Raw genomic sequence first — 113,003 nt, 5'->3', positions numbered from 1 at the left:
AGCAGGTCCATGATCGCGGTCATCACCGCCGCGCCGCGCCTGTCGCCCGGAACTGCCGCCATCAACTCGCGCGCGACAATGACGGTGTCGACGTCGAGCGACCCGAGCGATGCCAGCGACGACGCGCCATTACCCCACTTGCCTATTGAAAGAGCAACACCCGCTTCGCGAATACCTTCAGTCAACGTACGCAAAGACAATAGCTGTGCTGCTTCTACGCTATCGGTAACTTCAATCTCAAGCAGAGACGCCGGCACGCCATACGAATCAGCCACTCGCACAAGTTCTTCTGCGAACGAATCGAGCAACGCCACTTGAGCGGGCACCGTGACCGCAATGGGCTGCGACGGCAACTTCGCGGCGAGAGCGTCGCGCAATTCACGGCAAACGCTGTCCACGACGAATGAAACCAACTCGCGCGCAATTCTCGGATCTTCGAGCGGCATCATGAAAATGCCGGGCAACAGCAAGCCGTAATCCGGATGCGTCCATCGAACTTGCGCTTCAAGGCGCGCCAATACGCCACTCGCAGCGCGATAAGCGCCTTGAAACACGAGATGGAATTCGCCCGCATGCAGTCCATCGCGAACACGGCGTTCGAGTTCGCTCAGGCCCAAGGAAGCATCGCCGGAAGTGTCCGCGTTATTCTGGGCAGCACGGTCGATGCGTGCGTCCAACGTGATTGCAAGCGATACGGGTTGTGCATAGTCGAGCGCGTACATGGCGGAAGCGTGATACTCAACCCCATCCACATATGCACATGTCGTGCCAAGTACACCGGTTTAATACGTAAAGAGAGTGGAATAAGAATGAGAGAACCACGCCGTACGGGTATTCTCGGGGAAAATAAAAAACCCGCCGCGTAGCGGATTTTATTTGCCAAACGTTTGCGCGAATCCGTATGTAACGTAGCATTCCACGTGACGTTACGCTGCTTCGCTCGCCACGTGATTGCGTGCGAACTCGTCCAGCAGGACAATTTGACCGAGCCGAATAGATTGACTAGTATCAATGCCAACCGCAGCACGTAAAGACTAATAACACCCACACAGTACTCAGACCAGCTCGATGCTAGAAATCCCGCTTTCAGACGCCGATTGGGCCCGCGTCCAAAGTCTTTTCCCCGTGCTTTCTTCAACACGTGGACGCCCTCGCCGCAGCGATCGCGACATCCTCAACGCGATACTCTGGTTGCAGCAACGAAAAGAAAAATGGCACAGACTTCCGTCGACTTTCCCGCCGCAACAGACTTGCTATCTTCGGTACATGGCGTGGAAGAAGACGGGTGTGCTGGAACAGGTGAACGAGCGCCTTCCTCTGCACGACCCGGAAATTTCGAACGTTTGAATAATACGGTTTAATTCGTTCGAGTCCCGAAACGACGGGGAAGTAACGCGCTTTCTAGAACGCGGACACGTTGAACGGACCGCCGTTATGGCCAAGCGCGCCGGTATAAGTCGCGTTGTTGCCAAAACTCGTCTTGTTGCCGAACGTGTATCCCGCCTCTGCAAAAGGCCCATTGTTTAAGAGCTTCTTCCAGACGAGGTCGTTTTCGTAACGCGTGCCGGTCGCACTGCCCGCGTAGAAAATCAGTTGTTTGAAGTTATTTGTATTGGTCCAACTGCCCTTTTCCGTGTTCAGCCAAGCGCTGGTGTACGGGTCGCTGTAAATCGCTGCGGCGTGGCGCGCTACCGTGTTCTAGAACCCGGCCGTGAACTTGCCGAACGTGTCGCTCTCAACGCCCACCCATGCATCGCGGTCGAAGATCTGACCGGGATCTGCCATCGCACCGTCGCTCACGCGATACTCCGCTTCGAGCTTGAAGATTGCTCGGAGGCCGGCAGAACCGACGATAGTCAGACCAATTCTTCACCCTCTTTCTCGGGCACGCGGTAAACGTCAGGCGATTCGATTCGCCCTTGACCCACTACAACGCGGCAGCAAACGCTTCGCGAGGCTCTTCTTCACGCAGGATGTAGCCGAGTCCGCGCAACGTCATGATCTTCGCGCTCGACGCCGTGAGATGTTTGCGCAGACGGTGGATATAAATATCGATGGCGTCCGCGCTGGGTTCGTCGTCGAGTGTGAAGACTTTGTCCATCAGCGTCGCCTTGGAGACTGTCTTACCCTGTTTCAGCATCAACGTCTCGAGAATGGCATGTTCGCGGCGGCGCAACGGCAAAGGCTCGCTTTGCAGCAAGAATTCACGCGAGTCGAACAGATAACGCAAGTCGCCGCACTCGATCGACTGGCCTTTGTCGCCGGCCGCCTGGCGCCGGATCAACGCTTTGATGCGCGCTACGAGTTCGCGTGCGTCGAAGGGCTTGACGACGTAGTCGTCGGCGCCGGCGGAGAAGCAGGCCACCTTGTCGTCGGTCGAGCCATTCGCAGTGAGCATAAGCACCGGCACATTGTCGCGTTTGCGGCGCAACCGCGCGAGCACGTCCTTGCCGCCGATGCCGGGCAAGCGCAAATCGAGCAACACTGCGTCGTAGCATTGCAGGTCGAGCAGCGTCTCGGCCCGTTCGCCGTTCTCTGCCCAGTCGGTCACAAAGTCCTCGACCTGCATCAGGTTCATCACCCAGCGCGCGAGGTCCGCATCGTCTTCTACGAGCAGCAGTTTCATCGTCCTTCCTTTATGCAGTCGCGCATCATGTTGCGGCGGTCCAGATTCGCATTCCCACCGTGGCGACGAGGCCGATACCATTCTCGCCAGATTCGAGCGTGACGGTACCGCCCTGGCGATGGGCAATCTCGCGCACGATCGGCAGGCCGAGCCCGGTGCCGTCTGCATGACTCGACGCGCGATAGAAGCGTTCGAACACTCTCGCCCGCGCCTCGGGCTTGATACCCGGTCCATTGTCGATCACTCGCACGATGGCCATGTCATTACGACGGGTGGTCTGCACGGTGACGCGGCCGCCAGCCTGGGTATAACGCAGCGCGTTGTCGACAAGATTGGTGACGAGCGCCGCAGTCAACGCCTCGTCGCCGGTCACGATCATTCCGTCTTCCAGCTCGGCACCCAGATCGATTTCACGAGACTGCGCGAATGCAATCAACTCCTCCAGCACACCCGCGATCGATGCACTGAGATCAACGCGTTCGCACGCACTGGCAGGCGCGGCGGACTCAGCCTGCGCGAGCAGCAGAAGTTTGTCGGTCAAGGTGGTCAGCTTGCGGCTGCTCTTGTGCATGCCCGCCAGCGCTTCTGCGAGAGGTGCGTCGCGGTTTTCCCGTTGCCTCGCAAACTGGATTTGCGCCACCAGCAGCGTGAGCGGCGTGCGCATCTGATGTGCGGCATCGGAAATGAATTGCCGCTGAGTCGCTGCCTGCTGACCCATGCGCTCGATGCACTGGTTGATTGCATCGACGATCGGTCTCAGTTCGACATGCAAGCGCGCAACACGTATTGGCTGTAGCTGCGACGGGTTGCGATCGGCAACGTCGTCTTTCACTTTCATCAGGGGACGCAACTCGAATGTCAATCCGAGGTACACGAACACCATCGCGAGCACGAGCGTGAGAACCTCGCCGAATAGTTGCGGACGCAGCAGGCGCCACACCATCGCATCTCGCGAGCCCTCGGTTTTCGCAACCGCGACGATGACTTCTTCCGTGCGTCCGGTGTCGTAAAGCTGCCGGACGTAGGCGACTGCGCGCACGGCGCGGCCGTCTTCAAGATGGGTCACGTAGAGCGTCGGGTTGTCACCGGTGTGCGGCGGCAATGGCAACTCCAGGCTGCCCGCCACCAGGCGGTGGCCGCTCGCCTCGACGCGATAGAACACGCTGTCCTGTTCCGGCGATTCGAACAGTTCAAGCGCAGCCGGCGGAATCTGGATTGAGACGTTGCCATTATCCCAATCGATATCCTCGCCGATGATACGCATCGACGAGAGCAACGCATTGTCCTGCACGAGGTCCGCCGTGGTCTGCGCGTTGCGATACGAAATCACGCCGGAAATGGAAACGAACGCCGCCAGTGGCAGCAGTAGCCACCACAGCAAGCGTCCGCGCAAGCTGCCTGAAAACATGATGCGTCGTCCCTCTCTAAAGGATGCCGGCGCGCCTCGTCGAGAGAGAAGCGGCCGGCTTCCGCCTTACGGTTTCACTTCATTGACGAACTGATTGGTGAACGTCCTCGACAAATCGATATGACGACCCTTCACCGAAGGGTTGAAACCCGCCAGCACCTTGAGCACCGTTTCCGGCCCGTCGGCGGGCATCTTGCCGTCGGCGGTGTACATCGGCAGCGAGGCCTTCAACGCGCTCACATAGAGCGCCTTGTCATTGCCGATGTAGTCTTTCGGCATCTGCGCGGCGATCGCTTCGGCGCTATGTGTATTCAGGTATCGCAACGTCTTCACAAACGCGCGCGCCAGTTTGGCCGCCTCCTGCGGGTGCTTGTCGAGCCACGCGCTCTGCACATACAGGCTTGAGGCCGGATACGTCCCACCGAGCGCGGCGCGCGTGCCTTCGACATTACGCATGTCCACGAGTACCCTGGCGTCGCCGGATTTGGTTAGTTGCGAGACCGTCGGCTCGGTGGTCATGCCCGCGTCGATACGGCCTTGCCGGATCGCGGCGATAAAGCTGTTATCCGCGCCAACCGGCAGCACCGTGTACTGTGAACGCGGCACGCCCTTGAGGCTGGCGAGGTACTGAGTGAGAAAGTTGGTCGAAGAACCGAGCCCCGTCACGCCGAGCGTTTTACCCTTCACGTCGGCCATGCTTCTGATCGAACCGGCCGCCCTGGTCGCGACCATCTCCACTTCGCCGGGCACCTGGCCTAACACGACGATCGCCTTGATTTCCTTACCCTTGGCTTGCAGATCGATCGCGTGATCGTAGAAGCCGACCACGGCCTGCACGCCGCCCGCGAGCAGTTCGTTCTCCGCATCGACGCCCGCCGGCTGCGATTGCAGTTCGACGTCGAGTCCTTCCGCCTTGAAGTAGCCAAGCTGTTCGGTCAGGCGTGCGGGCAGATAGATGAGCTTGGTAATGCCGCCCACCATGATGACGATTTTTTCGGGCGAGTCCGCCCGCGCGGGCGCAGCCGGCTGGGCCAGCAGGAAGATCGCGAGCGACGCCGCGACGGCGGCATGGACGACGCGCGCAACGCGCGTCACAGCATGAGGCATGGTGGGGATGTCTCCGTTGTTTTTCCGCATCCGCGGTCGGCGCCTGAAGGATCGCCTGCAAAAATTCTAGGCGTGCGAACCCTTCTCAAAGCTTTCGCCAATGCCTTTGCGGGCCTGATTGCGGGTTTGTCCTGAGTCGCGTCGAAATAGCGGCTTCAACCGGCCTTAAAACGCTCTGCCGCGGCTCGCGGAAACACCACGCTGATGTGTACGCCTTTTCCGCCCTCGCCCGGCTTGAGCGCGATCTCGCCGTGATGGGCGTCCGCGATTTCACGCACGATGGCGAGGCCCAAGCCGGTACCCTCCGTATCCGCCGACGCCCGGAAGAACGGCTCGAACACGCGGCTGCGCGACTCGGCCGGAATGCCGGGACCATCGTCCAGCACGGTCACGGTGACCGTATCGGCGTCCGCGCTCACGCCCACGGTGACGTGACCGCCGCTGCCCGTATAGCGGATCGCGTTCTCCGCGAGATTGGCAATCAACGCCTGCAATAGCCCGCGATGCCCCGCCACCGGCGCGGCACCGTTCAGCTCGGCGCCAAGATCGATGTCTCTGGCCTGCGCGAGCAACGCGAGGTCCTCCACGACTTCCAATGCGAGCGGCACCAGGTCCACCGTTTCCACGGCGAGCTGCGTGTTGTCGGCGGCCTCGGCTTGCGCGAGCAAAAGCAGCTTGTTCGTGAGACCCACCATCGAACGATTGCTGCGATGCATGGCGGCCAGTGCTTCGTCGAGCGCGGGATTCAAGTCCTCCTGCTGGCGGGCGAACTGCAATTGCGTGCCGAGCAAAGTGAGCGGCGTGCGCAACTGATGGGCGGCATCGGCGATAAAGCGGCGTTGCGCGGCCACCTGCACGCCGAGCCGCGCGATGCATTGATTGATTGCCTCCACGATCGGCCGCAACTCGGTATGCAGACGCTCGACGCGAATCGGCTCCAGTTGCATCGGGTCGCGATCCGCCACCTCGTCCTTCACTTTCATCAGCGGCCGTAACTCGAACGTGAGGCCGATGCAAACCAACGCGACGGCCAGCACGATCATCTCGATCTGCCGCACGAGTTGCGGTTGCCACAATTGCTGAGCCATGGCGTCACGCGAGCGCACGGTTTTGCCGACCGTCACGCGCACGCGGCGCGTCGCGCCGTTGTCGTACATGAGACGCACGAGGTCGGCCGCCCGCACATCGTGGCCGTGCAGATGGGTGTCGTAGTGATCCGGCGTATCGGGCGCCTGCACCGGACGCGCGGGGAAATCAGGTGTTCCCGCGAGCAGCCGTCCGTCGTCGACCTGCACGCTGTAGAACACCTGATCGCGATAAGGAGACGCGAATACTTCGAGCGCGGCGGGCGGCACATCCACGCGCAGGAAGCCATCCACCCATTCCACTTCGCCCGCGATCATGCGCGCCGACGAAATCAACTGATTGTCCTGCACCAGATCCGCCGTGCGCCGCGCATTGTCGTATTCGGCCTTGCCGGTCACGAACACGTACAACGCGAGTGGCACCAGCAGCCACCACAGCAGGCGCATGCGCAGACTATTGGTCATCTTCTTTCTTGCGCAGCAGATAACCGAGCCCGCGCAACGTGACGATCGCCGCCGAACTGCCGTCGAGTTTCTTGCGCAGACGCGAGATGTAGATTTCGACGGCATCTTCACTCGGCTCGTCGGCGAGCGTGAAGATCGCGTCGACCAGCGCCGGCTTCGTCACGGTTTTGCCCAGACGCAGGATCAACGTTTCGAGTACCGAGCGCTCGCGTGGCGTGACGTTCAGCGGCGCACCCTTCAGCGTGAACTGCCGCGTGTCGATGTCGAACGTGAGATCGCCGCACACCACTTCGCTCGCCTTCGAGGGTGACTGCCGACGGATCGCCACCTTGATCCGCGCGATCAACTCGCGCACTTCGAACGGCTTGACCAGGTAATCGTCCGCGCCGGCGCCGAGCAGTTCCACCTTCTCGTCGATCGAACCGCTCGCCGTCAGAATCAGCACCGGCGTCGCGTCGCCACGCTGACGCAGACGCCGCAGCACGTTCTTGCCCGACAGCTTGGGCAGATTCAGGTCGAGCAGGATCACGTCGTAGTGATTGGTGCGCAACAGCTGGTCGGCGGCGTCGCCGTCCTGCACGGCGTCGAGCGCGAACGCCTCCTGCTCCAGCATCTTCGCGAGCCAGTGCGCCAGCGTGGGGTTGTCTTCGATGAGCAGCAGCTTCATGGCGGGAACGGCAAAAGTCAGGCCGTCGATTGTGCCGTAAAACAAGGGCTTTGCGTGTGTGCTGTGTCGTGTGCGAGATACGTCGCGACGTTTTCGGCGGGGTCGCAGGAAAGTTGCGGGTTAACACCCATGATTTGGCTATCCCGCCGAAAGCTGCCAGAAGGTTTCCGATTTCTATAATCACCGTCATTCACCCAGAAAGCGCCGCATGAACACCCAGCGGCGACCAAACCTAAGGAGACTGCTTCATGCGTACCTTGCGCCAGATTGCCGCTGTGTCAGGTGTTGCGTTTACCCTTGCCGCCGCTTCGGCTGCCGCTCACGCGGAAAAGCTCACGATCATGGTGGGCGGCGCCACCAAGATCATCTACCTGCCCGCCAAGCTGACGGAGCAACTCGGCTACTTCAAGGACGAAGGCCTCGACGTCGAAATCCTCTCGCAGCCGGCCGGCGTCGACGCGGAAAACGAGCTGCTCGCGGGCGCGGTGCAAGGCGTGGTGGGCTTCTACGACCACACCATCGACCTGCAAAGCAAGGGCAAGGAGGTCCAGGCGCTGGTGATCTTCGGTCAGGTGCCGGGTGAGGTGGAAATGGTCTCCACCAAGGCCGCGGATAGCTTCAAGAGCATGGCCGACTCGAAGGGCAAAACGCTCGGCGTGACGGGGCTCGGTTCGTCGACCAGCTTCCTCACGCAATACCTCGCGCAACGTGCCGGCGTGCCGTCCACGCAATACACGCTGCTGCCCGTTGGCGCGGACAACAGCTTTATCGCGGCCATCAAGCAGAGCCGTATCGACGCGGGCATGACGACCGAGCCGACCGTCTCGCAGTTGCTGAAGACCGGCGACGCCAAGGTGCTGGTCGACATGCGCACGCTGGAAGGCACGCGCGCCGCGCTCGGCGGCACCTATCCGGCTTCGAGCTTCTACGTTCAGCGCGCGTGGGCGGAATCGCACAAGGACGACGCCGCGAAGCTCTCGCACGCTTTCGCGAAGACGCTGAATTTCATCGCGACGCATAGCGCCGAAGAGATCGCCGCAAAGATGCCGAAGGACTACTACGGCAACAACAAAGACCTGTATGTCGGCGCGCTGAAGGCGTCGCTGCCCATGTTCACGAAGGACGGCAAGATGCCCGCCGACGGCCCGGATACCGTGCTGAAAGTGCTGTCAGCGTTCAATCCTTCGGTGAAAGGTAAGCATATCGACCTCGCCAAGACTTACACCAACGACTACGTGTCGGCACCGGTCAAGACGGCCGCGAAGTAACGCCCTTATCACTATCACGAGAACAGCGAGGCACCAGCCGATGAATCAACCTTTGTCACGCGATACGCCAGCGATCGAAATGCGCAACGTGTCGTGCCGTTTCATTTCTCCTGATGGCAAGGCGACGATTGCGTTGCGCGACTTCAGCATGTCGGTCGCGCGCGGTGAATTCGTCGCAGTGGTCGGGCCCACGGGTTGCGGCAAGTCCACCACGCTCAGCATGATTACCGGCTTGCTGAAACCCACCACGGGTGAAGTACGCGTGATGGGCGCACCGGTGGACGGCATCGATCCGCGTATCGGTTTCGTATTTCAGGCCGACGCCGTGTTCCCGTGGCGTTCGGTGCTCGACAACGTGGCGGCAGGTCCGTTGTATCGCGGACGTTCCAAATCCGCCGCGTACGACGAAGCCAACGAATGGCTGCGCCGTGTGGGCCTCGACAAATTCGGCAAGCACTATCCGCATCAACTGTCCGGCGGCATGAGAAAGCGCGTGGCGCTCGCGCAAACGTTCATCAACAAGCCGGAAATCCTGCTGATGGACGAGCCGTTCTCGGCGCTCGACATGCAAACCCGAACGCTGATGCAGGACGAACTGCTGCAACTGTGGGGCGGCGCCGGCTCGGTGGTGTTCGTCACGCACGATCTGGAAGAAGCGATTGCGCTCGCCGACCGTGTATTCGTGCTGACCGCGCGCCCGGCGACGCTGAAGAAAGTGTACGAAATCGATCTTCCGCGTCCGCGGGTCACCTCGGAGATTCGCTACGAGCCGCGTTTCATCGAAATTTCGCGCGACATCTGGCATGACCTGCGCGAAGAAGTGCAGATCGGTTAATCAAGGAACGGCAAATATGTCTACTACCCCTCAACAGATGATGCCCTCGGGCATCGACGCCGCATCGCTCGCCCATGTCGAACGTGTAGCGCAAAAACGCATCCGGCAGCGTCACGCGCTGGTGATCTCGCTGCGTATCGTCGTGCTGGTGGTCGTACTCGGCGGGTGGGAACTGTCAGCGCGCCTGAAGTGGATCGACCCGTTCTTCTTCTCGATGCCGAGCGCGATTTTCGAACAGATCATCGACTGGTTCGTGAACGGCACCTCGCAAGGTCCGCTGCTTACGCAAGTGTGGGTCACGCTCGAAGAAACCGGGCTCGGCTTCATTATCGGTTCGGTTGCCGGTGTGTTCTGCGGCATCGTGCTCGGCCGCAACAAGCTGCTCTCCGACGTTTTCAGTCTCTACATCAAGATCGCCAACTCGATTCCGCGCGTGGTGCTCGGTTCGGTGTTCGTGATTGCGCTGGGTTTGGGCATGGCGTCGAAGGTGGCGCTGGCGGTGGTGATGGTGTTCTTCGTCGTGTTCGCCAACGCTTTTCAGGGCGTGCGTGAAGCCGATCGCTACATGATCGCGAATGCGCAGATTCTTGGCGCGTCGCGCCGTCAGGTGACGACCTCGGTGGTGATCCCGTCGGCATTGAGCTGGATTCTCGCGAGCTTGCACGTGAGCTTCGGATTCGCGCTGGTCGGTGCGGTGGTGGGCGAGTTCCTCGGCTCGAAGCAAGGTATCGGACTGTTGATCTCGACGGCGCAAGGCGCGTTTAACGCAAGCGGTGTGTTCGCCGCGATGATTGTGTTGGCCGTAGTCGCACTGGCAGCGGACTATCTGTTGACCGCGGTCGAACAGCGGCTGTTGAAGTGGCGGCCGGCTGCGGTTTGAACTAGCTGCATTAACCGCGTAGCAGGTCACGTTGAAAAGAATGCCGTTCAGTCACAGACTGAACGGCATTTTTCTTTTTCGGCAAAATGAAAGATACAAGTAAGGCCAAATTAACCCGGTTGGACTTTTTTTAAGCAACAAGCCCTCCGCGCATTAAGGATGGCTGATTAATACTTGAATTTTCATGCAACCCATCCGTCTCCTTGACATGGTGGAGGCAAGTCCGACTCTCTGAATCGTCGCCGAACAATAAGCCTCAGCGCGCACCTTTCCTTGCAATACGAAGTATCTCGATAACGCACCTCTCTGGTGCGCTGCGCAGAATTCGACAAGGAAGCCGGTGATCGTCTCCGCCCTGTGTCCCGCCTGATTGTCCGGCATGTGTCGCGTGCAATCCTGGCGGAACTTCCGCAATGTGGTGCCGCGAGGGCGGCGCCAAGAGTTTGAAGGAGAGGGACATGAAGAAGGCTCTGATCATCGCAGGCGGACTGCTTTGCGCGTTCACATGGCAAGCGCACGCTCAGGACGCCGCCACGGAGAGTACGGCGCAAGCTCGGCCGACAGCGGCCGACGCGGTGGGCGGCCAACCCTCCACAACTTCGATGTCCGGCGGTCCGGTAAAAGCACAAGGACTCACGCGTGCGGACGTCTACCAGCAGCTCGTCCAATCGCAGAAAAGCGGCGAATCAGCGCGTTTGCAAGAACTATTCAAGGGAGGCAACTGAACTGCGCCGTGGCACGGAAGCCGGCCGCGTAGTTGAATAATTCGCTGCCGGCTTCGTTGCAAGCATGACACCGTATCTGTCCCGTCGCCCGACAGGACAGATACGGTGTCCGATCGAAACGCCTCATTTCCCTCCTACTCCCCGCCGCCTGTCTCCCGCCAGCAAACTCACGCGCAACATTCGTTGGCCACCACGCAACACAATTCCACGCTCATCTGCACTGCGCTCCCCTACACGCCCGTCGCATAAGGCACTGTGCGCAATGGCACGGTCGATGCGTAATAGACGTCACCCAGTCGTGCACTTACCAACATCCGTTGAAATCGAGGTGCGTCATGTCGAATGTGCAGAGCGAACGCCGGCCACTGAATTGGCGAAGCCGGCCTTTTTGCGCGGATGCCCGTTCAAAGCGCCATATGGCAAAGCGCGACTTCTCGGCGGGATTCGTGCCGTTTGGGTTGCGGACCGCCGGCTTCATCGGACGAGGCCCGAAACAATTGTGGCCGTATGTCTTGCCTTGGGTTTTCGCGGTGCTCACCATCGGTTTTTTTTGCCTCGTCGTGCGTGGCGTACTCACGCGGCAATTGCTGGTGCCGCCCGTCGAAACGCCGCAGTCGCTCGTGGAACGCGGCTATACATCCAACTTTCTCGCGGAACGCATCATGTCTTCGATGCGAGCGATCGGTCAGGACGCCGAGTCGATTCCGCACGACACCCTGACGGACAACGACGCACAACCGGACATTCAGATCCCCGGTCAGGAGATGTCGTATGCAACCACCGTGCGCTTCATTAAAGGCGTCATCAAACGCACGGACGTGGTCGTTCATGTCGGCATCACGAAGGTCAACGACAGCGCGGACTCCTACGTGGCGCATGTGCAGATTGAAGGCGGTCCGTTTAATTCCCGCGAAAGCACCGTGCCGTTCGAAGGACGCGATCTGGAAAAGTTCGTGCACGACATTGCAGTCAAAGCCATGCGTCTTGCCGAGCCGAATATTCTCGCCAGTCATCTCTACTCGCAAGTGCAGAAAACCAAGTGTTCGCTGGCGCACTGCGACTACGGCGAGATCGTCGCGATCTACGACGAAGTGCTCGCACTGCCCGCCTCCGAGCAAGGCGAATGGGCGCTCGCCGGCAAAGCGTGGCTGCTTGCCAATCAGGGACTGTCCAAAGAGGCCGAGCAGCAGACCCGCGAAGCGCTGACCGTGTACCAGCATTCAGCGGTGTTGCACGCAAGCCTTGGCATTGCACTCGAACAGCAGCATCGCATCGACGACGCACTCGACGCCTTGCGAGCCGGCGCAAGCGAGAAATCGAAGACAGCGGAGAATCTGCGTCTTCTCGGCGACGTGCTGTTGCATGCGAACCGCTATTCCGAAGCACTCGATGCGTTCAAGCGGGCCGACAGAATGAAGCCCGACTCGGTCGACAACCTGCACGATTGGGGCGAAGCGCTCGTCACCGTCGGCCGCTATGACGAAGCAATCGAAAAGCTCTCGCGCGCCGTCGCACTGCGCCCGGATCTCGCGCCCTCTTACGCGGAATGGGGCCGGGCACTGGATCGCAAAGGCGATCTGTCCGGCGCCTCGCGCAAATACGCTCAAGCGTTGCAACTCGATGCGGGGACTTTGTCGGTGCGCGAAAGTCATCTGGCGCGGCTTGCCAGAGCGGCGCAGGGAGGCAATCGCCCAGACGTGTCGAAGCCCAATGACGGAGTCAGGCCTGTTTCGAATCCGCCCGCCTCGCTTGCGTTGCAAACCGCGTAACGAATATCCGGCCATGCAGATGCCTTAGTCCCGCAGTACCTACCCGTTGCAGCAATACACCTGATTGAAGAGGAGATGTTCGATGGACAATTTCGAAGATGCGTTCAGGGCTCTGATTGGCAGTGAAGGCGGTTACTCCTTCAATCCGCACGACCCTGGCGGTGAAACCATGTGGGGAGTCACGGCGCGCGTGGCACGCAGCGCGGGCTATGCCGGCGCCATGAAAGACCTGCCGCTGGATACCGCCAGACAGCTCGCCAAACAGAAGTACTGGGACCCGCTGCATCTCGACGAACTCGACCCGCGCGTTGCCTTCCAGATCTTCGACGCCAATTACAACGGCGGCCTGGTGGTGTTGTGGATGCAAAAAGCTTCCGGTGCGAAAGAAGATGGAAAGTTCGGCCCGGACACACTCGATGCAGTGAAAAGCGCGGACCCGCTGAAGTTTGTCATGCGCTTCGCCGCTTATCGCTTGCGTTACCTGCGCAACCTGCATGCATGGTCCAATTTCAGCCGTGGATGGACCGAAAGAATGGCCGCTAATCTTCTCCTGGGAGCAGCATGATGGACTGGTCTAAAGTAGCCTCGAACATCGGCAGCAGCGCACCGCTTCTCGCCGGCCTCGTGGGTGGTCCGATCGGCGTGGGCGTGACCGCCGCTGCCGCGATCATTTCGCATGCGCTTGGCACGCCGAGCGACCCCGGCGTCGTGGAACTCGCGTTGAACGATCCCAGTGCACTCGAGAAGGTGCGGCAAGCGGAGAGTGCGAACTCGTTGCAGTTGCAACAGTTGATGGTTACGGCCGCCCAGGCGAGCCTCGCGCATGAAAGCGATATGGCGCGCATCCAGGCCGCCGATCAGGCCGACGCGCGCGCAATGGGAATCAGCAATAAGGACTGGGTACCCAAAGTCCTTGCGATGGCGGTCACCGCCGGCTTCTTCGGCATTCTGCTGCTCATGGCCTTCCAGCCGCTGCCGGGCACGAACAAGGATCTCGTCAACGTGATCGTCGGCGCATTGGGTACAGCGTGGATCAGCATCATCGGCTACTACTTCGGCACATCGGTGGGATCGATGCGAAAGACCGAACTGCTCGCCAAGCCCAGCGTGCCCATCACCCCAGACAGCGCGCTCACGCTGCGTGAGCCCGCCACGGCTTCAGCGGCCCGGTCACAAGCGGCGCCGGCTCCGTCGCACGGCGAAGCATTCCAGCAATTCACACCGGGTGGACAGGGTCCGATTTTCTCGGGCAGTTGATGGCGATTCGTTCACGGACCAGACGCAGCACGCGACGAGACGACGGCTCGACGCGTGCTGCGGCGCGCGTATCTCGTCTCCGGAAGCCGTTGTTTGTCTCAAATTCAGCAACAAACATTACCTCAAACGGCGATTACTCTCTCCAGGTCGCAAAACTACAATGTAATCACTGAATACGAACAACAACGTTCGTAGCAAGATAAAAACCGAATTGGAGGTAGTTCATCATGAAATCGCTCATTCAAGCTGTTGTTATCGCTGCTGTGCTGGCCGCTCCTGTTGCTTCGTTTGCGCAGTCCAACCAGCCCGTGACCCGCGCCCAAGTGCGCGCCGAACTGATTCAACTCGAAAAGGCAGGCTATCAACCCGGCCTCGCCGATCCGTACTACCCGGCCGACATTCAGGCCGCACAAGCTCGCGTCGCTCGTGAAAACGGCACCGCACAGGCAGCGGAAAGCGGTTACGGTGGCACGGTGAGCGGCGCCTCTCAAGCGGGCCGCCCGGTTCCCGCGAATGGTCCGCAGTCGGTTTATTTCGGTCACTAAGCAGTAGCCGCGCGGTAATCAGCGCGTAACCCGACCGTAACCATTTGTCCGGCGAGTTGAGCGGCACACGCACGAAGCCTTCTTGCGCGACGATCAACCGCCCGGCGCACCAGTAACCGGTGCGCGATGATTCGAAACGAACTGGCCCGCGACCGGTATCTCCGATCGCGGGCCAGTTGTCCATTGGTTACCTCCGTCATCGGGCTCCCGATGGCTTCGCCTGGACCCTCAACGGTCCGGGCGCTTTTTATTGGCGCCGCCGTTCTGCAACGCCTTTGTCAGTATCGGAGGGAGCCCGCATTGGCGGAGCGAGGCCGGTTTCACATAATGGGCCCGCGAGCCGCGTCAGTCCCGTGCGATGAGATCGCCCACTTGACCGCGCCCGGTGACGAGACAGCTCGAGAGAAAATTCTCGCCCTGGCTACTGGCGCCGATGTCTCCGAAGCCTTTTTTCAGCGCGTTCGATTTGACCACCTCCGCGCCCTGGTGACACGTTATTGTCCCCATCTCGCCCGCTTGCGCGCGCATCAGCGCTCTATCTGCCATCAGATAGCCGAGCAACAGCACTACGGCAATATTGAACGCTTGTCTCATGGTTCGCCTCCTCTTTGGAAGAGACTAACGCGAACCATGGATACACGGTCCTAGGGGTTTCCCGATCGATGGCTATTCCATGATGCAGATTAAATCAGCTCTGCTTGCTCGTGACGCTCAAAGGCGGGCTTCGATTTGCCTGATTCGCTGTTCAATGGCGTTGCGCACCAGTCCATTCGAAGGCACCACCAGCAGCGACGACGCGATGATCTGATACACCCTATTACGCCGCACTTTCGACACTTTCTGCGGATCGAGCCAGGCATCGTTATCCACGAGCAGGAGCAGCGTTTCCAGACCGATCAGAATCGGCCACAAACAGGCGAGCCGCAAACGCACGGAAAGCGCAGGAATCGCCAGCGTGTAATCGAGGGCTTCACGGAAATGATCAAGGGTCGTGCGCAAAAGCTCGACCATCAGCGGCCGGGCACGCATCGAATTGGCCGGCACCAGCAAATCCCGCGCGCTTAGACCATATCGGTCGAGCAAGGTCTGCGGCAGATAACAGCGGCCGATCCGCAAATCCTTGCCGCAATCGCGCAGCACGTTGGTCATCTGCAGCGCCTTGCCGAAGCGCACGCCGCGCCGTGCCATCGTCTCGGGCCGCTCCTTCAGCGTGCCGGGCATGTGCGCGTAGGTCATCGTGGTCCAGAATTCGCCGACGCAGCCTGCCACGAGGTACGTGTAGCGGTCGAGTTCGTCGTATTCGCGCAGCGCCGCGATCTGACCGGAACGTTCGTCGGGGAAGGTGCGAAGATCGAACTCCATGCCTTCGGTCAGCGTCGAGACGATCTCGCGCACGGCCTTACGATCCGATTCGCTCAGTTGCAACAACACATCGAGCGCGGGGCCGAGCGATTCGAGCAGCACTTTCTCGTCCGACTGGTCCTGCTGCCCCGCTACTTCCGCAGCCATGCGTTGGAATAGCGCGACGTCGTCCGTTGCGCCGTTCACCTGAGCGCGCAGTGACAACAGCAAGGCAAGGCGTTGTTCCGGCGAGATCAGCGAGGTGTCGGCAATCGTGTCGGCCGCGCGCGCCAGCAGGTAAGCGAGTCCGATCGGATCGCGCATCCCGACGGGCAGCACGCGCAGGGTGAGATAGAAGGAGCGTGAAACGCCTTTCAGGAGCGGGCCGAGAAGGAAGGCCCGGGTCGGATTCGGCATGGATGGGATCAGGTCCGAGTTGTGCAGGAAGCCGGCAAAAGACGGCAAAAAGTCAGCGCTGCCGAATTGTATACGGCGAAGCGCCTCTGCCGTGCGCGTTGGACCTGTCCCGCCCCATCTGCCCTACCGCCGCTCCGGCTCCGCCCAGGCGTCTTGTTGAAGCCCCAGCAGGCCGATGGCGTTCTGCTTGAGAATCAATGGCTGCACCTCTTCCCTGAAACCGACCTGCTTGAAATCCTCCAGCCAGCGGTCCGGTTGAATCAGCGGAAAATCCGAACCGAACAGCATCTTGCGCTTCAGCACCGTGTTGGCGTGGCGGATCAACTCGGGCGAGAAATACTTCGGCGACCAGCCAGACAAGTCGATATAGACATTGGGCTTATGCAAGGCGATCGATAACGCCTGCTCCTGCCACGGCCACGACGGATGCGCGATCACGATGTTCATGTCGGGGAAATCCGCCGCGACGTCGTCGAGATGAATCGGCTCCGAGTACTTCAGGCGCAGTCCGCCGCCGCCTCGCATACCCGATCCCATGCCGGAATGGCCGCTATGAAAAACCGCCGTGAGCCGATGTTCGGCGATCAGCTCATACAGCGGATAAGCCAGCCGGTCGTTGGCAAAAAAGGCCTGCATCGTGGGGTGAAACTTGAAACCACGCACGCCGTGTTCCTCGATCAGCTTGCGCGCTTCGCGCACGCCCATCTTGCCCTTGTGCGGATCGATGCTGGCAAAAGCGATCATGATGTCGCTGTTTTTCTGCGCGAATTCGGCAATCTCCTCGTTCGGAATGCGGCGCCGCCCGAGGTTCGCTTCGCAGTCCACGGTGAACATCACGAAGCCGATCTTGCGCTCGCGATAGTGTTCGATGGTTTCGGGAATCGTCGGCCGCCGGCCGAGTTTCAGCACGGTGCCGAAGTACTTGTCGGCGGCATCGTCGAATTCCTTGCCGAACAGATCCGGCGGCTGGCAGCACGAAACCTCCGCGTGCACATGAGTGTCGATTGCGACGAGTTGATCGAGATTCATCTACCGTTCGCTGTGTGATTCCGCGGCGCGCGCATCACGTCACGTCGCGCCGCATGCGCTCGCGACAATCACCGCGGGATCGCGTTGCGCCACGTCATACATCGCCTCGACGAGCGCCGCACGATGCGTCAACACCGCGCGTTGATTGATCGAGCCTTTGTCGGTGATCTCGCCGAGATCGAGCGACGGCGCAACGTCCATGAGCCGCAGACGCGCGATGGTCGTCGCGCCGCCCGTGGCGCTGCGATTGAGCGTGTCGAGCAACGCGCTGAAGTGCGCGCGCACGGCGGGCGCTTCTACGACTTCTCGAGCGCTCGCCGAGGCGGGCAAGCGAGCTAGCCGCCTGCAATCGTCGATGCGCGGAAAGACCAGCAGGCCCACGTCGTCGCGATTCATGCCGGCGACTACCACGTCCTGCACATACGGCGCGCCTTCGGAAATCACGCGTGCCCGCATCGGACCGACGCTCACGAACGTGCCCGAACTCAGCTTGAAGTCCTCCGCGATGCGCCCGTCGAACAGCAATCCGAGTTCCGGTCGCGTCACGTCGACAAAGCGCAACGCGTCGCCGCTGCGGAAGTAGCCTTCTTCGTCGAACGCGTTATGCAACTCCGCTGCGTCGGCACGCCAGTATCCCGCCATGACGTGCGGCCCCCGATAACGCGCCTCGAGCTTGTCGCCGACCGGCGCAAGTTTGACTTCGCAGCCGGGCGCGGGCAGGCCCACATAGCCCGCGCGCATGATCGGACCCGTGGTGAACAAACACGAAGGCGACGTCTCCGTCATGCCGAGTCCGGCCATGATGCGTATGCGCTCGCCGCAATATGTTTCAGTGACGCGTTCGAGCCTGTCCCACGCTGCTTGCGACAGGCCGGCGCCTGAGAAGAAATACACCTTCACGCGCGAGAAGAATGTCTCGCGCAACTGCTCGTCACGTTCCAGCGCAATCGCCAGTTCCTCCCAACCCTTCGGCACGTTGAAGTAGATAGTCGGCGCGATTTCACGCAGATTGCGCAGTGTTTCCTCGAATTTGCCGTTGACCGGTTTGCCGTCGTCGATATAGAGCGTGCCGCCGTTGTAGAGCGCGATACCCACGTTATGGCTGCCGCCGAACGTGTGGTTCCAGGGCAGCCAATCGACCAGCACCGGCGGTTCCTTCGCGAACTCGGGAAATGTTTCGAGCAGCATCTGCTGATTGCTGCACAACATGCGGTGCGTGGTCGGTACTGCCTTCGGCAGCCTGGTCGAACCCGAGGTGAAAAGAAATTTGGCGACTGCGTCCGGGCTTACTGTGGCGTGAACGGTGTCGACCGTGGTGGGCCTTGTGTTCAGCAGCTCGTCGAACGCAGTCACGTTGCGTGCCGCCGGCTGTTCTCGCGGCAATTTCGCGGCCACCACTTCGATATCGGAGGATACGGTTGCGTCGATAGCCTTGGCGAACGAATCGTAGGCGCTTGCAAACACGAGACCAGGTGTCAGCAAATCGATCGTATGGCGCAGCTTGCCGAAGTCGCCGGAAGCAAGCGCATAGGCGGGCGAAATCGCGGCATAGGGAATGCCCGCCCACATCGCACCGAGCGCGAGTTGCAGATGTTCGAGATCGTTGCCCGACAGAATCGCCAGGGGCCGCTCAGCGGACAGATCGCGTGCAAGCAGCGCCTGGCCGATTGCGCGTGCGCTTTGCAACGCCTTCGCGTAGCTTAGGCCGATCCATTGACCATCGCTGCCGCGACGTGCCGCCAGCCATCGCTCGGGATGCGCCTGCGCGCCGCTCACGAGCCGTTCGGTCAGACGTTGCGGATGCGCGCCGAGCGGTTCGGCCGCGCGCAAATACCACGTGTCGCCTTGCCGTTGCGTGTGCAACGTTGAAGCGCCGATCGTCGTGGCCCGGTAGCGCTTTGGCGCATCGGGGGTGTTCGGTTGTATCGGCTCGGAATGCAAAGCCTGTCTCCTGTATGAAAAGCGCGATTGCAACGGTCAGATCGGATAATGCCGAGGTCCGGTTTGAATCGTGATCCAACGCAGATCCGTGAACTCTGCAATCGACGCCTTACTGCCAAATCGCCCATAACCGCTTTTTTTCACACCGCCGAACGGCATCTGCGCTTCGTCGTGCACGGTCGGACCGTTGATATGGCAGATACCCGATTCGATACGCTTCGCCACGTTCAACGCTCGCGACACATCGCGACTGAATACCGCTGCCGAGAGTCCGTACTCGCTGTCGTTGGCGATTCGAATCGCTTCCTCGTCGCCGTCCACGCGCTGCACCGTGACCACCGGCCCGAACGATTCTTCCGCATACAGCTTCATGGCAGGCGTGATGCCGTCGACGATCACCGGCTGCATCGCAGCGCCTTCGACCGTGCAGCCGAGTGGCAACCTGGCGCCCTTCTCGTGCGCATCTTCGATCAACACCTTGATGCGTTGCGCGGCGGCGGCGCTTTCAAGCATGCCGAGCACGGAGTCCGGCGCGGCAGGGTCGCCCGCTTTCAAAGTCCGCGCCTTTGCCGCGAGCTTCTCCACCAACGCATCGGCAATCTTCCGGTCGACAATCACGCGCTCCGTCGACATGCAAATCTGCCCCTGGTTGAAAAACGCGCCGAACGCGATGCCTGCAACCGCCGCATCCAGATCGGCGTCGTCGAGCACGACCACCGGCGCCTTGCCGCCGAGTTCCAGCAATGCCGGCTTCAGATGCGACGCCGCATGTTGCGCGACAATGCGCCCCACTCGCGTCGAACCCGTGAAATTCACGCGACGTACCGCCGGATGCGCAATCAGCCGCTCGACGATCGCGGGCGCATCTTCAGCGGAATGCGTGATCACGTTGACGACGCCGTCGCCGAGACCGGCTTTCTGCAGCACGCTGCCGATCAACCGATGCACGCCCGGACAACCCTCGGATGCCTTGAGCACGACCGTGTTGCCGCACGCGAGCGGCATGGCAATGGCCCGCGTGCCGAGGATCACCGGCGCGTTCCACGGCGCCATGCCGAGCACTACGCCGCATGGCTGGCGCACCGCCATCGCGAGACTGCCCGGCACGTCGGACGGAATCACATCGCCGTCGATCTGCGTGGTCATGGCAGCGGCTTCGCGCAACATGTTGGCGGCCAGCATGACGTTGAAGCCGTACCAGTTCGGCATCGCGCCGGTTTCGGCGACGCCGGTTTCGATGAACTGCGCGGTGCGGGCGTCCATCAGATCGGCGGCCGCCAGCAGCCGCTTGCGGCGCTCGGTCGGCGCCAGCGCCGACCAGGCCGGAAAGGCCCGCGACGCCGCTTCGACCGCGGCCTCGGCATCGGCCAGTGTGGCCGCTGCCGCACGCGATGCAGCCTGACCGCTCGCGGGATTGATCCGCTCGAACGTCTTGCCGTCCGCTGCGCCACGGCTTTCGCCGCCAATCAATAAAGTCACTTCATGCATGTCTGTCGTCTCCTCGCTGTCTGTCTCGCTGCATCGCTCGCCGTAGTCTGCGCGAATTGAAATCCACGCCGATGCGGCCGGTCAGCGCTTATACGTTTGCAGACCCGGCTTGATCGCCTTGTCGTCGAGGAACTGCTTGAGGCCCTGTTCGCGGCCGCCTTCCGGATCGCGCAGTTGCGCCTGATCGAGCTTGGCGTACAGGTAGTCTTCGTTCTGATCCCACGTCAATTCGCGGCAACGCTTGAATCCATGCTTGGCGGCGCGCAATACCACCGGATTCTTCTCGAGCAGCTTGCCGGCGAGCGCACGCGTCACCTCGCGCAGTTCGGCACGCGGCACACTCTTGTTGACGAGGCCCATTTGCGCCGCTTCCTGACCGGTGAAGGTCTCGCCCGTCATGATGTAATACAGCGCCTGGCGATGCCCGACGGTATCGGCCATTGCCTTGCTCACCAGATTGCCCGGCGGAATGCCCCAGTTGATTTCGGAGAGGCCGAAGGTGGCTTCGTCGGCGGCGATCGCCAGGTCGCACGCCACCAGCGGCGAGAAGCCGCCACCGAAGCACCAGCCGTTGACCATCGCGATGGTCGGCTTCGAGTACATGCGCAGCAGTTGCCATTGCCAGCGGCACGCGTCACGGCGAATCTTTTCCTGCAGGATCTCGGGGCCGGCGTCGACTTCGCGGAAATATTCCTTCAGGTCCATGCCGGCAGTCCACGCATCGCCTTCGCCCGTGAGCACCAGAACCTGCGCTTCGGCGTCGAGTTCAACGGCTTCGAGCACCTCGATCATTTCCTTGTTCAGCGTCGGGCTCATGGCGTTGCGCTTCTCGGGCCGATTGAACGAAACCCATGCGATTCCTTCCGCGACATCGACCTTGACGGTTTTCCAACGGCCTTCATAACTCATCTGTTTTCTCCGTGAACGTTGGCCGCGACCGCAGCCTGATGAACACATTTAATATCAGGCTGCCTGATATGTAAAGCGGAAATTCACGCGCTCGGTGCAAACCCCTAGCGGCGGAAATCGCGTCGAGGCGCGCTAAGATGCGGGATAGAACGAACCTCCTGTCCAAGATGAGCAAAAATCAAAATACGCCTGCCGAGCCCGCCGCCACGCGCACTCGCCGCTCCAGCCTGCGCCTGACCTATGTGATCGGCAGTCTCGACCGCATCCTGCGGCGGCGCATGACCGAAGCGCTCGCGCCGCTCGGCCTGACGCTCGCGCAATTCACCGCGCTTTCCGTACTCGAAGCCAAAGGACAGGCGTCCAATGCGCAGGTCGCCGAGCGTTCGTTCATCACGCCGCAATCGGCCAATGAAGTGATGAACGCGATGGCCGCCCGCAACTGGGTGAGCCGCGAACCGGATCCGACGCACGGCCGCATCGTGCTGCTGCAACTCACGGACGAAGGGCGCGCCGTGCTGCGCGAATGCGAGCAGGCCGTCAAGACCATCGAAAAGCAAATGATGGAAGGCATCGAGCTCGACGCCGCCGGCGCAGTCCAAAGCCACCTCGAAACTTTCGTTCGTAATCTGCGCGGCTAGAGCCGCTCGCGCTACGCGCAGGATTGCTAGGTGTTTTCACCGAACAATTTGCGCTTGTGTTATCAGCCTACCTGATATTAAATCCAGTCCACGATGTAGCGTGTGGAGACGCGCCGCATCGCCTCGAAGCAAATGCACCGTCGTCTGGCCGTCGAAACGATGCGCCGCGCGCGGCGGTGTTCGCTGCGCTGCTGCCGGGCATTCCATCGCGGCCTCGACGATGATCTGACGCCCGCTTGCCGAATCCGTCCGTCGTGCGGGACGGCGACTCGGCATCTGCTGCGTTTCAGCGAAACCGGAAAACCACGCCATTTAATAAGGATCACTAACGTGAAAAGAGCCGGAATATTGAATTCGACCGAAGCCACCCCGGTCCCGGCAGCGTCGAGCCGGACAGGCGCGTTCGTCACCCTCGGATTGTGCTTTGCCATCGCCCTGCTCGAAGGACTCGACCTGCAGTCGGTCGGCGTCGCCGCACCGCGCATGGCGCGCGAGTTTGGTCTTTCGGTCGCGCAAATGGGACTCGCGTTCAGCGCCGGCACCTTCGGCTTGCTGCCCGGCGCGATGTTCGGCGGACGGCTCGCCGACCGCATCGGCCGCAAGCGCGTGCTGGTGATATCCGCTTGCCTGTTCGGCCTGCTGTCGATCATGACCGCGCTGGTGAGCGACTTTCATACGCTCGTGATCGTGCGAGTGCTGACAGGTATCGGACTCGGCGGCGCGTTGCCGAATCTGATCGCGTTGTCGTCGGAAGCGGTGGAGCCGCGCTCGCGTAGCACCGCCGTGAGCGTGATGTATTGCGGCATTCCGTTCGGCGGCGTGATCGCGTCGGTGATCGGCGTGTTGAGTGCGGGCGACACCGAGTGGCGTCACATTTTCTACGTCGGCGGTGCCGGGCCGCTCGTGCTGGTGCCGCTGCTGCTCGCATTCCTCGCGGATTCGAAGGCGTTCACCAAAGCATCGCGCGATGGACAAGCCAGGCCCGCGCCGGTCGGCGAAATCCTGTTCGGCGGCACGCGCGGTCTCTCCACCGTGCAGATCTGGGTCAGCTACTTCTGCACGCTGATCGTCCTCTACTTTCTGCTCAACTGGTTGCCCTCGTTGATGGCCGCGAGCGGGCTGACGCGCGCGCAAGTCGGCTACGTGCAGATCTTTTTCAACATTGGTGGCGGGATCGGCGCGTTGTGCATCGGCATGTTGATGGATCGCATGCGCTCGGGCGTGGTGGTGACCGGTATGTATGTTGGGATCATCGCTTCGCTCGCGACGCTTTCGACGGCGCACGGCTTCGGCGCGCTCGCGGCCTCTGCTTTCTTCGCGGGAATGTTCGTGATCGGCGGCCAATCGGTGCTGTATGCGCTTTCCGCCGCGTTCTATCCGACGGCCATGCGCGGCACCGGCGTCGGCGCGGCGGTGGCGGTGGGCCGTATCGGCTCGGTAGTCGGGCCGCTCGCCGCAGGTCAATTGCTGGCGATGGGCCGCAGTTCGTCGACCGTGATCGGCGCGAGCATTCCCGTCACGCTGATCGCGGCAGCCGCCGCACTGCTCCTGCTGCGCCGCCCGCGCGCCGACGACTGACCGTCCGCACAAGAAGACCCAATAACAACTCACATATTCAATCAACGGTTCGGAGACACCCTTCATGCAAGCATCCGCACGTCTATTACTCTGCGGCGCATTGTGCACCGTCAGCGGCGCCGCAGCGGCCCAATCGAGCGTAACGCTCTACGGCATTATCGACACCGGCATCGAATACGTTTCGCACGCGAACGCCACGGGCAAGAGCGTGTTCCGCATGCCGTCGGTCACGGGTGAGCTGCCTTCGCGCTGGGGTCTGCGCGGCAATGAAGACCTGGGCGGCGGCTATAGCGCGGTCTTCACGCTGGAAAGCGGCTTCAACGTGCGCGCCGGCGATCTCGGCCAGGGCGGACGGCTGTTCGGGCGTCAGGCGTTCGTCGGCATCAAGAGTCCGTACGGCACCGTCTCGTTCGGCCGCCAATACACGATGACGTATCTCGCGCTGATGGGTGCGGACCTGATCGGCCCGGACATCTACGGTCTGGGCTCGCTCGACGCCTACGTGCCGAATGCCCGCGCCGACAACTCGGTGGTCTACCTCGGCAGCTATGCGGGCGTCACGCTCGGCGCGAACTACTCGTTCGGCCGCGACTCGGCCGGCACCGGCAACTCGCCGGGTCAGGGCACGTGTACGGGATCGGTCGCCGGACAGGCGACTCAATGCCGCGAATGGTCCGTGATGCTGAAGTACGACGCGCCGCTGTTCGGCGTTGCGGCATCGTATGAAGAGCAGCGTGGCGGCAGCACCGCGGCGGCGAATTTCTTCGACGGCATCGCGCCGACTCCGCTCACCCGCGCCGCCGACAAGGACATCCGCACGCATGTGAGCGCCTACGCGAACCTCGGCAAGGCCAAGCTCGGCCTGGGATGGCTCAACCGTCGCGTCGAACCGGGCACAGACACGATTGCCAGCGTGCGCTCCAATCTGTTCTTCGTCGCCGCTTCGTACAACGTGACACCCGCTTTCATCGTCGACGGCGAGGTTTATCACATCACCAATAGCGAGCACGACACGCGCGCCACGATGGGCACGCTGCGCACCACCTATCTGCTTTCGAAGCGCACCACTGTCTACGCCCAGGGTTCGTACCTTGCCAATAGCGCGAAGGCGCGCTACTCGGTCAGCGCCGGCGGCGGCGGCACGACGCCCGCGGCAGGCACCGGCCAGACCGGCGCGATGGTCGGCATTCGTCATTCGTTCTAGGAGACATGGCATGAAGTGCACCTCTATCGCGCTCGCGGCGGCTGCTACGCTCACACTCGCCGCGTGCGGCGGCAACGATCTCGGCAGCGCCGCCAACACCGGCGCCAATTCGTCCTCCTTGCCGCAACTGAGCGCGGCCACGCCCGGCACGCTGGCGGGCAATTGCGCGGCACTCGCTGCGAAGCTCTCGTTCGCCAACACCGTCTTCACCACGGTGACGGACGTCGCGGCAGGCACGCTGAAAGTAGCCGGAAAATCCATCGCCGAACATTGCCTGATTCAAGGCAGCATGAATCAGCGGGTCAGCAGCGTGGACGGCAAGACCTACGCGATCGGCTTCGAAATGCGCCTGCCGATTGCATGGAACGGGCGTTTCTTCTATCAGGCCAACGGCGGACTCGACGGCAATGTGGTCACGGCCACAGGCGGGATCGGCGGCGGCGGTCCCACCAGCGACGCGCTCAACATGGGCTTCGCGGTCATCAGCTCGGATGCCGGGCACAGCTCGGCGCAAAATCCCCTGTTCGGTCTCGATCCGCAGGCGCGGATCGACTACGGCTACAACGCAGTCGCCACGCTCACGCCGATGGCCAAGCAGGTCATCAAGCTAGCGTACGGCAAGGCGCCGGACCGCAGCTACTTCGACGGCTGCTCCAACGGCGGACGTCATGCGCTGGTCGCGGCGGCACGCTCATCGGCGGAATATGACGGCATCATTGCTGGCGATCCGGGCTTCCATCTGCCGAAGGCGGCCGTCGGCGAAATGTGGAGCGCGCAGCAGCTCGCGAAAGTGGCGACCGCGACGACCTCGGACGGCCTGCCCGATATCACGACCGGCTTCACCGCGGCGGAACGCCAAATGGTGGCGTCGAAAATACTGTCGAAGTGCGATGCACTCGACGGTGCGACCGACGGCCTCATTCAGGATATCAAGGCATGCCAGGCAAACTTCAGCCTTGCCACCGACGTCCCGACCTGCACGAACAACGTCCGCGACGGCACGTGTTTGACGAGCGCGCAGAAAGACGCCGTCGGCAATGTGTTCGCCGGCGCGCGCAACAGTGCGGGCACGGCCCTCTATGCAAGCTTCCCATACGACGCCGGACTCGGCCCCGGCTGGTCGGCATGGAAGCAGGCCAATTCGATCACGCTCGATCCGGCCGCGGCTGCCTTCACGTTCACCACGCCGCCGCAAACCGCTTCCGTGTTGAGCCAGTTGTCCACGTACGCGCTGAACTTCAGCATGGACACCGACGCGCCGAAGATCTTCGCCACCAGCGGCGCGTATAACGAGTCTGCCTGGTCGTTCATGACGCCGCCCGACGAAACCAATCTGAGCGCATTGAAGCAGCGCGGGGCAAAGCTGATGGTCTATCACGGCACGAGCGACCCGGTGTTTTCATCGAACGACACGACCGACTGGTATCAGCGGCTCGCGGCAGCCAATAGCGGCGACGCGTCGAACTTCGCGCGCCTTTACACGATTGCCGGCATGAACCACTGCAGCGGCGGTCCGAGCACCGACCAGTTCGACATGCTCACGCCGCTCGTCGCATGGGTCGAACAGGGGAAGGCGCCGGACAGCGTGGTCGCCACCGCGCGCGACGCGAGCAATGTCGCGCCGAACCCGGACGTGCCCGCCGGCTGGGGCGCGGGTCGCACGCGGCCGCTTTGCCCGTATCCGAAGGTGGCGCGCTATCAGGGCGGCGACGTCAACGCCGCGAGTAGTTTCGCTTGTAGCTGAGTCAAAGGCGGGCCACCGGCCCGCTTCGCTGTACCCGCCTCGCGCATGCAATGTACCTTTGTACTATCGCGTGCACGAGGCGCGGCCCCGTTCTTTCCTCTTCCTTCCTTGCATCGCGTTGAAAATTCACCGCTATTCGGCGGCCGGCAACGCTCTGCCTGCGCGTCTCGCACCCTATGTTCAATTTGCGGTTCGCCAAGCGCCTCGCCCCCCGGTAGAATCCCCCGCATCTCATGCCGACGCACAGCGTCGCCGCCCGGAGCGGGAACGCGAATTGCTGATAATGGTAGTTTGAGCAATAGACGGTTCCTGTGGGAGCCATCGCTTCTCCGCACTTTGAACGACTCTTCGACAATGACTAACCACGAATCTCAGACGTCTTCCCGATCCAACGTGGAAACGGGTGTCCCCGGTCTCGACGAGATCCTGGGCGGAGGTTTGGTCCGCGGCGGCGTGTATCTGCTGGAGGGCATGGCCGGCGCCGGCAAGACGATCCTGTCGAGCCAGATTGGTTTTCATCGCGTAAGCCAGGGCGAGAAGGTGTTGTACATGACCTTGATCGCCGAATCGCACGACAAGCTGCTGGGTCATCTCAAGGGTCTGAGTTTCTTCGACGAGAATGCGGTCGCCCAGCAGATGCTGTTCGTGTCCGGCTATCACGAGCTGATGAACGACGGCCTCGATGGCTTCCTCAAACTGATTGCCTCGATCATTTACGATTACCGCCCGAGCCTGATGATCATCGACGGCTTTCGGAGCGCGCGTGAATTCAGCGAGACCGAGCTGTCGCTATCCAAGTTCATCCACGAGTTGAATGCGCTGGTCGCGGCCATGGATTGCACGACCTTGCTGCTCGCGCCGCTGTCCGGCAACGAACCGCATCCGGAACATACGCTCGTCGACGGCCTGATCGAACTGAACCGCTATAGCGACGGCATGCGCCGCGCGCGCGAAATCGAAGTCCACAAGATGCGCGCGCGCAACCATCTGATGGGCAAGCATTTCTTCCGCATCGCCGAAAGCGGGCTCTTGATGTTCCCGCGCCTGGAAGCGCAACCTGCCGCGCAACCCGGTCCAGTGGATCTGAAAACGCGGCTCGGCTTCGGCCTGCCGCATCTGGACGGCCTGCTCGGCGGCGGCTTTGCGCAAGGCTCCACGACTACGCTGATCGGGCCGTCGGGCGTCGGCAAGACCCTCCTCTGTCTGCAATTTCTCGCGGCCGGCGTCGCGCGTGGCGAACGCTGCCTGTACCTCGGCTTTTACGAAGGACCGCGGCGGCTGATCGGCAAAGCCGAGGCCGTGTCGATCGGACTCGCGGACGCGTATGAGGACGGCCGGCTCGTGATCCAATGGCAACCGGCCATTGAACTGGCCATCGACGAACTTACGGCCACCGCGCTCGCCACGGTCAAAAAGTTCGGCGCGTCGCGCATCGTCATCGACGGCGTGGAAGGGTTCCGCGATTCCGCGTTGCGTACTGAACGCTTTGGCCTGTTCCTGAATGCGCTGCTACACCAGCTTCGCGAAGCCTGCGTCACCACGTTGCTGACCGAAGAACTGCCGCTTTACGCCGATCCCGGCCACGCGCGGAGCGTGCGCGTTTCGGCGCTGACGGAAAATCTCGTGCTGCTGCGTTACGCCGAAACGGACACGGGTCTGCGACGCATGATTTCCGTGGTCAAGCAGCGTGAAAGCGCCCACGACACTTCCTTGCGCGAGCTTGTGATTTCGTCTCAAGGTCTCGACGTCAACGAAAACCCGGCGAGTGTCGCCAGCCTGCATGCGCCGGCCGGCCTGTCGGCCACACTTCAGCCGCGACGAAATACCTAGCCGACCATGAAAACCATTCTGGTCGTGGACGACGAGTTCGACATCCTGACAGTCTGGCGGCTGCTGCTGGAGCGGCACGGCTATACCGTGCTGACGGCGTCGAATGGGGCCGCCGCGCTCGAACAGATACGCAAGACCCGACCCGACATCATCGTGTCGGACTGCATGATGCCGGTCATGTCGGGGCTGCAGTTGTGCGCGGAGCTGAATGCCGATTCCGATCTGCGCGCCATTCCAATCGTCCTGTGCAGCGCAGCTGCGGATATCCCCGTGCAGCCGAATCCCCGCATTGAATATGCGCGCAAGCCGCTTTCATTCGATGCCTTGCTGGCCATGCTCCAGCGTATGGGCGCGTGAAAAGTAGGCGCGGAGTAGGCGCGCCGGAACGCCCTGCGGCGGACCGGCGCAAGCGCCCATCCGCAAACGCTGATTCCTCTCTCTAGGTAAAACCCCGAATTCCTGGCACTTGCCACACCGACTACTCTCGGCACACCCATTAAACAGAACGTCGTTCTATCTGATAGAACGATAGTGATGAGAGATACCCGAAGGAGGGATTCCATGGCAAGCCTGCCGATCGACACGTCACGCGCGTCGCCCCACACGAGCGCCGGCGCGCCGGAACTCATGCCCGGCGTCAACGCGCGCATCGACCGCCTGCCCGCGACGCGCGCGGTGTGGATGCTGGTGTTCCTGCTGTCGATCGGCGGCTGGTTCGAGTTCTACGATTTGTTCTTCACCGCGTACGTCGGCCCTGGCCTCGTCAAAAGCGGGGTTTATTCGACGACCACCGCGTCGTTCTTCGGCGTGTCCGGACTTGGCGCGTTCGTGGCAGCGTCGTTTGCCGGGCTCTTCATCGGCACGTTCTTTCTAGCGGGCATGGCCGACCGCTACGGCCGCAAGACCGTGTTCACCGTGTCGCTGCTGTGGTACTCCGCCGCGACGCTCATCATGGCGCTGCAAAGCACGGCGCCCGCCATCAATCTGTGGCGCCTGATCGCCGGTATCGGCGTGGGTGTCGAACTGGTGACGATCGATACGTACGTCAGCGAACTCGTGCCTAAACATCTGCGCGGCCGCGCCTTTGCGTTCGTGCATCTGGTGCAGTACACCGCTGTGCCGTCGGTTGCGTTTCTCGCGTGGTGGCTAGTGCCGCGCACGCCGTTCGGACTCGACGGCTGGCGCTGGGTCGTGATCATCGGCGCGTTGGGCGCGGTGGTGGTGTGGGCGATTCGCCGGCGCGTGCCGGAAAGCCCGCGCTGGCTCGCTCAACAAGGCCGCGCCGCCGAAGCCGAGCAGGTGCTGCAGGCGCTGGAAGCGAAAGTCGCCGCGCAATACGGCAAGCCTCTGCCGCCCGCCGTGCCGACCGTCGAACCGGCGACCACCAAGGCCGCCTTCCGTGAAATCTGGCAGCCGCCGTATCGCAAGCGCGCGATCACGATGCTCGTCTTCAATCTGTTCCAGGCGATCGGCTTTTACGGCTTCGCCTCATGGGTGCCGACGCTGCTGGTCTCTAAAGGCGTGACGATCACGCACAGTCTGCTGTACTCGTTCGTGATCGCGGTATCCAATCCATTCGGACCGCTGATCGGCATGGCGATCGCGGACCGCATCGAACGGAAGACCTTGATCGTACTGTCGGCGCTCGGCATCGCCGTGTTCGGCAGCCTGTTCGCGACGCAAACCTCGCCTGTCATGCTAATGACGCTCGGCGTGCTGATCACGCTGAGCGGCACGCTGCTCTCGGTCGGCTATCACGCGTATCAAACCGAACTCTTCCCGACGCGTTTACGGGCGCGCGCCGTCGGCTTCGTCTACTCGATGTCGCGTCTCTCCGCGATGTTCTCCGGCTTCATGATCGCGTCCGCGCTGCGTCACTTCGGCGTGAGCGGCGTGTTCGCGTTAATCAGCGCGTCGATGGTGATGGTGATGGGCGCGATCGGCATCTTCGGGCCACGGACCAACCACCGCAATCTCGACGAAATTTCGCACTGAAGAACTGCACTGAATCGCATTTTGAACAAGAGGTTTTGAACATGACGCCGCCATTGGCTGGAGTCCGCGTACTGGACTTATCGAATGTATTGGCCGGGCCGTTTTGCGCGTATCAACTCGCGTTGCTCGGCGCCGAAGTGATCAAGGTCGAGCATCCGGAAGGCGGCGATCTGGCGCGGCGTCTGGGCGCCGACAAGGACGCGTCGGCGCGCAACATGGGCGCCTCGTTCGTCGCCGTGAACGCGGGTAAGCAGTCGGTCACGCTCAATCTGAAAGACCCGCGCGGCAAGACGATTCTGCGCGAGCTCGTTAAAACCGCGGACGTGCTGGTCGAAAATTTCCGGCCCGGCGTCATGACACGGCTCGGCCTCGATTTCGAGGCGCTGCGCGAGGTCAATCCGAAGCTCGTGTATTGCGCGATCTCCGGCTTCGGCATGGACGGCGAGTTTGCGAAACGGCCTGCCTACGATCAGATCATTCAGGGCATCTCCGGCGTGATGAGCGTGACCGGCGATGCCGACAGCGCACCGTTGCGTGTCGGCTATCCGGTGTCGGACACGGTCGGCGGTCTCACGGCGGCGTTCGGCATTTGCGCCGCGTTACTCGACGCGCGCGCCACGGGACATGGCCGCATGCTCGATGTTTCGATGCTCGAAGCTACGCTCGCGACCATGGGCTGGGTCGTCTCGAACTTCCTGAATGCCGGCGTTACGCCGACGCCGATGGGCAACGAGAACTTCACCGCCGCGCCGTCGGGTACTTTTAAAACCGGAGACGGCCCGCTCAATATCGCCGCTAACGAAAACAAACAGTTCGCGAGCTTGTGTCAGTTGATCGGTCGAGCGGATCTGCTCGACGATCCGCGTTTTTCCGAGCGCAACGCGCGCAAGGTGAATCGCGCCGCGTTGAAAGCGGAAATCGAAGCGGCACTCGCGCGCGACAGCGCCGCGAACTGGGAAGCGCGTTTCTTTGAAGCCGGCGTACCGGCCGGCCGGGTGATGTCGGTGCCGGAGATTCTCGCGCATCCGCATCTGGAGTCGCGCGGCTTCATCCGCGAATTCGCCGCGGGTGCCACCACGGACCGCCAGCGCGTGACCCGCGCCGGTTTTCGTCTGCACGACGCGGACACGGCGCCGAGCACGCCCGCGCCGGTTCTCTCGGCTCACACGCGTGAACAACTCGCCGCGCTCGGTTACGACGACGCACACATCGATCAACTACGCGCCGAAGGAGTGATCTGAACATGACGCAAGCGTTCGATGCAGCGAAGCTCGCTGCCGACTATTGGAGCACCTCGATCATCGACATTCATCCGGGCTCGATCAATGTGCGCGGTTTCCCGATTCAGGAGTTGATCGGCAACGTCAGCTTTGCGCAGATGATCTGGCTGATGCTGCGCGGCGAATTACCCGACACTGAGCAGGCGCGTTTGTTCGAAGCCGCGTTGGTGTCGTCGGTGGATCATGGGCCGCATGCGCCGTCGATTGCCATCTCGCGGATGGCGACCAGTTGCGGCTTGCCGCTGAACGGCGCAATGGCCTCGGCAATCAATGCGTTGGACGATGTGCACGGCGGCGCGGGTCAGCAGGCGGTCGAACTGTATGACGCTATCGACGCCCGCATGCAAGCGGGCGCCACGATGGAGCACGCCGTCGAACAAGGTGTGGATGCGTTCATCGCGGCGCACGGCAAATATCTGCCGGGCTTCGGGCATCGCTTTCATCCGGTCGATCCGCGTGCGCCGCGGCTTCTGGCGCTGGTGGACGAGAACGTGCGTGCGGAGCGTATCAGCGGACGCTATGCCGCGATCGCGCGCGGCATAGAAGCGCTGCTGATGAGCCGCAAGAGCAAGCCCGTACCGATGAATATCGACGGCGCCACCGCCGTGATCTACGCCGAACTCGGCTTTGCACCCGAGCTGGCGCGTGGCGTGTTCTGCCTGTCGCGCGCGGTCGGCATTCTGTCGCATGCATGGGAACAGCGCGGACGCAAGGAGCGCAACAAAGGTCCGATGCCGCGCCAGATGGCCTACACGTACACCGGCAAACGCGAGCGGCATTTGCCTTGAGCCGCTTGCGCTGAACCGCTGGGCCTGAACTACTTGTCCTGAACTTCGGCCGCGCGCCGCTGCGCGTTGCGCATGGCGCGCGAATCGCCGCCCAAAGCGTCGGTGGCGCGCGCGGCACAATCGAATAGCGCGCCGAGATTGCGTTCGAGAAACGCTTGGTCGATCCGCGAGCTCGGACCGGCCAGCGTCAGCACGCCACGCAGGCTCTGGCGCACGCCGAATACCGGCATGGAAATACCCGCCGTCTCCCGGTCGCGTTCGCCGATCGACACACAGTAGAAGTCCTCGCGAATCTTCTCGTACGGCGCGCCCGGCATGCCGCCGAAGGCGAGCAATGCAAGGCCGCCCGAGCCGCTTTCCAGCGGCAGCACGTCGCCTTCGCGCACATGAAAACGCACCGCATGCCTCGAATCCACCCGATGCAGACACACTCGCACCGCTTCGTCGCGTACGTAGAACGACACGCTTTCGCCGCTGGTTTCCGCGAGCTCGCGCATGAGCGGCACGACAATATCGCCGAGGTTCAGGCTGCGTTGATACAAGGCGCCCAGCATGAAGGTGGCGGAGCCGAGCTGATAGCGGCCGTCGTCGAGACGCAGCAGCAGGCGATGCTGGATCAACGAGCCCGCGAGCCGCAACAACGTGCTCTTGTAGAGCCCCGTGCGCGCCGCCAGTTCGGCGAGCGTGAGCGCGTAATCATCCGGCCGGAAGGCGAACAGGATGGCGCAAGCACGATCGATGACGGCAACGCCTTCGCTTTCCTTCGTGTTCGATTTGTCCGCGGGCGTTGGCATGGATGGCATTACTTCATAGGGGAGCGGAAATTTTACGCCATGACGCCCGGCTGTCATACCCGCTGCGGGCGCTTTGCCGCTGATTCCGGCGCGGAATTCCGAACTCGCGTGACACCCCCGGCGCAAATGCCCGCCGGATGCGGCACACCGCATCTTGAGACGATCGCGCGATTTGTTGAGCGCGTCCAGCATTCAGCGTTTGGCAGCCGCCTTTTACAGTACGTCATCGATCGCGCGGAGCCGGAACAACGGAGCGCGACGCAACTTTCGGAGGATCGGTGATGAACAGCAATCGTGGCACGGTTCCAGTTGCTTTCTTCGGGATCGCGGTAGGCGCGCTGGCGTTCGCCAATTTGTGGCGCGTGGCGATCAGGCTCTGGCATCTGCCCGCCCTGGCAGGCAACGCGATGACGGTAGCCGCGCTCGTCGTGTGGCTCGTGATTCTGGTGGCATACGGGCAAAAATGGCTGACGCGTGCCGACGAAGCCCGCGCGGAAATGCAGCATCCGGTGCAATCGTCGTTCGCGGCGCTCGGTCCTATTTCGGGCCTGCTCGCTGCCCAGCTCCTGCAACCTTTCGCGCATACGTTGGCGCTCGCGCTGTACGGCGCTGCCGTGGTCGCGCAACTCGCTCTTGGCACGTATTTGCATGGACGGCTCTGGCAAGGCGGCCGCAAGCCCGAACTGGTGACGCCCGCCATCTATCTGCCGACGGTGGGGGCGAGCTTCGTGGCGGGTACGGCTTCGGCCGCCTTCGGTTTTCACCAACTGGGCGAACTCTTTTTCGGCGTAGGTTTGCTGTCGTGGCTTGCGATTGAATCGTTGATCCTGCATCGCGCCGCCGTGCATGAACCGCTGCCCGACGCTTTGCGCCCGGTGCTCGGCATCCAGCTTGCACCGCCGGTGGTGGGCGGGGTGACCTATCTGAGTTTGAGCAGCGGCACACCTGACCTGTTCGCCATGATTCTGCTTGGTTATGGCTTGTACCAGGCTTTGCTGCTCCTGCGTTTGCTGCCGTGGGTTCGCCAACAGGCCTTCACGCCGGCTTACTGGGCCTTTAGCTTTGGCGTCGCCGCCCTGCCGACGATGGCGCTGCGGATGGTCGAACGAGGCGCGACGGGTCCGGTTGAATACGCCGCACCGGTTCTGTTCATCGCGGCGAATGTGATCATCGCGATTCTGGCGGTGAAGACGTTGGGCTTGCTGATGCGCGGCAAGCTGATTCCCGCCGCTGCGGTTACGGGTGCGCTGCCCGCACCGCAGACGCCCGCCGATTCACGCATCGCACGGGCCAGCTAAACCGCTCGAACTGCCTCGCTTCAGCGAGACGGGACGCAACGAGGTGAGATGCGTCCCGTCACATCTTTCTGAAATACATCAACGCAACGCCATCACAATCAGCACCGCGCCGACGATCGCCACCGCATCTTCGATCAACGCGGCCGGCTGGTCCCGTCCGAAGGCACGCGCCATTGCGCTGCGAACTCTTGCGCCGCCCAAGGTGCCGATCACGGCGCCGATCAATCCCGCGATCAAGCCGGCCCCCACTCCGCCATGCGCCGCGCCGATCGCCGCACCGCTCAAGCCGCCAAGCACGAGACGCGCGCCGAATTGCATCGGCACGGTACGGCTAGGGGTTTTCGGCAGTTGATCGGTGATCAGTTCGACGATGGCCAGCACCGTAAAGATATACGGCGTGGCGGTGAAGCCGAGAAATGCCAGCGGCGTGTCTTGCAGCGGCAACCAGCCCAGATGCGCCGCCCAACTGACCGCGGCGGGCGCGGTCATCGCGCGAAGACCGGCCACGACGCCGATCAGCAATGCCAGCACATAGACAGACATAGGGGACTCCGAATCAAGGCAGCGATGCGTGGTTGAACAAGCCGACGGTTTACCTGGACGAACGCCGGCAGAAGGTGTCGAGCATTTCCATGGAGAGTCAACTTCTCACCGCATGCATCGAGGCCGATTCGCTGTTGCCTCCTTTCGGTGTGGCCCTAGTGTCGCATACTTCGATCGGCGCACCGGTCATCGCGTCGCGTGCATCCGTGTCCGCGCCGCAATCAGATAGACGCCACCACCAACGCGCCCACGTCCGCGATGGCCGCATTGCTGCGCGCCGCGTCGCCATCCGTTCCGGTGAGGTACACGGTCACCAGCACTGGACCGCGTCCGGGCGGCCACAGAATCGCCACGTCGTTGGCCGTGCCGTGATCGCCGGTGCCGGTCTTGTCGCCCACGCCCCAGTCCTTCGGCAGCTTCGCGCGAATCCGTGCGCCGCCGGTCTCGTTGGCGGCGAGCCACGCCAGCAGTTGCGCCCGTGAGGATGAGGACAACCGCTCGCCGAGCAGCAACTCGCGCAGATTGCCAAGCATGGCGTTCGGCGTGGTGGTGTCGCGCGGGTCGCCGGGCGTCCCCTCGTTCAGCGTCGGCTCGATGCGATCCAGGCGCGTGACGCCGTCGCCGAGACTGCGAGCGAACGCGGTCAATCCCGCCGGGCCACCGAAGGTCGCCAACAACAGATTCGCCGCCGTGTTGTCGCTGAGCGTGATCGCCGCCTTGCACAACTCGGCGACACTCATGCCCGCATTGCCGGTCAGTTCGCGCGCGTGCTTGCCCGTGGCCGGCGAATTCGACACCACGTCGCTCTGTGAGAACACAACGCGCCGTTGCAAGTTTTCCTCGCCACGATCCGTGCGCGCAAGTACGGCGCCGGCCACCAGCATCTTGAAGGTGCTGCACATCGGAAAGCGCTCGTCGGTCCGCAAACCGGCGTGCAAGCCTGACGTCGTATCGACGATCGACACACCCAACCGGCCGCCGCTCGCCGCTTCGATTTCAGCGAGCCGCCGACGGATCGCATCCGCCTTCGCCAACTCGCGCCCTTGCGCCGCCGCGCCTGTTTTCACCGTCTTGCCGGATGCCTTGCCGAACGCGCCGGCGCTGCCAACCGCAACCCCAGCTATCGAAACGCCCAGCATCGCACCCGCGAACTTCCGTCTTGTGATCATCGCCGCTCCTTTGTGTGAAGCCGCAACTATCGGTTTTCCGCCCGTCGCTGACAAACGATGATAAGTTAGCCAAATCACAAGAAAATCTTATGCCTTCGCCATGAGACCGTACCTTCCGTTGAATGCGCTGCGTGCCTTCGAATCGTCCGCCCGGCATCTGAGCTTCACGCGCGCGGCACTCGAACTGAACGTCACCCAGGCCGCTGTCAGCCAGCAGGTCCGAACCTTGGAGGAGCGGCTGGGCACCGCGCTTTTCAAGCGTCTGCCGCGCGGCCTCGCCATGACCGACGAGGGCCTCGCGCTACGTCCGGTGCTGACCGACGCATTCGATCGCATCGAAGCGGTGCTCAAACAATTCGAAGGCGGCCACTTTCACGAGGTGCTGACGGTGGGCGTGGTGGGCACCTTCGCGGTAGGCTGGCTGATGCCGCGCCTCAAGTCCTTTCGCGACGCGCATCCGTTCGTCGAATTGCGGCTGCTGACGAACAACAACCTGGTCGATCTCGCCACCGAAGGTCTCGATTTCGCGATCCGTTTCGGCGACGGCACTTGGCCCGGTTCGCTCGCGACCCGCCTGCTCGACGCGCCGCTCACGCTGCTCTGCACACCGGAGATTGCCGCGCGTCTGTCGAAGCCGGAGGATCTCGTCGGCGAAACCTTGCTGCGCTCCTATCGCACCGACGACTGGATGAGCTGGTTCAGCGCGGCAGGCATTCCGCCGCGGCCGATTCGCGGGCCGGTGTTCGATTCGTCGCGGCTGATGGTGGAAGCGGCGATGCAAGGTGCGGGTATCGCGCTCGCGCCCGCGCTGATGTTCGATCACGAGATCAACACAGGCAGGCTGGTGCGCCCGTTCGAAGTAGAGGTTCACGCCGGCAGTTACTGGCTGACATGGCTGAAGGGCAAGCCCATGACACCGGCGATGCTGCTGTTCAATCAGTGGATCATCAAGGAGGCGTCGGCACAGACGCAGAACTAGGCAGCCAACAATGCGCGGCGATGTCCGTTCATGGCGGGCCGTTCGGCTTGCGGCGGAAACACGTTCCACGAGCCGTCGTCGTGACGGAAGAAGAAGATCGACAGCATGCCGCCCGGGCGCAAGGCTTCCACGCACACATAGCGCTGATGTTGCGACGCACGGTGGCAAAACTGCACGACGCGTGCGGGCATCGACGGGGTCGGGGCAAGCCATTTGTCTACGGCCCAATGCAAGGTCTTTTCGGCGGCAGCCATGATGTTCTCCTTGAATCCTTGAACAGTTAAACCACTGAAACGAGTCGCTGAAATTCGGTGTCGCTGGTTCACGCAAACTGCGCGGAACCGTGAGCGCCCTTCGCGCCGCTTTCCACAAAAGCCTTTACGAGGCACACCAGCGCATGCATGCCGGTACACGGATGGCGCAGGCAGCAATGCACTTGTTCGCTACGGCTTTCGCCGAGCAGGCACCATGCGCAGAAGTGCTCGCAGTTGTTCGTGAGCAGGCGATAATGGTTTTCGCCGAGACGGGAGCGAGCGCGGCGCACGGCTTCGTCGCCGACGTAGCGGGCGGCCGGGGTCGGGCGGATCGACAGCGGATGGCCGGCGGCGAAGCGTTCCAGTTCCACTTCTTCAACGGGGCCGCGATGCGCTGAACCTGCAAAGCCCGAGTAATGAACCACACGTCCGTTGCCCACATAAATGCCGTGGTGTTCGTAACCGCGACGTTGCGTGACGAGATGCGCGCCGATCGGCAGGTCGATGGTGGACGCGGCGTCGCAGCGGTCTGCGCTGTTTTCGCTGCTGGTTTGGTTCGTGTTCATGGCTGTCTCGCTTCGATTTCCAACACTGTTGCGAGATCTTCCGCATCATCCGGGCCATGTGCGCGAAAGCCTTTATTTAAAGGGCTTCGCGGGAAAACGCGGAATTCCGGAGACCATGAGTGTCCGTTGCGGACCGACAGAAATTCCGCCTAAGTGTTGGCGAGCGGCGCTCATTTTTAGCTGCCGTGAAGAGGGAAGTACTTGGATTGAAGAGATGCGGCGGGCGGCGGGAATGTGTTGGGTCGCGCACCGGTTCGAGTGAGGGCGTGTTGGCTGCCAGCCGACCGATGAATTCATGCACGCCCGTGCGCTGCATCCGCAAGCGCGCGGAATCGCCCGGCAATCAAGGCGCTACGACAAACCGCGCGAATCGCTCGGGAATTGGCATAGCACTTGCACTATAACGGCCAGATACTTCTTAACCGCGCGTCACCGCGCGCGTTACACACGCGGCCAACCGGAGAAACGACATGGCTTCAATTACAGTAAGCGACTTATCGCTGAACCTCGCGCTAGACCGTAAAGCGATGACAGCGATCCGCGGCGGCGGCGGCGCCCCGTGGGTGTACGGCTGGATTCAGCCCTACGTACGCGATACGCCGAGCATTGGGCCCGTCGTGAACCTGTACGACGTGACCAACAACTTCTATGCTAACCAGATGATCAACACGTTCCAGTCGGTCGATGTGCGCAACACCGGCGCGAACTCGAACATCAGTGTCTCTCCCGACGCACGTAGCAGAAACGATATGGTGTAACCGTTGTGACCTGCGCGAGCCAATTTCGCTGGACGTCGTCCGCGCGTTCCGACGCCGGGCGTGTCCGCGAAATCAACGAAGATTCCTGTCTCGACCAGTCCGCGCTCGGACGCTGGGCCGTCGCCGACGGCATGGGTGGACACGCGGTCGGCGATCTGGCGAGCCGTCTGGTAATCGACGCGCTCAGCCGGCTCACGCCGCCCGTCAGCATGAAGTCTTTCGTCGCCGATGCGCGCGCGCGCCTGCAAACCGCCAATCGTCAACTACGGGAAGAAGCCGCGCGCCGCCAGGTGCAGCGTATCGGCAGCACGGTCGTCGTGCTGCTCGCCTGCGATCGCTTCTGCGGCTACATCTGGGCCGGCGACAGCCGCCTCTACCTGCTGCGCGAAGGCAGCCTGCGGCAACTCACGCGCGACCACAGTCAGGTGGAAGCGCTGAAGTCGCTCGGGGTGCTCACTGAAGAAGAGGCGCGGCATCATCCGGCGCAACACATGATCACGCGCGCCGTGGGCGCCACCGACCTGCTGGAACTCGACGACGATGCGATCGAGGTCGCGGACGGCGACGTCTTCCTTCTCTGCAGCGACGGCCTGAGCAACGAAGTCAGCGAAGACGACATGCTCGCTGTGCTGAGCAATGCGGCATGCGCGAACGCGTGTGAAGAACTCGTCGATATGGCGCTCGCGCGCGGCGGCCGCGACAACATTACCGCCGTGGTCGTGCGCGCTGAAGACCCTAATGCGGCGGACAAAACGCTGCTGAATCCGGCGCCTTGAACCTACTGCTTTAGCGACGCGGCCTCACGTGTCGTTGTCTTCATCGTCGCGATCCTCAGCGCCGTTCTTGTTCGCGGCAGGCTGATTGCGATTGCGGAAATCCTTCGAGTGCAGGCCGTGTTTCTTCAGAAGCATCTGCAGATGCGAACGGTTCATGTCGATACGACGGGCCAGTTCCGCCACCGTGCCGCTCACTTCGCGAAGGCCGCGCTCGAGGAAGGCTTTTTCGGCGTCGTCGCTGGCGGCGCGCTTTGCGTCGCTCAGCGACATCAGGTTCGCCACGCTGATCGGCTCCTGCCCTGTTGCGGTCGCGGCGTTGGAAGCCGCCGCGGCTCCGGGCGCTGCCGGCCGCATGTCCACCGGCAAATGGTCGACATCGGCCATATCGCCGGCCAGACACGATACGCGATACATCACGTTGCGTAACTCGCGGATGTTGCCTGGATACGCATAGTTCAGCAGAAAGTCCCGCAAACGCGGCGTCAATCGCACGGGCCTGCGCTTTAACGTGCCGGCGGCTTCGTCGCCGAACCACGAAATCAGCAGAGGAATTTCGTCGCGACGTTCGCGCAGCGGCGGCAACGTCACATGAATCACGCTAAGCCGGTAGAACAGATCCTCGCGGAATTTGCCCTCTTCGCTGAGTTGCCGGAGATTGCGATTGGTCGCCGCGACGATGCGCGTGTCCACCGCAATCGTTTCGTCGGACCCGACGCGTTGAATCTCATGCGCTTCCAGCACACGCAGTAGCTTCACCTGGCCGGCGAGCGGCAACTCGCCGATTTCGTCGAGAAAGATCGTACCTGTATGCGCGCTTTCGAATTTCCCCTTGCGGTCGTTCGAAGCCCCCGTGAACGCGCCCTTGCGATGCCCGAACAATTCCGACTCCAGCAGATTGTCGGGAATCGCGCCGCAGTTCACGGAAATGAACGGCTTGTCGGCGCGCGAGCCGTTGGCGTGAACCACCTTCGCCATCAACTCCTTGCCGGTGCCGCTTTCGCCGTCGATCAACACAGGCAAATCGGTCGGCGCCGCTTTCTCGGCGATTTCGAGCGATTCGAGCAGGCGCGGATTGTCACCGAACGTGCCCTCGAAAATGAAACTGCGTTCGAGCAACGCTTTGCGGCGCGCGCCGCGCGATAGATCGGCGCGCTCCTGCGGCTCGGCGGCCACCGCCGCCTGCACGAAGCGCTCCTTGTGCGAGAGTTGCATCACTTCGTCGCGCAACGAGGTGGCTTGCCGGAGCAGTTTGTCGATGTCCGCGCGCTCCAGCCGCGACGACCAGCGCAATGTCGAGCGCAGAATCTCGATCCGCTCGATCAGGCCCGCGTACGAAATCGCGGGGCTGGCCTCTTCAATCTGGTCGAGAATCTTCATCATCATGCACTCAACTGTTTCTGGACCAGCTGGTGATACATGCCGCCGCGCTGGATCAACTCGTCGTGACGGCCCTGTTCGACAATCGCACCTTCGTACAGCACGAGAATCTTGTCCGCACGCATGATCGTGCTGAGCCGGTGCGCGATGATCACCGCCGTGCGGCCCTTCAGAATGTCGTGCATATTGCCGAGGATATTGCTCTCCGATTGCGAGTCCAATGCCGAGGTCGCTTCGTCGAATACGAGCAGACGCGGATCGTGATACAGCGCCCGTGCGATGCACAGCCGCTGGATCTGCCCGCCGGACAAGCCAATTCCGCGCTCGCCGACAATCTGCTCGTAGCCAAGCGGCATCTTGCTGATGAATCCGTGCGCGTCGGCCATCTTCGCGACTTCCTCAATGCGGCGCCGATCGGGCGCATCGTCGCCGCTCGCGATGTTCTCCGAAATCGTGCCGGAGAACAGCAGATTGCTCTGCATCACATAGCCAATCTGTGCACGGTAATAGGCTTTGTCGACCACACCGAGATCGTAGCCGTCGATCGTCATCTTGCCCTCGGTCGGCGTGTAGAAGCCGACCAGCAATTTGGCGAGTGTCGTCTTGCCCGATCCGCTGCGTCCCACAATCGCCACCAGTTCGCCGGGCTTGATATCGAAGCTGATGTTTTCGAGCACATATGCCGAGTCGTTTTCGCCATAGCGAAAATACACGCCGCTGAGGCTGATCTCGCCTTGGAGTTCGGGCAACATCACGCGCGAAGGCAAATCCTGGGGTTTCTGCTCGGGTTCGATATCGAGCACATCGCCGAGGCGTTCCATCGCCACGCCTGCGTCGTTCAACATGCTCCACAAACCGACCAGGCCCATGAGCGGACCAAGGACGCTCCCCATGAACGCATTGAACGCGATCAACTGACCAATCGTCATTTCGCGCGCCAGCACGAGATTCGCGCCGACCCACAGAATCGCAATCGTCGTCGCGGCGTTCAGCAACTGGCTGCCGAGTCCCACCAGAATATTGAATGCGTGCGCGCGATACTGCACTTCGAGCGCCTTGGCGTATTTCTTCTCCCAGCGCAAGCGAACCGGCCGCTCGATGCCCATGCCCTTGATGGTTTCCACGCCGGCGAGCGCTTCCATCAGAAACGATTTCGACTCGGTCGACGCGGTGAACACTTCGCGCGCGTAACCTTTGATCTTCGGTGTGGCGATCGCGGTCAGCGCCATGATCGGAATGACGAACGCGATCAGCACCAGCGTCATCTTCACGTTGTAGACGAACATGATCGTGAAGTAGATGAAGACCATTAGCAGGTTCAACGCCGTGGTGACAGTGGATTCGGTGAGGAACGCGCGGATCGTCTGGTTCTCCTGGAAGCGCGCGAAAATGTCGCCGGTCTTGCGCTTGGCGAAAAACGAAAACGGCAGCGACATGGTGTGCTTGAAGAACTGCGACATCATGGCGAAGTCCATGTTTCGCACCATGAAATTCGCCAGATACGCGCGAATCGAAGACATCAATTGCGAAAAGACATTGGCGATGATCAGGCCGCCAATCAGCAGATGCAGCAGGCTGACATTCTGATGCACGATCACGCCGTCCAGAATGTTCTGGATAATCAGCGGCGGAATCACGCCCAGTACCTGAATCACGAAGGTGGCGAGAAACAGGTGGCCGAGAATCTTCTTGTACGGCTTGAGGTAGCCGACAAAGCGTATCCATGGCGAACGCGCGGCGGACATTCGCAGCAGATGCGGTCCGCCGGTAAACAGCAGACAGGTGCCGCTCCAGCCGCGCTCGAAATCTTCGACCGTCATTTTCTTGAAGCCGACCGCCGGATCCGCGACCCACACGTAATCTTTGGAGAGTCCGTACACCACGACGTAGTGATAGCCCTCCCAGTGCACGATGAACGGCAGATCGAAACCGCGCAACGAATCGAACGTGCATTGCACGCCACGCGCTGTAAAGCCGAGCGATTCGCCAGCGCGCGCGAGACTGTCGAGCGTCGCGCCCTGGGTCGTGACGTTGGCCAGTTCGCGCAACTTGCCGAGCGTCATTGGAATGCTGTAATGGCGGCATACCATCGCAAGGCACGCCGCACCGCAATCCATTTCTTCTGCCTGCTCGACCAGCGCGAAGCGTTTGATGACTTTCTCGCCGAACTCGGGCTTGCTTTGCAAATCGAGCATCAGCGGCAGCTTGCGCCGCTGTTCGACCCGCTTTTGCCGTTGCAATTCGCGGTCGCCATAGCGAATGCGCTCGTCGAGCACTTCGCGCAACTTTGGATTGCGTTCGAGAATGAAGTGAACGGTGCGCTCCGGAATCACCAGCAGCCGCGTATCGGTCGTCGCGACCACCGATGCCATCTGCTCCTGGCGCATCAAGCATGCTTTTTCGCCGAATATCTCGCCTTCTCCGAGCGTGGCGAGCGTGTAGTCGTGCCCCTCCTCGTGCCGCACGATACGCACTTCACCATGGCGCACCACGTAAAGGCGCCGGTCCTCGCGTCCGTCCTGCTTGAGGATTTCCTTGCCCGCGGCCACCCGTTTCACGCCGACGCTGCGCACATACTCTTCGAGTTCGGCCTTGTTCAGTTTGCCGCGCAGATCGAATAACTGCGCGACGAAACCGCCCGCCGAATTGATCGCCACATAGCTGGCAACGAACGCCAACGCGGCCTGATTGCCCGCGATCACGGGCTCGATCGCGGCGCGCGGAATGAACAGCAACTCGGTTTTCGCCGACGACCGCACCGACGCTTCGTGGACATAGGTCCGCAACATCGCAATATCGGCGAAGATCTCGCCGGCCTTGCGCACACCCAGGCTGGTTTCCTTGCCGTGCTCCTCCGAGAAGATCCGTACGGAACCCGAACGAATCACGTACAGACCGTCAGCCGTCTCGCCCGCTGAGCAAACCGTTTCTCCGAACGAATAGAAGCGCGCCTGCGCATATTCGGCAAGACGCTCGATCTCGTCGCGCGAAAACGGCGAAAAAATTTCCACCGAGGTGAGAAACTCGGCTGCGGAGGGCGCGGTCTGGGGTGCATCCATGTGCTTACGGACCTCGAATCGGCGTGTCGTTGTGTTGTTTCAATACGGCGTGCGGCCTCGAACGGGCTAGCGCGCTTCGATCACGTGCTCCTGCGCGCGTGAGATCAACCAGCTTTCGCGAAGCAGGCGCCGGACTTCGGAGGCCACGTCGGCGTCGAGCGTCGCCGGATATTTGGCCGTCACGGCGAAAATCTCGAAGCACGAGCGGTCCGCCGACGGAAACGGTCCCAGCAGATCGCCCACCGCCGCGTTGAAAATCTTCGCTTCGATATCCGGCTTCAACGAGCCGCGCAGCACCTTGCCGATTACGCCACCTGCCTCGCGCGTATCCGCGATGGAATGCTCCCGCGCCATGTCGGCGAAACTGTCGGGATCGTCGTGCAGATACGAGATCATTTCCTTCGCCTTGCCCTCGCTGTCCAGCACGATATGGCTGACTTCGATCGCATCGAACTTCGGTGAATTCAGCGCGAAGTAATCCTTGATCGCGGCCTCGTTGCCGATCTCGTCGAGCATCTTCTCCTGATACAACCCGTCGGTAATGAAGGCTTCGAACTCGTCGAGACTGACATTGAGCGCGTCGAGATACTGATTCATATCCGTCGCGCGATGCAGGCCCCGCACACGGCGGAACTGATCGGCGCGTTGCTGGATCTCATCGGCGGTGACGGTAATGCCCTGCTTCTTCGCCGCGTGAACCGTGAGCTTGTCGCGCACGATCTGTTCGATCAGGCTCTCGAACTGGCCGGTCAGTTTCAGAAGACGAATGAACTCGGCCACGTCCACGACTTCGTCATCAATTCGCACTATCGCGGTCATTTCTTCAGCTCCTTTAATTGACGTGTGATCCGTGCGGTCAACCCGCCACCTGCCTGAACGGATCGAGACCCAGATCGATCAGGCGCCGCTCGCGCACCACGATCTCAGCGCTTGCCGTCATGCCGTAGCGCAACGGATAACGCGTGTCGGCAATCTGGTAGTAATTCTTGTCTAGCGTGACGCGGCCTTCGTAGACCGGCTGCTTGTCCGTCAACGACGGTTTAGTGGCCGGTGAAATATAGGCCAGCGTGCCGCTGATCAGCCCATAGCGTTGATACGGAAAAGCGTTGAATTTCAGTTTGACCGGCAGACCCTCGTGCAGAAACGCGCGATCGTGTTCGGCGATTTCAATCTTCAACACGGGCCGCGCGTCTTTGGGCGCAATGCCGCCGAGCGGCGCGTTTGCCTGAATCTTGTCGCCGCGCTGCGTCGACGTCACGTCGGTGATGACGCCCGAAACCGGCGCGAGAATCAGCAGGAAATTGTCTTTGTCGATGTTCTCGAAGCGAATCCGCGCAGCCGCTTCAGACACCAACCGCGCGCTTTGCAGTTGCAGGCGCAACTTGTCTTCCGCATCGGTAATGTCGCGCACCGCCGAATCGTATTGAAGCTGTAGGTCTGTGGTCTGCTGGCCGCTGGTTTCCAGTTGCGCATTCGCCTGCGTATATTCGTGGCTCAAGCGAAAATCCAGCTCCGCGAGCTTCGATTGGGCGACACGGTACGCGTTATCCGCCTCCATTGCCGCCGTGCGTTTCTGTTCCACCTGCAATTCGGCGATGCCACCGCCACCCGGCTGCGCGAAGAGCCGCGAGTAGCGGTCCAGTTCCTGACGCGCCGCTTCGCGCGTGCGCCGGGCGTTGTCGAGGATACTGCGCGCTTCGTCGAGTTCGGCCTTCTGTCCTTCCGCGAGTTTGGTCGTGCCTTCGGAGACGCGATTTTCGTGCTGGCGCGCTTCCACTTCCATCTGCGTCTTGAGCGCTGCGGCCTTCCGCTCCATGAGCGCTTTCTTCTCGGGAAACTGCTTCCAGTCGCGCTCGGCGTCTTCCAGTTTGAGCTGCGCTTGCAACGCATTGCTGGCGGCCTCGATCGCGCCGCGCGCATTCAGGCGCGCCAGCACGTCGCCTTTCTGCACGGGTTGCCCTTCGGCGATATACAGATCGGCGAGTTCGCCGTCGATCGGTGCATAGATCCGGCGCACCTCGGACTCCGGCGACAAGGTGCCCTGCGCGCTGACGATCACGTCGGCACGCCCCACGAACGACCACAACAGCCCGACCACGACCAGCGCGACCATTGCCCAGATCAGCGCGCGCGCGAGCCGCACCGGCTCCGCCGTCAGGATCGCGATGCCCTCGACGCTGTGATCTTCCAGTGCCTCCGACAACGGCCTAGGGTGACTGTCGCGTTTCACTCTGCTCGCCTCCGATCAATGCCAGCTTCGCTTTTAGAAGTCCCGGATCCAGCACCATGCGCAACTCCGTTAGCGAGCGGCGCTGCAAATTGGCTTCGGCTTCGATATCCGCCAGCAGACGGTCGAAGTCGGCCGGATGATCGGCCTTCAGTTGCGTGTAGATGCGCATGCCCTGTTGCGCCGACGTTTTCGCATCCGAAAGCAGACGCGCCTCACTGCGAAATCCCGGTGAAATGCCGGCTTCGAGACGCTGCGTACCGCCGATCGATCCGCCCGCGCGATACTGTTTCCACAGACTCTGGGCGCGCAGCAGCAGGTCTTGCGCGCGCGCCAGCGCTTTGTCGTGCAACGCGGCGACGTCTTTCTGGATCGACTGCAGGAACCATACGTCCGTTGCCGGATCAAGGCTTGCATAAAACGACAGTAGACGCTGGTCGTAATCCTTGTCGCCGCGCGTCTTCTGCAACTGTGCGTACTGGTCGAGCAATGCCTTCTTATGCGCCAGTTCCGCCGCGAGCACGTCGGACCACGGCCCTGCGGGCATGGCCTGCAGACCGGCGAGCGCCTGTTGCGCGTCGCCGCGCTGCCATGCCGCCGTCACCGCATCGTGGCGGGCGATCACGTCCGGCGAAGGCAAACGGCTCGCCGCCAATTGTTGAAACTGCGCCTGAAAAGGCGGCGTGCTGAAGTGCGCCGTTTTCAGCATCGCGAGCAACGGCACTAGTTGCCGGCTCAGCGCGGCGTTCAACAAATCGGTGTATTGGCGCAAATCCTGACGCACCCCGTCAATGCCCGCGAGACGCGGATAACGCTGCGCGTAATCGTCGAGCACCGGAGGCAGCGCGTCGGGCTTATCACGCGCCAGTTCGGTGCGGATCGTCCCGTTCAGACGGTCGATGGCGGCGAGGTACACCGAATCGTCGCTTTCCAGTTTGCGCAGATGGCTCAGCGCCTGCGCATAGGGATCGGCGAACACGGGCACGTAGGAGGCAATGCGGTCGAGCGCGCGCTGATGGCTCTTCGCGTCGTCTTCCCAGCGTTGCAGCAGATTGTTGATCGTGCCCTCGTCCGCGTACATGCGAATGGGCGCGTCCATGCCGCCGCGCGCCGCCACGAAACGCTCCAGATCGCCTACCCATTGCAATTCATTGACCAGAGACGCGGCGTCCGCGTTATTCGCGCTCAACGAACGCATCTCCTTGAGCAACGCGTCGGCCTGATCGAACTGCGCCTTTTGCAGCGCATTCAGCCAACTGGGGAGCTTCGCCTTCAACAACGCTTCGCTAGCGAGCGCGCTGAATTTGGTATCCGTGGGATGGCTCGCCAGATAACCCGATGCCGCCGTGACCGCGCTCGTGTAATCGCCGTTCGCCAGCAGATTCTTCAACTCGCGCTCCGACGAACCGCGCATATATAGTGTCGTCCCGATCGCCGCCAGCACCACGACGCCCACGCCGCCCCATGTCGCCACGCGGCGCACGCTCGCGCGGTCGTCGATTGCAAACGCCTTGCCGAGTTCGCCCGCGAGCAAGCGCCAACGGCGCGACCGGCTCTTCCCGGCAGCCGCGTTGGCAGCGCCATTCGCACCGTTGGCTCCGTTCGTGCCATTCGCCCCTTTTGCCGTGCCCGTCGGCGCGTCGCGCTTCGCATGCGCGGACGCGGCCTGCGCCGCTTCGTTGACTTCGTCTTCTCGTTGGAGGCCCGGGTCGACGCAAAAGATATCGAGGAATGAATGCGCGGCGCCGACGAAGGTGGTCTTGTCGGGATCCACCGCTTCGTCGGCGGCCGGATTGAGGAATAGCTGTGTCACGGTGGGCTCGACTTCAGGGGGTTTCTGCAGCGACACCCTGTAGACGAAGTGGTCTCCGCCAAATGCAACGAGGTCTCCGTCCACCAGCGGCAGCGCGGATTCATCCAACCGCTTTCCACCGACGAATGTGCCGTTGGTGCTGCCGAGATCCTCGACATAGAGTTCGCCGCCCTTCAGAAAGATGTGTGCGTGACGGCGCGAGATGTAGTTGACCTGATGCGGATAGCGGTCCTTGTAACGCGAGAAGACTTCATCCGCTTTGCTGACAAGAAATGGAAATGCCTGCACCTCGATAGGCTGCAGGCCGAGGTCGTCGCGCTGCGGCACCAGCAGCAATCCCGGCGCGGCGGATGGACTGGCGGCCGCCACGATACGCGCGCGCGGCTCGATGCTCACGCGGTAGCAGAGCTCGCCGCCAAAGCACAGTTCGTCGCCGGCGCGCACACGGGCCGGAGTCTGCCGCACGGCCACGCCGTTTAACGTCGTGCCGTTCTTGCTGCCTAGGTCGGCGACGTAGACCGCACCGTGTTCCGTGAAAACCCGCGCGTGACGGCGCGACAGGCGTGCAATCCGCTCAGCGGGATAATCGGTAAAAGGTGCTTCGCTGCGCCCGATTGCAAACAGGTTGTCGACGATACGGATCGCGTCGAGCGCGGGACGTTGCGCGGACGCAATCGGCGACAGCACCACGTCGAACGCGGCGTCCTCTGTCGCGCGCATCTCAGCAATCGGAACTTCGCCGGCGGCCATTTTATCTGGATCACTAAGCGTTTACCCGTTGCGGCGAGATCGCAACGGAAACGGGATGAAGGACTACGGCGAAAAGATATTGTTCGTGTGAGCCGTGCAAAAGCCGACTCCTTAAAGATTGTAAGTCACACATGGCGAGTGTCAATTTTCCGATCGTCGGTTATGAGGGCAACGAGTGCGTCGAATACAGCCGAAATACCCCACGCTGCGCGCCACATTGCGGATTAGCTCAGTGTTCCTTTACTTGTGCCTGCACGTCGACGCTCGGCCAGCCGCCGCCCAGCGCTTTATAAAGCAGCACCGTGTCGGACAGAATCTGCTGATGGTTGGCAAGCAGTGCCTGCTGCGCCTCCAGCAAGGTCCGTTCGGTTTCGAATACCTCCAGTTGCGACACCACGCCGAGGCGCAACTGCGACTGGATCTGGTCTGCGACGATCTGCAGCCGCGACACCTCCTGCTGCAACTCCGCGCGCTGTTCCTTGTGCGAATTCACGTTGACCAGCGCGTTTTCCACTTCCTCGAACGCGCCCATCACCGCCACGCGATACTGCTGTTCCGCCACTGTCGATTGCGCTTGCGTTACTTTCACATGCGCCCGCACGCCGGGATCGAGCAGCGGAATGTTGATGCTGGGCATGAAGCCGTACGTGAACGATTTCAGCAGATCGGTCAGCGCGAAACTCGCGGTGCCGCCGTGCGCTGTCAGGCTGATGGTCGGCAGTTGCGCGAGCTTGGCCTGGCCGACGAGGTCGTACGCTTCCAGCACTCTGAACTCGGCGGCCACCACGTCGGGACGGCGCGCGAGCAGTTGTGCCGGCAAGCCGTCCGGCACGGGCGGCAGTTGCACGCGCTGCTGCAAATGCCCCTTCGGCATCTGGAATTCGCCGGCCGGCACGCCAATCAGCGTGCAGAGCGCGTTGTTGGCCAGCGCGCGCGAACGGCGCAGGTCGAGCAACTGATTGGTCAGGCGGTTGATCTCCGCTTGCTGACGCAACACCTGGGTTTGCGGCACGAGCCCATTGCGGCGCTGGCCGTCGTAAATCGCGAGGATCTGCCGGTTCGTTTCGAGCGTTTTCTGTTGCTGTTCGATCTGGTCGTCGAATTGCAGAATCTGGAAGTAGGTGCTGGATACGTTCGACACCAGCTCGAGATACCCGGCGCGCCAGTCGGCCTCGCTGGCGTGAAATTCCGCCTTCTGCGCCTGCACGCCTTTTTCGACTTTGCCCCAGATATCGATGTCCCAGTTCACCTGCGTCGCGAGGTTGTACTGCTTGGAGAAGGTTTGGTGCGTGGTCTTTTCGAAATCGGCGCCGGCGCCGAGATCCATGGTCGGCAAGGCGCCGGCTTTGGCTTCGCCGATCTGCGTGCCGGCCACGTCGATACGCGCGGCCAGCACCTTGATATCGAAGTTGCCGGCAATCGCCTTTGCGATCAGCGTGTCGAGATACGGATCCTGGAAGCCTTTCCACCAGTCGGGTTCGATCGTCGCGGCGGCCGAGACGGGCGAGCCTCTATGATCGGACCACGAGGCTTTCGCGGGCGTGTCGGGGCGCTTGTAGTCCGGCATGCTGACATCGATACAGGCCGACAGCGAGAGCGCGCATACCGTCGCCGCGCTAACGCTGCGCAGTGCGGATGTCCCGAGGAAAAAGCGCTGACGGGCTGATGAAAGCAACGCTGACACGATGGTCTCCGATAGCGCCCGCTTCGTTGCACGAGAAGCAGGCGCCCTTTAAGTAAAGCATCTCCAGCGCGGCTTCACCATCGAAGCGATGCAGGAAGATCGGCGCGGGAATCGGGCGGTGAAGCGGGAATGGCGTGAAAAGAACGATTGGCGGCGAAATCTTTTTGAGGAGCGGCCGGTGAGAGTCCGCGGAGGCTGTGGCGCCTCCGCGGCGGCCCGCGCCGTTTAGTGCACGTTGATGTTGTTGCTCGCGGTCACGTGCGGATCGATCGTGCTCGAGATGCCGGCGACGAACGCTGCGTTGTTGCCGTTGGCGTTCTGGATGTTCAGCGTCGTGTTGATCAGTTGGGTGGCGTCGACGGTCTTGCTGTTGTTCGGCGCATACACCGGCATGAAGTTGAAGTACGACGAGGACGGATAGTATCCGGTGCCGCCGCGCACGGCGCTCATGGCCTTGCTGTCGAGTTGTTCGGTGATGGACAGGTCTTTGATCATCAGCGTGTTCATGGTAAATCTCCTGGAAGGGAATACAGCACAGTTTGCGGTTGGGTTCGAGCAACTTGTCTGCTCGAGTGTCACTAACGCATGGGCTGTGCCAGGATTGATTTCCTATCCTAAGAAATGTGCCGACGTGCCGTGGATAAAGGGTTGCAGGGCTGGCTGAACAGAGAACGCGGAATGAAGCGATGAAGCGACGCACGGAGGATGGTGGATCACGGCCAACAACCCGTGCGAAATTGTTGGTTGGAGCGTGACACTGAGACGCTAACCGCTGCGCGGCATCACGCCGCGCAATACATAACGCGCGTCACCGCGCGATGACGGTGATCTTCTTCGAATACACCGGCGGATTGTGCGGCACATGCATGTCGTCGCCCATCAGCAATTGCAATGTGTGCTTGCCTGGCGGAAGTTGAATCGTGGTTTCCGTTTCACCCGCACCGAAGTGCAGATGATTGCGATCCGACGGAATCTCCTGATCCATCGGCGGCAAGTCCGTGTCGATCAGCAGATGATGGTGGCCGGTATTCGGATACTTGACGCCTTTCGGCGCCACGCCCATGTAGCGCAGGCCGAACCATACCTTGAACGGTTTGTTGGCAGGCACCACCTGGCCGTCGTTGGGATAGCCGATATACTCGTGGGCGCCGGCCGGCGCCGGCGTCGTACCTGCAATGGCGGTATTCGGCGAAGCCAATGCCGCCGACATGACGAGCGCCGCGACCGCGATGATCTTGTACATGAAGGTCTCTCCGTCCTGACGGATTCGCTTTGAACGAACGGATCGCGCTAGTCTTTTAGCACGGTGATGGTGATCTTTTTCGAATACACAGGCGGCACATGCGGCACGTGGTTGTGGTCGCCGAGAATGAGCTGCAATGTGTGCTTGCCCGGCGGCAACTCGATACGCGCGTCAGTCTCACCCGCGCCGAAGTGCAGGTGATTGCGGTCCGACGGGATCTCCTGATCGAGCGGCGGCAGGTCGGTGTCGATCAGCAAATGGTGATGGCCGGTGTTCGGGAACACGACGCCTTTCGGGCACACACCCATGTTCCGCAGTCCCATGCGCACCCACAACTTGCCGCCGTGAATCACCGTGCCGTCAGACGGCCAGATGATGTATTCCTCAGCGCCCGGCGGCGACGCCGTTTGCTCGGCCGCCGCAAAGACGCTCGGCACCATGTTGCCGAACATGAGGAGGAGCGTCGCGCGCAACGTTCGGCGCAATACCTCGCGACGCGCCTGCGATCCATGACGCACGCCGAGAACGACGGGGGCAACGGGGGCAACGGGGGCAACGGTTCTTCGCATAGCGCACTCTCCCGAAGAGGGGTCATGGCCAGCCCGGCTGCACGGGGCAGGCCGGGCGTTCCGACTGGATGTCGCGGGCGTACGCGCGATGGGACGGCCACCTGGTTAAAACGAGCTTGCCGCCCTACTTTGTGAAATTAGCTTAGGACGTAACTTGCCAAAAAGATACGCCACACTCGTTAACCGTATGACACATTCGGGGCACGCGGACAGTTGTGGCGCGCAAAGCGCGTGCTATCGTTATTAAGAGGTTGCAGATGGATGGTCGATAGCGGCGTCGATGTTTCGCGCGATTCGCGCCGGCGGTGGCCGCGAGTTGTGCAGTCCTCGATTGCCTATGTTCTGTCCGGAACAAACAGGATGTGAAGATGTGGCGAATATTCATGCTGGTGTGCATGGCCGGGGCAATGCAGGCGCATTGGGGCGATGCTTTTGCGGCGCCGCAACGTGAGGGCGCCGAACGGGGTGCCAGTGAGGCGAGCTTGCCGCGCACGCTGGTTGCTCCGTTCACGCCACAACGTGACAACGCGTTTTCTCCACGGATTGCGCTTGTGATCGGTAACGGCGCGTACGGTGCGCACGGTGTCGATGATACGGGTCGCGATGGACCGCAAGCGGATGCGCTGCTGGAGAACGCGCCCCGCGACGCCACAGCCATGCGCGACAAGCTCCAGACGCTCGGCTTCGACGTCATCATGCGCACGAATGCGACGCCGCAGCAAATGCGCGAGGCCATCGGCGAATTCCATCAGCGCTTGCGGGCGGGCGGCGTCGGTCTGTTTTATTTCGCCGGACACGGCATGCGGATCGGCCCGCAAACACTGCTCATTCCCGCAGGACTCGATGCCCGCTCGCCGGCTGCGGTCGTGCGCAACGGTGTCGATCTGCACACCGTATTGCAGGCGATGCGCGGGCCGCGTGACGGCCGGCTCAATCTCGTGATCCTCGATACGTGTCTGAACGATCCGTTCCCGGCGACCTCGACAGACGATACATCCGCGCTTCCCCGCAATACAGTGGTCGCCTACGCAACCGCGCCCGGCGGTTTCGCGGCGGACGGCACGCGGCACGGCATCTATACGAATGCATGGCTGCACGCGCTCGACAGCGCTGCGTCGCTAACGCTGGCGGACCTTTTGCAACGCGTTGCAGCGCAGGTTCGCGACGCCACCGGCGGCGAGCAAATGCCGTGGGTTGCCGCTTCGCTTCCTCGGCCCTTGCTGACGGCGGATGCCGCATCCACAGCGCGGGACAATCCCATCGTTACGCTGCACAGCAGAGGCATCCTGCCGAAAGACAGCAGCGAACAATATGAAATCACGTTCTGGAATTCGATCAAGGACAGCAACTATCCCGGCGACTACGAGGCGTATTTGAAGGCCTATCCGAACGGCCGCTTCGCCACGCTCGCTCACGCGCGCATCGACCGCTTGCGTGCTGCGGCGACGTCGAATGCGCCGTCCGCAGCCACGCCTGCTGCGCCTTCAGCAGCGCCCGCGCCGCAGGTCGCGCGGCCAACGCCGCCGGCTAGTACCCCGCCGCCCAAACCCGCTCCGAGTGTCGCCCCGCCCGCTGCGCCACCCGCGGCGGTCGCGCAAAAGCCCGTCACGCATGCACCGGTTGCCGGCGAAAGCCGCGATTGCGCGACCTGTCCGATCATGGTCACCGTACCCGCCGGTTCGTTCTCGATGGGCAGCAGTACCGACGACCCGTCCGAGAAACCCGTTCATCACGTGACCATCGGCGCGCCGTTCGCGATCGGCAAATACGAGGTAACGGTCGACCAGTGGAACGCGTGCGTCGCCGCCAATGCGTGCCAGAAACTCACGCCGGAAAGCAACACTAACAAAGCCGCACCGGCGCGCGACCTGAGTTGGGACGACGCGCAGCAGTACGTGAAATGGCTGAGCAAGACGACCGGCAAACCGTACCGCCTGCCCACCGAAGCGGAATGGGAATACGCGGATCGCGGCGGCACCACCAGTGCCTACTGGTGGGGCGACCAGATGCGCAAGGGCAACGCCAATTGCAAGGACTGCGGCGACCCGTGGCACAAGGAAGGGCCGGAGGCCGCAGGCTCGTTCGCACCGAATCCGCTCGGCCTGTACGACATGAACGGCAGCGTCTGGGAATGGACCGCCGACTGCTGGCACAACACCTACCAGAGCGCGCCCGCCGATGGTCATGCATGGGACACTCCCGGCTGCGACATGCGCGTGATTCGTGGCGGCTCGTGGCGCGAAGGCGGCAGCTACATGCTCAGCGCGACACGCTTCAAGTACAGCGCGGGCGTGCGTCAGTCGCAGGATGGCTTCCGGGTCGTCAAAGATCTGAAGTGACTTGCCGGGGCTGCGTTCGAGTCTCGATCGGACTCACAGCCCATCACGAGAGAAACCGCGCTCCCGCTCCGCTCAGGGCGAGCGCGGTTTCGTCGTGATCGGCGCAAAATCGGCGACGATGTGATCGCGGCCGTATTTGCCGCCGATCTGCGCGAGGCGTGCATCGAGCGCGCGCAGATAGTCGGCGCGCGATTCGCTCTCCGGGCGCGGCTTGTCGAATAGCGGCGCCGGCGTGATCAGCAGCACCACCATCTCCGATCCGAACGGCTTCGAAATGATCCAATCACCGGCGCTGCCGACCGTGGCGGCGTAGTGCGGCGGCGCCTGATTGTCCTTTGCGCGCGGGCTCGGCACCATGTGCACGACGCTGCCGTCGAGTTGGTAGTAGTCGAGGTTCACATACGAGTCGTAGCCCGGCGTGGTGACGTCGACCACCAGCGGGTCGCCGTCGCTCAACTGACCACTTGGCGGCCGCACATGCAAGGCCGCGACGTGGCCGGCCTGCATGTTGTGAATCCAGTAGGGCGCGAATGCCTTGATGGTGTCGCATTTGTCGTCGGCGAGCGGCTCGACCTGGAGCGTCAGCGTATCGACGCCCGGCAGCGCCGCCAGCGTGTCTTTCAGATGCGCCGCGCCATAGTGCTGCGAGACGTAACCCCGCACCGTCAGCGAGTGATCCTGGACTGAGGCGGATAGCGCCGAACAAGGGACTTGCGCTAGCGCCGGTGTGACGGCGGCGAGAGTCAGTGCCGGCTTCGGCGTGGGCTTCACTGCGGGCGCCGCCGGTGGCGTAGCCGGCACTACCGCGACCGGACTTGCCGGCGGTGCCGCGGGCGGTGCGGTCACCGTCCCTTCCGAAATCGACGAAGCCGCCTGCCCGGTCAAAGCCTGCGATGCGCCTGCCTGCGTCTGTGGTCCGTTATGCCGGTTTGCCCCCGAGCGGAACGCGAACACGCCGACCGCCGCGGCGCAAACCACCGCAAAACCCGCGAGCCCCACCTTCGCCAGCGTGCCCGACTTTTCCGCGCGCGCTTCGTTATCGAACTCCGCGATGAAGCGCGCCACGCTCGGCATGCGCGTATTGCGATCGAACGACAGCGCGGCACGCAGCGCGCGCCATTGTTTTGAATCGAGATTGGCCGGCCGCTGCGGTTTGAAATCGGAGTTGCGGGCTTGCGTCGCGGACAAGCGGTCGAACGGATGGTGTCCGGTCAGCAACTCATACGTGATGCAGCCGAGCGCGTAAATGTCATCGCGCGGATCCGGCTCCCGGTGCTCGATCATTTCCGGACTGGCATACGCGGGCGTCAACGCGCCGAGGCTGCCCGGATCGAAGACTGTCGCATCGCTCTCTTCTTCCGGACGCTGGAACACGCGGGCAATGCCGAAGTCGATCACTTTCACTTCGGCGTTCGTCGTGAGAAACACGTTGGCGGGTTTGAAGTCGCAATGCACGAAACCGCGTTCGTGCGCATAGGCGAGCGCGCTGCACATGCCGCGCACGATCGGCAGCGCCGCGCGCACCGGCATGCCCTGATAGCCCGGCGTGCGCAGCAACTGGCTGAGCGGTTTGCCGGACAGATACTCCATCGTCAGATAGACGATCGGTCCATCGCGGTCGAAGTCGTACACCGTGATGATGTTGCGATGTGCGAGCACTTGCGCCTTGCGCGCCTCCCGCTGCAGCGCGACGAGTGAATTCGGGTTGCCGCGGAACTGGACGTTGAGCACCTTGATCGCGAGATACGGTTTGCGATCCGAAGCCTCGAGCTTGCGCAGATCGAGCGCCTTATACACCGTGCCCATGCCGCCGACGCCGAGGCATTCCTCCAGCACGAAACGGTTGTTGAGCGTGTCGCCGGTGCCTTTGATCTGGTCGTGGCCCGTGGTGCTGCCGGCGCCCGCTGCGTTGGCTGCGCTGCCGGTGCTTGCCGACCGTATCGATGGGATCTCGACGGTGGTCTGAATGCCGGTTTCGTCGCCGCCCGCCGCCACATTCGAGACGCGCAACTGCTCGATGCGCCGCCGCACTTCCACGTAAAGATCGTCGGGGAGCGGCGCCTTGCGATGTGCCGCGCCGAGCATGTCCAGCAGCTGCGTGGGCCCGAGCCCTTCGGTCGTCAGCGTGCTGTCGAGTTGAGCCACGAACTCGTCACGGGACAGCTCGCCGTTCTGAAAGTCGTGAATCACACGCGCAAGGCTAGCCATATGTGCGAAGCGCCGCCGCTGCCGTCGGGCCGGGTCGCGTGCGACCCAGGCCTGTCGGGCTGATAGAGAACCTTTCGTAACCAGTTACATGTGCCGCTTCGATACTAGCTCCCGCTCTGTCCTTTCGCAAACCAGGATTGCCCCGCTGCCTGCGCAGGGCGTCCATGTCGTTCGTTATCCAACAGCATGCGGTGGTCTGTCGGGCATGTGCCGTCAGTCGTTCAACGCTTCCGCGCGGCAATGCGCCGGTGCGCGGCCCGCACGGCGACGCGAAGCCCTTGCACCACAGGCCTTCTCCAACTTTCTTAGGAACCTTGAATAAAACTGGCACAGCCTGTGCATTAGTGACACCCGAGCAGACAAGTTGCTCGCACCCGACCGCAAGACCCCGACCTTTACCTTCTGGAGATTCACCATGAACGCACTGATGATCAAAGACCTGTCCATCACCGAACAACTCGACAGCCGCGCCATGAGCGCCGTGCGCGGCGGCACCGGCTACTATCCGTCGGCCTCGTACTTCAACTTCAGCCCCGTCTTTGCTCCGAACGACAGCAAGAAGGTCGACGCCACCCAGCTGATCAACAACCAGCTGAACCTGCAGAACGCCAACGGCAACAACGTCGCGTTCGCCACCGGCATCAGCTCGACGGTCAACCCGTACGTCACGACGAGCAACAACATCCACGTGTAATACGTGGCGAGGCGGGGCGCCCGGCTCGCCGGCGCGCCTCGCCTGCCGACGATTACCCCCGTCTTCCGCGCACCTTTGGAGAAGCACCATGTCATCCCTCATGATTCGCGATCTGTCCGGCACCCGCGAGCTCGACCGCCGCGCCATGTCGGCGGTGGCCGGCGGCACCGGCAGCAGCGTGCCCGGCCTGCCCTCGGTCGCCGGCCTTGGCGGCATTGCCAACGTCAACGTCTCGATCAACCAGAACCTCAACCAGATGCAGTACGTCAACGTCGCCGCACTCAACAACGTCGGCGTGATCGGCGCGGGCTTCGTGCCGCTGCACCTGAACGTCAGCCCGTCGCTGTGGGGCGCCAACAACGCCACCGTGTGACGGCTTGCCATCGTGAGGACCGGGGGGCCTCGCGAATGCCGGCAACTCATCGCCGGCCGGCGAGTTGCAGCGAGATTTCCTATACTGATTGTGCGGGGAGACCTCAGCACATTTCACGACACACCCGAGCGGCGGCCGGCGCATTGCACCGGCGCGCCGCTCGATTTCATTCCTGGAGCCACCATGACCAAGCTGATCATCAGGGACCTCACCGCTAGCGTCGAACTCGATCGTCAGGCCATGACGGCCATCGTCGGCGGTGCGCGTATCGGCGCGCGGCTGAACGCGGCCGTGCCGCTGGTGCCGGCCTCGGCACGCGTGGTCGAATATCCGCCGGGCTTCCCCGCCGCGCATCAGACGATTGCCAAAGCGGCCATGCAGCGCAAACCGTAGCGCGCCTCGCCTGGGCGTCGCACAGTCACGACAACGGCACGCGTCACACACGCGTGCCGTTTGCTTTTGTTGTCGACAGAGCGCCATAAGCCGACATCCCACCATCGATTGGTGGGAACTCGCCGAACAGTTCCGTCGAATTTCAAGCTCACTGAACGCCATAGTCGAAGAACGCATATCGTCTATTGCCTGCTGGTCTTGCGTTGCCGCCTCGCATTCTGTTCCTCGTTCATTGCTCGTAAATTGGCATGCCCCTTGCAGAACCATGCTTGAGCACCGCACCCGTGCTCACTCATCCACCTTCAGGAGTAATGCCATGAAATCCAACATCATCATCAGGGATTTGCCACGTTCCGCAGATCGCCCACACGACGAAACGACACTCACCGCGGCGCAGATGAAGACTCTGCGGGGCGGCCGTTCCGTCGTCGTCACCGTCGACCGTGGCCCCCTCGGCCAGGTCGACGACTTCGGAATCAACACCGCCATCTTCGAAGGGCGTATTAAGGGACCTTACTTATAGGACGCGCGAAGTGTCCGCAATTAGAAACAGGCCCCCTTCACATCTTTGCCGTTCGAGGGGGGCCTGTTCATTGATGGGATGAATTCCCGCTTGTCGTTTTCCCATCGATGCTTGCCCTTTGCCACGCAACTCATATCAAGCGGCGTCGCCTCGACGCTCACACTTGGACGCCCCGACGCGAACGAGATCTCTGCGGCCATCGCTTCGTCCAGGCCAACCAATCCATTGAATTCCCCGCTCGACGTCATCCGGTGCGCGACGGCATCGGACAGTCCCACGCCGGCGAAAGCGTCACAGCCGTGCGCGCTGTGCTGCGAATCTCGCGCACGCTGTCGTCTGTTCCGGATCAAAAACACCTTCTGCATCCTCCCGAGTTTGAACGCCCGGTCAAGACCTAGCCCCTTCGCCGCTGCCCGTGTCGTTCGTTATCCAACAGCATGCGGCGGTCTGTCGGGCGTGTGCCGTCAGTCGTTCAACGCTTCCATGAGGCAATGCGCCGGTGCGCGCCCGGCACCGCGGCGCGAAACCCTTGCACCACAGGCCTTCACCAACTTTCTTAGGAACCTTGAATAAAACTGGCACAGCCTGTGCATTAGTGACACCCGAGCAGACAAGTTGCTCGCACCCGACCGCAAGACCCTGACCTTTACCTTCTGGAGATTCACCATGAACGCACTGATGATCAAAGACCTGTCCATCACCGAACAACTCGACAGCCGCGCCATGAGCGCCGTGCGCGGCGGCACCGGCTACTATCCGTCGTCCTCGTACTTCAACTTCAGCCCCGTCTTTGCCCCGAACGACAGCAAGAAGGTCGACGCCACCCAGCTGATCAACAACCAGCTGAACCTGCAGAACGCCAACGGCAACAACGTCGCGTTCGCCACCGGCATCAGCTCGACGGTCAACCCGTACGTCACGACGAGCAACAACATCCACGTGTAATACGTGGCGAGGCGGGGCGCCCGGCTCGCCGGCGCGCTTCGCCTGCCGACGATTACCCCCGTCTTCCGCGCACCTTTGGAGAAGCACCATGTCGTCCCTCATGTTTCGCGATCTGTCCGGCACCCGCGAGCTCGACCGCCGCGCCATGTCGGCGGTGGCCGGCGGCACCGGCAGCAGCGTGCCCGGCCTGCCCTCGGTCGCCGGCCTTGGCGGCATTGCCAACGTCAACGTCTCGATCAACCAGAACCTCAACCAGATGCAGTACGTCAACGTCGCCGCACTCAACAACGTCGGCGTGATCGGCGCGGGCTTCGTGCCGCTGCACCTGAACGTCAGCCCGTCGCTGTGGGGCGCCAACAACGCCACCGTGTGACGGCTTGCCATCGTGAGGACCGGGGGGCCTCGCGAATGCCGGCAACTCATCGCCGGCCGGCGAGTTGCAGCGAGATTTCCTATACTGATTGTGCGGGGAGACCTCAGCACATTTCACGACACACCCGAGCGGCGGCCGGCGCATTGCACCGGCGCGCCGCTCGATTTCTTTCCTGGAGCCACCATGACCAAGCTGATCATCAGGGACCTCACCGCTAGCGTCGAACTCGACCGTCAGGCCATGACGGCCATCGTCGGCGGTGCGCGTATCGGCGCGCGGCTGAACGCGGCCGTGCCACTGGTGCCGGCCTCGGCACGCGTGGTCGAATATCCGCCCGGCTTCCCCGCCGCGCATCAGACGATTGCCAAAGCGGCCATGCAGCGCAAACCGTAGCGCGCCTCGCCTGGGCGTCGCACAGTCACGACAACGGCACGCGTCACACACGCGTGCCGTTTGCTTTTGTTGTCGACAGAAGCGCATCGCCATAACCAGATAACGCAAACGCCCCACAAAATATTCCAAAACTAGCGACGGCGCAGTTCGCTTCTTCGCCATGAAATCGCACGTGTGCAATTGGCCTGGTGAATGTCCGCCCGCGGCGACGCCGCCCGCCCCACGCTCACCTATGATGCTTAGGACGCCACGTGGTTCTTTACCGCTGTCCGCCAATAGCACGTACTATCCGGACAGCTTGCTGGCGCAGAACTGAACACGACGCACCGCATCCGCGACGCGCCGTACCCATAAGCGACGATGGCAGCGCGCCACGAGCCGGCATCGCCATTTCGGATTGGAGGCGCGCAATGAAATTTATCGTCCAATGGAACGGTCTACCGACCGCGGAGAATTCCGTCATCGAACGTTTCATGAAGACCGGCGGGCAAATGCCGGACGGAGTCAAATTGCTGGGACGCTGGCACGCGATCGGCGGCTTGCGCGGCGTTGCAATCGTCGAGGCTGACGACAACCGCGCGATGGCGGCACTGGCGCTCGACTGGGGCGACCTGCTCACGATGGACATCTCGCCGGCCCTGACCGACGAAGACCTGGGCGCTGCTCTCGGCAAACGTATGGCAGCGGGTAACAAGTAAGCACGCTATGAGCACCGGGGTCACCGCGCCGCTTCCGAGCGGGCAACTGCTGCCGTTCCGCGAATCGCTGCTTGCGATGCTCGGCATCGCTTTCGTCGCGATGCTGGTGGCGCTGGATCAAACCATCGTCGGCACCGCGCTGCCGCGCATCGTCGCCGATCTGAAGGGCTTCGATCTGTACGCGTGGGTCGCGACGTCGTACATGCTGGCCTCGGTCATCACGATTCCCATCTTCGGGCGGCTGGGCGATCTGTTTGGCCGCAAGCGGTTTCTGATCGCGGCGATCCTGTTGTTCACCGGCGCGTCCGTGTTGTGCGGCTTTGCCAGCAGCATGTTGTTGCTTATAGTTTCGCGTGGACTGCAGGGAATCGGCGGCGGCATTCTGATCGGCACGGTGTTCGCCACCGTCGCCGATCTGTTTCCTAATCCGAAACTGCGACTGCGTTGGCTTGTGTTCGTCACGTCCGCGTTCGGCGTGTCCAATATGATCGGACCGACGCTCGGCGGAATGCTCACGCAGTACGGCGGTTGGCGGCTGGTGTTTTTCGTCAACGTGCCGGTCGGGCTCGTCTCGCTCCTGTTCGTGCAGCGCTTTTTGCCCCCGCTGCTTCATCTAAGGCGCAAAGGTCCCGTGCGGCTCGACTGGCTCGGCGCGTTCGTGCTCGCGGTCACGTTCGGCTCACTGCAAGTGCTCATCGAACTGTTTCCAAGGCGCGGCATCGACACGACGACCATCGCGCTGACCGTCGTAGCTGTGACTTGCGGGCTGATTCTCTGGCTATGGGAGCGGCGCATCGGCTATCCAATCGTGCCGGTGGACATGCTCATGGACCGCAAGCTCTCCGCGCTGTTCGCGATGTCGGTGCTCGGCGGCTTCGCGCTCTTTTCGCTGGTGTTTTATGTGCCATTGCTGTTTCAGGGCGGCTACGCGATGTCCGCGCATGACTCGGGCATGCTGATTACGCCATTGCTGCTCGGCACGACCGTGGGCAGCGTGCTCAACAATCGAATCGTCACACGGGTCCGCCGCGCGAACGGCATCATGTACGTTGGCTTCGCGCTGTCCGCGCTCGCCTGTCTGAGCGTCGTCGTCTTGCGAGGTACGGAACCGCATCTCGTGTGGGCCTCGTGCATGGGCATCAGCGGGCTCGGACTCGGACTGGTCGCGACCAGCCTGACCGTCTGTTCACAGCAGATCGTCGGGCGGGACCATGTCGGCGCGGCCACCGCGCTGCTTCAATCGCTGCGGACCTTCGGCGGCATGCTCGGCACGGTGATGACGGGCGCGTTGCTCGGCCATCTCTATTCGCGCGGCGTGCATCGCTCGCTCGATTCCTATCAGGCGACGCAGTGGTTCAAGTCGTTCGCCAGTCCCGAGTTGCTGGTGGATCGTGCGGAACAGGCCGCGCTGATCAATCGTCTGGTGAGTGCCGGCCAGTCAGGCGACGCCATGATGAGGTCCGCACGCGAAGCCCTGGTGCAGTCCATTCACATCGGCATTCTGGTGGCCGGCGCTGCGGCGTTGATCGGTCTGTGCCTCGCCTGGTTCGTGCCGCCGGTGCGCATCAGCTATCCGGAAACCGAACTTGCGCCGGATGGGCAACCACCCGCCGACGCCCTTCCCCCGCACCGCAGCGTACTTTGAGCCCGCCGCCGGTACACCCTCGAATCTTCTTCTTGCGTTCTGTATCAGCCGATATATAATCGCTTTTTATATCGACCGATACAGAACCAGTCGTCAGTGACGCCGGAAGGATATTCATCATGGCAAGACCCCGCCAATTCGACGAACACGAGGTGCTGGAAGCCGCCAGCGCGGCCTTCTGGACGAAGGGCTACGACGCGACCTCCACGCGCGACCTGGTTAAATCCACCGGTCTGACGCAGCCGAGTCTCTACAACGCGTTCGGCGACAAACGCACGCTGTATCTGCGCGCGCTCGAGCATTATCTGGAGCACACGTTGCGCGAACGGATCAGGCGTTTGGAGCGGACCGTATCGCCGGCTCTAGGCGTCACGATGTTCTTCCACGAGATCCTCGAACGATCGCTCGCCGATCCCGCGCAACGCGGCTGCATGCTGGTGAACTCGGCGCTGGAAACCACATCGGAGGACGAAGCATTCCGTGCGATCGTCGCCACGGAATTCTCGGAAATGCGCGCGTTTTTCTACCGCCGCATGATTGCTGCCAGCGAGAGCGGAGAAATTACCACTGTCGTTTCCGCCGATGACGCCGCCACTCACCTGCTCGCCACGCTGATCGGCGTTCGCGTTCTCGCGCGGGTCAACCCGCAACAAACGCTGCTGGTCGGCGCGATTGCGCCCGTGTTGCTGCTGCTTGGTTTGCCTGCCCTACCGGCGACCGGCTCCGACGCTTGAGCCACGCGCCTGACAAGGCGCACCCCTTCGCTTTCCCACCGACATCCGGCAGCGCCGCCATCAGCGCGCGCACCGGTAAAGGAACCGTCATGTCCGCTGCTCCGATAACGTCAGATAGTTCAGTCTCACTCGATGCCCGCGCGCTCTTCGCCACGCTTGCGGGACTGTGCGGCAGTCTCGTCGCCATCGGCCTCGCGCGCTTCGCCTACACGCCGTTGATTCCCTCGCTGATCCAGGCGCACTGGTTCACGTCGTCGCAAGCGGTGACACTCGGCGCGGCGAACTTCGCCGGCTATCTGGTCGGCGCGTTGATCGGCCGCCCCCTCGCATCGGCACTGTCGAACCGCAGCGCGTTGCGCATGCTGATGGCGGTCGTGACCGCAGCCTTTTTCGCCTGCGCGTATCCGCTTTCCGTGAGCTGGTTTTTTGCGTGGCGTTTGTTGTCGGGCATTTCCGGCGGCGCAATCATGGTGCTGGTGGCGACGTCGATTCTTCCGCACATTCCCGTGCCGCGCCGCGGCTTCGTGAGCGGCATGATCTTTCTTGGACTCGGACTCGGTATCGCTGCATCCGGCACCTTGATTCCGCAGCTGCTGCACTATGGTTTGCAAACCACGTGGATCGGTCTCGGCGTCGTGGCGTTGGTGTTGACCGCGGTGAGCTGGTTCGGCTGGCCTTCGACGAATCCGCCCGCACCGGTCGCGCCTTCCGGTACGCATCACGCAGTGCGCCCTCACGGCTTGACGCTTCGTGTGCTGTACGCGCAATACGCGGCAAACGCACTCGGCCTTGTCCCGGCGATGGTGCTACTCGTCGACTATATCGCTCGCGGCCTGGGACGCGGCGCCGCAATCGGCGCTGACTACTGGGTGCTGTACGGCCTCGCTGCAATCGCCGGACCGGTGATCTGCGGCAACGTGGCCGATCGCATCGGCTTCGGCAAGGCCTATCGCGTCGGATTGCTTCTGCAAGCGGCCGCCGTCGCCATGCTCGCGTTCTCGGGCAGCACGCTCGTGCTGGTCGCATCGACTGTGATTCTCGGCATCTTCACACCGGGCATCGTGCCGCTCACGCTCGGCCGCATTCATGAACTCGTGCCACACGATCACATCGAACAGCGAGCCGCGTGGAGTCGCGCGACGACAGCCTTCGCGCTTTTCCAGGCGCTCGGCGGCTATGGGTACTCGTATCTTTTCTCGCATACACATAACGACTACGCGTTGATCTTCGCTTGCGGCGCGGCTGCGCTCACTCTCGCCTATATCGGGGATCTGATTGCGTCGCGTATCGGCACCGCTCGCCACACGGCGGCATGACGATCTTAAAACGTTTCCGGCTTGATCTATCGCCTCGGGCATGCAGCTTGCTCAGCTATGACACCGATACTGCCTTTCGCAGGAACACCCGCAATGCGGGCCTTGCGTGTCTGTCGTGAAGGCAGGTCCTATCAACCAGGCGGAGGTCATTCATATGTTGGGAACTATTCTTCTAGTCTTGCTGATTCTTCTCCTCATCGGTGCGCTCCCCACGTGGCCGCACAGCCGTTCGTGGGGTTACGGCCCTACCGGCGGTCTTGGACTCGTCGTGATCGTCGTGATCGTTTTGCTGGTTGTCGGCGTCATATAGCCTTAATTGCCGTAGCGTCGTGTAGTACCCGCATTCGTTGAGAGCGGGCCGGCCGCCGGATATTTCCGCAGTTCGCTGCATGGATATCCGGCGGCCTTGCTATGTCGATGGTCGATGGTCGATGCACATCCCTATCTTGTCACCCCGGGAGCAGCAATGGAAAAGTTACTCGCGAATCAGGTCGCTCTGGTCACCGGCGCCAGTTCGGGCATTGGTTCCGGCGTCGCCAAAGCGCTTGCGGATGCGGGCGCGGCCGTCGTCGTGAACTATCACTCGCATGCCGAAGAGGCGGAGCAACTCGCCGCCGAGATCAACAAAGCTAGCGGCGCCGCCATCGCCGTGCAGGCTGACGTCGCCGATCCTGCGCAGGTCGAGAAGATGTTCGCGGCATGCCGCGCGCGTTTCGAGAGCGTGGATATCGTGATCGCCAATTCGGGCTTGCAGAAAGACAATGCGTTTGCCGATATGACGCTGGACGACTGGCAACAGGTGCTGGCAACCAACCTCACCGGCCAGTTTCTGACCGCACAAGCGGCCGTGAAAGAATTCCGCCGACGCGGCCCGACGACCACGTCCAAAGCGCTCGGCAAGATCATCTGCATGAGCTCGGTTCACGAAGTCATTCCATGGGCGGGGCACGTCAATTACGCGGCGTCTAAAGGCGGCATTCAGATGTTCATGAAATCGCTCGCGCAGGAAGTCGCGCCCGAACGCATCCGCGTCAATTCCATTGCGCCGGGCGCGATTCGCACGCCGATCAATAAGGACGCGTGGGACACAGAAGCCGCGCTGGAGAAACTGTTGAAGCTGATTCCCTACGGCCGCGTGGGCGAAGCGGACGACATCGGCAAGGCCGCCGTCTGGCTCGCCTCTGATGAAAGCGACTATGTGGTCGGCACGACATTGTTCGTCGACGGCGGCATGACGCTCTATCCCGGTTTCGCCGACAACGGTTAGCCGTTACCGTCGAGCAATTGCTCGAACAGATCCGCGTCGCCCATTTGGCCGCCTTTGAGCATGACCTCCATACCGTCGAGTTTCGCGCGATCGGCATGGAGACGGCACACGGTGACGCCCGCCGACAACGGCGCGAGATACGACAGCCCCCAGGCGCCGAGCGCGCGCACGGCAAAACTCGACGTGTCGCCGCCCGCAATGCCGATGCGTTGCAAGCGCACGGCGCCGAGTACCTCTTGCAAGAGTGACGCACAGGCGTGCGCGAGTTGCGGCAGCGCGCCGGCTTCGTTCGACGCGCGGCGTGTCGTGAAAGCGAGCACGTTGCGTCCGTCGCGCAAGGGGCCGGCGATCGCCGCCACGCGTTCCGCCAGGTAGCTGGAGGCTGCGTCGCCGGTCATTTTCAGCGGGTCCAGTTCCACACGCAGATAGGATTGCGCGGCGCCGATCTGTACTTCGGTCAATGGCGAGAGGCTGCCTGCGAGCACAAACACGGGGCCGCGTGCGCGAGGCAACAGCGGCGTAGTTCGGTTTTCGGCGGCGGCATCTTTAACGCGGTTGTCATGCGCCAACGCGTAAGCCTGCGCAACGCTGCTCGCACCGACCGCGAGCAACGGCGCCGACGCCGCGGCATGACGCGCGATCACACGGCCAATCGCCTGCAGATGCGAATCGTCGAGTACGTCGAACAGCACGGCGTCGGGTTTCGAATCGAGCCGGCGCTGCACTTCTTCTTGCAGTTCGGCATCTCCATGCGCGTAGCAACGCCAGTCGACCGATTGCACATTCTTCACACCTTGCCGCTGAAGATGCACGCGCAAGTCCGCTTCGTTCATCGGCGTGACGGGATGGCGGCTCATGGTCGGATGACGGTCGATGCGGTAAATCGACTGCGCGTCATCGTCCGCGCCGGCTGCCGCAAACAGTTCGCCGAACACGCAATAGCGCCGCAAATTCGGTTGACCGCCAACCACCGCGACGAGTTCGTTCGCGCAGTACTCGCGCAACGTACAAATCGCCACGCCGATGCTGCCCGTTTCCGGCGCGCTATCGAACGTCGAGCACACTTTGTAGTGCATCACCCGCACGCCGAGCGCGGCGAAGGCGGCGCCGACGCGTTCGAGTTCCTGCCGCTGCGCGGCCGGCGGCATGGTGCGCGCGGCGCCCGCAACGCCAATCGCGTCGAGCGGGCCAAGCATCGAAAGACGCGTGGCATCCGGCGGTGCGAAGAACAGCATGGTGCGCAAACCGGCGCGGGCGAGATGCGCCAGCGTGTCGGTTGCGCCGGTGAAGTCGTCGCCGTAGAAAGCGTAAGCGGGGCCGCTGGTGTTTGCTTCGTCGCTCATCTTTTGTTCCGTGTCGCCTGAAGCGTTCACGCGCGGCTGCCGAAAAACGCCAAGGCGCGCCGCAGCTCCGGCATGTGCTCGGCGTACGCCGGCAACGGCGTGCCCGCCTGCACGGCCGCCCATGCCTGGCGCACGCTCGTCACGCCTGCCGCGGGCCCATCCGGATGCGCGAGAATGCCGCCGCCCGACATGAACAGCAGATCGGTGGAGCGCACGGCGTGGAAGGTCGCTTGCACCGTGCCAGCCCATTGCCCTGATGAAAACGCCGGCAGCACCGTATCGTCGCAACCCGCGGCGAGCGGCGTCGCGCAATCGCGTGCCGACTCGATCACTTCGGCGTCGCTCTGCGCGAATTTGCCGGCGAGGCCATGTACGTGCATATGATCGACGCCGCTCAAACGCCACAGCGTCTGATACGCCTGAAACGACATGCCCAGCGCCGGATCGCGCGACATCATGCCGTAGCCGTTGCGGTGCGCGTGCAGCACGAGCGGCGTAGCGCGGCGCAGCGTCTGGATCGCGGAAAAGCCGCACCAGTTGATGCTCGCCATCACGCAGTTGCCGCCTTCTCGCTCGACCAGTTCCGCGTGACGGCGCATGGCGTCGAGGTCGTCGGTGATATTGAACGCGACCATCACAGGACGGCCGCTGCGTTCACGGTAGCGGCGCACTTCGGCCATCACCGCGCGCACGCGTTCCGTCAGCGGCGCGTGTGCGGGATTCGCACATACTTCGTCATCCTTGATGAAATCGACGCCCGCTTCGCACAGATCGCGCACCAGTGCCGCCGTTTCCGCCGCGCTCAGGCCGACGTTCGGCTTGATGATCGTGCCGATCATCGGCCTGTGCTTCACCTCCGTCAGCGCACGTGTGCCGGCCACGCCATGACGCGGCAATTCGAAACGCTTGCGGTACGAAGCCGGCAAGCGCAACGACAACAGCCGCATGCCGGTCACTTCGCCAAGATCGTATAGATTGCCGGCGACGGTTGCGGCCAGCGTGGGCAGATTCGCGTCGATATTGGCGAGCGGAAACGACAGCGTGATGCGCGCGCGCCGCCACGGCCCCGGCGCGCCTTGACGCTCGAGCCAGGCGTTCGGCAAGCTGGGTCGCGCCGCCGCTTCGAGTTCTTCGACGCGCAGCACGTTCGCGCGGCTGCGCGCGCGCAGCGCATCGGATTCGTTGGCAACGTGCACGAAGGTGCCGCTCGATTGCTCGCCGGCCATGACGTCGGCGATGCGCGCGGGATCGAGCGGCGTCTCGATCAGATAGTCGGCCTGGAGCGTGTCGTTATCGATCGCTTGCTGTTGCAGCTTGTCGCTCATAGCGTGCCCAGATCGGGAAAGCGACGCACCGGCTCGCGGCCGTCCCAATCGCGCGACGCCGCGTAGATCATGTCGAACAGCTTGCCTTTCGGCCCGGCAATTTCGGACAACTCGATCACCGTGCCGGGATGATTCTCCGTATCGAAGTACACGAAACGCCCGTTGCGTCCCACTTCGCCGCTCATGGCAACTTTAAAACCCTTCTCCTGCAGTCGCGCGAGATCCGCGTCGAATGAAGTGGTCCAGTACGCGTTGTGCTGCAAACCGGTATGGCCCGCTGCGAGGAAGTCGCGATACATGGACGGCGCGTCGTTGCGTGTCTGGATCAGTTCCACCTGCAACGGCCCCGAGTTTGCCAACGCCACCGAGTTATGCACCTCATACGATTGCCCGCGGTAGGTGTAGTTCTCGATCGGCACGCGTTCGTTGTAGAACCACGGACCCACGCCGAGCACGCGGCTCCAGTAGTCCATCGCGGCCTCGATGTCCCGCACCACGTAACCTGCCTGCCGGATTTCGCCAAAAAAACGACTCATGAAACTCTCCCGATGCTGCGGGTTTGAAAGACGAGCGACGCCCCGGCGCGGCGAAAACGCAGCGCCCGAAGGTCGGACCTGTTAATGAACCTGAGAGATCTGCTTAAAGAAACCCGATCGAAATCCAGGGAATCGCCGCCACCACAATCAGGCCCACGATCAATGCGCCCATATAGCCGACAATCGGACGAATGCCTGCATCGGGATTGACCTTGCTGATCGCGCACGCCGAGTAGTAGCCGACCCCGAACGGCGGCGAGAAGAGGCCCACACCCATAGAAAGAATCACGACGATCGCGTAATGCACTTCATGCACGCCCGCGAGCCGCGCAATGGGAAACAGCAGCGGCCCGAACAGCACAATGGCGGGAATTCCTTCGAGCACGCTGCCGAGCATCACGAACACCACGATCGACACCGCGAGAAAACCGTATGTGCCGCCAGGCATCGAGCCCATGAGTTGCGCAAGGTCCTGAGAAAAGCCGGATTGCGTCAGCGCCCAAGCCATCGCCGTCGCGCATCCGATGATAAAAAGAATCGCGCCGGACAAGGTCGCTGCATCCACCAGCATGCGGCCGAGCCGCCGCCATTCAAAACGGCGATACACCAGCAGGCCGATCAGCATCGAGTAAGCAATGCCGATGGTCGATACCTCCGTTGCTGTCGCCACGCCTTCGACCACGGCCATGCGAATCACGAACGGCAACGCCAGCGCCGGAAGCGACACGACGAACAATCGCCCAATCTGCCGCTTGCTGAAACGCTGCGCGCCGCTCAGGTCTTCCTTGCGATAGCGCCACCACACCACCACGCACAGAATCAGCGCGAGCACGGCGCCCGGCAGCATGCCTGCGGTAAAGAGCGCGGATATCGACAGACCCGTCACCGAACCGATCGTAATCAACACGATGCTCGGCGGAATGGTTTCGCTTTGTGCACCGGTCGTGGCGAGCAGCGCGACCAGATCGCCTTCGGACGCGCCGCGTTTTTTCATCTCCGGAAACAGCACCGGCGCGATGGCCGCCATGTCTGCCACTTTCGAGCCGGAGATGCCCGAGACCAGATACATGGCGCCGATCAGCACGAACGACAAACCACCATGCACATGACCAACGAGGCTCGCGAGAAACTCGATCATCGCGCGCGCCATGCCGGTCATTTCGATCAGCAAGCCGAGGAACACGAAGAGCGGCACGGCAAGCAGCACGAGATGCGACATGCCTTCGTCCATGCGGCCGACCACGACTTCGAGCGGCGTAAAGGTCGAGAGTCCCAGATAACCGAACGTGGCAAGCGCAAACGAAAACCCGATCGGCACGCCCGAAAAAATCCCGATCGCCACCACGCCGACGAAAAAGATCACGAGATTGGTTTTGCCGAGCGTCTGAAACCACGGCCCGGCGAACACGGCGACCGCGGCCAATACAGCGGTAATCGCGAGCACGATCACGACGTCGCGCACTCGGCTCACCTGGGCAAGACGAATCAGGCCGACCAGCAGCATGAGTGCCGCGCCAATGGGCAAAGCGAGCGCGCGCCACGCGTTGCTGATCTGCAAGGCGGGTGTAACGATCGCCGCCTCGCCGGAGGCATAGTCGTACGCAGGAGCGATCAACAGCGCAAGCAACGCGATCGACGCGGCGATCGCCAGCGTATCGACGAACGCGCGCCGCTGCGGCGACAGGCGGCTGACGAGTGCCGTCATCCGCATATGTTCGCCGCGCCGCAACGCGAGCACGGCGCCAAGCATGGCGAGCCAAAGGAACAGAATGCCAGCCAGTTCATCCGACCAGACGAGCGGCTGATGCAGCACGTACCGGCACACCACGCCCGCGAACATCACGATGATTTCCATCACGAGCAGCGCCGCCGCGCACACTTCGACGAGCGCGATCAGACCGCGATCGAAGCTCGTCAACCAGCGGCGCGGCATGCTCGCCGCGTGCAGCGGCACGCCCGCATCCGCCGGATTCAATGCGTGATTCGACATCCTGCTGCCTCCTCGCGGCGGCTCGCCGCGCTTCGTCTCAGGCTCACCCGTATGCAGCACAATCACGCCAGCTTGCCGACCGATTGTTCGAGCAGGTCCCACGCCTGATTGCCGAACTTGCTCTTCCATTCCGCGTAGAAACCCGCCTGGCGCAGCGCCGCGCGGAATGTGTCCGGCGCGGGACGGTTGATCGACAGACCCTTACCTTGCAAATCCGCAACCGCCGCATCGTTCAGCTTGCGCACGTCTTCACGCTGTTTCAAAGCCGACTGGTTGAACGCATCGCTGGCAATGCCCTGCAGATCCTTCGGCAGGCGCTGCCAGGCGCGCGGGTTCAGCACGAACCAGTAGCCGTCCCACATGTGATTGGTGAGCGAGCAGTACTTCTGCACTTCATAGAGTTTCGCGACCTGCACGATCGGCAGCGGATTTTCCTGCGCATCGACGATATGCGTTTGCAGCGACGAATAGACCTCGCTGAATTGCAGGCTGGTCGGCGAAGCGCCGAGTCCCTTGAACATATCGATGCTGAGCGGACTCACCGGCACGCGAATCTTCAGACCGCGCATATTCTGTGCGCTCGTAATTGGACCGTTGCTCGTGGTGGTTTGACGAAAGCCGTTGTCCCACATCTTTTCGAACGATTCGAGCCCGGCCTTCTGCATCGCGGCGCGCACGTATGCGCCGAGCTTGCCGTCCATGGCGCCCCACACCTGGTTGTAGTCGTTGAACGCGAAGCCCACCGCGTTAATCGCAACCGACGGCGCGAGCGTCGACACCACCAGCGCCGACGGCGTGAACATTTCGATGCCACCGCTGCGCACTTGCGCGAGCATGTCGGTGTCGCCGCCCAACTGGTTGTTAGGGAATATCCGGATCTCCATGCGCCCTTTCGACGCCTCCTTGATCTGATTCGCGGCCTCTTGCGAGCGCACGTTCAGCGGATGCGTGAGCGGCAGGTTGTTGCCGTACTTGAACACGAACTCCGGGCCGGACGCCGCGCGCACGATCGCCGGAAAGCCCAACGCGCTGGCTACCGGCACGGCGGCCGCCGCACGCAGCAGGGTGCGTCTCGCGAGGTTGGTCATTTGAGCGTCTCCTTGCTTATAATTGATGTGACTGTCGAATCCATCAAAAACCATCATCGTCCGCTCGCTACGCCCTGATTTATAGTCACCGGTGTCGCGTCGTCATGTGATAGCTGCAAGACTAGGCGTGCGCGGCTAGCGCTGTCAAACCGCAAGCTTGATGTTTTTTGATGGACTTCCGTTTTGCGAAGGAAGGCTGCCATGTCCGATACGCTTCTCCTCAGCGCCACCGCGCGTGCCCGCATTCCCGACATTGCGCGCGCCGCCGGTGTGTCGACCGCCACGGTGGATCGTGTGCTCAATGGCCGTGAAGGCGTGCGCGCCGTGACGGCGCAACGCGTGCTGCAAGTGGCCGCCCAACTCGGCTATCTGCTCACGCCAGAGGCGCCCGTCGCGGCCGCCTCGAAGCCGATGCGCATCGCGTTCCTGCTGCCTGCCGGCACCAATCGCTATCTGCATATGCTCGGCGACTACATCGACTTCGCACACGATCAATGGAACGCGCTGGGCATGAAGTGCCGCGTGCACTACGTCGAGAGTTTCAATCCGAAGGAACTGGCCGACCGTCTGCTGCACTACGGGCAGCGTGCGGATGGCGTCGTGTTCATGGCGCTCGAACATCCCGTTGTGCGCGACGCCGTGAATGCGTTGGCCGATCAGGGCGTGCCGGCCATCACGCTGATTTCTGACTTATCGAATGCGCGGCGGTTGGCTTATGTGGGCATCGACAATCGATCGGCGGGACGCACGGCGGCCTTGCTGCTCGGGCGCTTCATGGGCCCGCGCCCGAGTGGAAAGATCGCGATGCTCGCGGGCAGCCTCAACTATCGCGGGCATGAGGAACGCGAGATCGGCTTTCTGCATTTGATCGAATCGACGTTCCCACAAGTGCGCGTGATTGGATTACGTGAAGGGCAGGACGATAGCGAGCGCAACTATATGCAAACGCGCAAGCTGCTTGAACAGCATCCCGATCTTGCCGGCATTTACAACAGCGGCGGCGGATCGGATGGCGTGGCGCGCGCGATTGTCGAGGCGCGTTCGGAGCAGAAGATTCTGTTTGTCGGGCATGGCTTGACGCCCGACACGCGAGCGTTGCTGATCGACGGCACCATGGATGCGTTGATCACGCAAACGCCGCAGGCTATGGTGGGAAATTGTCTGCGTATTTTCCGCAACGTGCGCGAGAAGCGCGATGCGATGAGCGACGTGAAGCCCGTGCAATTCAGCATTGTTCTACGGGAGAATTTGCCTTGATGCTGCCGTGGCATGCAGCAGGCTCAACACGGCACGTCAGGCACGCCGGATGCTGAATCACTTTCGTATTCAAACCTCGATACGAAAGGAGATCACATCATGCCTTACCTTCTCGGCTGGTTGCTTGGCGTCCCGTTGATCGTACTGGTTATCCTGTACCTCATCTTCCATTAAACGTTGCTACGTACTTGCATGCGCGGTTGATCGGAGGCTTGTTTTACTGCGCCGTGGCTCATCCGGCTACGGCGCGAAAGGCGACGCCAGGTCCGGGCGTCGCCTTTCGCGCGTCTGCGCATTGCGCGTTCGCCGACGTATGGACGCACGTATCTTTCCGCTTGCACGGTGAGGAATGGCGCGTAAAACTAACCTTCCCTAGTCCGCGCAAAATGCCATTTCTGCACACGTACGCTCAGCATGCGTACGAGCAAGGAGGGACCGATGGCAACCAACGAATACACGCTGTCACACCAGGACGTGGTGAAGGCCGTCATTATTCATCAGGATATTCACGAGGGTTTCTGGACGTTGAACATCAACTTCGACGTCGCAGCGGGCCACGATCCGCAACTTCCCGACCCTTGCCTTGCCGTGGCGATCAAGGGCATCGGCATCATGCGAGCATCGCCTTCTGATCCGTTTGCGATCGACGCCGCTATCGTCAATCCGCCGGCACCTCAGCATGTGGAGGGAACAGTACGCATCGCGGCGAGTGTCAATGGCACGCATCAAGGCGGCATGCAATTTTGCCGTGACGTGTATCGTAATGTCGCGGTACAGAGCGCGGCTAAAACGCCGACCAAACGAGGTTGATCAAGCTGAGTCGCTACTCAGTGCGCCGGCGCGATCCATGCGGGTCGAGGACCCGGTCGCGCAGATGATCATGCTGGCAGGCAATCAGGAACATGCGTCCATGCCCGGCGAGCGCGTCTTACGGCGCTGGTAACGCCGCAACTCGCCCACGTGCAGCCTTCCTGTGAAAAAGGCGGCGAGACACCGAATGGCAGCTTGTGGCCGCGCAAGGCTGCGGGCGCGGGGCTCGCGGCCCGGACGGTTGTCCCGGGCATGAATGCACCCTGAAAATATACCGGGACGCACTCTGGATAGGCTTCTTAAAGCAATAGACTTGCCGCGCGATGTCGGGACGATCTTCCTTTAGAATGCGATTTTCAGGGAGAAACTTCCAGTGACGGCCACGACCATCCGCAATCGCCCGCTCGACAACCAGGATCGCAAGATCATGCGCGAGTTGCAAAAGAACGCTCGTCTGAGCAATGCCGAATTGGCGGAGCTGGTCGGCATGTCGACCACCGCGTGCTGGAATCGCACGCGTCAATTGGAAACCGAGGGGTATATCCGCGGCTACGTGGCGCTACTCGACCAGCAGAAGCTTGGCTTCGCGGACATCGTCCTGCTCGAAGTCACGCTCAACCGTCACGACGACGACGCCCTCGCCCGCTTCGGCGCCGAACTGGCGACGCTAACCGAAGTGCTGGAGGCGTATCTCGTATCGGGCGACTACGACTACCTCGTGAAGGTTGCGGTCGACGGTACGGCAGGCTACGAGCGGTTTCTGCGTGAGAAGCTCTACAAGATCGCCGGCATCCGTCATAGCCGTTCGATGTTTGCCTTGCGTTGCATGAAGAGCATCCCGTCCGTGCAGGTGTGAAACGCGTACAGCGCACGGGCGTGAATGCGTGGAATCACGTTAAGCGCAACGCCTTCTGACAAGCTGCCAGCACTGCACCCGCCGCGAGCAGCAGCGCGGAATAGACGAGCCCGCGCGCGAGACCCGCGCCGTCCGAGACCCAGCCAATCACCATCGGCCCGACAATCTGTCCGAACGCGAACACGATCGTGAATGCGCTGATGCCCTTTGCCCAATGACTCGCGGGCAGATTGTGGCGCACGAAAGCCGTGGTCGACGCCACGGCGGAGAGAAACGTCGCGCCGAACAACACGCCGGATACGAACGCCACCCATGGCTGCGTGAACAGCGCGGGCAACAGCGTCGCGATTGCGAGCAAAGCGTTCAGCACCGCGAGCGCCTGGCCGCCGCGCATGCGGTCGAGCAGTCCCGACCACACGCGCGCCGAGACCACGGTCGCCACACCGAGCAGCAGATAGAAGCACGTGACGACAGCCGCGCTCATGCCCGCATTCCGCAACAGCGCGACGATAAACGTCATGTAGCCGATATAACCGACGCCGAACAACGTGTAGCCCGCCAGCGCGAGACTGAATCGCGGCCAGCGGGGTGCATCGGCGGCGGCGTGTAATTGCGCGGCCGACGACGCCATCGCGTGCACGCGCTCGATTTTTCGCGCTGCGCCGACGGCCACCGCCGCGAGCGCCGCACACGCGAGCGCGAGTGCGAACCACGCGTACTGCCAGCCGTGCGCGACGTTGAAGATAGTCAACGGCACCAGCACCGACGACGCCACGATGCCCCACCCCGTACCGCCGTAATACAAGCCGAGGACGAGCCCCGCATCGTGCGGTCTCGCCGATGCAAGTCGCGCCGCCAACACGCCGCCGCTGATGAAAACCGCCGCGCTGCTCACGCCGGTGATCACGCGCAAGGCGAGCAGCGCGTCCGTGTCGGCGAGCAAGCCGCTGCCCGCCATCAGCAGCGCGGTCGCCACGCAACCGCCGCTGAACAATGCGCCGGCCGACCAGCGGCGCGCGAGGCGCGGGAACGCCAGCGCGCCGAGCAGATAACCCAGCGCGTTGGCCGTATTCATCGCGCCGGCTTGCGCGAAACTCCAGCCGAGGTCGAATTTCATCGACGGCAACAGCAGCGCGTACGCGAAGCGGGCGAGTCCGAGTGCGATCGCGCTGCCCAGCGATAGCGACGCGGCTAGCATCAGCGTGGGGAGGCGTTGCGCTGCTCCGGTGGCTCCGGTGGCCTTGGAAGTCGATGCGGCGTCGAGTGTTTTTGTCGGCATGGGGCGGGCGAAAGTGGGCAAGGAGGCTGCAAGCCGCTTTTGCCAGAAAGGCCGAATTCGGCACTTCATCATCATATCCGGGGGCGCCGGCCGCGGTTGACCGTTAGTTGCGATAGTGGCTTGCCGAGTTCGGCTGAACGTACCGCGCGCTTCTGCGCCGGGCAAGCGACAGGCGCGAAACACAACCATGAATGCGCCTTCTAAATGCGAATGATTTGCATTTACTGACAAATTGCCTCATTATTCAGCCATACCATCAGCCGACCCAAAATCATGACGACGCTAGACATCAGCCGCCCCGAAACCGAAAGCCAGCGCCCGGCAGCGGTAAAGCCTGCCACCGGCGACGGCCCGAAAGCTTCGGCGGCGCTTGAGGTCCTGCCGTCGCGTCAATCGCAATGGCCGCTGACCGAGCCCGGTCCGGCGGACGCCGAACTCGACCCGATTTTCGAAGCCGCCTTGCGCGCACCGGATCACGGCAATCTGCGTCCCTGGCGCTTCGTGACGATTCGCGGCGATGCGCGCGGCTCACTCGGCGACGTGCTGGTCGACCTCGCCAGCGCCCGCTCGCCAAACGAACCGCGTTCGGCGCACGCGCATCGCCGGCAGAAGGCGTTTGCCGCGCCGCTGGTGATCGCGCTCGGCGCGGCGATCTCGGCGCATCCCAAGGTGCCCGAGATCGAGCAATTGCTGGCTGCCGGCGCGGCGGCGATGAACATGCTCAACGCGATCCACGCGCTCGGCTACGGCGGCTTCTGGTCCACCGGACCGGACAGTTATGAAGCGCGCCTGCACGACGCGCTAGGCTTCGCGCCGAATGAGCGCCTGCTCGGCTTCATCTTTGTCGGCACGCCGAAAACGCTTGGGCAAGCGCCGACGCGCCCAGCGCGCAGCGCGCACGTGCGCGAATGGCAACCGACGCAACCGACGCAGCCGGCTCAAAGCTGAAGCAAACGCCCGCAACGGCAACAAACGCATAAGCACCCGACGCAGGCTCTGCGTCATCGCCTATCCGTCGTACGCGACAAGCGCTGGCCTGCGACGCGGCACCCGTCCCATCCGGCCGGCGCGATTCATGGACCGTGTCCATTCAGGAGCATCGATGAACTTTCGCTCTCAACACAGCAGCCGTCCGGAGCTGATCGACGATCATCCGACCGACACCGCCGACGCGCCCGACCGCACCGTCCTGAGCGCCGTCCGCACATGGCTGCGGCCCGCTTGCGAAACGGCGCGCGGCGGCGTGCACTGGCGCGACATTCTCAGCGGCGTCGGTCTACGACAGGACGGCATCGAACACTTCGATCTGCTGATGCGTTCGCTGATGCACGTGTCGTACCGTCCGCTCGATATGCGCTGCCGCTGCGCCAGCGATCTCGGCAAGGATGAAGCCGTGATCCTGCAGGCCATCGCGTTGCTGCAAAGAACGCATAGCGGCGCGGCGTTGCGCATGTTGAACGAATGGCTGCCCGCGCCCGCGGTGAGTGGCGTCCTGAAGTTGCTCCGCTGGTTCGCCATCGATCTGCTCGACGCCGGTGTGGAACTCGACGTGCAAGCACGGCGTGTCACCTACATGCATTGAGGAAGCAGGCCTATGTCATTGGAACTGGATCAGGCTTGCCCAGCGACTTCGCGTGAGCGCGACAGCCGCGAGTCACGCGAAGTCGTCACTGAACGCGGGGCCGGCGAAGCTGCCGTGCAGGCCGCCAGCATTGCACCCTCCACCGCGGCAGCGCCCGCATTCCTGTGCCATCCGCTGACACGCAACTATCCGTACAACGTCGCCGCGCCGCGCGCAGGTGAGTTGCATCTATGGCGGTTCCGCTGCGAATGGCTGCCGGTGCCGGTTCAGGAAGGCGATACCTGGTTGTCGAAGAGCGAACGCGAGCGCGCGCGGCTGCACCCGAACGCCGCGTTGCGCAAACGCTTTATCAGTGCGCGCGTGGTGGTGCGCTGGATCGTTGGGAATCTGTTCGACTGCGAGCCGCACGCCGTCGATCTGCAAGACGACGGCAACGAGAAACTGCGGGCGCGTCATCCTCGCGACGGCCGCAGCATCACGATCGATATCGCGTACGGCGGCATATGGATTGTGATCGGCGTTGCGTCGGCGACGCTGGGATTGAGCGTCGTCGTGCCTTCGCCCGGCGCGGCGCCCGACGAGACGCCGGAAGCTTCGCGCCGGCGCGCTCGCTACAGCAGTCTTTGCAATGCGCTGCGTTACGCGCCGGTCGACATCGATATCGAGCTGCTGTTCAGCCACGCCGCAACCGGTGCGTTCGATCTCGCAGAACATGGCCGTTGGCATGTGCTCGATGTCCCGATGGCCGGCAAGATCCGCGCTGCGGTCGCGCTTGCGCAGCCGGCCAGGCAGCCGCTCATCAAAGTGCATACGTTCGGCTGGCCGAAGGCTTTAGCGTTCGGGCCAGCAAACGTCTAGGGCGCTGAGTCTGTTTGCGATTACCGGAAAGGGGTCACCGACCACGCTAGGCATGCAGCGTAGGCGTCCGGTGCGGCGAGCCAGTACGCTGCGACATCGCGCATATCCGCGGAAATCTGCTTGCGCAGCGTCACGCGCGCACTTTCACGCGGCAGCACCGTCAAATGCTGCAACCCGCGCGTGATGCCCACGCCCGTTGTTTTGACGAGCGCTTCCTTGGCGACCCACGCGTCGTAAAACGCAGCGCTCCGCTGCCCCGCGTCGAGCCGTTCGATCCACTCGGCCTCTTCTTTATCGAGCGTCAACGCCGCAATCGAACGCCAATCGAATTTGTCGCTGCACTGCTCGATATCGACACCGACGCGCCGAACCGGCGAGATCGCGATCAGTCCATGCGCGCCCGCATGCGATACATTGAAATCGAAGCGATCCGAATCGGCCAGATGGGGTCGGTGATTGGCGTCGGCCGCAAAACGCACGGCGTGCGCCGCGATATCGAGCCGCCGCGCGAGTTCTTCACGCAGCGCGGCGCGTACGCTGGCGAAGCGCAGCGCGTCTTCATGGCGACGAAAATTGCGGGCTCGCGTGCGTTCGTCGTCGCTTAGGGATGCAAAGGCAGGCGCGTCGAGCGAAGCAGTGAAGTCGATGTCGATCCGCCACAATGCAATGTCGGACGGGCCGTCGTGAGGCAGCGGAACAGGGTCGATGGAATACATGGTTCGGACGTGATGGGTGCAATCGCGGACGCATAGCCGCGACTCTACCCGATATCACGTCCGAAGCCTTCGATCTTCAGCGACGCTTCATGCCTTCGACGTATCACTGACATGGTTCATCAACTGGCAAAGGGTGGGGTGACACCCAAGAGAATGCGGGGCGTTCTTCACACAGTTCGCGAACTGCCGCGACCAGAATGCATCATTCGACAATGTTGTCCTAGAACCACTAGAAATTTTTTCGCGGCACGCTGCAAGCGTGGCGGCCAACGCTTTCGCGCTCAAAGGGTGCGCGTAATTCACCGTTGGATAGTCGCCGAACAGCTGCGCTAATGGCGAATCTTCGGCGGACGCCAATTTTCCGGCCGCGAGTTGCGTGGCAATCTGCAGCACTTCGCATTCGACTTCGAAAAAAAACGATTCGGGCACGTCCAGACCAGGCGCGTAATGGTTGATCCAGAGCAACGCCGATTCGGTAAACTGCGCGGGAGAAAGCCATTTTCCGTCGACTTTCATCGCCGCTAACTCTTGAACGACAAGGTCGCTTATCAAAAACAATTTCATCTCGTGTCTCTTTCCAGCCGAACGCGGGAAATTTCCCACGGGCAACGCACGAGGACATGGTGCGCCGGCACGAAGCAGTCTGGCCCACCGGAACGTCACACCCTATGCATCCTCAACTCAACAAGCCGGCTAGTATGAGGCAGCACATCAGCCACTTTGCTAAGAAGAATCTGATAGTCGGAAAGAAACAATTGAGAGAAATCGCGGGTTATCCGCCGCGAGTTTAAGAGGAAGCGCGCGAAACAAATCATTACTATCGACGTCTTCCCACACCTGCGTTGCGCAAAGTTAATTTTTGGTCGGGCCAGGTGCTTAAGCGGCCAGCGGATGCGCTTCGCCATTTCGCGCCGGCATGTCGATTACGCCCTCGCGGGCATGTTGTATCGCTTCGAGCAGCGTGGCGTGATCGCCGATATGGTTGGCGAGCAGCAGGATGAGTTGCGCATTGGCCGACTGGCTCTGCGCATCGTCCAGGTCGCGATGCATATCGATCAATGCCTCGTAGAAATCGTCGGGGCGGGCGAGATTCGGTTGCGTGTTAAGTGCCATGTTTGTCTCCAGCTATTTTTTGCTGATGCCGCGCGCGCGTCACTCAAGCGGCGTTCTGCGCACGTTCAAGCCGTGCCTTCGACGCACAGCGCGTGCTTCAACGCGTATCCGACATCGCCCGCATCGAGTTGCCGCCAGCGCGCGCAGACATGCTGGTCCGGACGGATCAGATAGAACGTGCCGGGCTTTGCGTCGTAACGTGCGTGAGCCAGCCCTTCGATATCGTGCGCGACTCGCGCGTCCGACGTCACAACGGCCTGCGGATCGCCACACGTCACAACGACGAGCTTCAACGGAATCGGTCCCGCGCGCAACGTGTTCAACGCGGCCTGACTCGACTGGTCGATACCGTGTTCGCCGCAGAACAGCACGCCGGTGAATTGCTGGCCGAGTTGCCGCAGCAGCCATGCCGGTTGTGCCGCGACTTGCACCGGTGCATCGACGCACGCCGCGCCCGGCACCATCGCCCCTTCAAACTCGTCACCGTCCGCTGTATTCAGCGGGGAATCACGCAACACCGCCGGCACGGACAACCGGCCGCTATTCGCCAATTGCCGCGCAAACGGATGATGTCGCGAGAGCTTCAGCACCGCGTCGCGAAACACGCGGCTGACAGGACTCTTCGGCGTAATGAAATCGGTCGAGCGCGTGGAGTTGCGGATGTTCTCATCGGCCGCGAATTCGCGTTCGCTTGCATAGGTGTCGAGCAAAGCGTCCGCGGCTTTGCCTTCGAGCACCATCGCCAGTTTCCATGCGAGGTTTTCCGCGTCCTGCACGCCGCTATTCGCACCACGCGCGCCGAACGGCGACACGCCATGTGCTGAGTCGCCGGCGAACAGCACGTTGCCATGGCGGAAACGCTCCATGCGCAAACACGAAAACGTATAGACGCTGACCCACTCCAGCTCGAACTTCGCGTCCGGTCCGAGCAATGCGCGCACGCGCGGGATCACACGCTCCGGCGTTTTTTCCAGCACCGGATCGGCGTCCCACCCTAACTGGAAATCGATCCGCCACACGTTATCCGGCTGACGATGCAGCAGCACCGATTGATTCGGATGAAACGGCGGATCGAACCAGAACCAGCGTTCGGTCGGAAACTCCGCTTCCATCTTGACGTCGGCGATCAGGAAACGATCTTTGAACGTCACACCTTTGCTATCGAGTCCCATCAGATTCCGGATCGGACTGCGCGAGCCGTCGGCGGCGACTACATAGCGGCCGCGTAGCGCGTACTCGCCATCGGGTGTGTCGACCGTCAGCGTCACGCTGGCTTCGTGCGTACCGGGCGTACCGTTTTGCTGCACGCCGACCACTTTGCTTTTCCAGCGGATCTCGAGATTCGGCATCTCCTGCGCGCGTTCGAGCAGGAAACCTTCGACGTAGTACTGCTGCAGGTTGATGAACGCGGGCCGATTGTGGCCCGCCTCCGGTTGCAGATTGAACGTGTACACCAGCTCGTCTTTCAGGAACACCTTGCCGACATTCCAGCTGACGCCCTTCTCCACCATCCGCTGACCACAGCCGAGGCGATCGAAAATATCGAGCGAGCGCTTCGAAAAGCAGATCGCGCGCGATCCCGTGGACAACGAACAATCGTCGTCCACCAGCACGACCGGCACGCCCTGCTGCGCGAGATCGATCGCGGTAGCGAGACCCACCGGCCCCGCGCCGACCACGATCACGGGATAGGCCGCCTGTTCCGCGCCGCCCTGCGTGCTCTGTTCGCGGCACGGTCGATATTCGAACGACAACGTCTGGTAGTTGATACTCATCTTGTGTCTCCGTCCTTCTCCGCTCTGCTGGTCTTGCCGTGCGTCTGTTCTTATCAGGCTTGCAGTGCGTCCCACATTTCCTTGTCGCGCTGCGCGGTCCAGATACGCGGATGCGTGATACCGCTTGCTTCGTCGAAAGCACGCGAGACGTCGAACGGCAGACAGTGCTCGTAGATGAAGACGTGGCCGAACTTCGGATCCATGGCCTTGCGCGTGTGTTCCATCGCGGCCTTCAGATCGAGCTTCTGTTCAACAGCTTCGCGGCCTTGCTGCAGCAGCGTCGTGACAAAATCTTTCGTGTAATCGAGCCCCTTGTTAACGTCTTCCGGCGTGGTCAGCGCGGGGCCGCGGCCCGGCACGAGCTTGTCGGCTTTCAGCGCGCGCAATGCTTCGAGCGTGGCCGGCCATTGTTCGAGCTGCGCGTCGCCGCAATAGCAGGCTGCGTCGTACTCGACCAGATCGCCGGAAAACAGCACCTTTTGCGACGGCAGCCACACCACCGTATCGCCCTTGGTATGACCCGCGCCGAGATGCGCGATGCGCACTTCGAGCTTGCCGAGGAACAGCGTCATCTCCTTCTCGAACACCAGCGTCGGCCACGTCAGGCCCGGCACAGTTTCAACGCCGGCAAACAGACGCGGGAAGCGTTCGATTTCCGACTTCATGTCCGCTTCGCCGCGCTCGACGATCATCTCGTACGTGCCGCGGCTCGCGATCACTTCCTGCGCGCCTTCCTCGAAATACGCCGATGCGCCGAGCACGCGCACCGCGTGGTAATGCGACAGCACGACGTATTTGATCGGCTTATCCGTGACGCTGCGAATCTTCGCGATGAGGTCTTGCGCCATGGCCGGCGTGGCGGTGGTGTCGACGATCAGCACACCGTCGTCGCCGATGATCACACCCGAGTTCGGATCGCCCTCGGCGGTGTACGCGTAGGCGTTCTCGGATAGCTTCGTCCACGTAACTTTCTTGACTTCCAGATCGGCCTGTGACGCGAATGCCTTTGCCATGCTTGTCTCCCTCAAAAGTTGGACATAAGGCGAGACAGCCGGCTGCGCGAATGCCGCGCGGGCTGACGGTATTGGAGGATTGTCTCGCCCCGTTTCTTGACTCTATAACTGCGCCGGTGTGTCGGGGTGAATGCATCTTAGGACGGCGTCAGTTTATTTGTCAATAGCGAAATGCATCGCTATACGCAAATCATGAGAAGCCTAATATGGGGCTAGGAAGGCACAGGCCTTCGGTTAACATGAACCCTTTTTCACGGACGAGCGCGGGTGTGAGCAAAGCAGCGAAATCGGCCACGGGCAAAGGCGCGGGCGGCAGCGAGACGGCGGACGGCGGCAAGACGCAGCGCGGCATTCAGAGCGTCGAAGTAGGCGGGCGCGTGTTGCTGGCGCTGGCGCAAGCGCGCACGCCGCTCGCCTTGTCCGACCTCGCCAGCGCGGCGCAGATCGCGCCGGGGCAAGCGCACGCATATCTGGTGAGCTTGAGCCGCCTGGGTTTGATCAAACGCGACGAGTTGTCGGGCCGTTACGAACCCGGCCCGCTGTCGTTGCGGCTCGGTTTGATGCATCTCGAAAACCAGCCGGCGTTTCGCGCCGCCGTGCCGCGCGTGGCCGCGTTGGCCGAAGCGATCGGCTTCAGCGTCGCGATCTGTACTGCCGGGCCGCAAGGGCCGACCATCGTTCGCTATGAGCATGCGGGCTTTCCGTTGCACGTCAATTTGCATGTGGGCACGGTGATGTCGTTGCCGGCAACGTCCACGGGACGGGTGTTTTGCGCTTATTCGCGGCGCGAGGCGCTTGACGCAATGTGGGCGAATCAATCGGGCGCGATTGGCGACGCCATGACACCGCCAGGCCAAAGCGCCGCCTTCGAAACCGCGCTGGACGCGATCCGCGCGCACGGCTTGGCGTGCAGCGTGGATGTGCCGAGTCCAGGCATCAGCAGTCTGAGCGCACCTGTGCTGGATGCCGACGGCCGCTTGTCGCTCGCGCTGACGGTGATCGGCTCGACCGGCGCAATCGATGTCGCCGCCGACGGTCCGATCGCGCGCGCACTGCTTGCGACGGCGCGCGACATCGGCGCTGAGCTGGCTGTCGCCCCTTCCTTGCTGGCTTCTTCCGCATCGTGACCGATTCTCTCGACACTTCTCACGCTCATTCCGCCGCCGATGCGAAACCGCAGCGCGGCATCCAGTCGCTCGATAGCACGGGCGAATTGCTGGCTGCGCTGGTCGCGGCGGCGCGGCCGTTGAACCTGCGCGATCTTGCGGCCGCCGCGGGCATGCCGCCGGCGAAGGCGTTTCCGCATCTGGTGAGTCTGCTGAAAATCGGCTTGCTCAATCGCGATGCATCGGGCTGTTTCGAAGCCGGGCCGCTCGCGCTGGAGTTGGGTTTGATCGGTTTGCAGCGCTTGTCGCCGACGCGTGAAGCGGAGCCCGAAGTGGTCGAATTGGCGGCGTCGACGGGCATGAGCGTCGCCATGGCGGTGCTCGGTCCGCTTGGGCCGACGGTCGTGCGTCTGGAGGAGTCGGCGCGGCCGCTGCATGTGAGCCTGCGGGTCGGCACGGTGATGTCGCTGGCGAATACGGCGATCGGCCGAGTGTTCGCCGCCTATGTCGCGGACGATGTGCGCGCGGGTTTGCTGGTGCAGGATCATCTGCGGTTGGCGGGGCCGGATGCGGCGGACGTTTTTGCAGGAAAGCCGGTGCCGGCGGGCAAAGGTAAAGCGGCGAGCGACACGGACGCAGCGTCGGCATTGCCGCCACTGACGCAAGCCTACGCGCAGCGTCTTGCGCAAATCCGCGCGGATGGGATCGATACGGCGCTCAGCCGGCCTGTTCCGGGCATTGATACGCTCGCCGCGCCGGTGCTGGATCATACGGGTAGCATCTGCCTAGTTCTGGCGTTGATGGGGCCGAGCGGCAGCTTCGACAGTGAATTGGCGGGTGGGCCGGCGCAGACTTTGCGCGCCGCGACGTCGAAGTTGTCGCGGCGTTTTGGGTGGATGGCATAGCTCCGCCGCCTCTCAATCCCCTGCCGCCTCCGGCTCATGCGAAGCCAGCCTCGCCTTCGCATGCCGCATCTTCTCGAGCGTCTTCGGCCCGGCCTTGAGCGCGACGCCGATCGCCAGCGCGTCCATGATGCAAAGATGCACGAGCCGCGATACGCCCGGCGTGTTCGGATCGATCGGGCTCGGCACGCGCAGCAGCAGCGGAATATCCACCAGCCACGCCAACCGCGAGCCGACATTGGTCAGCGCAATCGTGGTCGCGCCACGCTCCTTGGCAATCTGAATGCTCTCGTTGACTTCAACACTGCGGCCCGAATGCGAAATCGCGAAAGCGACATCGCCCGGTTCCATCAGGCCTGCGTAAAGACGCTGCAAATGCCCATCCGTAAACGCCGTGGATGCAATATCGAGCCGCAGAAACCGCAGCGCCGCGTCTTGCGCGACCAGCCCCGAGCCCGAACCGACGCCGAAGAAGAACACCCGCCTCGCGCTCGACAACGCCGCGATCGCACTCTCGACCACCGCCGGATCCAGCGCGCCACACGCATGCGTAATGCCGTCGACCGCGGCCTCGCCCACCTTGTCCATGAGCGTCTGCACGTCGTCGTCACGTGCCACCGCTGTGGATGCATAGGGCAACCCGCCCGCCACGCTCTGCGCCAATTGCATCTTGAAGTCGCGCAGACCATGCGCGCCGATAGCGCGGCAAAAGCGCGTGACGGAAGGCTCGGACACCTCGGCGCGCTGCGCGAGTTCGGTGATGCTCGCGCGCATCGCGAAGTCGACGTCGCTCAGCACCATCTCGGCGACCTTGCGCTCGGCGGGCCGCAAATTGGCGAGTGCGCTGCGGATGTGGGGAATCAAGTTCGGTGCGGACACCCGGTGTTCCTTCAAAGCGCCCCCAGACCTGTCGCTTCGCGCCAGGCCCCCGACGGGGTGAGAAAACCTGGGGCGGCCCGGCGCATTCTCATGCGTTAAATAAATCCGCGTCGCGTCGCAGCTTCAGTGAGCCTAAGGCAAGCTCGTATCGACCTCAAACGGCAACACGCGGGTCAGACCAGCCTGCGTCCACTCTCCGTATCGAACAGATGAATATGCTCGGCTGGCAAACGCAGCGTGACACGCTGGCCGGGCTCGATTTTCGAGCGCTGACGAGTCGTCACGCACCACGTGCTGCCGCCTATTTTCCCGTACAAGTGAGTCTCCGCGCCAGTCGGCTCGACCACTTCGACTTCCATCGTCGCGTCGGGCGTCGGAGTCATGGTTTCGATGTGTTCCGGCCGCACGCCGAGCGTGACCTTCGCGCCGACCACCGCCGACGCGGGCGCACCTTCCAGCACAATCTCGCCGCCATCCGTGAGATTCAACGCGAGGCCCTGACCTTGCGCGCGGCTCGCGATCACGCCTTCGGCAAAGTTCATCGACGGCGAGCCGAGAAAGCTCGCCACGAACAGGTTCGCCGGATGGTCGTACAGTTCTAGCGGCCGGCCGATCTGCTCGATACGCCCCGCGTTCATGACGACGATGCGGTCCGCCATCGTCATGGCTTCGATCTGATCGTGCGTGACGTAGATCACCGTATTCTTCAGCCGCTGATGCAGCGCCTTGATTTCGGTGCGCATCTGCACGCGCAGTTTGGCGTCGAGATTGGACAGCGGCTCGTCGAACAGGAACAGCGACGGCTCGCGCACCACCGCGCGGCCCATCGCCACGCGTTGCCGTTGGCCGCCCGACAGCGCGCGCGGCAAACGGTCCAGATAGCCGCCGAGGTTCAGCATCTTCGCCGCGGCTTCGATCCGCGGCTTGAAACTCGCGGACGACTCCTTGCGAATCCGCGGCCCGAACGCAATGTTTTCGTAGACGGACAGATGCGGATACAGCGCGTAGCTCTGGAACACCATCGAGATATTGCGCTGCTGCGGCGCGAGGCTGTTCGCGCGCGTGCCGCCGATCATCAGATCGCCGCCGCTGATTTCCTCGAGCCCCGCCACCATGCGCATCAACGTGCTCTTGCCGCAGCCCGACGGGCCGACCAGCACGACGAACTCGCCGTCGTCGATGTCGAGATCGATGCCGTGCACCACTTGCGTGTCGCCATAGCGTTTGAAGATGCCGCTCAGTTGCACTGCTGCCATGCTGTCCTCATCGTCTTGCCTGGTTGACTCGATCTCGTGCTGCTTTTGCGCGTTGCCTCAGTCGCTTCAGAGCGACTCGAGTGTCAGTTCTTCCGCCATCAAACGGTTGCCGGCCATCAGGCCGCCGTCGACCGGCAGCGCGACGCCGGTAATCACGCGCGCCATCGGCGAGGCCAGAAACAGCACCGCGTCGGCGATGTCGTCAGGCGTCGCGAAATCGCGCAACGGGTACCACTTTTTCAAATCCTCGAAGACCTGCGGGTTCTTGTCGACGCGCGCCTGCCACGCCTGCGTCTTCACGGTGCCCGGGCACACGATGTTCGCGCGAATGCCGTAGCGGCCGAGTTCGAGCGCGAGCGCCTTCGTATAACTGATGAGTCCGGCTTTCGCCGCGCTATACGCCGGATGACCGAGCGCGGCCATACCGTTCACCGAACCGATCAGCACCAGCGCGCCCCGCTGCCGCTCGATCATCGACGCGCGCACCGCTTCCACCGTGTGATACGTGCCGTTCAGATTCAGATGAATGTCGCGCTGCCAGCTCGCGACGTCGGTCGTGGCGAGCGTGAGACCTTCGGCCGCGCCCGCGTTGGCGACCAGCACATCGACGGGACCGCGCAGCCGGACCGCGGCGGCCACCGCTTGCTGCACTGCCGCGGCGTCGCCGAGATCGATGGCGATCGGCGTGACGTGGGCCTCGCCGAGATGCGCGCTCAAAGCCTTCAGCGCGGCGGCGTCGATGTCGAGCGCCAGCACCGTATCGCCCTGCTCCACGAAGCGCTTGCACAACACGCTGCCGATGCCGCCGCAAGCGCCCGTTACCAACACCACACGATTCATTGTCCGCCTCGCTGTTCAACCAAGCCGCCAGTTTGGATTAGCGTGTAAATTTCCTACAAACCCGCAATCGTCGCAGTTGCCTAGTCATCCCGAAGATTGGGTATCCGTGACATCACATTTCAAAGAATATCCCTGCTTTACAGCATCTTATGCACAAAATTGCTTAGGAAAAAATATGGCAGACCCTACGTGACAAGCTATTTTTCGTCATGTAGGATTTTTACAAACAAAGCAACCCAAAGCGGCCGGCGACGGCAGCAAACCACCCCCCATTGCTGGATGGGACCGGAGCAAGCACTAAAGCGCTAACTCCGTTCGACCGCCTTGCGTGGGACCGGAGTAAGCACTAAAGCGCTAACTCCGTTCGACACAGGAGAGAGAGAAATGTCGTTGCATGCCCGTGCTTCCCTCGCGCTAGGCAAAGTTGCCGTGGCGCTCGCGTTTGCAGGTATTGCCGTCGCGGCTCACGCCGACACGGTCCGCGTGACCGTCGCGCACTACAGCGACGCGACCGCGCCGTACTTCGAAAAAATGGCCCGCAACTTCGAGAAGGCCAATCCCGGCACGACGATCAAGATCGAAGACGTGAACTGGGACACGCTGCAACAGAAACTGCAAACGGACATTTCCGGCAACGCCAACGCCGACCTCGCGATCGTCGGCACGCGCTGGCTGCTCGACTTCGTGAAGGACGACGTCGCCGAGCCGCTCGACGGCTACATGGACGCGAACTTCAAGAGCCGCTTCATCGGCCCGTTCCTCGCGCCGGGTGAAATCAACGGCAAGGTGTACGGTCTGCCGATCGCCGCGTCCGCTCGTGGGCTGTACTACAACAAAGACCTGCTCGCCAAGGTCGGCTATCCCGACGGTCCGAAGACCTGGAACGACGTGATCGAAGCGTCGAAGAAACTGAAGGCGCAGGGCATTGCCGGTTTCGGTCTGCAAGGCAAGGAAATCGAAACCGACGTCTACTATTACTACGCCCTGTGGACCAACGGCGGCGACGTGGTCGGCAAGGACGGCAAGACGGCCTTCAATTCGCCGGCCGGCATCAAGGCAGCCACGCTGTACAAGACGATGATCGACCAGGGGCTGACACAACCCGGCGTGACCGGTTATAGCCGTGAAGACGTGCAGAATCTGTTCAAGCAAGGCCGCGTCGCGATGATGATCTCCGCACCGTTCCTTGCCAAGCAGATCAAGAAGGAAGCGCCGAACCTGAAGTACGGCATCGATCCGATTCCGATGGGCACGACGCACGCTACATACGCCGTCACCGACTCGATCGTGATGTTCAAGAACTCGAAGGTGAAGAAGTCGGCGTGGAAGTTCCTCGACTATCTGTTCACGAAGGAACCGCGCGTGGAGTTCACCACGACGGAAGGCTTCCTGCCGACCACCAAGGCTGAGGCGACCGATCCGGCATTCAACGACCCGGACACCAAGGCCTTCGTCGCGCTGCTGCCGACCGCCCACTTCGCGCCGACCGTGACCGGCTGGGAAGACACCGCGAAGGCCGTGACCGACGCAATGCAGTCGATTTATTTGGGCAAGGCGAAACCGGCCGACGCATTGAACGCGGCAGCCACCCAGGCTAACAAGTCGCTCGGCAAGTAATCGCGCGGTCTCGTAGCGATCTGCTAAACCCGCAACGCGCGCCGCCCCTGCAAAGGCGGTGCGCGTTTCGGTCGTAATGCACTATCCGGCCCATCCCGTCGCGCCCGTCCATCAATGCGGACGCGTCTTACGATCGAGCACGCATGAGCCGCTCCGCTTCTTCGCGCCTGCAAGCGCCCTGGTTGCTGATTGCGCCGAGTCTGGTACTGGCGCTTTTCATCATCAGCTATCCGATTTTCAACATCGTGTGGCAATCGCTGCACGAGGTCTCGCGCTTCGGCGCGATTCGCGATTTCACCGGTCTGCAGAATTTCTACGCGATCTTCAGCGATCCCGCGTTTCTTGCCGCCGCCAGGCGGACCCTTGTCTGGACTGTTTGCGTGGTGGGCGGCACGGTGCTGATCTCGGTGCCCGTTGCGCTGGTGCTGAACCAGGATTTCTACGGGCGCGGTGTAGCGCGCACGATCGTGATGCTGCCGTGGTCCGTCTCGCTGACCATGACCGCCGTGGTCTGGCGCTGGGCCTTCAACGACGACTACGGCATGGTCAATGTCACGTTGCAGAGGCTCGGCCTGATCAGCGGTCCGATTCATTGGCTGGCCACGCCGGAGCTCGCGTTTCCCGTCGAAATCGCAGTCGGCATTCTGGTGTCGGTTCCATTTACGGTGACGATTCTGCTAGGCGGTTTGTCCTCGGTGCCCGGCGATATTTACGAAGCCGCACGCATGGACGGCGCAACCGCCTGGCAGCAGTTTCGCAAACTCACCATGCCGCTGTTACGGCCGTTCATCAACATGACGATTCTGTTGAACGTGATCTACGTGTTCAACTCGTTTCCGATCATCTGGGTGATGACGCAGGGCGGCCCCGACAACAGCACGCACATTCTCGTCACGTATCTTTATGAGCTCGGCTTCCGGCTCGGGCGTCCCGGCGAAGCCGCGGCGGTGTCGTTGATCATGCTCGTCATGCTGTTCATTTTCTCGATCGCCTATCTGCGCCTGCAGCCCGCGAAAGAAGGGGATCCGTCATGAGTCTCAGCGTCAAGATGAAGCGCTCGCTATGGTGCTGGCTCGCGTTGTCGCCACTGGTCGTCGTGGTGCTGTTTCCGTTTGCCGTCATGCTGTTCACCGCGTTGAAGCCGGCTTCCGAGATTTTTGTGTATCCGGCGCGCTGGTTGCCGGTGCATTGGCAGTGGAGCAATTTCTCCGATATGTGGGTGGCGGCGAATTTCGGCGTGGCGCTGCGCAATAGCACGGTGATCAGTTTGCTGTCGACCGCGCTTGCGCTGGCTGTCAGCTTGCCGGCGGCGTATGCGTTGGCCAGATTCCCGTTTCGCGGACGCGGGCTCTACCGTCAGTTTCTGCTCGTCACGCAGATGTTGTCGCCGATTCTGCTCGTGGTCGGCCTGTTCCGGCTGGCAGCGATGATTCCTTATGGCGACGGCAACCTGGTCGATTCCAGGATCGGCGTGATCGTCTCTTACGCGGCCTTCAATATCGCGTTTGCCGTGTGGATGCTGTCCTCGTACTTTCAGACGGTGCCGCGGGATCTGGAAGAGTCGGCGTGGCTCGAAGGATGCGGACGGACCAAGGCGGTTATCAAAGTGTTCCTGCCGCTCGCGGTGCCTGCGATCGTCGTCACCGCGATCTTCACGTTCATCAACGCGTGGAACGAGTTTGCCGTGGTCTATACCTTGATCCGCTCACCCGAGAACAAGACCCTGACCGTGCAGGTGACCGACATGGTCGCCGGTAAATACGTGGTCCAATGGCATCTGGTGATGGCCGCCACGCTCTGCGCGACGTTGCCGGTTTCCGTGGTGTTCGCGTGGTTGCAGAGGTATCTGGTAAAGGGGCTCGCGCTAGGGGCCGTGAAATAGATGCCGGGGCAAGCGCGAAACTGCATGAGCAAGTCGCGCTCGCCGTATCTTTCGCTTTCGTGTTACTCCGTGCCGCGCACAATCCGCAGATCGCGCTCGACGCCATCGCCCAATGCCGCCAGCGCCTTCTTGTAGAGTTCGCTGTCGTAAGCCGCGATGGCTGCTTCGTAGGTCGGAAACTCGATCACGACCGTCCGCTCCTTCAAGCCTTGCTCACGAGCCTCTTCCGCTGCGCCACGCACGATGAACTTGCCGCCGGCAGCCGTCACTGCGGGTACCGCAAGCTGCGCATACGCGGCCAGTTTGGTTGCGTCCTTCGTCGCGCGATATGACGTCACCCAATATCCCTTGCTCATTTGAAGCTCCTTTCAACGTTGGAAAAGCAGTCGTTATCGTGCACGACGGCGAAGAGGGATTATGACGCCTGCCGGCATCCCTGTTGCCCGCGTGGTCAATGGCTCCAACTGCGGCAGGTGAATTGTAAGACGCCGGCTCGCGTTCCGTCACGAGGGCAAGTCCTGCAAATACCGGCAATACGGGTTACGCTGTCTGCGGATTTCGTTTTGACACAGGACCGGAACACAGCAATGACCCAAGCGCTCACAATCGATTTTGTCTCCGATATCGCATGCCCCTGGTGCGCGATCGGCCTCTCCTCGCTCCAACGCGCGCTCTCGCGTCTTGGCGATGCCGTCGACGCGCAAATCGTCGTACATCCGTTCGAATTGAATCCCGACATGGGACCGGACGGCGAGACCATTGTCGACTATCTCGGCAAGAAATATGGCCGTACGCCGGACCAGATCGCCGAAACGCAGGCCGCGATCCGCGAACGCGGTGCGAGCGTCGGTTTTACTTTTGGCCCGCGCACCCGCGTGTACAACACCTTCGACGCGCACCGTCTGTTGCATTGGGCCGGCATCGAGGGCAAGCAGTTGCCGCTCAAGCTGGCGCTACTGCAGGCATATCACTCCGACGGCAAAGATCCGAGCGATCACGAAGTGCTGGTCGAAGCCGCGCAGTCCGTTGGGCTGGATGCCGCGAAGGCGCGTGACGTACTGCAAAACCGAACCTATGCCGCTGAAGTTCGCGCGGAGGAACGGAATAACGAGGCAATGGGTATTCAGTCGGTGCCGGCCATTATCTTCAACCGTCGCTACCTGGTGAGTGGCGGACAGCCTGTCGAAACTTTCGAGCAGGCCATCCAGCAGATTCTGGCCGAAGCGGAAAACGAGGGTTCACAGGACACGTAACGCAGAGCGTCGTGCTCATCGTTCCGGTCGACTCAAGGCTTTGAGCAACAGGCTTGCATGACAACGCATGCCCTGCAAAAACAGGGCATGCATGTTCACATTACTCGACGCGAGCCTGCTTAGAAGGCGTGACGCATGCCCACGGTGACTGCCACTTGCGTGTTGGTCGCGGACGGCGACAACGTGTTGATCATGGCATGCGAGAGGACGGAGTCCGCAGGCGCACCGTGCACGTTCTGATAAACGCCTTCGAGATAGAAGTCCGTGCGTTTGCTGATCGAGTAGTCGGTTTGCAGCATGGCCGTGTTCCATCCCGGCGACGAGCCGTTATACGCGCCATGTGTGTACGTGTACGCGCCGGAAACGCTCAACGCCGGCGTAAGCGCGTACTTTGCGTTCACCTCGTAGTTGTCGAGACGCAGCGAACCGCCCAGCGATCCAGCGGACGTATCGCCCGAACCGAGGTAGCTGCCCGTGCCGAACGAGAACACGCCCGACGCGTTGTCGATCTGAGCGTGGCTCCAGACCAGCCCGACCGTGGCCGGCCCGAACGTGTAGTTACCACCCAGCGACCAGATACGCTGGCGTTGCGCGAGGAAGTTCGCGCTTGCATCGCTCGAAGTCACCGCGCCGCTGCCATTGCCCGCGTTGTTCAGTTGCAGATAGCCGGCGGCGAGATTCACCGGACCTTGCGCATACGAAACACCGAAACCGTACGACCGGTTATTCCCGAAGTCGCCTGCCTTGTTGCTGAACGAGTACATCGTTTCGAACGTAACGCCGCGGTAAGTCGGGCTCGCGTACTTGACCGAGTTGTTGATCACGACGGAATTCGCAGCAAGATTGTCGTTTTCGAACGGATGCGCGGCCATGCTGCCGCCCCACGTGTTGAACTCCGCGGTGAGCGGTCCGACGAGGTCGTTCATCACGTCGAACTGGCGGCCGAACGTCAAGGTTCCGTACGGATCGCTTTGCAGGCCGACCCATGCCTGAGAACCGAAACCGTCGCCGGAGAATGCCTGCGCTCCGTTGTTCAGCAGGAAACCTTGCTCGAGTTTGAAGACCGCGTGCAAGCCGCCACCCAGATCCTCTGAGCCCTTGAGACCGAAGACCGTGTTCTGGGTCGAGCTGCTCACTACCTGCCAGTTGCTATGCCCAAACTGATTGTTCGTGTAAACCAGTCCCGTATCGATGAGGCCGTAGAGCGTCACGCTACTTTGCGCATGCGCCGACATCGTGAATGCGCCTAAGAGCGCGGCCGCGAGTAAAGACTTTTTCATACTTGTTGGCTCCGTGATCAAGCGGTAATTGAGGGTATCAATTGCTCTTTCCACCAGCGCCGTGAACACGCATGCAATACATTTACAACCGTTGTTGCGCAAACTGCGAGAAGCATAAGTAGTTATTGGATATTTATTGCGCGACACGTCAATTCAATGGCTATGCCAAGGCGTGCGCTTATCTATCGCATGGTTTTCAAGTCGGCTCAGTCGGCGCGTGCTAGCCAGCGCGGCGGAAACGAGCCCCCCGATCATAGGGCGATGAAAATAAATGCGGTGTCAAAAAAATAAGCGGCGTGGCGTCAAAAGAACAATGAGGGGCCGAAGCTTAACGTGTTGCGGCGGGTGCCGGAAGTCAGTGTGGCGTGATATTAACGACAAAAAATCGCGCGAAAGGAATACGTAATTTAACTGGAAGAACTCGTTTTAGTTCATCGATCCGTAGTCGTCCAATGCTCTCAGAAACTGCCGCTTAAGGTTCTCTTAAGGGACCGGCTTACATAGTTCGGCCACACGCGGTTCGTCTTGTCGAACAGCACGACGTGATTCCCCGACGACTTCTTCCCGGCGGCGACCTGGTATCCAGCGGATCGGCCGCCGCTTCTCCATTGCCACGACATCCATGAACATTCATAGAATTCTGGAGCGAGCCCGCCTGCGGCCCACGTTCCCACGAGTCCTGGTGCTGGAGTTTTTTCAGGAGCACGCTCGCGACCACTTCACAGCCGAACAGGTCTATAAGCTTCTCAATGAAGACATGCGCAACATGAGTCTCGCCACGGTGTATCGTGTGCTCGGTCAACTTGTGGATGCGGATCTATTGTCTGGGGTAGCCTTTGGCGATGGTCGCATGGTCTACGAGCTGAATGACGGAACCCGGCACGATCATCTCGTTTGCACGGTCTGCGGTCGAATCTATGAGTTCTTCGATGCGGAAATCGAGGCGCGACAGCAGTCTGTCGCAAACAGCCTCGACTTCACGGTGACGGGACGTCAGTTGGTTCTGTTCGGCATGTGCGCCGGCTGTAGAAAGAGCGGTGCGCAGGCAAACGCCATAGTGAGGAGATAGAGACTCGCGACGCCGCTCATTAGCTCATACTTGCGCCGCGGGAGCTTCTGCCGCTGCAGCCGCAGCGGCAGCGAACGCTCGGAAGTTCGCCGGCTTGGCAAAGGCGAGCTACTGTTTGTAGCGCCTGACTTCCAGAGACCGTGGCTTATGGTTTTTTGAAAGCGCTGTACAGCGTCTTAGCGAGCGCGCTCAGCTCACCACCGCTCTCGCGAAGCGACGCGATCTCCGCACCGCTCTCCAGCGTCCGTTCCACTCTGCCACTCCGATCGCGCTTGATCGCGTCCAGAACAGCCTGCGGCAGCGCGGACAGTTGGTCGACCACGTCGAAATCGCCTAAGCCCGTGAGCATGGGATTGTCGGACCCGCTGAGCATAGACCGCGCGTCCGCCTTGAAGAGCACGAGCGGTTTGCCCGCGTGCCACGCCAACGACGCCTCGACAACCGTGCCTTCATCTGCAACGCGGCCGTTGAGATTGGCGACGACCACATCGCAACGCCTGAGCAACTGATACGTATCCAGACTGAAGATTGCGCGGTCGAGCATGTCCGCGGCTTCTTCAACCGACGCGCCGAGCTTCTCGAGTTCCGGCTTCAGCTTCGCGAACTCCAGACCGTCGCGATGCGGAAGAAATGTCGTCAAACCCGCAGCCTCCAGCGTGGCTGCAATCGAATCCATTTCGCTTCGTTCGGCTGCGTTGAAGAGCGGACCCGCGCAATACACTCGTGGCATCTTTTTTCGTCTCCTGAGGGCGGGAAATCGTGAAGTACCCTCGCAACGCGTGCCGGCATGCGACTGCGCTGCGATGACCGTTTACGATAACCGTCGAGGAAGCAAAGTCAATGCAGAGAGTCGGCCGCTAATTGCCCGGCACACGCGACGCGCAGACAAGCACCTGCGCTACGCACTACGCCGCCCTCTCGCGCTCCGCTCAGTCGTAATGCCGATGCTTGTGATGACGCTTACCCGATCGGCCACCGCGGGAATAGTCGTCGTCGTAGGAGTTCGAACGCGAGATGTTGCCGCCGAGCGCCGAACCCGCGCCGCCGCCCAAGGCTGCGCCGACGAGACCACCGCCGCGACCGCCCATCGCATTGCCGGCCGCCGTGCCCGCACCGCCGCCCAGCGCGCCGCCAATGATGGCACCCGTGCGTTCCCTGCGGTTCGACGTGACCGCGCCGCCGGCACCGCCACCCACTGCGCCGCCGAGCACGGCGCCCGTGCTGCCGCCTACCGCGCCGCCCAGCGCAGCGCCGGCCACGCCGCCGAGCGCGCCGCCCAGCGCGTTGTTCATATCGCCGGCCATTGCCGACAACGACGCCGAAGCCGTGAGCGCTGCAACGGCAACAATCTTCAGGATTCTCATCGACATAAAAGCTCTTTCACTGTTGTTGACGGCGCCGAGTATAACCGCGCTTCTGAAAGGCCTTTGTAACCGCGTCGCGCTACATCGGTAAGACGTGTAACAAAATTATCGGAAGGTCGAGAGCGGAGGCTTTTATCGCTTCAAGCCAAACACGAATAGAAGATCATCCGTGGCTTCTTGAATATCCATCGGATAGCTAATTATATTGATTATCGCGCCGACCATACTGGCGAGCTGCCCGCAGACCGGCAGCCCGCCAACCGCTCATTCGAACCTTATCCGCGCCGCTTCTTTTTCAACTCTACGGTCTCGAACAATTCGTAGTTTTGCGTCGGCACTTTATCCGCCCCGGGCGCGTGATAGTAGTTCATCGTGATCGTGGTCTCGCCGCCCGGATGCCCCGGATCATGATCGAACACCGCGATCCCATAACCGGTACCGGTATCGCGTTGCGCCGACCAGATCGCGTCTTCCACGGCGTCCGCGCTCGCGCGCACGAAAGTCCCGGCCGTCGCGCCGGCCACCGGGCGGTTGGGACGCGTGAAAATACGCGCCTGCGGCAGCCCGGTGCCGGCATCCACGCCATAGACGTCCAGTGGTGCGCTCGTGCCGCCGCCGCCGAGAATCAGGTGAATCGTGCCGTGGCTCGTATCGAACGTCGATGCGCCCGACGACACCGCCGACATCACCGGTTTCGGCTGCAACGTATCCACCGGCCGGCCCGTCGCGATGTCGGTGCCCTTGTCGTGGTTGCAGCCGCGCACGGGGTAACTGCGCTCGTAGTCATGATCGTGACCGCACAGCACCAGGTCCACGCCGTAGCGATCGAACAGCGGCAACCAGGCCTCGCGGATGCCCTTATCGGACCCGTTGCCGGTCTTCGACGAACTCAGCGCGTCCTGATGCATCTGCACGATGATCCAGTCGACCTCGTCGTCTGAGGCGGCATGGTGCAATGTCTTCTCGAGCCAGCGCGTCTGCTCGCCGGCGCTATAGCCGCGCACATAGAGCGACGTGCCGGGTTGAATGGGCGGATTGCCGGTGCTCGCAACCGGCACCAGTGGATCCGGGCCGGCAACGAATGCGGCCGCGTCCTGATAGACGACGTCGTCGGCATCGAGCGAAATGAACAGCACGGAGCTTACGCGGAAGCTGTACCAGCGGCCCTGAAAGCGCGTGTGATTGTCCGGCAGCGTATAGCGTGCGAGATACGAAGCGAGGCCTTGTTCGCCATTGTGAAACTCGAGTTCGTGGTTGCCCGGACACGGCATCCACGGCCGGTTCGACGCGGACGTCTGGCAGTTGTTGCCGAAGTCGCGCCACACGTCCGGCTGGTGCGCCGGATTCAGATTGGCGTAACACAGGTCGCCGTTGAGCAAGTGAAACAGCGGCTGAAAACGCTCGACCGCCTGCACCGCGAAGCGGCTTTGCGGCGACGACAAAATCCAGCCGGTATTCGGCGTCGCGAGATCGCCATAGCTGGTCCAGCGAAATGGCGCACGTCCGCGCGGCGCAGTACGGAAACTGGCCGTGAAAGGTTGCGCCGCGTTGCTGTCGTTGTCGGCGGTCACTTCGTATTCGTAGCTCGTATCGGGTTTCAGGTCTCGCAGACGCGCGTGATAGGTGAACACGACCTCGCCGTTGAGGCCATCGGTGTAGGTGCTTTGGACGCCATGCGCCGTATGTTTCCCCTCGCGTGCGCCGCTCACGCGCACCTGCGGGTTGACCGCCGGCGCAAGCGACGCCCATGACACTGTGACTTCGCGGGTCGGATCGTTGCCCCAGGTCAGGTGGACCTGCTCCGGCGTGCCGTCGGGTACGCTGTTCGCCGCGCGCGCGCCCGATGAAAGCGTGCCCGCCGCCGTGGCGAGACTGGACGCGCCTGCAAACTTCAGGAACCCACGACGCGAAACGATTGAAGCGCCTTGATCGGTCGGCGAAGCCTTAGCGATTTTTCTGTTCGACATGTCTGGTGTTGTTGTACGAGGGTGGAAGGACGCCGACGCGCAGGCCGGGCACACTGCGTTCTTCGTGAACGGCGAGTGCGCTGAAGACCGGCGCGCAACGGAGACGACCAGCCATCGTAGTCGCCAGGCTATGACACTCAGATGAAACCGCGTGAGGCGCGAAGCGCTCGCCCCGATTCGAAGCGCAAGGGCGCGGCGACGACACGCGATGATTCGATGACGAACGAGGAGCGAATTTCGCGTTGAATGCCGCTGCGCACCGAGCCAACGCCGGGTAACGACACATGCAGAATGAACGGACAATTGACGGCACTCGGAACAGAGCGCCGGATTTGCCGGTGCATGGATTCCATCGTGGCTCATGCGACCGGCGGCAAAGCATCACTCACGTCTGCGGATTCGTGTCGTCCGTGGACTGGGCGTTATCGGCGACGTCCTGCTTGTCGTCGTCTTTCTTTTCGATCATTGATTCCAGCTTGCCGGCGCCTTCAAAACCGGCGATAGCGGCGATGCCTTTCGTTAGCAAACCCGCTTCCGGATCCACTTTTTCTGCTGCTTCAACCGCGGCGATCGCCCCCGCGATTTTTCCTGCTTCGTCCAAGAGTCCCATGTCGCTCTCCTCGAGAAAAAGTGAGCTTGCATCGTCTCACGAACTCGACGCGTTGTCGTCAAATGTAAAACCAAAATGACGATTAGCTGACACCGCTGAAAGGAACGGCGAACTTTACGTTTAGTAAGTGTCGCGCCTATCGCTGGGGCGGCTGCGGGTTATTCGCCGGATTGGTATCGAATCGCGAGACGCGTTGTATTCCGTCTTCACGGATCAACTGCAATAGTTCGTTCTCCACGATATCGGCGATATCTTTACCGTAGACTTCGTCGCCATTCACATAGACCGTGAACGACCGCAAGTACTTCGCTTTCTTCTCCGGGTTCTCGATCGTCTCACGGGTCCACTGATAGAGCGGATAGTTTTCCGTGCCCTCGCGTTCTGCTTCGCTCACATAGTCGGCGAATGCATCGAACTGGCATTTCAACGTGGCGTCGTGCCTGCGCAGAACATCTCGGAGTGCGGCATGCGAAGCACAGGTCGGGTCAGCATGTAATGTGTCGGCCAGTTCCGGCGAGACAGTAATCCGCAACTGAAATTGCAAGGCAGGTTCCATAGTCGCCCCAGTGTCGGCATTCATGAACGCTCATTCCTTGTCAGCGGAATGCGCGGCAACCTTTTCTTCGATCCGCGCAATCTCGTGGCTTTGCACCGGCTTGCCCAGCAGAAAGCCTTGAGCATGCGTGCATCCGCATACGCGCACGAAATCCAGCTGCTCTTGCGTCTCGATGCCCTCCGCCGTGGTCGGTATGCCGATTTCCCGCGCCAACGCGACGATCCCGCGCACTACCGCCGCAGATTCTCGACGATGCACCGACTCCTTGACGAACGAGCTATCGATCTTGAGCTTGTCGAACGAAAAGCGCACGAGCGTCGACATGGTCGAAAAGCCGGTGCCGAAATCGTCGAGCGCGAGACCGATGCCTAACGCACGCAGCCTGCCGACGTTGCGCCGGGTCACGACATCGTCGTTCAGCAGCACCGTTTCCGTGACCTCGATATTCAGGCGCTGTGGCGGAAGCCTGGTCTTGCGGAGAATCGCCGAAACGGTCGAAGCAAACGACTCCTCCCGCAATTGGACCGGCGATACATTCACAGCGACAGTGACTTTGTCTCGCCACGTCACCGCTTCCTTGCACGATTGCAGCAAAGCCCACTCGCCCAAGGACAGAATGAGGCCTGTACGTTCAGCGGTGGGAATGAACGCCGAAGGCGAGAGTTCACCGCGCGTGGGATGGGTCCAGCGCATCAGCGCCTCGCGACCGGACACCGCACCGCTGCTGAGATCGACGATGGGCTGGTACTCCATGCGCAAACCGCTGAACGAATGCAGCGCGCCTTCCAGATCGCTGCGCAGAAGGCTCAGGCTTTCATCCGACGCATGCTTCGCGGCGTCGAAAATAGCGAATGCGCTTTTGCCGCTGCGTTTCACGGCATATAACGCGCGATCGGCGCAAATCAGCAGTTGCGGGCCGGTTTTCGCGTGGTCAGGATAGAGCGAGACACCCACGCTCGCGCCGATATGCACCAGCGCCTCGCGCAGCGCGAACGGGCGCGCCAAAGTCTTCACGATGCGGTCCGCCAGAACGCGGACGTCGCGAGCCTGCCCCGTGCCGTCGGAAAGCGCCACGAACTCATCGCCGGCCAGGCGTCCGACGAGATCGCCGCTCGGCAACACTTCACGCAAGCGAATTGCCGCTTCCTGAAGGATCTGATCGCCGGCGGCATGGCCAAGGCTATCATTGATGGCCTTGAATCCATCCAGATCGATCAGTAGAACAGCGAACGATTGGTCTTTGCGCAACGCGCCTGTCTCCGTGCGTTCGAGCAGCAGTTCGCTGATACGCGCGCGATTGGGCAAGCCGGTTAGGCTGTCGTGATGGGCGAGCCGGTGGCTGTTTTCCCGCGCCAGAAGCAACGCGACCGTGTCGCGATTGCTGCGCAGCGCAACCGTAAAGAAGCCGGCGGCGCAGAACGGCGCCTGGAAAAGCAGCACCAGTTTGCCGGAGCCGGGCGACAGTGCCGCCCCGACAGCCAACAACCCGAGAATGAACGTGATCTGCAGTAATACGAGCCGAGGGGTGCCTGCATTACGGCCGGCCAATCCGCCAATAACGCCCACGGCGCAAACGTTGCCAAGCAGGAATAGTGTCTGGTCTCCACTGATATTGCACAGCAAGGTGCCGTAGCCGAACAGCGCGCTCCAGAGAAGGCTCGCGAACAGAAACGCAGAGGTAGGAGTGGGCTGACCGTTGGCGCTGCGCGAGCAGCACAACCAGATCAATGCGAGCCGGGCAATCAGCAATGCAACAACGGCGCTGCCCCAACTCGCGTAAAGAGCCTTGGGATAAAGGTAGTAAGCGGTGGCGCAGACGCTGATTTCACAGATCGACGCGAAAACGATCGAAGCGGTTCGCGTGAACAGATTGGCAAGCAATACTTGGCGATTATCCGCGCTCAGTTCCTGAGAGGAAGAGACGACCCACTTGAAAAATGGAGACCTTGGTTCGCTGAAAGCCATGACCTACGCATTTTTAATGGTTGATAAATCGAAACCCGCGCGTATTGCGATTATTGCGTAAACATAGAGGGTCGGGTTAATTCGACTTACGAAATGAGTTGATCTCCCGACGAATAGGAAAAAATGACCTACCGCGAGCCACGTGCCTTGCGCCTGGCCCGCGCCTGTTCGCGCTGTGTATCGGCGTGCTCGCGGATCATATCGATGAGCGCCCGTAACCCCGCGGGCGCGTGACGGCGGCCGGGATAGTACAAACACAGCCCGTCCAGCGCCGGAGTCCAATCCTCCAGCACGCGCACCAGCGTGCCTGCCTGCAGATCCGCGGCGACATTCCATTCGGTCAGATAGGTCACGCCGAGTCCGGCGCGCGCCGCTTCCAGCATCAAACCCGGTTCGTCGAGCGTCAGCGCGCCTTTACCGTCGATGCGCACCGTTTCGCCGCGGCGCTCGAATTCCCATTGATAGATCGCGCCGCTTGGCATGCGCGTGCGGATACAGCGGTGCGCGAGCAGATCGGCGGGCGTGCGCGGCGCTTTGTGCTGCGCGAAGTAAGCGGGACTGCCGACGACCGCGAAGCGCTGCTTGTCGCCGAACGGCACCGCGATCATGTCCTGCGGCACCGTTTCGGCCAGACGGATACCCGCATCGAAACCTTCGACGACGATGTCGATCAGCCTGCCCTCGGTGACGAGATCGAGCTTCATGTCGGGATAGCGCTGTAAAAACGCGATGAAGAGCGGCATGGCCTGCTTCGCCGCGCCCACCGACGCATTGATGCGCAATGTGCCCGACAGCGTGTCGCGAAAGCTGCCGGCCTGCTCGATTGCGACGCGGATCGTAGACAGCGCCGGGGCCACGTTGTCGACGAATTGCGCGCCCGCTTCCGACAGCGACACGCTGCGCGTCGTGCGATTGAAAAGCCGGACACCGATGCGCGCTTCGAGCGCCGCCACCGCATGACTGAGCGCGGACGTCGACAGGCCGAGTTCGGTCGCGGCCGCCCGAAAGCTGCGATGGCGCGCAACGGCCAGAATCGCCTCCAGCTCACTCAAACCCGATGTTTTCATTGTCCCAAATTATTCAACGTCACGTGCGCGATTGTACGGCTAGTCAACGCAATGCCGACGATCTATTGTGGTTCGTCCGAGACTTCTTTGGAGCAGACATGCAGATCATCGACAGGATTTATATCGACGGCGCGTTCGTCACGCCGCACGGCAGCGAAATGTTCGACCTTTTCAATCCGGCGACGGAGCAGGTGATCGGCCAGGTGCGCCTCGCCGACGCCCAAGACGCACGTGACGCCATCACCGCCGCGAAACGCGCGTTTCCCGCCTTTTCGCGCACCAGCCCGCGTGAACGCATCGACATGCTAAAGCGCATGCATGAAGCCGTCGTGGCAAAAGAAGACGAGCTTTACGAAGCGATCACCGAAGAATATGGCGCGCCAGTGTCGCGTGGCCGCTGGATGGCGCGGCATGCGAGCAGCGTGCTGCTCGAAGCGGCGAAGGTCTTGCAGGACTATGCATTCACGCGCCGCGCGGGCAGCGCCGAGGTCGTGATGCAACCGTTGGGCGTCGCCGGTTTGATCACGCCGTGGAATAGCGACGCTGGCTTCATCTGCGGCAAGCTCGCCGCCGCTCTGGCCGCGGGTTGCACAGCCGTTATCAAGCCAAGCGAGATGAGCGCGATCCAGACACGCATCGTTACCGAGGCGCTGCATGAAGCGGGCTTGCCCGCGGGCGTGTTCAACATCGTGACCGGGCGCGGCGACACGGTGGGTGCGGAGATCAGTTCGCATCCCGATGTCGCGAAGCTGTCGTTCACGGGCTCCACGGCCGTCGGCAAAACGATTTTGCGCGCGGCGTCCGACACGTTGAAGCGCGTGACGCTCGAACTCGGTGGCAAGTCGCCCGTGATCGTGCTCGACGACGCGGACTTCGACAACGCGGTGCCGCTCGCCATTCAGGCCGGCTTCATGAATAGTGGCCAGGCCTGTATCGCGGGCACTCGCATTCTGGTGCCGAGGCAACGGCTCGCGGAGTTCGAAACGCGCGTGCAGGAAGAGGTCGCGCGCAGCCAGTCAGGCGATCCGCGCGACCCGCAAACAACCGTCGGCCCAATGGTCAGCCGGAAGCAATGGGAGCGCGTGCAGCGTTATATCCGCATCGGGATCGACGAAGGCGCGCGCCTGATCGCGGGCGGCGAGGGACGGCCGGATGGCGTCGACGCGGGCTGGTTCGTGCGCCCGACCGTCTTCAGCGATGTCACGAACGACATGACGATTGCGCGTGAGGAGATTTTCGGCCCGGTGCTGTCGATCATCGGCTATGGCGACACCGACGAGGCCATCACGATCGCCAACGATACGAGCTACGGTTTGCAGGCTTATGTGTTGTCGCGGGACACGCAACGCGCGCACGAGGTCGCGTCGCGGATCGAAGCGGGGCGCGTACTGGTCAATACGCTGGCCCACGAACCGGCGGCGCCGTTCGGCGGCTTCAAGCAATCCGGCATTGGGCGTGAATACGGTACGTTCGGGCTAGAAGCGTTTCTGGAGCCGAAGTCGGTGCTAGGTGTTTTCTGACGGGTCATCGCCGCCCCCGGAAGCCTCGCGAGTCGAGTATCGATGTACGATGCCGTATAGTGGATGCACCGCTGATTTCCAGCGGCGTACCCGTAGATCAGCGCGATGGGGGACTACGAGATGACAGTCGCAAATACATCGATGAACGGCTCTCGCGAGCCCGTGCCAGAGTCGCTGCAGACCTTGGTCGAGTATCTCGAACTCTCGCTCGACAAGGCGGCGAGCGTGGTCATGACGCGCCACACGAACGACGTTTGCACCGTCTATCTGGGCGACCCGGCCGGGTTGATCGAGGAAATGAAGAAGCTCGGCACGATTGCCATCCCGCTCGCCAATGAGATGCTGGAACTGACCCGCTCGGGTGTCAACGAGATGGAGATCGGCGGCCAGGCCTATCGCTTTGTGCGCACTTTCACGCAGGTCGAGGACGCCGCGGCGGTCGTTTTTTCGGCGGCCTAGACGGCGGTGCGGATCGGTTTTACGGCGGTTTGCACGACGGGTTGCACGACGGGTTGCACGGCACGTACGTCACTCGTGCGCGCTCGCGGGCGCGGCCGTGGGGACGCACTTTCCGGCCCGCCGTTGACGACCTGGCGATCCGCCGCGTTATACTCTGCCGATGGATACGAAGCCGATCACGCTGAACTGTTGGTGGCGCGCCTGACTTAGGCGGCCCGTTTCCACTCGACCATCGAAACGTGATGCCGCCAGTCCTGGCGGCATTTTCGCTTCTGCGCGCCGACGGCTGGTGGTATCGACAAACGCACAACCCCAGACCATGACAGACGCAAAACCGACCACGAACCAACCCATTATCCTGACCGGCGACCGCACGACCGGCCCGCTGCATCTTGGCCATTACATCGGCTCGTTGCGCTCGCGCGTGCAGCTCCAGCACGAGGCGCAGCAGTTCCTGCTGCTGGCCGATGCGCAAGCCATGACCGACAACGTCGGCCGGCATCAGAAAGTCACGGAAAACGTCATCGAGGTCGCGCTCGACTATCTGGCCGTCGGCATCGACCCGGCGAAGTCGACCATCTTCATCCAGTCGCAGGTGCCCGAGCTGGCGGAGCTGACCCAGTACCTGCTCAATCTCGTCACGGTCGCGCGCCTCGAGCGCAACCCGACCATCAAGGCGGAAATCGTGCTGCGCGGTTTCGAGCGGGACATCCCCGCCGGCTTTCTGACCTATCCGGTCAGCCAGGCCTCCGACATCACCGCCTTCAAGGCGACACGCGTGCCTGTCGGCGACGACCAGTTGCCGATGATCGAACAAACCAACGAACTGGTGCGCCGTTTCAACAACACGGTCGATCAACAGGTGCTGGTCGAATGCGAAGCCGTGCTCTCGCACGTTGCACGGCTGCCGGGCATCGACGGCAAAGCCAAGATGAGCAAGTCGCTCGGGAATGCGATCACGCTGGGCGCGACGCCGGACGAAATCACCAAGGCCGTGAACAACATGTACACCGATCCCAACCATCTGCGCGTCAGCGATCCGGGCCAGGTGGAAGGCAATGTGGTGTTCGCGTTCCTCGACGCGTTCGAGCCGGACGTCCCGATGGTCGACGAACTCAAGGCACATTACCGCCGCGGCGGACTGGGCGACAGCGCGGTCAAGCGCGTGCTCAACGAACGGCTGCAGTCACTGATCGCCCCGATTCGCGAGCGCCGCCGCGAGTTCGAAGCCGACCGTGCCGAGGTGCTGAACGTCCTGCGACGCGGGACGATGCGCGCGCGCGAAGTGGCGGGCGCGACGGTATCCGAGGTCAGAAATGCGCTCGGTCTGAACTACTTTCAGAACTGAGCGAAAGCCGGCGGGCGGCGCTCCGCAGTCGAGCGTCCGCTCGCCCGGCCTATGATTTGCCTTTGAGCGTGAATGGAGCCAGCAGGGACTGCACATCGATCTGCCGTCCCTGAAGCAGAAGCAGCCTTACGTGAAGCACCGTGTTTTCGAGAACCAGCTTGGCGGTGCTCAGGAGGTATAGCGCATGGATGTCGGACACCGACATGTTGCCGGCCTCGACCTGGTGGTGGCGCTCGACGAGCGAGGTCATCACCAGACGCCTGAGTTCCTGCTCTCCGAAAGGTAGGTCGGCGTAGTCGATCGGGTCGTCGGCTTCGACTTCTCGCAGCATGTCAACAAGCGCTTCCGTGCTCACTTCCATGTTTCGGCTCCCACGTTTCGGTTAGGAACAGCATCGCCCGACTGCGTCGTGCAATGTTCTCAGACTAACGGGTCTATTTGGGCGAGTCCAGTGTGAATGCGCGGCAACGCGCATAGCGGGTCAGGCCGTGCTGCGCGCGTGACGCGTGGCCAGCTTAAACGCGACGCTCCAGAAAAGCGCCGCCAGCAACGACAGTCGAATCGCCGCCGCGTCTTCCGCTCCCAGGTAGCCGACGGCCACACCTTCACGTCGCTTTACTCTTGTCCACTTTCGCCGGCGTACTCGCGGACGTTTTGTTCTTCTTCAAATGGGTCTGGTTGTACGCGATAGCGGCGCGGACGAGATTCTTTAGCGCGCGCGCATTGACCTTATCGCCTTCCAGAAAATCGATCGCTCGTCGCGCATTGCCTTCAAGACCCGCGTTGAATAGCTTGTCAGGATCATCGAGGCCGGCCCCATGCGCAAACGTAACCTTAACCTTCCCTTTGTGGGCGTCGGCGACCGCGATCATGCCGTCCCGAGACCACACCGGGCTGCCCATCCATTTCCATTCTTCGATAATCTCCGGGTCCGCCTCAAGCATGGCCTTGCGGACACTCGCGAACGTTTTGCCACGCCAGTCCGTTAGACCGGCAATCAGTTCGTCGATCCGTTCCGATGCATCTATTGGTTCTTTATTCATCGATTCTTGTCTCCTTTAATGCCGCCGCGATGGGAATGAATGGCTACATCGTTTAATCGTCTGGAATATGAGCACTGAGATCGCGTGCGAGTCAAGCGGGATACGGCGTGCCGTCCTTAGGGACATTGAAGACTCGCGCAAGGAAAGTCGCAAGTGCGCCAATCCGCAGCGGGATATGCCGACCGATTTTCTATGATTTCCCGCGACCTGCCGAATGCGGGAAATCAGCGCGTGTGTATCGCCGACAATTGGTATCCTGTCAGACTGAACTCACGGAACATGCGATGACAAAACCAAAAAAACTCGCGCTTCTCGCGCTGGCATTCACGATGTTCGGTCTGTACAAGTTAATTGTCGTGTTCCAGGACATGCAAACCGGCTGCATCCAGTTTCAGACTCATCGAACGTGCAGCTACGAAAATGCGGAGAATTTTCAGGGCATGCTCGATCTCGAACTGATGTTGGCATGCGCTTGGGCCGCGGGTGCCGTGGTCTGCTGGATGGTCGCCGTGCAGGCGCATAAACAGGAGCGGTGATTCGCTCGGTACTCAGCGGACAGCGGGCTCCATCCCCTGATTCAGTTTGGCTTGATCGCATTGCGACGAGGCCAGAAAAGAAAGGAACGCCTGCGCGGCATCTTTCTGCCCGGATGCCATGCATATGCCGGCAGAAAAGACCGTTACGATCTGAACGTCCGCGGGCATTGGACCAATCACATCGATGCCCGGCAAGTGCATCAATTCGCTTAACTGCTGAAAACCCAACTCCACGTCCTTGCGTGCAACAAGCGCGCCGACCGGAACACCGGGCGGAGCCTGCACAATCCGTGGCGCAACCGCGTCGGCAATACCCCAGCGCTCGAACAGGCGGGTCAGATGTGCGCCGCTGGGTCCCGTCGAATACCCGATACTGCGCGCGGCGAGAACGGCGTCGCGAAGCGCCGCCTCAGAGCCGACATCGGGTCGCGGCGCACCGGCCGCTACCGCGATCGCGACACCCGAGCGGGCCACGTCGACCCGGCTGCCCGAAACGACATAGCCGGCGGCTTCCAGTCGATCAATCACGTCGGCTGCGAGTATGACGAAATCGAACGCGTCGCCGCTCTCGACGCGTCGCGCGGCGTCGACACCACCGACAGATTTGACGGCAACGGGCTGCCCAGAAAGCCGTTCATAGTCCTGGACCACCTCGGCGAGCACGGTACGGGTGGCCATCGACGAGATGCCGGTGAGTTGCGTGCGCATGGTTTCTCGGCCTCTCAATCGATGTAGCGCAGTCCGGCTTGTCGCAACGGTTCGCGCATGCTGTACATGTCGAGACCCAGCACGCCGCTGGCGAGCTTCGCGCGCTTCTCCCCTTCGTTGGCTTCGCGCGCCGCCGCCTTGTCGAGCACCTTTTGCGCCGACGCCGCGGGGACCACGACCACACCGTCTTCATCCGCGACGACCACGTCGCCCGGATTAACCAGCGCCCCGGCGCACACCACCGGAATGTTCACCGAACCGAGCGTCGCCTTGACCGTCCCTTTGGCAGAGATCGCCTTGCTCCAGACCGGGAATTTCATTTCGGTGAGCACGCTCACGTCGCGCACGCCGGCGTCGATGATCAAACCGTTGGCGCCGCGCGCCTTGAAGCTCGTCGCCAGCAGGTCGCCGAAATAGCCGTCCGTGCAATCGGCCGTGACGCCGGCGATGACGATATCGCCCGGCTGGATCTGTTCCGCGGCTACGTGCAGCATCCAGTTGTCGCCCGGCTGCAGCAGCACGGTGACGGCCGTACCGTGAGCACGTGCACCGGCATAGATCGGGCGCATATAAGGCTTCAGCAGACCGACGCGGCCCATTGCCTCGTGGACGGTGGCGGTTCCGAGCGCACCGAGCTTCGCGGCAACGTCGCCGTCTGCCCGCTGAATGTTGCGATACACCACACCGAGTTCAAGCATGATCAATGTCCTTTCGTTTTCAATGCTGCGTCGAGGCGCGGATAGACGCGTCGTGCGTTGCCCTCGTAGATTTTGTAGCGCTCGTCCGCATCGATATGGGCGGCCTCGATATAGCGCTTCGTGTCGTCGAAATAATTGCCCGTCTCCGGATCGATGCCGCGCACGGCGCCGATCATCTCGCTCGCAAACAGAATGTTGTCCACCGGAATCACGCGCGTGAGGAGATCGATACCCGGCTGGTGATACACGCAGGTGTCGAAGAACACGTTGTTGAGCAGATGGTCTTTCAGCAACGACTTCTTGAGTTCCTGCGCGAGTCCGCGAAAGCGCCCCCAGTGATAGGGCACCGCGCCGCCGCCGTGCGGAATCACGAAGCGCAGCGTGGGGAAGTCGCGGAACAGGTCTGACGTGAGGCATTGCATGAACGCGGTAGTGTCGGCGTTCAAGTAATGCGCGCCCGTCGTGTGAAAGCACGCATTGCAACTGGTGCTCACATGGATCATCGCGGGGATGTCGTACTCGACCATCTTCTCGTAGATCGGATACCAGGAGCGATCGGACAGCGGCGCGCTGGTCCAGTGACCGCCCGATGGATCCGGGTTCAGATTGATCGCCACGTTGCCGTACTGCTCCACGCATTTCACGAGTTCTGGAATGCAGGTGGCGACATCCACGCCGGGGCTTTGCGGAAGCATCGCGGCCGGAATGAAATGATCGGGAAACAGCTGACTCACACGGAAACACAACTCGTTGCAGATCGCCGCCCAGGTACTGGACACCTGAAAATTACCGATGTGATGCGCCATGAAACTGGCACGCGGGCTGAAGATGGTGAGATCGAGGCCGCGCTCGCGCATCAGGCGCAACTGGTTGCTCTCGATCGATTCGCGCAGCTCATCGTCGCTGATCTGCAATTCGGAGACCTTGGGCATCTCCGAAGGATGCTTGATGCCCGCGATCTGGCGGTTGCGCCACTGCTCCAGCGCCCTGGGCGCCGTCGTATAGTGGCCGTGAATATCGATGATCATCGCTACTCCAAAAGTCGATTCGTCTATCGGGCGACGCCACTACCGCGCACGGCATCGCCCGACGGCTTTCTCAGTGCGCCGCAGTCACCCGCACAGCCGGCTCGCCGGTCTTTGCCCGTTGAGCAACCATGATGGCGAGCGCAGCCAATGTTGCGGGTACGGCCAGCATCGCTAGAATCGCGCCGAACTGCCAGCCGAGGCCGAGCAACGCGCCGCCGATAGCGGAGCCGAAGATGCTGCCGAAGCGGCCCATACCGAGCATCCAGCTGACGCCCGTGGCACGCGCAACCGTCGGGTAACGGCCAGGCGCGAACGCATTCAAACCAGTCTGCGCGCCGCTCATGCAGAAGCCCGCCGCGAACACCAGCAACGCCAGCGACGACGACAATGCGCCGATCCATGCGAGTCCAAGAACGCACAGCGCGCCGCCGAGGTATGCCGCGCTGATAACCCGCGCCGGCCGCACCTTGTCCATCACCCAGCCGACCAGAATGGCGCCGATCGTTCCGCCGATCTGGAACATCGCGGTGACGTTAGCGGCCGACGTGACCGTCAAGCCTGCGTCTTTCATCAACGTGGGCAGCCAGCCCGTCAGCAGATAGATGACGAGCAGACCCATGAAATAGGTCACCCAAAGCGCCGCCGTCATGAAGCCATAGCCTTGCGAGAAGAGCACGCCGATCGGCTTGCGCGTGGGCAACGGCGGTTCGTTGGAGATGAACACTTCGTCGCCGGCAAAGCGCGCACCGCATACCCGGCCGAGCACGGCGCCGATTCGCGCCGGCGATGCGCCGCGCACCGCGAGCAGGCGGGCGGACTCCGGCAGCAGCCACACTTGCAATGGGATCAGCGCCAACGGCAGCGCGCCGCCGAAAATCAGAACCGAACGCCACCCATGGACGGGAATCAGCCAGCCGGCCGCGAAACCGATCAACGCGGAACCCAGATTGAAGCCGGTGAACATGATCGTGATCATCAGCGAGCGTTTGCGCTGAGGTGCGTACTCGGACAGAAGCGTCGTCGTGTTCGGCATTGCGGCGCCGAGGCCGATACCCGTCAGCAACCGCAGCACCGCCATTTCCATGGGCGAGTGAGTGAAAGCCGTCGCGATGGTGAAAATGCCGAAGAGGAAAACCGAGGTAATCAGAACCCACTTCCGTCCGATACGATCCGAAGCCGGGCCCGCCGCCAACGCACCGAGAACGAGCCCCAGCGGCGCCGCGCTCATCACGAGACCAAATGCAGGGCGTGAAATCCCCCAATCGTGGATGATCGAGGGCGCCACAAAACCCATGATCGCCACGTCCATACCGTCGGCTGTCACCACGAGAAAGCACAGCGCCACCAGTAACCACTGGTAGGCCGAGATGGCTCGCCCGTCGATAAATGCCTTGATGTCGATCGCTTTTCCGTTTGTCATCGATTTACTCCCGTCTCCTTGCTTTGGCGTATTGACGTAATTGACTGTGTTGTTTTCCGTCGCGCCCTGCTTCTATCGAGTCCGATACTCCGCCGGGCGGCGAAAGCATCGGCGCTGTTGCTTCGTCGTTCAGCTCTTTCCTTTTTCTGCGTTGTCCCAATCAAGTTTTCCAGCGGTTTTCCCCGCCACCGAATACAGAGCGCCGGGCGCGTTGCGGGTGCGTTGGAATGCCTCGAGCGTTTCGCCGCGCATCGCGGCGTAGATGTGCAGATTCGACACGCCTGTCACGGCGCCGAGTTTCTCGAGCATGAAAAAGATCACGCCGTAGTGCAGCAGGCCACGCCAATCGCGGCGGCGAATCAGGTCGCGCTCTTCCTCGCTCAACGCCGCCGCTTCGAAGCTCGCTTCCGGATCGTTCAGGAACGCTTCGCGATGGGCGGGCTCGACCATCCGGTGGAGGTAGTCGTTGATCCGATAGGCTCGCACGGCGACTTCGATCGAGAACGGATA

The 113,003-nt window shown here is 62.0% G+C and carries 111 protein-coding genes and 2 pseudogenes (2 of these 113 running past the window's edge); 54 read left to right on the top strand and 59 right to left on the bottom strand.

What is annotated here, in order from left to right:
* Positions 1-722 carry the 5' portion of an EAL domain-containing protein gene (locus B0G75_RS02130; RefSeq protein ID WP_106300194.1) on the bottom strand. The gene continues 157 nt to the left of window position 1, outside the view, so 722 of the gene's 879 nt are visible here — the first part of the coding sequence; its start codon is at positions 720-722; the stop codon falls past the left edge of the window.
* Between the two features lie 346 nt (positions 723-1,068).
* On the opposite strand from B0G75_RS02130, the gene B0G75_RS41950 reads away from it, so the two are divergent.
* Positions 1,069-1,347, top strand: coding sequence for a transposase (locus B0G75_RS41950; protein WP_106300192.1), 279 nt, complete (start codon positions 1,069-1,071; stop codon positions 1,345-1,347).
* A gap of 57 nt (positions 1,348-1,404) precedes the next feature.
* On the opposite strand, the pseudogene B0G75_RS02120 reads toward B0G75_RS41950, so the two are convergent.
* From B0G75_RS02120 to B0G75_RS02095, 6 genes and pseudogenes are all read right to left on the bottom strand, one after another.
* Positions 1,405-1,839 (bottom strand): annotated as a pseudogene (locus B0G75_RS02120) (porin); the annotation flags it as partial.
* Between the two features lie 88 nt (positions 1,840-1,927).
* A complete protein-coding gene (locus tag B0G75_RS02115; protein ID WP_106300190.1) occupies positions 1,928-2,626 on the bottom strand; it encodes a response regulator transcription factor in 699 nt (232 codons plus the stop codon).
* A gap of 25 nt (positions 2,627-2,651) precedes the next feature.
* Positions 2,652-4,034 (bottom strand): sensor histidine kinase, encoded by a 1,383-nt coding sequence (locus tag B0G75_RS02110; protein ID WP_106300188.1) that lies wholly within the window; start codon positions 4,032-4,034, stop codon positions 2,652-2,654.
* Between the two features lie 66 nt (positions 4,035-4,100).
* A complete protein-coding gene (locus tag B0G75_RS02105; RefSeq protein WP_106300186.1) occupies positions 4,101-5,141 on the bottom strand; it encodes an ABC transporter substrate-binding protein in 1,041 nt (346 codons plus the stop codon).
* Positions 5,142-5,296: 155 nt separating this feature from the next.
* Positions 5,297-6,691 carry a sensor histidine kinase gene (locus tag B0G75_RS02100; RefSeq protein WP_106300184.1) on the bottom strand — a complete coding sequence of 465 codons (1,395 nt, stop codon included), beginning with the start codon at positions 6,689-6,691 and terminating at the stop codon, positions 5,297-5,299.
* Complete coding sequence (locus tag B0G75_RS02095; RefSeq protein WP_106301761.1) at positions 6,681-7,358, bottom strand: response regulator; 678 nt, start codon at positions 7,356-7,358, stop codon at positions 6,681-6,683. The genes B0G75_RS02100 and B0G75_RS02095 overlap by 11 nt, the downstream gene beginning before the upstream one ends.
* Positions 7,359-7,606: 248 nt before the next feature.
* Here B0G75_RS02095 and B0G75_RS02090 point away from each other — a divergent pair, with 248 nt between their 5' ends.
* The 8 genes from B0G75_RS02090 (at position 7,607) to B0G75_RS02055 (ending at position 14,637) form a co-directional block, all read left to right on the top strand.
* Positions 7,607-8,626 carry an ABC transporter substrate-binding protein gene (locus B0G75_RS02090; protein ID WP_012425937.1) on the top strand — a complete coding sequence of 340 codons (1,020 nt, stop codon included), beginning with the start codon at positions 7,607-7,609 and terminating at the stop codon, positions 8,624-8,626.
* Between the two features lie 40 nt (positions 8,627-8,666).
* Positions 8,667-9,461 carry an ABC transporter ATP-binding protein gene (locus tag B0G75_RS02085; protein ID WP_012425936.1) on the top strand — a complete coding sequence of 265 codons (795 nt, stop codon included), beginning with the start codon at positions 8,667-8,669 and terminating at the stop codon, positions 9,459-9,461.
* A 16-nt stretch (positions 9,462-9,477) separates the two neighbouring features.
* Positions 9,478-10,341 (top strand): ABC transporter permease, encoded by an 864-nt coding sequence (locus B0G75_RS02080; RefSeq protein ID WP_106300182.1) that lies wholly within the window; start codon positions 9,478-9,480, stop codon positions 10,339-10,341.
* 458 nt (positions 10,342-10,799) lie between these two features.
* Positions 10,800-11,066, top strand: coding sequence for a hypothetical protein (locus tag B0G75_RS02075; RefSeq protein WP_106300180.1), 267 nt, complete (start codon positions 10,800-10,802; stop codon positions 11,064-11,066).
* A 335-nt stretch (positions 11,067-11,401) separates the two neighbouring features.
* Positions 11,402-12,835 carry a tetratricopeptide repeat protein gene (locus tag B0G75_RS02070; protein WP_106300178.1) on the top strand — a complete coding sequence of 478 codons (1,434 nt, stop codon included), beginning with the start codon at positions 11,402-11,404 and terminating at the stop codon, positions 12,833-12,835.
* Positions 12,836-12,917: 82 nt separating this feature from the next.
* On the top strand, positions 12,918-13,400 hold the full coding sequence (locus B0G75_RS02065; RefSeq protein ID WP_106300176.1) for a glycoside hydrolase family 108 protein: 483 nt from the start codon (positions 12,918-12,920) through the stop codon (positions 13,398-13,400).
* On the top strand, positions 13,400-14,092 hold the full coding sequence (locus tag B0G75_RS02060; RefSeq protein WP_106300174.1) for a hypothetical protein: 693 nt from the start codon (positions 13,400-13,402) through the stop codon (positions 14,090-14,092). Before B0G75_RS02065 ends, B0G75_RS02060 begins: the two co-directional genes overlap by 1 nt.
* Before the next feature lie 227 nt (positions 14,093-14,319).
* Positions 14,320-14,637, top strand: a complete 318-nt coding sequence (locus B0G75_RS02055) for a DUF4148 domain-containing protein (protein ID WP_012425930.1) — start codon at positions 14,320-14,322, stop codon at positions 14,635-14,637.
* A gap of 345 nt (positions 14,638-14,982) precedes the next feature.
* On the opposite strand, the gene B0G75_RS02050 is transcribed toward B0G75_RS02055, so the two are convergent.
* From B0G75_RS02050 to B0G75_RS02025, 6 genes are all read right to left on the bottom strand, one after another.
* Entirely contained in the window at positions 14,983-15,231 is a 249-nt protein-coding gene (locus B0G75_RS02050) for a hypothetical protein (protein ID WP_106300172.1), read from the bottom strand.
* A gap of 117 nt (positions 15,232-15,348) precedes the next feature.
* Entirely contained in the window at positions 15,349-16,395 is a 1,047-nt protein-coding gene (locus tag B0G75_RS02045) for a phytoene/squalene synthase family protein (protein ID WP_106300170.1), read from the bottom strand.
* A gap of 123 nt (positions 16,396-16,518) precedes the next feature.
* The gene (locus B0G75_RS02040; RefSeq protein ID WP_106300168.1) at positions 16,519-17,424 is read right to left on the bottom strand and encodes an amidohydrolase family protein; all 906 of its coding nucleotides are present in this window, start codon (positions 17,422-17,424) and stop codon (positions 16,519-16,521) included.
* Between the two features lie 39 nt (positions 17,425-17,463).
* Positions 17,464-19,365: a feruloyl-CoA synthase gene (locus B0G75_RS02035; RefSeq protein WP_106300166.1), complete on the bottom strand. Its 1,902-nt coding sequence runs from the start codon at positions 19,363-19,365 to the stop codon at positions 17,464-17,466.
* Positions 19,366-19,401: 36 nt separating this feature from the next.
* Positions 19,402-20,853 carry an aldehyde dehydrogenase gene (locus tag B0G75_RS02030; RefSeq protein WP_106300164.1) on the bottom strand — a complete coding sequence of 484 codons (1,452 nt, stop codon included), beginning with the start codon at positions 20,851-20,853 and terminating at the stop codon, positions 19,402-19,404.
* 81 nt (positions 20,854-20,934) lie between these two features.
* Positions 20,935-21,762 carry a p-hydroxycinnamoyl CoA hydratase/lyase gene (locus tag B0G75_RS02025; RefSeq protein ID WP_106300162.1) on the bottom strand — a complete coding sequence of 276 codons (828 nt, stop codon included), beginning with the start codon at positions 21,760-21,762 and terminating at the stop codon, positions 20,935-20,937.
* Between the two features lie 137 nt (positions 21,763-21,899).
* Between B0G75_RS02025 and B0G75_RS02020 the strand changes: the two genes are divergently transcribed.
* From B0G75_RS02020 to B0G75_RS01980, 9 genes are all read left to right on the top strand, one after another.
* Positions 21,900-22,400, top strand: a complete 501-nt coding sequence (locus B0G75_RS02020) for a MarR family winged helix-turn-helix transcriptional regulator (protein WP_106300160.1) — start codon at positions 21,900-21,902, stop codon at positions 22,398-22,400.
* A gap of 348 nt (positions 22,401-22,748) precedes the next feature.
* The gene (mhpT, locus tag B0G75_RS02015; RefSeq protein ID WP_106300158.1) at positions 22,749-23,978 is read left to right on the top strand and encodes a 3-(3-hydroxy-phenyl)propionate transporter MhpT; all 1,230 of its coding nucleotides are present in this window, start codon (positions 22,749-22,751) and stop codon (positions 23,976-23,978) included.
* 64 nt (positions 23,979-24,042) lie between these two features.
* Positions 24,043-25,182, top strand: coding sequence for a porin (locus B0G75_RS02010; protein ID WP_106300156.1), 1,140 nt, complete (start codon positions 24,043-24,045; stop codon positions 25,180-25,182).
* A gap of 10 nt (positions 25,183-25,192) precedes the next feature.
* Complete coding sequence (locus tag B0G75_RS02005; RefSeq protein ID WP_106300154.1) at positions 25,193-26,926, top strand: tannase/feruloyl esterase family alpha/beta hydrolase; 1,734 nt, start codon at positions 25,193-25,195, stop codon at positions 26,924-26,926.
* 354 nt (positions 26,927-27,280) lie between these two features.
* On the top strand, positions 27,281-28,756 hold the full coding sequence (locus tag B0G75_RS02000; protein ID WP_106300152.1) for an ATPase domain-containing protein: 1,476 nt from the start codon (positions 27,281-27,283) through the stop codon (positions 28,754-28,756).
* Between the two features lie 6 nt (positions 28,757-28,762).
* Positions 28,763-29,113: a response regulator gene (locus B0G75_RS01995; protein WP_106300150.1), complete on the top strand. Its 351-nt coding sequence runs from the start codon at positions 28,763-28,765 to the stop codon at positions 29,111-29,113.
* Between the two features lie 204 nt (positions 29,114-29,317).
* Complete coding sequence (locus B0G75_RS01990; protein WP_106300148.1) at positions 29,318-30,751, top strand: MFS transporter; 1,434 nt, start codon at positions 29,318-29,320, stop codon at positions 30,749-30,751.
* 41 nt (positions 30,752-30,792) lie between these two features.
* Positions 30,793-31,992: a CaiB/BaiF CoA-transferase family protein gene (locus tag B0G75_RS01985; protein WP_106300146.1), complete on the top strand. Its 1,200-nt coding sequence runs from the start codon at positions 30,793-30,795 to the stop codon at positions 31,990-31,992.
* 2 nt (positions 31,993-31,994) lie between these two features.
* Positions 31,995-32,819, top strand: a complete 825-nt coding sequence (locus B0G75_RS01980) for a citryl-CoA lyase (RefSeq protein ID WP_106300144.1) — start codon at positions 31,995-31,997, stop codon at positions 32,817-32,819.
* Between the two features lie 29 nt (positions 32,820-32,848).
* Here B0G75_RS01980 and B0G75_RS01975 read toward each other — a convergent pair whose 3' ends face one another.
* Positions 32,849-33,613, bottom strand: a complete 765-nt coding sequence (locus B0G75_RS01975; RefSeq protein WP_012425914.1) for an IclR family transcriptional regulator — start codon at positions 33,611-33,613, stop codon at positions 32,849-32,851.
* Between the two features lie 281 nt (positions 33,614-33,894).
* Between B0G75_RS01975 and tehA the strand changes: the two genes are divergently transcribed.
* The gene (gene tehA / locus B0G75_RS01970; RefSeq protein WP_106300142.1) at positions 33,895-34,911 is read left to right on the top strand and encodes a dicarboxylate transporter/tellurite-resistance protein TehA; all 1,017 of its coding nucleotides are present in this window, start codon (positions 33,895-33,897) and stop codon (positions 34,909-34,911) included.
* Positions 34,912-34,989: 78 nt separating this feature from the next.
* Here tehA and B0G75_RS01965 read toward each other — a convergent pair whose 3' ends face one another.
* Positions 34,990-35,454 (bottom strand): DUF4126 domain-containing protein, encoded by a 465-nt coding sequence (locus B0G75_RS01965; RefSeq protein ID WP_106300140.1) that lies wholly within the window; start codon positions 35,452-35,454, stop codon positions 34,990-34,992.
* Between the two features lie 221 nt (positions 35,455-35,675).
* A complete protein-coding gene (gene bla, locus B0G75_RS01960) occupies positions 35,676-36,623 on the bottom strand; it encodes a class A beta-lactamase (protein WP_106300138.1) in 948 nt (315 codons plus the stop codon).
* 100 nt (positions 36,624-36,723) lie between these two features.
* Here bla and B0G75_RS01955 point away from each other — a divergent pair, with 100 nt between their 5' ends.
* Entirely contained in the window at positions 36,724-37,602 is an 879-nt protein-coding gene (locus B0G75_RS01955; protein ID WP_106300136.1) for a LysR substrate-binding domain-containing protein, read from the top strand.
* Here the strand turns inward: B0G75_RS01955 and B0G75_RS01950 are convergent.
* Positions 37,599-37,856 carry a hypothetical protein gene (locus B0G75_RS01950; RefSeq protein WP_012425909.1) on the bottom strand — a complete coding sequence of 86 codons (258 nt, stop codon included), beginning with the start codon at positions 37,854-37,856 and terminating at the stop codon, positions 37,599-37,601. The two genes, B0G75_RS01955 and B0G75_RS01950, sit on opposite strands and share 4 nt — an antisense overlap.
* 68 nt (positions 37,857-37,924) lie before the next feature.
* Complete coding sequence (locus tag B0G75_RS01945; protein WP_106300134.1) at positions 37,925-38,422, bottom strand: lecithin retinol acyltransferase family protein; 498 nt, start codon at positions 38,420-38,422, stop codon at positions 37,925-37,927.
* Between the two features lie 470 nt (positions 38,423-38,892).
* Between B0G75_RS01945 and B0G75_RS01940 the strand changes: the two genes are divergently transcribed.
* Together B0G75_RS01940 and B0G75_RS01935 are read left to right on the top strand one after the other, a co-directional pair.
* The gene (locus B0G75_RS01940) at positions 38,893-39,180 is read left to right on the top strand and encodes a hypothetical protein (RefSeq protein ID WP_012425907.1); all 288 of its coding nucleotides are present in this window, start codon (positions 38,893-38,895) and stop codon (positions 39,178-39,180) included.
* A gap of 5 nt (positions 39,181-39,185) precedes the next feature.
* Positions 39,186-39,956 (top strand): PP2C family serine/threonine-protein phosphatase, encoded by a 771-nt coding sequence (locus B0G75_RS01935; RefSeq protein ID WP_106300132.1) that lies wholly within the window; start codon positions 39,186-39,188, stop codon positions 39,954-39,956.
* Between the two features lie 24 nt (positions 39,957-39,980).
* Here the strand turns inward: B0G75_RS01935 and B0G75_RS01930 are convergent, their stop codons facing one another.
* The 9 genes from B0G75_RS01930 to B0G75_RS01890 all read right to left on the bottom strand — a co-directional run bounded on the left by B0G75_RS01930 (position 39,981) and on the right by B0G75_RS01890 (position 52,561).
* Positions 39,981-41,336, bottom strand: coding sequence for a sigma-54-dependent Fis family transcriptional regulator (locus B0G75_RS01930; protein ID WP_106300130.1), 1,356 nt, complete (start codon positions 41,334-41,336; stop codon positions 39,981-39,983).
* A complete protein-coding gene (locus tag B0G75_RS01925; protein ID WP_106300128.1) occupies positions 41,336-44,392 on the bottom strand; it encodes a peptidase domain-containing ABC transporter in 3,057 nt (1,018 codons plus the stop codon). Before B0G75_RS01925 ends, B0G75_RS01930 begins: the two co-directional genes overlap by 1 nt.
* A gap of 66 nt (positions 44,393-44,458) precedes the next feature.
* Entirely contained in the window at positions 44,459-45,211 is a 753-nt protein-coding gene (locus B0G75_RS01920; RefSeq protein WP_106300126.1) for a peptidylprolyl isomerase, read from the bottom strand.
* 37 nt (positions 45,212-45,248) lie between these two features.
* Positions 45,249-46,622, bottom strand: coding sequence for an HlyD family efflux transporter periplasmic adaptor subunit (locus B0G75_RS01915; protein WP_106300124.1), 1,374 nt, complete (start codon positions 46,620-46,622; stop codon positions 45,249-45,251).
* On the bottom strand, positions 46,600-49,182 hold the full coding sequence (locus B0G75_RS01910; RefSeq protein WP_106300122.1) for an FHA domain-containing protein: 2,583 nt from the start codon (positions 49,180-49,182) through the stop codon (positions 46,600-46,602). The genes B0G75_RS01915 and B0G75_RS01910 overlap by 23 nt, the downstream gene beginning before the upstream one ends.
* Before the next feature lie 229 nt (positions 49,183-49,411).
* Positions 49,412-50,866, bottom strand: coding sequence for an efflux transporter outer membrane subunit (locus B0G75_RS01905; RefSeq protein WP_106300120.1), 1,455 nt, complete (start codon positions 50,864-50,866; stop codon positions 49,412-49,414).
* Positions 50,867-51,091: 225 nt separating this feature from the next.
* A complete protein-coding gene (locus B0G75_RS01900; protein WP_106300118.1) occupies positions 51,092-51,373 on the bottom strand; it encodes a hypothetical protein in 282 nt (93 codons plus the stop codon).
* A 301-nt stretch (positions 51,374-51,674) separates the two neighbouring features.
* Positions 51,675-52,109: a DUF4399 domain-containing protein gene (locus tag B0G75_RS01895; RefSeq protein WP_106300116.1), complete on the bottom strand. Its 435-nt coding sequence runs from the start codon at positions 52,107-52,109 to the stop codon at positions 51,675-51,677.
* 47 nt (positions 52,110-52,156) lie between these two features.
* Entirely contained in the window at positions 52,157-52,561 is a 405-nt protein-coding gene (locus B0G75_RS01890; protein WP_258194234.1) for a DUF4399 domain-containing protein, read from the bottom strand.
* Between the two features lie 485 nt (positions 52,562-53,046).
* On the opposite strand from B0G75_RS01890, the pseudogene B0G75_RS41945 reads away from it, so the two are divergent.
* Positions 53,047-53,886: pseudogene (locus tag B0G75_RS41945) on the top strand (caspase domain-containing protein); the annotation flags it as partial.
* Positions 53,863-55,017 carry a formylglycine-generating enzyme family protein gene (locus tag B0G75_RS41940; RefSeq protein ID WP_374956872.1) on the top strand — a complete coding sequence of 385 codons (1,155 nt, stop codon included), beginning with the start codon at positions 53,863-53,865 and terminating at the stop codon, positions 55,015-55,017. The pseudogene B0G75_RS41945 and the gene B0G75_RS41940, both read left to right, overlap by 24 nt.
* A gap of 72 nt (positions 55,018-55,089) precedes the next feature.
* Here B0G75_RS41940 and B0G75_RS01880 read toward each other — a convergent pair whose 3' ends face one another.
* The gene (locus B0G75_RS01880) at positions 55,090-57,225 is read right to left on the bottom strand and encodes a serine/threonine protein kinase (protein ID WP_106300110.1); all 2,136 of its coding nucleotides are present in this window, start codon (positions 57,223-57,225) and stop codon (positions 55,090-55,092) included.
* Between the two features lie 415 nt (positions 57,226-57,640).
* Between B0G75_RS01880 and B0G75_RS01875 the strand changes: the two genes are divergently transcribed.
* The 4 genes from B0G75_RS01875 to B0G75_RS01860 all read left to right on the top strand — a co-directional run bounded on the left by B0G75_RS01875 (position 57,641) and on the right by B0G75_RS01860 (position 59,208).
* Positions 57,641-57,919 carry a hypothetical protein gene (locus B0G75_RS01875; RefSeq protein ID WP_106300108.1) on the top strand — a complete coding sequence of 93 codons (279 nt, stop codon included), beginning with the start codon at positions 57,641-57,643 and terminating at the stop codon, positions 57,917-57,919.
* 88 nt (positions 57,920-58,007) lie between these two features.
* Positions 58,008-58,292 (top strand): hypothetical protein, encoded by a 285-nt coding sequence (locus B0G75_RS01870; RefSeq protein ID WP_012425893.1) that lies wholly within the window; start codon positions 58,008-58,010, stop codon positions 58,290-58,292.
* Positions 58,293-58,475: 183 nt separating this feature from the next.
* Positions 58,476-58,685, top strand: coding sequence for a hypothetical protein (locus B0G75_RS01865; protein ID WP_106300100.1), 210 nt, complete (start codon positions 58,476-58,478; stop codon positions 58,683-58,685).
* A 316-nt stretch (positions 58,686-59,001) separates the two neighbouring features.
* On the top strand, positions 59,002-59,208 hold the full coding sequence (locus tag B0G75_RS01860) for a hypothetical protein (protein WP_106300106.1): 207 nt from the start codon (positions 59,002-59,004) through the stop codon (positions 59,206-59,208).
* A 20-nt stretch (positions 59,209-59,228) separates the two neighbouring features.
* Here the strand turns inward: B0G75_RS01860 and B0G75_RS01855 are convergent, their stop codons facing one another.
* A complete protein-coding gene (locus B0G75_RS01855; RefSeq protein WP_106300104.1) occupies positions 59,229-59,573 on the bottom strand; it encodes a hypothetical protein in 345 nt (114 codons plus the stop codon).
* Positions 59,574-59,874: 301 nt separating this feature from the next.
* Here B0G75_RS01855 and B0G75_RS01850 point away from each other — a divergent pair, with 301 nt between their 5' ends.
* The 9 genes from B0G75_RS01850 (at position 59,875) to B0G75_RS01810 (ending at position 66,579) form a co-directional block, all read left to right on the top strand.
* On the top strand, positions 59,875-60,153 hold the full coding sequence (locus B0G75_RS01850; RefSeq protein ID WP_012425894.1) for a hypothetical protein: 279 nt from the start codon (positions 59,875-59,877) through the stop codon (positions 60,151-60,153).
* An 88-nt stretch (positions 60,154-60,241) separates the two neighbouring features.
* Entirely contained in the window at positions 60,242-60,526 is a 285-nt protein-coding gene (locus B0G75_RS01845) for a hypothetical protein (RefSeq protein ID WP_106300102.1), read from the top strand.
* Positions 60,527-60,709: 183 nt separating this feature from the next.
* A complete protein-coding gene (locus B0G75_RS01840) occupies positions 60,710-60,919 on the top strand; it encodes a hypothetical protein (RefSeq protein ID WP_106300100.1) in 210 nt (69 codons plus the stop codon).
* 410 nt (positions 60,920-61,329) lie between these two features.
* Positions 61,330-61,617: a DUF3303 domain-containing protein gene (locus tag B0G75_RS01835; protein ID WP_106300098.1), complete on the top strand. Its 288-nt coding sequence runs from the start codon at positions 61,330-61,332 to the stop codon at positions 61,615-61,617.
* A gap of 7 nt (positions 61,618-61,624) precedes the next feature.
* The gene (locus B0G75_RS01830) at positions 61,625-63,262 is read left to right on the top strand and encodes an MFS transporter (protein ID WP_106300096.1); all 1,638 of its coding nucleotides are present in this window, start codon (positions 61,625-61,627) and stop codon (positions 63,260-63,262) included.
* Between the two features lie 119 nt (positions 63,263-63,381).
* Positions 63,382-63,996 (top strand): TetR/AcrR family transcriptional regulator, encoded by a 615-nt coding sequence (locus B0G75_RS01825; protein WP_106300094.1) that lies wholly within the window; start codon positions 63,382-63,384, stop codon positions 63,994-63,996.
* A gap of 89 nt (positions 63,997-64,085) precedes the next feature.
* Positions 64,086-65,312: a YbfB/YjiJ family MFS transporter gene (locus B0G75_RS01820; protein WP_106300092.1), complete on the top strand. Its 1,227-nt coding sequence runs from the start codon at positions 64,086-64,088 to the stop codon at positions 65,310-65,312.
* Between the two features lie 154 nt (positions 65,313-65,466).
* Positions 65,467-65,622, top strand: coding sequence for a DUF3309 family protein (locus B0G75_RS01815; protein ID WP_106301759.1), 156 nt, complete (start codon positions 65,467-65,469; stop codon positions 65,620-65,622).
* 156 nt (positions 65,623-65,778) lie between these two features.
* Entirely contained in the window at positions 65,779-66,579 is an 801-nt protein-coding gene (locus B0G75_RS01810; protein ID WP_106300090.1) for an SDR family oxidoreductase, read from the top strand.
* Here the strand turns inward: B0G75_RS01810 and B0G75_RS01805 are convergent.
* The 5 genes from B0G75_RS01805 to B0G75_RS01785 all read right to left on the bottom strand — a co-directional run bounded on the left by B0G75_RS01805 (position 66,576) and on the right by B0G75_RS01785 (position 72,861).
* Positions 66,576-67,922, bottom strand: coding sequence for a four-carbon acid sugar kinase family protein (locus tag B0G75_RS01805; RefSeq protein ID WP_106300088.1), 1,347 nt, complete (start codon positions 67,920-67,922; stop codon positions 66,576-66,578). The two genes, B0G75_RS01810 and B0G75_RS01805, sit on opposite strands and share 4 nt — an antisense overlap.
* Before the next feature lie 26 nt (positions 67,923-67,948).
* A complete protein-coding gene (locus B0G75_RS01800; RefSeq protein ID WP_106300086.1) occupies positions 67,949-69,247 on the bottom strand; it encodes a ribulose-bisphosphate carboxylase large subunit family protein in 1,299 nt (432 codons plus the stop codon).
* Positions 69,244-69,783: a VOC family protein gene (locus B0G75_RS01795; protein WP_106300084.1), complete on the bottom strand. Its 540-nt coding sequence runs from the start codon at positions 69,781-69,783 to the stop codon at positions 69,244-69,246. The genes B0G75_RS01800 and B0G75_RS01795 overlap by 4 nt, the downstream gene beginning before the upstream one ends.
* A gap of 103 nt (positions 69,784-69,886) precedes the next feature.
* Positions 69,887-71,773, bottom strand: coding sequence for a TRAP transporter large permease subunit (locus B0G75_RS01790; protein ID WP_106300082.1), 1,887 nt, complete (start codon positions 71,771-71,773; stop codon positions 69,887-69,889).
* A 62-nt stretch (positions 71,774-71,835) separates the two neighbouring features.
* Positions 71,836-72,861, bottom strand: coding sequence for a TRAP transporter substrate-binding protein (locus B0G75_RS01785; RefSeq protein ID WP_106300080.1), 1,026 nt, complete (start codon positions 72,859-72,861; stop codon positions 71,836-71,838).
* A 201-nt stretch (positions 72,862-73,062) separates the two neighbouring features.
* On the opposite strand from B0G75_RS01785, the gene B0G75_RS01780 reads away from it, so the two are divergent.
* The 3 genes from B0G75_RS01780 (at position 73,063) to B0G75_RS01770 (ending at position 75,784) form a co-directional block, all read left to right on the top strand.
* Positions 73,063-74,118, top strand: coding sequence for a LacI family DNA-binding transcriptional regulator (locus B0G75_RS01780; RefSeq protein WP_106300078.1), 1,056 nt, complete (start codon positions 73,063-73,065; stop codon positions 74,116-74,118).
* A gap of 438 nt (positions 74,119-74,556) precedes the next feature.
* The gene (locus B0G75_RS01775) at positions 74,557-74,928 is read left to right on the top strand and encodes a hypothetical protein (RefSeq protein WP_106300076.1); all 372 of its coding nucleotides are present in this window, start codon (positions 74,557-74,559) and stop codon (positions 74,926-74,928) included.
* Positions 74,929-75,301: 373 nt separating this feature from the next.
* Complete coding sequence (locus tag B0G75_RS01770; protein ID WP_106300074.1) at positions 75,302-75,784, top strand: Lrp/AsnC family transcriptional regulator; 483 nt, start codon at positions 75,302-75,304, stop codon at positions 75,782-75,784.
* Between the two features lie 34 nt (positions 75,785-75,818).
* Here B0G75_RS01770 and B0G75_RS01765 read toward each other — a convergent pair whose 3' ends face one another.
* A complete protein-coding gene (locus B0G75_RS01765; RefSeq protein WP_106300072.1) occupies positions 75,819-77,063 on the bottom strand; it encodes a YbfB/YjiJ family MFS transporter in 1,245 nt (414 codons plus the stop codon).
* A gap of 273 nt (positions 77,064-77,336) precedes the next feature.
* On the opposite strand from B0G75_RS01765, the gene B0G75_RS01760 reads away from it, so the two are divergent.
* From B0G75_RS01760 to B0G75_RS01750, 3 genes are all read left to right on the top strand, one after another.
* Entirely contained in the window at positions 77,337-78,011 is a 675-nt protein-coding gene (locus B0G75_RS01760) for a nitroreductase (protein WP_106300070.1), read from the top strand.
* A gap of 154 nt (positions 78,012-78,165) precedes the next feature.
* On the top strand, positions 78,166-78,645 hold the full coding sequence (locus B0G75_RS01755; protein ID WP_106300068.1) for a hypothetical protein: 480 nt from the start codon (positions 78,166-78,168) through the stop codon (positions 78,643-78,645).
* Positions 78,646-78,657: 12 nt separating this feature from the next.
* A complete protein-coding gene (locus B0G75_RS01750; protein WP_106300066.1) occupies positions 78,658-79,503 on the top strand; it encodes a hypothetical protein in 846 nt (281 codons plus the stop codon).
* 20 nt (positions 79,504-79,523) lie between these two features.
* Here the strand turns inward: B0G75_RS01750 and B0G75_RS01745 are convergent, their stop codons facing one another.
* The 5 genes from B0G75_RS01745 to B0G75_RS01725 all read right to left on the bottom strand — a co-directional run bounded on the left by B0G75_RS01745 (position 79,524) and on the right by B0G75_RS01725 (position 84,120).
* Positions 79,524-80,219, bottom strand: a complete 696-nt coding sequence (locus tag B0G75_RS01745; protein WP_106300064.1) for a 4'-phosphopantetheinyl transferase superfamily protein — start codon at positions 80,217-80,219, stop codon at positions 79,524-79,526.
* An 87-nt stretch (positions 80,220-80,306) separates the two neighbouring features.
* Positions 80,307-80,783 (bottom strand): hypothetical protein, encoded by a 477-nt coding sequence (locus tag B0G75_RS01740; protein WP_106300062.1) that lies wholly within the window; start codon positions 80,781-80,783, stop codon positions 80,307-80,309.
* Positions 80,784-81,095: 312 nt separating this feature from the next.
* Positions 81,096-81,332: a DUF2783 domain-containing protein gene (locus tag B0G75_RS01735; RefSeq protein ID WP_106300060.1), complete on the bottom strand. Its 237-nt coding sequence runs from the start codon at positions 81,330-81,332 to the stop codon at positions 81,096-81,098.
* Between the two features lie 65 nt (positions 81,333-81,397).
* Complete coding sequence (locus tag B0G75_RS01730) at positions 81,398-83,107, bottom strand: FAD-dependent oxidoreductase (RefSeq protein ID WP_106300058.1); 1,710 nt, start codon at positions 83,105-83,107, stop codon at positions 81,398-81,400.
* A 53-nt stretch (positions 83,108-83,160) separates the two neighbouring features.
* A complete protein-coding gene (locus B0G75_RS01725) occupies positions 83,161-84,120 on the bottom strand; it encodes an MBL fold metallo-hydrolase (RefSeq protein ID WP_106300056.1) in 960 nt (319 codons plus the stop codon).
* Positions 84,121-84,359: 239 nt separating this feature from the next.
* On the opposite strand from B0G75_RS01725, the gene B0G75_RS01720 reads away from it, so the two are divergent.
* Both B0G75_RS01720 and B0G75_RS01715 read left to right on the top strand, forming a co-directional pair.
* Entirely contained in the window at positions 84,360-85,247 is an 888-nt protein-coding gene (locus B0G75_RS01720) for an IclR family transcriptional regulator (RefSeq protein ID WP_106300054.1), read from the top strand.
* Positions 85,244-86,131 (top strand): IclR family transcriptional regulator, encoded by an 888-nt coding sequence (locus tag B0G75_RS01715; protein ID WP_106300052.1) that lies wholly within the window; start codon positions 85,244-85,246, stop codon positions 86,129-86,131. The genes B0G75_RS01720 and B0G75_RS01715 overlap by 4 nt, the downstream gene beginning before the upstream one ends.
* A gap of 12 nt (positions 86,132-86,143) precedes the next feature.
* On the opposite strand, the gene B0G75_RS01710 is transcribed toward B0G75_RS01715, so the two are convergent.
* The 3 genes from B0G75_RS01710 to B0G75_RS01700 all read right to left on the bottom strand — a co-directional run bounded on the left by B0G75_RS01710 (position 86,144) and on the right by B0G75_RS01700 (position 89,103).
* On the bottom strand, positions 86,144-87,007 hold the full coding sequence (locus tag B0G75_RS01710) for a MurR/RpiR family transcriptional regulator (RefSeq protein ID WP_106300050.1): 864 nt from the start codon (positions 87,005-87,007) through the stop codon (positions 86,144-86,146).
* 173 nt (positions 87,008-87,180) lie between these two features.
* On the bottom strand, positions 87,181-88,263 hold the full coding sequence (locus B0G75_RS01705) for an ABC transporter ATP-binding protein (protein WP_106300048.1): 1,083 nt from the start codon (positions 88,261-88,263) through the stop codon (positions 87,181-87,183).
* Positions 88,264-88,329: 66 nt separating this feature from the next.
* Positions 88,330-89,103 carry an SDR family oxidoreductase gene (locus B0G75_RS01700; RefSeq protein WP_106300046.1) on the bottom strand — a complete coding sequence of 258 codons (774 nt, stop codon included), beginning with the start codon at positions 89,101-89,103 and terminating at the stop codon, positions 88,330-88,332.
* A gap of 384 nt (positions 89,104-89,487) precedes the next feature.
* Between B0G75_RS01700 and B0G75_RS01695 the strand changes: the two genes are divergently transcribed.
* The 3 genes from B0G75_RS01695 to B0G75_RS01685 all read left to right on the top strand — a co-directional run bounded on the left by B0G75_RS01695 (position 89,488) and on the right by B0G75_RS01685 (position 92,602).
* A complete protein-coding gene (locus B0G75_RS01695) occupies positions 89,488-90,720 on the top strand; it encodes an ABC transporter substrate-binding protein (RefSeq protein ID WP_106300044.1) in 1,233 nt (410 codons plus the stop codon).
* 143 nt (positions 90,721-90,863) lie between these two features.
* Positions 90,864-91,754 (top strand): carbohydrate ABC transporter permease, encoded by an 891-nt coding sequence (locus tag B0G75_RS01690; protein WP_106300043.1) that lies wholly within the window; start codon positions 90,864-90,866, stop codon positions 91,752-91,754.
* Positions 91,751-92,602: a carbohydrate ABC transporter permease gene (locus B0G75_RS01685; protein WP_106300041.1), complete on the top strand. Its 852-nt coding sequence runs from the start codon at positions 91,751-91,753 to the stop codon at positions 92,600-92,602. Before B0G75_RS01690 ends, B0G75_RS01685 begins: the two co-directional genes overlap by 4 nt.
* A 62-nt stretch (positions 92,603-92,664) precedes the next feature.
* Here the strand turns inward: B0G75_RS01685 and B0G75_RS01680 are convergent, their stop codons facing one another.
* Complete coding sequence (locus B0G75_RS01680) at positions 92,665-92,958, bottom strand: DUF1330 domain-containing protein (protein WP_012428986.1); 294 nt, start codon at positions 92,956-92,958, stop codon at positions 92,665-92,667.
* A gap of 231 nt (positions 92,959-93,189) precedes the next feature.
* Here B0G75_RS01680 and B0G75_RS01675 point away from each other — a divergent pair, with 231 nt between their 5' ends.
* The gene (locus B0G75_RS01675) at positions 93,190-93,855 is read left to right on the top strand and encodes a DsbA family oxidoreductase (protein ID WP_106300039.1); all 666 of its coding nucleotides are present in this window, start codon (positions 93,190-93,192) and stop codon (positions 93,853-93,855) included.
* Between the two features lie 119 nt (positions 93,856-93,974).
* Here B0G75_RS01675 and B0G75_RS01670 read toward each other — a convergent pair whose 3' ends face one another.
* Entirely contained in the window at positions 93,975-95,135 is a 1,161-nt protein-coding gene (locus tag B0G75_RS01670) for a porin (protein WP_106300037.1), read from the bottom strand.
* A 622-nt stretch (positions 95,136-95,757) separates the two neighbouring features.
* Here B0G75_RS01670 and B0G75_RS01665 point away from each other — a divergent pair.
* Positions 95,758-96,204 carry a Fur family transcriptional regulator gene (locus tag B0G75_RS01665; protein WP_106300035.1) on the top strand — a complete coding sequence of 149 codons (447 nt, stop codon included), beginning with the start codon at positions 95,758-95,760 and terminating at the stop codon, positions 96,202-96,204.
* Positions 96,205-96,349: 145 nt separating this feature from the next.
* Here B0G75_RS01665 and B0G75_RS01660 read toward each other — a convergent pair whose 3' ends face one another.
* The 7 genes from B0G75_RS01660 to B0G75_RS01625 form a co-directional block, all read right to left on the bottom strand.
* Complete coding sequence (locus B0G75_RS01660) at positions 96,350-96,934, bottom strand: nucleoside 2-deoxyribosyltransferase (RefSeq protein ID WP_106300033.1); 585 nt, start codon at positions 96,932-96,934, stop codon at positions 96,350-96,352.
* 199 nt (positions 96,935-97,133) lie between these two features.
* A complete protein-coding gene (locus tag B0G75_RS01655) occupies positions 97,134-97,574 on the bottom strand; it encodes a hypothetical protein (protein ID WP_106300031.1) in 441 nt (146 codons plus the stop codon).
* Positions 97,575-97,843: 269 nt separating this feature from the next.
* The gene (locus B0G75_RS01650; RefSeq protein WP_106300029.1) at positions 97,844-99,535 is read right to left on the bottom strand and encodes a metallophosphoesterase family protein; all 1,692 of its coding nucleotides are present in this window, start codon (positions 99,533-99,535) and stop codon (positions 97,844-97,846) included.
* Between the two features lie 385 nt (positions 99,536-99,920).
* Positions 99,921-100,145, bottom strand: coding sequence for a hypothetical protein (locus B0G75_RS01640; RefSeq protein WP_106300025.1), 225 nt, complete (start codon positions 100,143-100,145; stop codon positions 99,921-99,923).
* 136 nt (positions 100,146-100,281) lie between these two features.
* Positions 100,282-100,701, bottom strand: a complete 420-nt coding sequence (locus B0G75_RS01635) for a hypothetical protein (protein WP_106300023.1) — start codon at positions 100,699-100,701, stop codon at positions 100,282-100,284.
* A gap of 30 nt (positions 100,702-100,731) precedes the next feature.
* The gene (locus B0G75_RS01630) at positions 100,732-102,666 is read right to left on the bottom strand and encodes a bifunctional diguanylate cyclase/phosphodiesterase (RefSeq protein ID WP_106300021.1); all 1,935 of its coding nucleotides are present in this window, start codon (positions 102,664-102,666) and stop codon (positions 100,732-100,734) included.
* A 128-nt stretch (positions 102,667-102,794) separates the two neighbouring features.
* A complete protein-coding gene (locus B0G75_RS01625) occupies positions 102,795-103,733 on the bottom strand; it encodes a LysR family transcriptional regulator (protein ID WP_106300019.1) in 939 nt (312 codons plus the stop codon).
* A 98-nt stretch (positions 103,734-103,831) separates the two neighbouring features.
* Between B0G75_RS01625 and B0G75_RS01620 the strand changes: the two genes are divergently transcribed.
* From B0G75_RS01620 to trpS, 3 genes are all read left to right on the top strand, one after another.
* Positions 103,832-105,253, top strand: a complete 1,422-nt coding sequence (locus tag B0G75_RS01620) for an aldehyde dehydrogenase family protein (protein WP_106300017.1) — start codon at positions 103,832-103,834, stop codon at positions 105,251-105,253.
* A 120-nt stretch (positions 105,254-105,373) separates the two neighbouring features.
* Entirely contained in the window at positions 105,374-105,712 is a 339-nt protein-coding gene (locus tag B0G75_RS01615) for a hypothetical protein (protein ID WP_106300015.1), read from the top strand.
* A gap of 319 nt (positions 105,713-106,031) precedes the next feature.
* Positions 106,032-107,060: a tryptophan--tRNA ligase gene (gene trpS, locus B0G75_RS01610; RefSeq protein ID WP_106300013.1), complete on the top strand. Its 1,029-nt coding sequence runs from the start codon at positions 106,032-106,034 to the stop codon at positions 107,058-107,060.
* A 49-nt stretch (positions 107,061-107,109) separates the two neighbouring features.
* On the opposite strand, the gene B0G75_RS01605 is transcribed toward trpS, so the two are convergent.
* A complete protein-coding gene (locus B0G75_RS01605) occupies positions 107,110-107,421 on the bottom strand; it encodes a hypothetical protein (protein WP_106300011.1) in 312 nt (103 codons plus the stop codon).
* Positions 107,422-107,665: 244 nt separating this feature from the next.
* Positions 107,666-108,103 (bottom strand): DUF1801 domain-containing protein, encoded by a 438-nt coding sequence (locus B0G75_RS01600; protein WP_219908257.1) that lies wholly within the window; start codon positions 108,101-108,103, stop codon positions 107,666-107,668.
* 284 nt (positions 108,104-108,387) lie between these two features.
* Between B0G75_RS01600 and B0G75_RS01595 the strand changes: the two genes are divergently transcribed.
* A complete protein-coding gene (locus B0G75_RS01595; protein WP_106300009.1) occupies positions 108,388-108,639 on the top strand; it encodes a hypothetical protein in 252 nt (83 codons plus the stop codon).
* Between the two features lie 12 nt (positions 108,640-108,651).
* On the opposite strand, the gene B0G75_RS01590 is transcribed toward B0G75_RS01595, so the two are convergent.
* The 5 genes from B0G75_RS01590 to B0G75_RS01570 all read right to left on the bottom strand — a co-directional run.
* On the bottom strand, positions 108,652-109,347 hold the full coding sequence (locus tag B0G75_RS01590; protein WP_106300007.1) for a substrate-binding domain-containing protein: 696 nt from the start codon (positions 109,345-109,347) through the stop codon (positions 108,652-108,654).
* Between the two features lie 14 nt (positions 109,348-109,361).
* Positions 109,362-110,045 carry a 4-carboxy-4-hydroxy-2-oxoadipate aldolase/oxaloacetate decarboxylase gene (ligK, locus tag B0G75_RS01585; protein WP_106300005.1) on the bottom strand — a complete coding sequence of 228 codons (684 nt, stop codon included), beginning with the start codon at positions 110,043-110,045 and terminating at the stop codon, positions 109,362-109,364.
* 2 nt (positions 110,046-110,047) lie between these two features.
* Positions 110,048-111,073, bottom strand: coding sequence for an amidohydrolase family protein (locus B0G75_RS01580; protein WP_106300003.1), 1,026 nt, complete (start codon positions 111,071-111,073; stop codon positions 110,048-110,050).
* Between the two features lie 70 nt (positions 111,074-111,143).
* Complete coding sequence (locus tag B0G75_RS01575; RefSeq protein ID WP_106300001.1) at positions 111,144-112,493, bottom strand: aromatic acid/H+ symport family MFS transporter; 1,350 nt, start codon at positions 112,491-112,493, stop codon at positions 111,144-111,146.
* Between the two features lie 129 nt (positions 112,494-112,622).
* Positions 112,623-113,003 carry the 3' portion of a gallate dioxygenase gene (locus tag B0G75_RS01570; protein ID WP_106299999.1) on the bottom strand. 921 nt of this gene lie beyond the right edge of the window, so only the last 381 of its 1,302 coding nucleotides appear in the window; the start codon falls outside the window, past its right edge — the gene reads right to left on this strand; its stop codon occupies positions 112,623-112,625.

This window comes from Paraburkholderia sp. BL18I3N2 (assembly GCF_003001875.1).
In the GTDB taxonomy this organism is placed as follows: Bacteria; Pseudomonadota; Gammaproteobacteria; order Burkholderiales; family Burkholderiaceae; genus Paraburkholderia; species Paraburkholderia phytofirmans.
This window is presented reverse-complemented; position numbering and strand designations above follow the sequence as displayed.

Bases quoted from the DNA above. Each gene is read 5' to 3' on its own strand.
- B0G75_RS41950 (WP_106300192.1), top strand. From the start codon at position 1,069: ATGCTAGAAATCCCGCTTTCAGACGCCGATTGGGCCCGCGTCCAAAGT.
- B0G75_RS02115 (WP_106300190.1), bottom strand. From the start codon at position 2,626: ATGAAACTGCTGCTCGTAGAAGACGATGCGGACCTCGCGCGCTGGGTG.
- B0G75_RS02110 (WP_106300188.1), bottom strand. From the start codon at position 4,034: ATGTTTTCAGGCAGCTTGCGCGGACGCTTGCTGTGGTGGCTACTGCTG.
- B0G75_RS02105 (WP_106300186.1), bottom strand. From the start codon at position 5,141: ATGCCTCATGCTGTGACGCGCGTTGCGCGCGTCGTCCATGCCGCCGTC.
- B0G75_RS02100 (WP_106300184.1), bottom strand. From the start codon at position 6,691: ATGACCAATAGTCTGCGCATGCGCCTGCTGTGGTGGCTGCTGGTGCCA.
- B0G75_RS02095 (WP_106301761.1), bottom strand. From the start codon at position 7,358: ATGAAGCTGCTGCTCATCGAAGACAACCCCACGCTGGCGCACTGGCTC.
- B0G75_RS02090 (WP_012425937.1), top strand. From the start codon at position 7,607: ATGCGTACCTTGCGCCAGATTGCCGCTGTGTCAGGTGTTGCGTTTACC.
- B0G75_RS02085 (WP_012425936.1), top strand. From the start codon at position 8,667: ATGAATCAACCTTTGTCACGCGATACGCCAGCGATCGAAATGCGCAAC.
- B0G75_RS02080 (WP_106300182.1), top strand. From the start codon at position 9,478: ATGTCTACTACCCCTCAACAGATGATGCCCTCGGGCATCGACGCCGCA.
- B0G75_RS02075 (WP_106300180.1), top strand. From the start codon at position 10,800: ATGAAGAAGGCTCTGATCATCGCAGGCGGACTGCTTTGCGCGTTCACA.
- B0G75_RS02070 (WP_106300178.1), top strand. From the start codon at position 11,402: ATGTCGAATGTGCAGAGCGAACGCCGGCCACTGAATTGGCGAAGCCGG.
- B0G75_RS02065 (WP_106300176.1), top strand. From the start codon at position 12,918: ATGGACAATTTCGAAGATGCGTTCAGGGCTCTGATTGGCAGTGAAGGC.
- B0G75_RS02060 (WP_106300174.1), top strand. From the start codon at position 13,400: ATGGACTGGTCTAAAGTAGCCTCGAACATCGGCAGCAGCGCACCGCTT.
- B0G75_RS02055 (WP_012425930.1), top strand. From the start codon at position 14,320: ATGAAATCGCTCATTCAAGCTGTTGTTATCGCTGCTGTGCTGGCCGCT.
- B0G75_RS02050 (WP_106300172.1), bottom strand. From the start codon at position 15,231: ATGAGACAAGCGTTCAATATTGCCGTAGTGCTGTTGCTCGGCTATCTG.
- B0G75_RS02045 (WP_106300170.1), bottom strand. From the start codon at position 16,395: ATGCCGAATCCGACCCGGGCCTTCCTTCTCGGCCCGCTCCTGAAAGGC.
- B0G75_RS02040 (WP_106300168.1), bottom strand. From the start codon at position 17,424: ATGAATCTCGATCAACTCGTCGCAATCGACACTCATGTGCACGCGGAG.
- B0G75_RS02030 (WP_106300164.1), bottom strand. From the start codon at position 20,853: ATGCATGAAGTGACTTTATTGATTGGCGGCGAAAGCCGTGGCGCAGCG.
- B0G75_RS02025 (WP_106300162.1), bottom strand. From the start codon at position 21,762: ATGAGTTATGAAGGCCGTTGGAAAACCGTCAAGGTCGATGTCGCGGAA.
- B0G75_RS02020 (WP_106300160.1), top strand. From the start codon at position 21,900: ATGCGGGATAGAACGAACCTCCTGTCCAAGATGAGCAAAAATCAAAAT.
- B0G75_RS02010 (WP_106300156.1), top strand. From the start codon at position 24,043: ATGCAAGCATCCGCACGTCTATTACTCTGCGGCGCATTGTGCACCGTC.
- B0G75_RS02005 (WP_106300154.1), top strand. From the start codon at position 25,193: ATGAAGTGCACCTCTATCGCGCTCGCGGCGGCTGCTACGCTCACACTC.
- B0G75_RS02000 (WP_106300152.1), top strand. From the start codon at position 27,281: ATGACTAACCACGAATCTCAGACGTCTTCCCGATCCAACGTGGAAACG.
- B0G75_RS01995 (WP_106300150.1), top strand. From the start codon at position 28,763: ATGAAAACCATTCTGGTCGTGGACGACGAGTTCGACATCCTGACAGTC.
- B0G75_RS01990 (WP_106300148.1), top strand. From the start codon at position 29,318: ATGGCAAGCCTGCCGATCGACACGTCACGCGCGTCGCCCCACACGAGC.
- B0G75_RS01985 (WP_106300146.1), top strand. From the start codon at position 30,793: ATGACGCCGCCATTGGCTGGAGTCCGCGTACTGGACTTATCGAATGTA.
- B0G75_RS01980 (WP_106300144.1), top strand. From the start codon at position 31,995: ATGACGCAAGCGTTCGATGCAGCGAAGCTCGCTGCCGACTATTGGAGC.
- B0G75_RS01975 (WP_012425914.1), bottom strand. From the start codon at position 33,613: ATGCCAACGCCCGCGGACAAATCGAACACGAAGGAAAGCGAAGGCGTT.
- tehA (WP_106300142.1), top strand. From the start codon at position 33,895: ATGAACAGCAATCGTGGCACGGTTCCAGTTGCTTTCTTCGGGATCGCG.
- B0G75_RS01965 (WP_106300140.1), bottom strand. From the start codon at position 35,454: ATGTCTGTCTATGTGCTGGCATTGCTGATCGGCGTCGTGGCCGGTCTT.
- bla (WP_106300138.1), bottom strand. From the start codon at position 36,623: ATGATCACAAGACGGAAGTTCGCGGGTGCGATGCTGGGCGTTTCGATA.
- B0G75_RS01955 (WP_106300136.1), top strand. From the start codon at position 36,724: ATGAGACCGTACCTTCCGTTGAATGCGCTGCGTGCCTTCGAATCGTCC.
- B0G75_RS01950 (WP_012425909.1), bottom strand. From the start codon at position 37,856: ATGGCTGCCGCCGAAAAGACCTTGCATTGGGCCGTAGACAAATGGCTT.
- B0G75_RS01945 (WP_106300134.1), bottom strand. From the start codon at position 38,422: ATGAACACGAACCAAACCAGCAGCGAAAACAGCGCAGACCGCTGCGAC.
- B0G75_RS01940 (WP_012425907.1), top strand. From the start codon at position 38,893: ATGGCTTCAATTACAGTAAGCGACTTATCGCTGAACCTCGCGCTAGAC.
- B0G75_RS01930 (WP_106300130.1), bottom strand. From the start codon at position 41,336: ATGATGAAGATTCTCGACCAGATTGAAGAGGCCAGCCCCGCGATTTCG.
- B0G75_RS01925 (WP_106300128.1), bottom strand. From the start codon at position 44,392: ATGGATGCACCCCAGACCGCGCCCTCCGCAGCCGAGTTTCTCACCTCG.
- B0G75_RS01920 (WP_106300126.1), bottom strand. From the start codon at position 45,211: ATGACCGCGATAGTGCGAATTGATGACGAAGTCGTGGACGTGGCCGAG.
- B0G75_RS01910 (WP_106300122.1), bottom strand. From the start codon at position 49,182: ATGGCCGCCGGCGAAGTTCCGATTGCTGAGATGCGCGCGACAGAGGAC.
- B0G75_RS01900 (WP_106300118.1), bottom strand. From the start codon at position 51,373: ATGAACACGCTGATGATCAAAGACCTGTCCATCACCGAACAACTCGAC.
- B0G75_RS01895 (WP_106300116.1), bottom strand. From the start codon at position 52,109: ATGTACAAGATCATCGCGGTCGCGGCGCTCGTCATGTCGGCGGCATTG.
- B0G75_RS01890 (WP_258194234.1), bottom strand. From the start codon at position 52,561: ATGTTCGGCAACATGGTGCCGAGCGTCTTTGCGGCGGCCGAGCAAACG.
- B0G75_RS41940 (WP_374956872.1), top strand. From the start codon at position 53,863: ATGCCGTGGGTTGCCGCTTCGCTTCCTCGGCCCTTGCTGACGGCGGAT.
- B0G75_RS01880 (WP_106300110.1), bottom strand. From the start codon at position 57,225: ATGGCTAGCCTTGCGCGTGTGATTCACGACTTTCAGAACGGCGAGCTG.
- B0G75_RS01875 (WP_106300108.1), top strand. From the start codon at position 57,641: ATGAACGCACTGATGATCAAAGACCTGTCCATCACCGAACAACTCGAC.
- B0G75_RS01870 (WP_012425893.1), top strand. From the start codon at position 58,008: ATGTCATCCCTCATGATTCGCGATCTGTCCGGCACCCGCGAGCTCGAC.
- B0G75_RS01865 (WP_106300100.1), top strand. From the start codon at position 58,476: ATGACCAAGCTGATCATCAGGGACCTCACCGCTAGCGTCGAACTCGAT.
- B0G75_RS01860 (WP_106300106.1), top strand. From the start codon at position 59,002: ATGAAATCCAACATCATCATCAGGGATTTGCCACGTTCCGCAGATCGC.
- B0G75_RS01855 (WP_106300104.1), bottom strand. From the start codon at position 59,573: ATGCAGAAGGTGTTTTTGATCCGGAACAGACGACAGCGTGCGCGAGAT.
- B0G75_RS01850 (WP_012425894.1), top strand. From the start codon at position 59,875: ATGAACGCACTGATGATCAAAGACCTGTCCATCACCGAACAACTCGAC.
- B0G75_RS01845 (WP_106300102.1), top strand. From the start codon at position 60,242: ATGTCGTCCCTCATGTTTCGCGATCTGTCCGGCACCCGCGAGCTCGAC.
- B0G75_RS01840 (WP_106300100.1), top strand. From the start codon at position 60,710: ATGACCAAGCTGATCATCAGGGACCTCACCGCTAGCGTCGAACTCGAC.
- B0G75_RS01835 (WP_106300098.1), top strand. From the start codon at position 61,330: ATGAAATTTATCGTCCAATGGAACGGTCTACCGACCGCGGAGAATTCC.
- B0G75_RS01830 (WP_106300096.1), top strand. From the start codon at position 61,625: ATGAGCACCGGGGTCACCGCGCCGCTTCCGAGCGGGCAACTGCTGCCG.
- B0G75_RS01825 (WP_106300094.1), top strand. From the start codon at position 63,382: ATGGCAAGACCCCGCCAATTCGACGAACACGAGGTGCTGGAAGCCGCC.
- B0G75_RS01820 (WP_106300092.1), top strand. From the start codon at position 64,086: ATGTCCGCTGCTCCGATAACGTCAGATAGTTCAGTCTCACTCGATGCC.
- B0G75_RS01815 (WP_106301759.1), top strand. From the start codon at position 65,467: ATGTTGGGAACTATTCTTCTAGTCTTGCTGATTCTTCTCCTCATCGGT.
- B0G75_RS01810 (WP_106300090.1), top strand. From the start codon at position 65,779: ATGGAAAAGTTACTCGCGAATCAGGTCGCTCTGGTCACCGGCGCCAGT.
- B0G75_RS01805 (WP_106300088.1), bottom strand. From the start codon at position 67,922: ATGAGCGACGAAGCAAACACCAGCGGCCCCGCTTACGCTTTCTACGGC.
- B0G75_RS01800 (WP_106300086.1), bottom strand. From the start codon at position 69,247: ATGAGCGACAAGCTGCAACAGCAAGCGATCGATAACGACACGCTCCAG.
- B0G75_RS01795 (WP_106300084.1), bottom strand. From the start codon at position 69,783: ATGAGTCGTTTTTTTGGCGAAATCCGGCAGGCAGGTTACGTGGTGCGG.
- B0G75_RS01790 (WP_106300082.1), bottom strand. From the start codon at position 71,773: ATGTCGAATCACGCATTGAATCCGGCGGATGCGGGCGTGCCGCTGCAC.
- B0G75_RS01785 (WP_106300080.1), bottom strand. From the start codon at position 72,861: ATGACCAACCTCGCGAGACGCACCCTGCTGCGTGCGGCGGCCGCCGTG.
- B0G75_RS01780 (WP_106300078.1), top strand. From the start codon at position 73,063: ATGTCCGATACGCTTCTCCTCAGCGCCACCGCGCGTGCCCGCATTCCC.
- B0G75_RS01775 (WP_106300076.1), top strand. From the start codon at position 74,557: ATGGCAACCAACGAATACACGCTGTCACACCAGGACGTGGTGAAGGCC.
- B0G75_RS01765 (WP_106300072.1), bottom strand. From the start codon at position 77,063: ATGCCGACAAAAACACTCGACGCCGCATCGACTTCCAAGGCCACCGGA.
- B0G75_RS01760 (WP_106300070.1), top strand. From the start codon at position 77,337: ATGACGACGCTAGACATCAGCCGCCCCGAAACCGAAAGCCAGCGCCCG.
- B0G75_RS01755 (WP_106300068.1), top strand. From the start codon at position 78,166: ATGAACTTTCGCTCTCAACACAGCAGCCGTCCGGAGCTGATCGACGAT.
- B0G75_RS01750 (WP_106300066.1), top strand. From the start codon at position 78,658: ATGTCATTGGAACTGGATCAGGCTTGCCCAGCGACTTCGCGTGAGCGC.
- B0G75_RS01745 (WP_106300064.1), bottom strand. From the start codon at position 80,219: ATGTATTCCATCGACCCTGTTCCGCTGCCTCACGACGGCCCGTCCGAC.
- B0G75_RS01740 (WP_106300062.1), bottom strand. From the start codon at position 80,783: ATGAAATTGTTTTTGATAAGCGACCTTGTCGTTCAAGAGTTAGCGGCG.
- B0G75_RS01735 (WP_106300060.1), bottom strand. From the start codon at position 81,332: ATGGCACTTAACACGCAACCGAATCTCGCCCGCCCCGACGATTTCTAC.
- B0G75_RS01730 (WP_106300058.1), bottom strand. From the start codon at position 83,107: ATGAGTATCAACTACCAGACGTTGTCGTTCGAATATCGACCGTGCCGC.
- B0G75_RS01725 (WP_106300056.1), bottom strand. From the start codon at position 84,120: ATGGCAAAGGCATTCGCGTCACAGGCCGATCTGGAAGTCAAGAAAGTT.
- B0G75_RS01720 (WP_106300054.1), top strand. From the start codon at position 84,360: ATGAACCCTTTTTCACGGACGAGCGCGGGTGTGAGCAAAGCAGCGAAA.
- B0G75_RS01705 (WP_106300048.1), bottom strand. From the start codon at position 88,263: ATGGCAGCAGTGCAACTGAGCGGCATCTTCAAACGCTATGGCGACACG.
- B0G75_RS01700 (WP_106300046.1), bottom strand. From the start codon at position 89,103: ATGAATCGTGTGGTGTTGGTAACGGGCGCTTGCGGCGGCATCGGCAGC.
- B0G75_RS01695 (WP_106300044.1), top strand. From the start codon at position 89,488: ATGTCGTTGCATGCCCGTGCTTCCCTCGCGCTAGGCAAAGTTGCCGTG.
- B0G75_RS01690 (WP_106300043.1), top strand. From the start codon at position 90,864: ATGAGCCGCTCCGCTTCTTCGCGCCTGCAAGCGCCCTGGTTGCTGATT.
- B0G75_RS01685 (WP_106300041.1), top strand. From the start codon at position 91,751: ATGAGTCTCAGCGTCAAGATGAAGCGCTCGCTATGGTGCTGGCTCGCG.
- B0G75_RS01680 (WP_012428986.1), bottom strand. From the start codon at position 92,958: ATGAGCAAGGGATATTGGGTGACGTCATATCGCGCGACGAAGGACGCA.
- B0G75_RS01675 (WP_106300039.1), top strand. From the start codon at position 93,190: ATGACCCAAGCGCTCACAATCGATTTTGTCTCCGATATCGCATGCCCC.
- B0G75_RS01670 (WP_106300037.1), bottom strand. From the start codon at position 95,135: ATGAAAAAGTCTTTACTCGCGGCCGCGCTCTTAGGCGCATTCACGATG.
- B0G75_RS01665 (WP_106300035.1), top strand. From the start codon at position 95,758: ATGAACATTCATAGAATTCTGGAGCGAGCCCGCCTGCGGCCCACGTTC.
- B0G75_RS01660 (WP_106300033.1), bottom strand. From the start codon at position 96,934: ATGCCACGAGTGTATTGCGCGGGTCCGCTCTTCAACGCAGCCGAACGA.
- B0G75_RS01655 (WP_106300031.1), bottom strand. From the start codon at position 97,574: ATGTCGATGAGAATCCTGAAGATTGTTGCCGTTGCAGCGCTCACGGCT.
- B0G75_RS01650 (WP_106300029.1), bottom strand. From the start codon at position 99,535: ATGTCGAACAGAAAAATCGCTAAGGCTTCGCCGACCGATCAAGGCGCT.
- B0G75_RS01640 (WP_106300025.1), bottom strand. From the start codon at position 100,145: ATGGGACTCTTGGACGAAGCAGGAAAAATCGCGGGGGCGATCGCCGCG.
- B0G75_RS01635 (WP_106300023.1), bottom strand. From the start codon at position 100,701: ATGGAACCTGCCTTGCAATTTCAGTTGCGGATTACTGTCTCGCCGGAA.
- B0G75_RS01630 (WP_106300021.1), bottom strand. From the start codon at position 102,666: ATGGCTTTCAGCGAACCAAGGTCTCCATTTTTCAAGTGGGTCGTCTCT.
- B0G75_RS01625 (WP_106300019.1), bottom strand. From the start codon at position 103,733: ATGAAAACATCGGGTTTGAGTGAGCTGGAGGCGATTCTGGCCGTTGCG.
- B0G75_RS01620 (WP_106300017.1), top strand. From the start codon at position 103,832: ATGCAGATCATCGACAGGATTTATATCGACGGCGCGTTCGTCACGCCG.
- B0G75_RS01615 (WP_106300015.1), top strand. From the start codon at position 105,374: ATGACAGTCGCAAATACATCGATGAACGGCTCTCGCGAGCCCGTGCCA.
- trpS (WP_106300013.1), top strand. From the start codon at position 106,032: ATGACAGACGCAAAACCGACCACGAACCAACCCATTATCCTGACCGGC.
- B0G75_RS01605 (WP_106300011.1), bottom strand. From the start codon at position 107,421: ATGGAAGTGAGCACGGAAGCGCTTGTTGACATGCTGCGAGAAGTCGAA.
- B0G75_RS01600 (WP_219908257.1), bottom strand. From the start codon at position 108,103: ATGAATAAAGAACCAATAGATGCATCGGAACGGATCGACGAACTGATT.
- B0G75_RS01595 (WP_106300009.1), top strand. From the start codon at position 108,388: ATGACAAAACCAAAAAAACTCGCGCTTCTCGCGCTGGCATTCACGATG.
- B0G75_RS01590 (WP_106300007.1), bottom strand. From the start codon at position 109,347: ATGCGCACGCAACTCACCGGCATCTCGTCGATGGCCACCCGTACCGTG.
- ligK (WP_106300005.1), bottom strand. From the start codon at position 110,045: ATGCTTGAACTCGGTGTGGTGTATCGCAACATTCAGCGGGCAGACGGC.
- B0G75_RS01580 (WP_106300003.1), bottom strand. From the start codon at position 111,073: ATGATCATCGATATTCACGGCCACTATACGACGGCGCCCAGGGCGCTG.
- B0G75_RS01575 (WP_106300001.1), bottom strand. From the start codon at position 112,493: ATGACAAACGGAAAAGCGATCGACATCAAGGCATTTATCGACGGGCGA.